This window comes from Mucilaginibacter flavus, assembly GCF_030409315.1.
GTDB lineage: Bacteria > Bacteroidota > Bacteroidia > Sphingobacteriales > Sphingobacteriaceae > Mucilaginibacter > Mucilaginibacter flavus.
The window spans coordinates 1-115343 of sequence record NZ_JAUFPS010000012.1 but is presented as its reverse complement, the minus strand read 5'-3'; the positions used below and the strand labels follow the sequence as shown (position 1 = coordinate 115343).

At 41.4% G+C, this 115343-nt stretch carries 101 protein-coding genes, 2 tRNA genes and 1 other RNA gene (1 of these 104 running past the window's edge); 43 read left to right on the top strand and 61 right to left on the bottom strand.

Annotated features, from left to right (window positions below; translation table 11 throughout):
* Window positions 1-328: the 5' end (the start) of a lysophospholipid acyltransferase family protein gene (locus tag QWZ17_RS03170; RefSeq protein ID WP_290303464.1), read on the bottom strand. It extends 404 nt beyond the left edge of the window; the window shows 328 of its 732 coding nt (coding positions 1-328); its start codon is at window positions 326-328; its stop codon lies off the left edge, out of view.
* A gap of 141 nt (window positions 329-469) precedes the next feature.
* Entirely contained in the window at window positions 470-1222 is a 753-nt protein-coding gene (locus QWZ17_RS03165; RefSeq protein ID WP_290303463.1) for a lysophospholipid acyltransferase family protein, read from the bottom strand.
* Between the two features lie 40 nt (window positions 1223-1262).
* Here QWZ17_RS03165 and trpS point away from each other — a divergent pair, with 40 nt between their 5' ends.
* The 5 genes from trpS (at window position 1263) to QWZ17_RS03140 (ending at window position 5175) form a co-directional block, all read left to right on the top strand.
* On the top strand, window positions 1263-2258 hold the full coding sequence (trpS, locus tag QWZ17_RS03160) for a tryptophan--tRNA ligase (protein WP_290303462.1): 996 nt from the start codon (window positions 1263-1265) through the stop codon (window positions 2256-2258).
* Between the two features lie 129 nt (window positions 2259-2387).
* Window positions 2388-3002: a deoxynucleoside kinase gene (locus QWZ17_RS03155; RefSeq protein WP_290303461.1), complete on the top strand. Its 615-nt coding sequence runs from the start codon at window positions 2388-2390 to the stop codon at window positions 3000-3002.
* Window positions 3003-3017: 15 nt separating this feature from the next.
* A complete protein-coding gene (locus QWZ17_RS03150; RefSeq protein ID WP_290303460.1) occupies window positions 3018-3752 on the top strand; it encodes a hypothetical protein in 735 nt (244 codons plus the stop codon).
* Window positions 3749-4483 carry a 3-deoxy-manno-octulosonate cytidylyltransferase gene (gene kdsB / locus QWZ17_RS03145; protein ID WP_290303459.1) on the top strand — a complete coding sequence of 245 codons (735 nt, stop codon included), beginning with the start codon at window positions 3749-3751 and terminating at the stop codon, window positions 4481-4483. The genes QWZ17_RS03150 and kdsB overlap by 4 nt, the downstream gene beginning before the upstream one ends.
* A gap of 134 nt (window positions 4484-4617) precedes the next feature.
* Window positions 4618-5175: a hypothetical protein gene (locus tag QWZ17_RS03140; RefSeq protein WP_290303458.1), complete on the top strand. Its 558-nt coding sequence runs from the start codon at window positions 4618-4620 to the stop codon at window positions 5173-5175.
* A gap of 100 nt (window positions 5176-5275) precedes the next feature.
* Here the strand turns inward: QWZ17_RS03140 and QWZ17_RS03135 are convergent, their stop codons facing one another.
* Window positions 5276-8311, bottom strand: a complete 3036-nt coding sequence (locus QWZ17_RS03135; protein ID WP_290303457.1) for a glycosyltransferase family 117 protein — start codon at window positions 8309-8311, stop codon at window positions 5276-5278.
* Between the two features lie 436 nt (window positions 8312-8747).
* Here QWZ17_RS03135 and QWZ17_RS03130 point away from each other — a divergent pair, with 436 nt between their 5' ends.
* The 4 genes from QWZ17_RS03130 (at window position 8748) to yidC (ending at window position 15062) form a co-directional block, all read left to right on the top strand.
* Complete coding sequence (locus tag QWZ17_RS03130) at window positions 8748-9884, top strand: FIST signal transduction protein (RefSeq protein WP_290303456.1); 1137 nt, start codon at window positions 8748-8750, stop codon at window positions 9882-9884.
* A gap of 3 nt (window positions 9885-9887) precedes the next feature.
* Window positions 9888-11420, top strand: coding sequence for an ATP-binding protein (locus tag QWZ17_RS03125; RefSeq protein WP_290303455.1), 1533 nt, complete (start codon window positions 9888-9890; stop codon window positions 11418-11420).
* A gap of 186 nt (window positions 11421-11606) precedes the next feature.
* Window positions 11607-13217 (top strand): CTP synthase, encoded by a 1611-nt coding sequence (gene pyrG / locus QWZ17_RS03120; RefSeq protein ID WP_290303454.1) that lies wholly within the window; start codon window positions 11607-11609, stop codon window positions 13215-13217.
* A gap of 21 nt (window positions 13218-13238) precedes the next feature.
* Window positions 13239-15062, top strand: a complete 1824-nt coding sequence (yidC, locus tag QWZ17_RS03115) for a membrane protein insertase YidC (protein WP_290303453.1) — start codon at window positions 13239-13241, stop codon at window positions 15060-15062.
* A 248-nt stretch (window positions 15063-15310) separates the two neighbouring features.
* Here the strand turns inward: yidC and QWZ17_RS03110 are convergent, their stop codons facing one another.
* Entirely contained in the window at window positions 15311-16318 is a 1008-nt protein-coding gene (locus QWZ17_RS03110) for a cyanophycinase (RefSeq protein WP_290303452.1), read from the bottom strand.
* 177 nt (window positions 16319-16495) lie between these two features.
* Between QWZ17_RS03110 and QWZ17_RS03105 the strand changes: the two genes are divergently transcribed.
* Entirely contained in the window at window positions 16496-17698 is a 1203-nt protein-coding gene (locus QWZ17_RS03105; protein ID WP_290303451.1) for a sensor histidine kinase, read from the top strand.
* Between the two features lie 73 nt (window positions 17699-17771).
* Here the strand turns inward: QWZ17_RS03105 and QWZ17_RS03100 are convergent, their stop codons facing one another.
* Window positions 17772-18782 (bottom strand): chitinase, encoded by a 1011-nt coding sequence (locus QWZ17_RS03100; RefSeq protein ID WP_290303450.1) that lies wholly within the window; start codon window positions 18780-18782, stop codon window positions 17772-17774.
* Between the two features lie 184 nt (window positions 18783-18966).
* Between QWZ17_RS03100 and QWZ17_RS03095 the strand changes: the two genes are divergently transcribed.
* The 3 genes from QWZ17_RS03095 to QWZ17_RS03085 all read left to right on the top strand — a co-directional run bounded on the left by QWZ17_RS03095 (window position 18967) and on the right by QWZ17_RS03085 (window position 20084).
* Window positions 18967-19515 (top strand): cob(I)yrinic acid a,c-diamide adenosyltransferase, encoded by a 549-nt coding sequence (locus QWZ17_RS03095; protein WP_290303449.1) that lies wholly within the window; start codon window positions 18967-18969, stop codon window positions 19513-19515.
* Window positions 19516-19607: 92 nt separating this feature from the next.
* Window positions 19608-19829: a DUF2795 domain-containing protein gene (locus tag QWZ17_RS03090; protein ID WP_002996718.1), complete on the top strand. Its 222-nt coding sequence runs from the start codon at window positions 19608-19610 to the stop codon at window positions 19827-19829.
* A 105-nt stretch (window positions 19830-19934) separates the two neighbouring features.
* Complete coding sequence (locus tag QWZ17_RS03085) at window positions 19935-20084, top strand: lmo0937 family membrane protein (protein ID WP_110585189.1); 150 nt, start codon at window positions 19935-19937, stop codon at window positions 20082-20084.
* 37 nt (window positions 20085-20121) lie between these two features.
* On the opposite strand, the gene QWZ17_RS03080 is transcribed toward QWZ17_RS03085, so the two are convergent.
* Both QWZ17_RS03080 and queA read right to left on the bottom strand, forming a co-directional pair.
* The gene (locus tag QWZ17_RS03080) at window positions 20122-20844 is read right to left on the bottom strand and encodes a 2-C-methyl-D-erythritol 4-phosphate cytidylyltransferase (protein WP_290303441.1); all 723 of its coding nucleotides are present in this window, start codon (window positions 20842-20844) and stop codon (window positions 20122-20124) included.
* A 353-nt stretch (window positions 20845-21197) separates the two neighbouring features.
* Window positions 21198-22247 (bottom strand): tRNA preQ1(34) S-adenosylmethionine ribosyltransferase-isomerase QueA, encoded by a 1050-nt coding sequence (gene queA / locus QWZ17_RS03075; protein ID WP_290303440.1) that lies wholly within the window; start codon window positions 22245-22247, stop codon window positions 21198-21200.
* Between the two features lie 241 nt (window positions 22248-22488).
* Here queA and QWZ17_RS03070 point away from each other — a divergent pair, with 241 nt between their 5' ends.
* Together QWZ17_RS03070 and QWZ17_RS03065 are read left to right on the top strand one after the other, a co-directional pair.
* Window positions 22489-23736: an ABC transporter permease gene (locus tag QWZ17_RS03070; RefSeq protein WP_290303439.1), complete on the top strand. Its 1248-nt coding sequence runs from the start codon at window positions 22489-22491 to the stop codon at window positions 23734-23736.
* Between the two features lie 7 nt (window positions 23737-23743).
* Window positions 23744-24274, top strand: coding sequence for a DUF3347 domain-containing protein (locus QWZ17_RS03065; RefSeq protein WP_290303438.1), 531 nt, complete (start codon window positions 23744-23746; stop codon window positions 24272-24274).
* On the opposite strand, the gene QWZ17_RS03060 is transcribed toward QWZ17_RS03065, so the two are convergent.
* Window positions 24271-27486 (bottom strand): PAS domain-containing hybrid sensor histidine kinase/response regulator, encoded by a 3216-nt coding sequence (locus QWZ17_RS03060; protein WP_290303437.1) that lies wholly within the window; start codon window positions 27484-27486, stop codon window positions 24271-24273. The genes QWZ17_RS03065 and QWZ17_RS03060 overlap by 4 nt on opposite strands.
* A gap of 182 nt (window positions 27487-27668) precedes the next feature.
* Between QWZ17_RS03060 and QWZ17_RS03055 the strand changes: the two genes are divergently transcribed.
* Entirely contained in the window at window positions 27669-28955 is a 1287-nt protein-coding gene (locus tag QWZ17_RS03055) for a citrate synthase (RefSeq protein WP_290303436.1), read from the top strand.
* A 142-nt stretch (window positions 28956-29097) separates the two neighbouring features.
* Here the strand turns inward: QWZ17_RS03055 and QWZ17_RS03050 are convergent, their stop codons facing one another.
* The 4 genes from QWZ17_RS03050 to argB form a co-directional block, all read right to left on the bottom strand.
* Window positions 29098-31908: a S9 family peptidase gene (locus QWZ17_RS03050; protein WP_290303434.1), complete on the bottom strand. Its 2811-nt coding sequence runs from the start codon at window positions 31906-31908 to the stop codon at window positions 29098-29100.
* Between the two features lie 170 nt (window positions 31909-32078).
* Complete coding sequence (locus QWZ17_RS03045; RefSeq protein WP_290303432.1) at window positions 32079-33455, bottom strand: aspartate kinase; 1377 nt, start codon at window positions 33453-33455, stop codon at window positions 32079-32081.
* 180 nt (window positions 33456-33635) lie between these two features.
* A complete protein-coding gene (proC, locus tag QWZ17_RS03040; RefSeq protein ID WP_290303430.1) occupies window positions 33636-34454 on the bottom strand; it encodes a pyrroline-5-carboxylate reductase in 819 nt (272 codons plus the stop codon).
* Window positions 34451-35296: an acetylglutamate kinase gene (gene argB / locus QWZ17_RS03035; RefSeq protein ID WP_290303429.1), complete on the bottom strand. Its 846-nt coding sequence runs from the start codon at window positions 35294-35296 to the stop codon at window positions 34451-34453. Before argB ends, proC begins: the two co-directional genes overlap by 4 nt.
* Before the next feature lie 203 nt (window positions 35297-35499).
* On the opposite strand from argB, the gene QWZ17_RS03030 reads away from it, so the two are divergent.
* Both QWZ17_RS03030 and QWZ17_RS03025 read left to right on the top strand, forming a co-directional pair.
* Entirely contained in the window at window positions 35500-36798 is a 1299-nt protein-coding gene (locus QWZ17_RS03030; RefSeq protein ID WP_290303428.1) for an NAD(P)/FAD-dependent oxidoreductase, read from the top strand.
* 60 nt (window positions 36799-36858) lie between these two features.
* Complete coding sequence (locus QWZ17_RS03025) at window positions 36859-38103, top strand: cation:proton antiporter (RefSeq protein ID WP_290303427.1); 1245 nt, start codon at window positions 36859-36861, stop codon at window positions 38101-38103.
* Window position 38104: 1 nt separating this feature from the next.
* Here QWZ17_RS03025 and QWZ17_RS03020 read toward each other — a convergent pair whose 3' ends face one another.
* The 14 genes from QWZ17_RS03020 to QWZ17_RS02955 form a co-directional block, all read right to left on the bottom strand.
* A complete protein-coding gene (locus tag QWZ17_RS03020) occupies window positions 38105-38713 on the bottom strand; it encodes an FMN-binding negative transcriptional regulator (protein ID WP_290303425.1) in 609 nt (202 codons plus the stop codon).
* Between the two features lie 56 nt (window positions 38714-38769).
* Window positions 38770-39717, bottom strand: coding sequence for an N-acetylornithine carbamoyltransferase (locus QWZ17_RS03015; protein WP_290303424.1), 948 nt, complete (start codon window positions 39715-39717; stop codon window positions 38770-38772).
* Window positions 39718-39802: 85 nt separating this feature from the next.
* Window positions 39803-40930 (bottom strand): aspartate aminotransferase family protein, encoded by a 1128-nt coding sequence (locus QWZ17_RS03010; protein WP_290303422.1) that lies wholly within the window; start codon window positions 40928-40930, stop codon window positions 39803-39805.
* A gap of 155 nt (window positions 40931-41085) precedes the next feature.
* Window positions 41086-42123 carry an N-acetyl-gamma-glutamyl-phosphate reductase gene (argC, locus tag QWZ17_RS03005; RefSeq protein ID WP_290303421.1) on the bottom strand — a complete coding sequence of 346 codons (1038 nt, stop codon included), beginning with the start codon at window positions 42121-42123 and terminating at the stop codon, window positions 41086-41088.
* A gap of 30 nt (window positions 42124-42153) precedes the next feature.
* On the bottom strand, window positions 42154-42510 hold the full coding sequence (locus tag QWZ17_RS03000; RefSeq protein WP_290303420.1) for a cupin domain-containing protein: 357 nt from the start codon (window positions 42508-42510) through the stop codon (window positions 42154-42156).
* Window positions 42507-43703 (bottom strand): argininosuccinate synthase, encoded by a 1197-nt coding sequence (gene argG / locus QWZ17_RS02995; protein WP_290303419.1) that lies wholly within the window; start codon window positions 43701-43703, stop codon window positions 42507-42509. Before argG ends, QWZ17_RS03000 begins: the two co-directional genes overlap by 4 nt.
* Window positions 43704-43738: 35 nt before the next feature.
* A complete protein-coding gene (locus tag QWZ17_RS02990) occupies window positions 43739-44104 on the bottom strand; it encodes a four helix bundle protein (RefSeq protein ID WP_290303418.1) in 366 nt (121 codons plus the stop codon).
* A 51-nt stretch (window positions 44105-44155) separates the two neighbouring features.
* Complete coding sequence (locus tag QWZ17_RS02985) at window positions 44156-44797, bottom strand: GNAT family N-acetyltransferase (protein WP_290303417.1); 642 nt, start codon at window positions 44795-44797, stop codon at window positions 44156-44158.
* 488 nt (window positions 44798-45285) lie between these two features.
* The gene (locus tag QWZ17_RS02980; protein ID WP_290303416.1) at window positions 45286-46242 is read right to left on the bottom strand and encodes a YpdA family putative bacillithiol disulfide reductase; all 957 of its coding nucleotides are present in this window, start codon (window positions 46240-46242) and stop codon (window positions 45286-45288) included.
* A 65-nt stretch (window positions 46243-46307) separates the two neighbouring features.
* On the bottom strand, window positions 46308-46685 hold the full coding sequence (locus QWZ17_RS02975; protein WP_290303415.1) for a DUF1304 domain-containing protein: 378 nt from the start codon (window positions 46683-46685) through the stop codon (window positions 46308-46310).
* A 200-nt stretch (window positions 46686-46885) separates the two neighbouring features.
* Window positions 46886-46984: signal recognition particle sRNA small type (gene ffs, locus QWZ17_RS02970), an RNA gene on the bottom strand.
* Window positions 46985-47205: 221 nt separating this feature from the next.
* Window positions 47206-47739: a hypothetical protein gene (locus QWZ17_RS02965; protein WP_290303414.1), complete on the bottom strand. Its 534-nt coding sequence runs from the start codon at window positions 47737-47739 to the stop codon at window positions 47206-47208.
* A 169-nt stretch (window positions 47740-47908) separates the two neighbouring features.
* Window positions 47909-48529, bottom strand: coding sequence for a 2'-5' RNA ligase family protein (locus tag QWZ17_RS02960; RefSeq protein WP_290303413.1), 621 nt, complete (start codon window positions 48527-48529; stop codon window positions 47909-47911).
* Window positions 48530-48549: 20 nt separating this feature from the next.
* Window positions 48550-49170: a 2'-5' RNA ligase family protein gene (locus QWZ17_RS02955; RefSeq protein ID WP_290303411.1), complete on the bottom strand. Its 621-nt coding sequence runs from the start codon at window positions 49168-49170 to the stop codon at window positions 48550-48552.
* 73 nt (window positions 49171-49243) lie between these two features.
* Between QWZ17_RS02955 and dinB the strand changes: the two genes are divergently transcribed.
* The 4 genes from dinB (at window position 49244) to QWZ17_RS02935 (ending at window position 53666) form a co-directional block, all read left to right on the top strand.
* On the top strand, window positions 49244-50428 hold the full coding sequence (gene dinB, locus QWZ17_RS02950; RefSeq protein ID WP_290303410.1) for a DNA polymerase IV: 1185 nt from the start codon (window positions 49244-49246) through the stop codon (window positions 50426-50428).
* Between the two features lie 148 nt (window positions 50429-50576).
* Complete coding sequence (locus QWZ17_RS02945) at window positions 50577-51806, top strand: acyltransferase family protein (RefSeq protein ID WP_290303409.1); 1230 nt, start codon at window positions 50577-50579, stop codon at window positions 51804-51806.
* A 115-nt stretch (window positions 51807-51921) separates the two neighbouring features.
* Window positions 51922-52968, top strand: a complete 1047-nt coding sequence (locus QWZ17_RS02940) for a sensor histidine kinase (protein WP_290303408.1) — start codon at window positions 51922-51924, stop codon at window positions 52966-52968.
* Complete coding sequence (locus QWZ17_RS02935; protein ID WP_290303406.1) at window positions 52965-53666, top strand: LytR/AlgR family response regulator transcription factor; 702 nt, start codon at window positions 52965-52967, stop codon at window positions 53664-53666. Before QWZ17_RS02940 ends, QWZ17_RS02935 begins: the two co-directional genes overlap by 4 nt.
* Here QWZ17_RS02935 and QWZ17_RS02930 read toward each other — a convergent pair whose 3' ends face one another.
* From QWZ17_RS02930 to QWZ17_RS02915, 4 genes are read right to left on the bottom strand one after another with little or no spacing between them, the layout of a single operon-like run.
* Entirely contained in the window at window positions 53667-54194 is a 528-nt protein-coding gene (locus QWZ17_RS02930) for a GNAT family N-acetyltransferase (protein ID WP_290303405.1), read from the bottom strand.
* Window positions 54195-54224: 30 nt separating this feature from the next.
* Entirely contained in the window at window positions 54225-54815 is a 591-nt protein-coding gene (locus QWZ17_RS02925; protein WP_290303404.1) for a 6TM ABC transporter family protein, read from the bottom strand.
* Entirely contained in the window at window positions 54802-55299 is a 498-nt protein-coding gene (locus tag QWZ17_RS02920) for an RNA polymerase sigma factor (protein ID WP_290303403.1), read from the bottom strand. The genes QWZ17_RS02925 and QWZ17_RS02920 overlap by 14 nt, the downstream gene beginning before the upstream one ends.
* Window positions 55300-55342: 43 nt before the next feature.
* Window positions 55343-55870 (bottom strand): hypothetical protein, encoded by a 528-nt coding sequence (locus QWZ17_RS02915; RefSeq protein ID WP_290303402.1) that lies wholly within the window; start codon window positions 55868-55870, stop codon window positions 55343-55345.
* 172 nt (window positions 55871-56042) lie between these two features.
* Here QWZ17_RS02915 and QWZ17_RS02910 point away from each other — a divergent pair, with 172 nt between their 5' ends.
* The 4 genes from QWZ17_RS02910 to rpmA all read left to right on the top strand — a co-directional run bounded on the left by QWZ17_RS02910 (window position 56043) and on the right by rpmA (window position 58924).
* On the top strand, window positions 56043-57440 hold the full coding sequence (locus QWZ17_RS02910; protein WP_290303401.1) for a dicarboxylate/amino acid:cation symporter: 1398 nt from the start codon (window positions 56043-56045) through the stop codon (window positions 57438-57440).
* Window positions 57441-57603: 163 nt separating this feature from the next.
* Window positions 57604-58110, top strand: a complete 507-nt coding sequence (locus QWZ17_RS02905; protein ID WP_290303400.1) for a hypothetical protein — start codon at window positions 57604-57606, stop codon at window positions 58108-58110.
* Window positions 58111-58179: 69 nt separating this feature from the next.
* Entirely contained in the window at window positions 58180-58488 is a 309-nt protein-coding gene (gene rplU, locus QWZ17_RS02900; protein ID WP_290303399.1) for a 50S ribosomal protein L21, read from the top strand.
* A 49-nt stretch (window positions 58489-58537) separates the two neighbouring features.
* Window positions 58538-58924, top strand: coding sequence for a 50S ribosomal protein L27 (rpmA, locus tag QWZ17_RS02895; protein WP_290303398.1), 387 nt, complete (start codon window positions 58538-58540; stop codon window positions 58922-58924).
* Window positions 58925-59480: 556 nt separating this feature from the next.
* Here rpmA and QWZ17_RS02890 read toward each other — a convergent pair.
* The 6 genes from QWZ17_RS02890 to pbpC form a co-directional block, all read right to left on the bottom strand.
* Window positions 59481-61073, bottom strand: coding sequence for a M1 family metallopeptidase (locus tag QWZ17_RS02890; protein ID WP_290303397.1), 1593 nt, complete (start codon window positions 61071-61073; stop codon window positions 59481-59483).
* 231 nt (window positions 61074-61304) lie between these two features.
* Window positions 61305-62279 carry a polyprenyl synthetase family protein gene (locus QWZ17_RS02885; RefSeq protein WP_290303396.1) on the bottom strand — a complete coding sequence of 325 codons (975 nt, stop codon included), beginning with the start codon at window positions 62277-62279 and terminating at the stop codon, window positions 61305-61307.
* A 225-nt stretch (window positions 62280-62504) separates the two neighbouring features.
* Complete coding sequence (rnr, locus tag QWZ17_RS02880; RefSeq protein WP_290303395.1) at window positions 62505-64643, bottom strand: ribonuclease R; 2139 nt, start codon at window positions 64641-64643, stop codon at window positions 62505-62507.
* A 312-nt stretch (window positions 64644-64955) separates the two neighbouring features.
* A complete protein-coding gene (locus QWZ17_RS02875; protein WP_290303394.1) occupies window positions 64956-66668 on the bottom strand; it encodes an ABC transporter ATP-binding protein in 1713 nt (570 codons plus the stop codon).
* 2 nt (window positions 66669-66670) lie between these two features.
* Window positions 66671-67381: a 3'-5' exonuclease gene (locus tag QWZ17_RS02870; RefSeq protein WP_290303393.1), complete on the bottom strand. Its 711-nt coding sequence runs from the start codon at window positions 67379-67381 to the stop codon at window positions 66671-66673.
* A gap of 312 nt (window positions 67382-67693) precedes the next feature.
* Entirely contained in the window at window positions 67694-70084 is a 2391-nt protein-coding gene (gene pbpC / locus QWZ17_RS02865) for a penicillin-binding protein 1C (RefSeq protein ID WP_290303392.1), read from the bottom strand.
* An 82-nt stretch (window positions 70085-70166) separates the two neighbouring features.
* Between pbpC and QWZ17_RS02860 the strand changes: the two genes are divergently transcribed.
* On the top strand, window positions 70167-70892 hold the full coding sequence (locus QWZ17_RS02860) for a glycosyltransferase family 2 protein (protein ID WP_290303391.1): 726 nt from the start codon (window positions 70167-70169) through the stop codon (window positions 70890-70892).
* Window positions 70893-70903: 11 nt separating this feature from the next.
* Here QWZ17_RS02860 and QWZ17_RS02855 read toward each other — a convergent pair whose 3' ends face one another.
* The 17 genes from QWZ17_RS02855 to QWZ17_RS02775 form a co-directional block, all read right to left on the bottom strand.
* Entirely contained in the window at window positions 70904-71632 is a 729-nt protein-coding gene (locus QWZ17_RS02855) for a 4'-phosphopantetheinyl transferase family protein (RefSeq protein WP_290303390.1), read from the bottom strand.
* A gap of 118 nt (window positions 71633-71750) precedes the next feature.
* Window positions 71751-75779 carry a non-ribosomal peptide synthetase gene (locus QWZ17_RS02850; RefSeq protein WP_290303389.1) on the bottom strand — a complete coding sequence of 1343 codons (4029 nt, stop codon included), beginning with the start codon at window positions 75777-75779 and terminating at the stop codon, window positions 71751-71753.
* Between the two features lie 3 nt (window positions 75780-75782).
* A complete protein-coding gene (locus tag QWZ17_RS02845) occupies window positions 75783-82415 on the bottom strand; it encodes a polyketide synthase (protein WP_290303388.1) in 6633 nt (2210 codons plus the stop codon).
* Window positions 82416-82641: 226 nt separating this feature from the next.
* Window positions 82642-83823, bottom strand: coding sequence for a glycosyltransferase family 2 protein (locus QWZ17_RS02840; protein ID WP_290303387.1), 1182 nt, complete (start codon window positions 83821-83823; stop codon window positions 82642-82644).
* On the bottom strand, window positions 83824-84744 hold the full coding sequence (locus QWZ17_RS02835; RefSeq protein ID WP_290303386.1) for a glycosyltransferase family 2 protein: 921 nt from the start codon (window positions 84742-84744) through the stop codon (window positions 83824-83826).
* Window positions 84745-84809: 65 nt separating this feature from the next.
* On the bottom strand, window positions 84810-85946 hold the full coding sequence (locus QWZ17_RS02830) for an acyltransferase family protein (RefSeq protein ID WP_290303385.1): 1137 nt from the start codon (window positions 85944-85946) through the stop codon (window positions 84810-84812).
* Window positions 85947-86008: 62 nt separating this feature from the next.
* The gene (locus tag QWZ17_RS02825) at window positions 86009-88666 is read right to left on the bottom strand and encodes a non-ribosomal peptide synthetase (protein WP_290303384.1); all 2658 of its coding nucleotides are present in this window, start codon (window positions 88664-88666) and stop codon (window positions 86009-86011) included.
* Window positions 88667-88784: 118 nt separating this feature from the next.
* Window positions 88785-89975 (bottom strand): glycosyltransferase family 2 protein, encoded by a 1191-nt coding sequence (locus QWZ17_RS02820; protein ID WP_290303383.1) that lies wholly within the window; start codon window positions 89973-89975, stop codon window positions 88785-88787.
* A gap of 63 nt (window positions 89976-90038) precedes the next feature.
* Complete coding sequence (locus QWZ17_RS02815) at window positions 90039-91250, bottom strand: glycosyltransferase (protein ID WP_290303382.1); 1212 nt, start codon at window positions 91248-91250, stop codon at window positions 90039-90041.
* Between the two features lies 1 nt (window position 91251).
* Complete coding sequence (locus tag QWZ17_RS02810) at window positions 91252-92598, bottom strand: oligosaccharide flippase family protein (RefSeq protein ID WP_290303381.1); 1347 nt, start codon at window positions 92596-92598, stop codon at window positions 91252-91254.
* A gap of 9 nt (window positions 92599-92607) precedes the next feature.
* Entirely contained in the window at window positions 92608-93222 is a 615-nt protein-coding gene (locus tag QWZ17_RS02805) for an acyltransferase (protein ID WP_290303379.1), read from the bottom strand.
* Between the two features lie 12 nt (window positions 93223-93234).
* Window positions 93235-94740: an O-antigen ligase family protein gene (locus QWZ17_RS02800; RefSeq protein ID WP_290303377.1), complete on the bottom strand. Its 1506-nt coding sequence runs from the start codon at window positions 94738-94740 to the stop codon at window positions 93235-93237.
* Window positions 94741-94755: 15 nt separating this feature from the next.
* Entirely contained in the window at window positions 94756-94893 is a 138-nt protein-coding gene (locus tag QWZ17_RS02795) for a hypothetical protein (protein ID WP_290303375.1), read from the bottom strand.
* A 55-nt stretch (window positions 94894-94948) separates the two neighbouring features.
* Window positions 94949-97114, bottom strand: a complete 2166-nt coding sequence (locus QWZ17_RS02790) for an exopolysaccharide transport family protein (RefSeq protein WP_290303373.1) — start codon at window positions 97112-97114, stop codon at window positions 94949-94951.
* Window positions 97115-97699, bottom strand: a complete 585-nt coding sequence (locus QWZ17_RS02785; protein WP_290303372.1) for a TolC family protein — start codon at window positions 97697-97699, stop codon at window positions 97115-97117.
* Between the two features lie 99 nt (window positions 97700-97798).
* Window positions 97799-98884 (bottom strand): sugar transferase, encoded by a 1086-nt coding sequence (locus QWZ17_RS02780; protein ID WP_290303371.1) that lies wholly within the window; start codon window positions 98882-98884, stop codon window positions 97799-97801.
* Window positions 98865-99251, bottom strand: coding sequence for a response regulator (locus QWZ17_RS02775; RefSeq protein WP_290303370.1), 387 nt, complete (start codon window positions 99249-99251; stop codon window positions 98865-98867). The genes QWZ17_RS02780 and QWZ17_RS02775 overlap by 20 nt, the downstream gene beginning before the upstream one ends.
* 522 nt (window positions 99252-99773) lie before the next feature.
* Between QWZ17_RS02775 and QWZ17_RS02770 the strand changes: the two genes are divergently transcribed.
* Window positions 99774-100208, top strand: a complete 435-nt coding sequence (locus tag QWZ17_RS02770) for a response regulator transcription factor (protein ID WP_290303369.1) — start codon at window positions 99774-99776, stop codon at window positions 100206-100208.
* A gap of 116 nt (window positions 100209-100324) precedes the next feature.
* Entirely contained in the window at window positions 100325-100861 is a 537-nt protein-coding gene (locus QWZ17_RS02765; protein WP_290303368.1) for a DUF4199 domain-containing protein, read from the top strand.
* 88 nt (window positions 100862-100949) lie between these two features.
* On the opposite strand, the gene QWZ17_RS02760 is transcribed toward QWZ17_RS02765, so the two are convergent.
* From QWZ17_RS02760 to QWZ17_RS02735, 6 genes are all read right to left on the bottom strand, one after another.
* Window positions 100950-101333, bottom strand: a complete 384-nt coding sequence (locus tag QWZ17_RS02760; RefSeq protein ID WP_290303367.1) for a VOC family protein — start codon at window positions 101331-101333, stop codon at window positions 100950-100952.
* A 48-nt stretch (window positions 101334-101381) separates the two neighbouring features.
* Window positions 101382-101603 carry a hypothetical protein gene (locus QWZ17_RS02755; RefSeq protein ID WP_290303366.1) on the bottom strand — a complete coding sequence of 74 codons (222 nt, stop codon included), beginning with the start codon at window positions 101601-101603 and terminating at the stop codon, window positions 101382-101384.
* A 36-nt stretch (window positions 101604-101639) separates the two neighbouring features.
* A complete protein-coding gene (locus QWZ17_RS02750) occupies window positions 101640-102029 on the bottom strand; it encodes a DoxX family protein (RefSeq protein WP_290303365.1) in 390 nt (129 codons plus the stop codon).
* Window positions 102030-102065: 36 nt separating this feature from the next.
* On the bottom strand, window positions 102066-102449 hold the full coding sequence (locus QWZ17_RS02745; protein WP_290303364.1) for a DoxX family protein: 384 nt from the start codon (window positions 102447-102449) through the stop codon (window positions 102066-102068).
* Between the two features lie 15 nt (window positions 102450-102464).
* Entirely contained in the window at window positions 102465-102890 is a 426-nt protein-coding gene (locus QWZ17_RS02740) for a VOC family protein (RefSeq protein ID WP_290303362.1), read from the bottom strand.
* A 119-nt stretch (window positions 102891-103009) separates the two neighbouring features.
* Window positions 103010-103741, bottom strand: coding sequence for an NUDIX hydrolase (locus tag QWZ17_RS02735; protein WP_290303360.1), 732 nt, complete (start codon window positions 103739-103741; stop codon window positions 103010-103012).
* Between the two features lie 128 nt (window positions 103742-103869).
* Here QWZ17_RS02735 and QWZ17_RS02730 point away from each other — a divergent pair, with 128 nt between their 5' ends.
* Both QWZ17_RS02730 and QWZ17_RS02725 read left to right on the top strand, forming a co-directional pair.
* The gene (locus tag QWZ17_RS02730) at window positions 103870-105507 is read left to right on the top strand and encodes a carboxylesterase/lipase family protein (RefSeq protein WP_290303358.1); all 1638 of its coding nucleotides are present in this window, start codon (window positions 103870-103872) and stop codon (window positions 105505-105507) included.
* 211 nt (window positions 105508-105718) lie between these two features.
* Window positions 105719-106126, top strand: coding sequence for a DUF4199 domain-containing protein (locus QWZ17_RS02725; RefSeq protein ID WP_290303356.1), 408 nt, complete (start codon window positions 105719-105721; stop codon window positions 106124-106126).
* Between the two features lie 8 nt (window positions 106127-106134).
* Here the strand turns inward: QWZ17_RS02725 and QWZ17_RS02720 are convergent, their stop codons facing one another.
* Window positions 106135-107337, bottom strand: a complete 1203-nt coding sequence (locus QWZ17_RS02720; protein ID WP_290303355.1) for an NAD(P)/FAD-dependent oxidoreductase — start codon at window positions 107335-107337, stop codon at window positions 106135-106137.
* A gap of 245 nt (window positions 107338-107582) precedes the next feature.
* Between QWZ17_RS02720 and QWZ17_RS02715 the strand changes: the two genes are divergently transcribed.
* From QWZ17_RS02715 to QWZ17_RS02705, 3 genes are all read left to right on the top strand, one after another.
* A tRNA-Pro gene (locus QWZ17_RS02715) sits at window positions 107583-107656 on the top strand.
* Window positions 107657-107750: 94 nt separating this feature from the next.
* A tRNA-Pro gene (locus QWZ17_RS02710) sits at window positions 107751-107824 on the top strand.
* Window positions 107825-108111: 287 nt separating this feature from the next.
* Window positions 108112-109341: a site-specific integrase gene (locus QWZ17_RS02705; RefSeq protein ID WP_290303352.1), complete on the top strand. Its 1230-nt coding sequence runs from the start codon at window positions 108112-108114 to the stop codon at window positions 109339-109341.
* Between the two features lie 56 nt (window positions 109342-109397).
* Here QWZ17_RS02705 and QWZ17_RS02700 read toward each other — a convergent pair whose 3' ends face one another.
* Window positions 109398-109787, bottom strand: coding sequence for a hypothetical protein (locus QWZ17_RS02700; protein ID WP_290303351.1), 390 nt, complete (start codon window positions 109785-109787; stop codon window positions 109398-109400).
* Window positions 109788-109908: 121 nt separating this feature from the next.
* Here QWZ17_RS02700 and QWZ17_RS02695 point away from each other — a divergent pair, with 121 nt between their 5' ends.
* The 9 genes from QWZ17_RS02695 (at window position 109909) to QWZ17_RS02655 (ending at window position 115068) form a co-directional block, all read left to right on the top strand.
* Complete coding sequence (locus QWZ17_RS02695; RefSeq protein WP_290303350.1) at window positions 109909-110670, top strand: hypothetical protein; 762 nt, start codon at window positions 109909-109911, stop codon at window positions 110668-110670.
* A 164-nt stretch (window positions 110671-110834) separates the two neighbouring features.
* Window positions 110835-111101 (top strand): helix-turn-helix transcriptional regulator, encoded by a 267-nt coding sequence (locus QWZ17_RS02690; RefSeq protein ID WP_290303349.1) that lies wholly within the window; start codon window positions 110835-110837, stop codon window positions 111099-111101.
* Between the two features lie 12 nt (window positions 111102-111113).
* Window positions 111114-111374: a helix-turn-helix domain-containing protein gene (locus QWZ17_RS02685; protein ID WP_290303348.1), complete on the top strand. Its 261-nt coding sequence runs from the start codon at window positions 111114-111116 to the stop codon at window positions 111372-111374.
* Window positions 111375-111620: 246 nt separating this feature from the next.
* Entirely contained in the window at window positions 111621-112004 is a 384-nt protein-coding gene (locus QWZ17_RS02680) for a plasmid mobilization protein (protein WP_290303346.1), read from the top strand.
* Window positions 111994-112950: a relaxase/mobilization nuclease domain-containing protein gene (locus tag QWZ17_RS02675; protein ID WP_290303345.1), complete on the top strand. Its 957-nt coding sequence runs from the start codon at window positions 111994-111996 to the stop codon at window positions 112948-112950. Before QWZ17_RS02680 ends, QWZ17_RS02675 begins: the two co-directional genes overlap by 11 nt.
* Before the next feature lie 13 nt (window positions 112951-112963).
* Entirely contained in the window at window positions 112964-113578 is a 615-nt protein-coding gene (locus QWZ17_RS02670; protein WP_290303343.1) for a hypothetical protein, read from the top strand.
* Between the two features lie 66 nt (window positions 113579-113644).
* The gene (locus QWZ17_RS02665; RefSeq protein WP_290303342.1) at window positions 113645-114391 is read left to right on the top strand and encodes a DUF4184 family protein; all 747 of its coding nucleotides are present in this window, start codon (window positions 113645-113647) and stop codon (window positions 114389-114391) included.
* Window positions 114392-114415: 24 nt separating this feature from the next.
* A complete protein-coding gene (locus QWZ17_RS02660) occupies window positions 114416-114865 on the top strand; it encodes a DUF6934 family protein (protein WP_290303341.1) in 450 nt (149 codons plus the stop codon).
* Window positions 114866-114903: 38 nt separating this feature from the next.
* Window positions 114904-115068, top strand: a complete 165-nt coding sequence (locus QWZ17_RS02655) for a hypothetical protein (protein ID WP_290303340.1) — start codon at window positions 114904-114906, stop codon at window positions 115066-115068.
* The last annotated feature ends 275 nt before the right edge of the window (window positions 115069-115343 follow it).

Sequence of the window (115343 nt, the reverse complement as noted above, 5' to 3'; positions counted from 1 at the left end):
CATAATTGGTGAGCAATTCCTCCTTGCCCATAAAACAAATATTGTTTTTAAGAATGGTGTTCAGGGCCGATACATCAAGGTTGGAGGTGTGGTTGCCGCAAATTACATAAGTTCTTTTCCAATCAATAGTTTCTTCAAAGGTTGCGCTGTAAAATATCCCCGCTATACTCGAACTTAAAAAAATGATGAATTTACGTACGCCATTAATATAACGGTAACGGCTAAGCTTTTGCTTAAGTATATGTAAAACCGGGTAACAAAGGGTGAAAAAGAGAGCTACATTATACCTGTAAAAATTGGTATGGACTCTTTTCAGTATTAATTTCATGTTCACCAAATGTAAAAAAAATACTCGTTTCTGGAGGCTTAAAGCTGAAAGCCGAAGACTCAAAGCTAAAGTTATATTCTTAAGAAGCTGTTAAGAAATGGTAATGGCAAATTATAGTGGCCGGATGAGTTGCCGGCATTTCTAAGCAATCGTATACAATTTTTCGGTTTGTTGCAATTTTTGCGCTATAACTTCAAAAACCTGGTCGCGTAGGGCATCAGCATCTGCTATTGTCAGGTTAGATGTATCTATGGGTTTGTGCACGTAAAAATCGCAAATGCCGGGTCGGCTGCCGTATTTTACGCCGGTATCCCACAAAATTTCCCAGGTATTGGCCGATGTAACGGGGATGATAGGAATTTTATGTTCGATGGCTAACCGGAACGGTCCATTTTTAAATTCGCACAATTGGGGCGGATAGTTATCGGAGATCATCCCCTCTGGAAATATCACGAGCGAAATCCCTCCCTGCAATTTTTCGGAAGCTTTTTTAAAAGCCCGGAATGACGACATTTTACTTTCGCGGTTAACCGGGATATCAACCGAGCGGAAGAACAAACCGGTAACCAGGCCGTCCTCCAATTCCTGCTTGCCCATAAAACTGCAATTGTTGTTCACCAGCACACACATGGCCGAAATATCGAGGTTGGAGGAGTGATTGGGGCAAATGATATAAGTTTTACTCCAATCAACAGGTTCCTCGTAATGAAATTTATAAAAGATGCCAACAAAGGCCGAACTAAGAAATCCCCATATGCGTCTCAGGCCGTTCATGGCCCTGTAACGGCTTGGTTTTATGGAGCAATATTTAAAAAAAGGCCATAATATAAAGTAGGAAAGCGCCACGCTCATCACATATAAATAGATGTGCACTTTTTTCAATATCATTTTCATCGTCACCAAAAATAGAAAAAATCCTTACTTTCGCCACACTATGGAAACTGTTGTTAGTGGCATCCGGTCGACCGGAAATTTGCACTTAGGAAATTATTACGGGGCGTTGCAAAACTTTATAAAAATGCAGGAAGAATTTAACTGCTATTTTTTTATTGCCGATTTGCATTCGTTAACCACCCACCCAACACCTGCCGATTTACATAGTAATGTAAAGCAGGTTTTGATAGAGTACCTTGCCGCCGGTATCGACCCGGAAAAGGCTACTATTTATGTACAATCTGATGTGCCCGAAATAGCCGAATTGTACCTGTATTTAAATATGAACGCCTACCTGGGCGAACTGGAACGCGCTACCTCATTTAAAGATAAAGTACGTGCCAATCCAGATAACGTTAACGCCGGTTTGCTTACCTACCCGGTATTGATGGCCGCCGATATTATTATCCACAAAGCTACCAAAGTGCCTGTAGGTAAAGATCAGGAACAACACCTGGAGATGGCCCGCACCTTTGGTAACCGTTTCAACAGGTTGTATAATCATGATTATTTTCCAGAGCCTTATGCCTTTAACTATAGCCACAACCTGGTTAAAATTCCGGGACTTGATGGTAAGGGTAAAATGGGAAAATCAGAAGGGGAGGGTAATGCCATTTTCCTTAATGATACGCCCGAAGCCATTAAAAAGAAAGTAATGCGCGCGGTAACAGATGGCGGACCGACGGTTGAAAACCAAACCAAACCACAGGAAATTCAAAACCTGTTTGATTTGATGAAGGTTGTTTCATCTGCTGATACCCTGGCTCATTTTGATGACCTGTACAACAAAATGGCTATCCGCTATGGCGACCTCAAAAAACAGCTCACCGAGGATATGATCATCGCCACAGCACCAATCCGGGACAGGATCAACGCCATTGCGGCCGACTCTGATTATCTAAGGAAAGTTGCCTTGATGGGTGAAGAAAAAGCCCGCGCCAGTGCATCAAAAACCATCAGGGAAGTAAGAGAAATTATAGGGTTTAAGAAATTTTAAAATTATCTGAATCAGAATTTGCAGAATTATAAAATTTTCAGAATTGAATAGTAAAAGATTCCTATAATTCTGTCAATTCTGTAAATTAGGAAAATTCTGATTCAGACAAATTTAACTATCAACTAAAAAATGCACATAGCTATTGTAGGAAATATAGGCGCGGGTAAAACCACGTTGACAGAAATGCTGGCCCATAATTATGGTTGGGAACCACTTTTTGAAGCTGTAGATAACAATCCATACCTGGAAGATTTTTACAGCGATATGAAACGCTGGAGTTTTAACCTGCAGATTTACTTTTTAAATAGCCGTTACCGCCAAATCATCGACATTCAAAAAAGTGGTAAAAATATTTTGCAGGACCGTACCATTTATGAGGATGCCTACATTTTTGCAGAAAACCTGCACGATATGGGCCTGATGACTACCCGCGATTACGAAAACTACGAATCGATATTTCAAAACATCACTGAGTTTATTAAACCGCCAGACCTGTTGGTTTATCTGAAAGCTTCGGTACCAACCTTAGTAAGCAACATCCAGCGCCGTGGTCGTGAATATGAGATAGGCATCCGCCTGGATTACCTTTCAAAACTGAACGAGAAATACGACAAGTGGATTAAAAACTACAAGTTAGGTAAACTGCTTATCCTCGATAAAGATAACCTCGATTTTGCCAATAACACCGAAGATATGGCTACCATAGTTCAGTTGATTGAACGGGAGATTAACGGACTGTTTTAGCTTCATTTTGTGGCGATGAAAAAGATCTATCTGGCGGCTTTACTCCTTTTATTGTTCAGCTGTAGTTTCATGATAGATGACTTTAAACAGCTCGATTTAAATGAATTTAAAATAACGGTTCCTAAAAGCTGGGAATATATTAAACAACGAGGCGTAGATTCTTTTATAGGATTAATATCTATCAAATCATCAAAATCAACTTTGCAATTTGATTTGAGCAATAGCGGTTACGCTAATAGTTTAATTTTAACCGAACAAGAGTATCTTGAACAAGAAGAGTGGAAGCAAGGCTCTTATTTTTATAAAGATGGGGTTACTTACACCGCCGATTTCAATGTTAAAAATGAGCGGACTACTCAAATGAAAAAGTTAGGAACAACTGATTCAACTCTTGTACATGTAGAGGCTGACCCAAGTTACCAAACAAAAACGCTGGTCCATTTACCAAGCCCTTCTCAAAAGGTAAAGTATGCAACCGCCGATTACATAGCCGATCTTACCTATAACGATAGCACCATTTTTGTGCCGATAGAGATTCCAACGGTAATAAAAATGCACAATATTAAAATTGATACCATCGAAAAATATGTCATAAAAACTATCTGGCCCAAAATACCAGGAAAAGGAATGACCGGGGTATATTTCAAAAGCCGCAACTCAAGGTTTAACTTTCAAATGTCGGCGGCTGATTTATCTAAATCAGATCAGGATTTGGCATTACAGGCTTTTAAATCTATCGTAATCAAATGAAAACATTAGGTATAATTCCCGCGCGCTATGCGTCTTCCCGTTTTCCTGGCAAGCCACTGGTTGATATTGCCGGTAAAAGCATGATACAGCGGGTTTACGAGCAGGCTAAGAAATGCGCGAGCCTTGCCGAAGTTATTGTTGCTACCGATGATGAGCGTATTTTTGCGCATGTACAGGCTTTTAGAGGCGTTGCTTTGATGACCGGTGCCGATCATCAAAGCGGAACAGATCGTTGTGCCGAGGTAGCTTCTTTACATCCCGAATACGACGTGATTATCAATATCCAGGGCGATGAACCGTATATTGACCCGGAACAGATCACCAAGCTTGCTGCCTGTTTCAATGATGAGAGCACCCAGATTGCGACGCTGATTAAAAAGATTACTACGCAGGAGGAGTTGTTTAACTATAATTCGCCCAAGGTAGTGATCAATAAACTATCCGAGGCTGTATATTTTTCGCGCGCAACCCTTCCTCATATCCGCGGAGAGGAGCCAGATAACTGGCTGGAGTTTTACACCTATTTTAAACACATTGGTATTTACGGTTACCGGGCCGATGTTTTGCAGCAAATTACTAAACTCCCTATTTCCGGCCTCGAAAAAGCAGAAAGCCTGGAACAGTTAAGGTGGATAGAGAACGGCTACCGTATTAAAGTTGCCGAAACCGAATTAGAAACCCATTCGGTTGATGTGCCTGCTGATTTAGAGAAGCTAAAACTTTTTAAATAGATAGTTTAGTAAGAGCAATTACCCTTGATTTTTGTTTCCTGAAGTTTTGATGAACGAAGTTTATTAGTATATACATGCTATACATTTGGCGTGTAATTTTATAAGACGGTTAGCGCCTATTTAAATTGCAGCATATGTTGGTAAAAATACTGGTAGCTTTAGGAAGTTTAGGTTTCTTCGTGTTTGAAATTGCTTTTCTATCGCCAAAGCCACAGCAAGGTTATGTGATTACAAAACAGGGCGATACCATAGCCTGTATTATTAAAAGACCTCAAAACTCATCTGTTTATTACAAACCACAGGGAGATACACTTTTTCACCGTGGAGATGCAGGATTCATTAAAGAATATAAATACACCCGGAAACAGCAACTGTTTAAGGCTATCACAATTCCCGCAACTTTGACCCCCGTTTACATGCAGTTGATAGATTCGGGAAAAATAAACCTGTTTGCTTTTCATGAGCGGGTAGGGAAGCAGGTAAACACTCACTTATTTGCAATAAAAGGAAACCAACCTGTTGTGCAGGTATTTGGATATAATGATAAGGCCGATAACAAAACATCGTTATCTCAATTGGTAAATGACAACCAACAGGCAACTGATCTTTTAAATAATGAGGGTAGTTATACGATAAATAAAGTTACCAATTGTATCAGGTTTTATAATGGTGGAAGCGTTGATGCGAAGTAAAAATAATTTTAAGTCCTACGACTCTAACTTTTTTTAATAAAAGACTTACGAAGTTTTTAAAACTTCGTAAGTCTGAAACGTCCAAATTCACAGCATCTTTCTACTCCCTGTTCAGCAAAACCGCGAACTTATTCCCATAATCATCCAGCTGCGATTGATATTGTTTGCTCAAAGCTGTTTCCTGGTATGCTTTGGTGGTTTGGGCAAGGCCATTTAACACATATAGCTGAAATTGCACCGTGTTTGAATCAATAGCGGCCGGGTTATCCTGTAACAAATGATAATTATAATCCAGCTGATCTGTAAGGTAATTACCAATGCCTTTTACATAGCGGTTGGCCAGCTCCTTATCGTTAAGTTTATAGGCAACCTGGGCCAGCAATAATTTCCGGTGCGCCGTATCAATATCCGGGTTGATATCTGGCATCACGTTATCAAATTTATGGATGGCGTTTAGCGCGAGATCGTTTCGCCCATCCTTAATCAGCCCCATAGCCAAATCGTGAAAAGTGCTTTCAATAAAAGGGTAAAACTCCGTTTTTGAAACATTATCCAAATACTTGGCATGTTTAAAATTGCCGAATTTAAATTTGTTCATCACGTTGCCGTACATCACCAGGCTGTTCACCTTGCTTAGCTGGTCATTTTTAACGCTGGTATCGGCTTTAAAAGGGATAAGGTGGTAAACAAAGCCTTCTTTGTACAAATAGGGCTGCAAGCCATGCATGCCGCTTGGTGGCACGCCAATGGTAAAACAAATCGGGCGTTTCCAATCATTATGCGCCATAATATCCAGCATGGCCAGGTTATCCTTAAACATATAGTTGGCTGGGTATTTCCACTCCATACTATTAGTTAATTTGTCTTTTTGGGCGGCAGTTACTACGCCATTTTTTACCAGCTCATCGGGGTTAACTGTTACCTTAAAGTTTTTGGTGGGCAAATAGTTCATGGTTTCGCCGCTTTGGTACTGCACTTTGGCACGACTATCATCCGATGTTATAAAATCAAAAACCTCTTTGGCTTCAACCGAACCGGGCAGTTTGGCATCATTGTAGGCAATTACATCCCTTGTGCCTTGTTTGTATTTATCAAAAGGCATGGTAATAGGCAGTGGTGCTGATTGATTCATGGTGTGCTGCATTTGATGGATATACCAATCGCCGCTAAACAGGCTACTGCAAACTATCCGTACATCGGGGCGTACGCCTTCAACTTCCTGGTTATACCATAACGAGTAGGTATCGTTATCGCCATTGGTAAACAAAATGGCGTTTTTAGGGCAGGAGATCAGGAAATTGTAAGCCATATCATGCGGCGTCATTTTGGTCGACCGGTCGTGACCGCCCCATTCCTGTTTGGCCAGCAACACGGGCGCAGCCAATAAACAAAGTGCTATTGATGCCAGTGCCGCACCACGGGCGTTTGCTTTTCGGCTTATAAAATCATTAATAGCCAGCACGCCAAGGCCGATCCAAATGGCAAAGGCGTAAAAGGAGCCCACGTAGGAGTAATCACGTTCGCGGGGTTGCAGGTTAACCTGGTTAACGTACAGCACTATGGCCAACCCCGTAAAGAACCAGAGCAGGGCTATCACCGTTGCATCACCTTTTTTACGACTAAAATGGTACACCATCCCAAACAAACCGATAACGAACGGTAAGGCATAAAGTGGGGTATAAGTGTCAGACAGGGTCACAGATTTAGGCAGATGTTTGGTTCCGTCGAAAATCCCCGAAGTCCAGTTGCCATCAATGCTCTGGGTGTTTTGCTGTCCGTCGGCGTCGTTGTACCTGCCAACAAAGTTCCACATAAAATAGCGCCAGTACATCTGATACATTTGCCAGCTCAGCATCCATTTCATGTTATCGGCAAAGGTAGGGCTTTGGCCATCGGGCAGTTGCAGCCACTGCTTGTAAAATTGTACATTTTGAGCATATTCCGGGTCGCCCTCGGTGCTGTGCATTCGGGGCATAATGGTGTTATGATCGTAAGTGTTGTTCAGCTTTTTGCCGGCCACTTCATATTGGTTTTTGCCTTTAACATAAATATTGGCGCCCTCGGTTTGATCGGTAACCTTGGCATCAAAATAAGGCCCGTACAGCAAAGGGTTTTCGCCGTATTGAATACGGTTAAGATAGCTGTTAAGCGTAAAAGCGTTATCGGGGTGCGAGTTATTCAGATCGGTATTAGCCGTTGCCCGGATAGGGATATACGCGAACGAACTGTACCCAAAGTAAATAAACGTAATACACAACAAAGCCAGGTTTAAAACCGGCTTTTTATACCTTATGCTGTACGCAATACCTGCGGCTAATATGGCAATGATAAGCGCGAAGAAAAATATCCCCCCGCTCCAAAAGCCGAGGCCAAGCGTATTCACAAAAAACAGGTCAAAATAAGCCGCTATTTTAATGGTGTATTCCCTGATACCGTATTGAACAAGGCCAAGGATACCAATGCTGATAAAAAAAGCGATGATACCGCCTTTTAATGTTGGGTTTTTGTACCTGCGCAGGTAGTACACCAAAGCCACCGCCGGTATAGTAAGCAGGTTTAACAGGTGGATGCCTATAGATAAACCCATAATGTAGGCTATCAGCACAATCCATTTGTCGGCACCACGTTCATCGGCGTGGTTATCCCATTTTAAAATGGCCCAGAAAACTATAGCGGTACATAGCGAGGATAAGGCAAATACAATGGTTTCTACCGCCGAAAACCAAAACGTATCGGTGTAAGCAAAAGCCAGGGCGCCAACTAAACCAGCGCCCATAATCAATATAGTTTGTGATGATGTCGCTTCATCGCCCTTGGCAGTCAATAGTTTTTTTGCCAGCGCGGTTATCGTCCAAAATAAAAACATAATAGTAGCACCGCTTGCCAGGGCCGAACCCAAATTGGTAAAATAAGGCACTTTGGTATTGTTACCAAATGATAGCAGTGAGAATACCTTACCCAGCATGGCAAACATAGGGTAGCCTGGCTGGTGCGATACCTGCAAACGGTATGCACAGGAAATAAATTCGCCGCAATCCCAAAAACTAACAGATGGCTCTAAAGTTAAAACATACGTGCTAAAGGCAATACCGAGGCAGAGCCAGCCCAGCAGGTTATTGATTTTTTTGTACTGCATAATGAATAAGGTGTAAATGTTTTATCATATGTGAATTGATGACCACAATTTCGGCCTTAATTTTAAAAGGGCGATAAACATTAACATCACTTAACAACTTTTAACACATTTTAACTTATTGATTGTGAGTATGTAATGAATGTGTTTGATTCTGAAGTTGATCATAAATGATTGTGAACAAAATGAACAGAACGCCTTGAAAGGCAGTCTGCTATATTGTAACCAAAATGAAAAGTATTCGTAGAAAAATCCATTACGGGAGTAATGCACTTGGATAAAGAAAGCCAGTTTAAACTATAGGAAAAAGTAATTATCATTAATAGTTAAGAAGTTTTACAGCAGCAATAATTCTGCAAATTATCTGCTGATTGATGTTTTTATTCTTTTTAATTTATTAATTTACAGGTAGATACAGTATTGTAAACCGTTGAGATTTATGCGAATAAAACAACATCATTTTATTGACAATAAATGGACCGAGCGTTTTGCTGATGCAGAATTTGATGCCCAGAAATGCCAGCTTGTTTTGGCTTTTGGTGCACCGGTTTTAATTACCGGGCCTGCAATATTTGAACATTTGAAAAGTATTTACCCGGCGGCAAATATTGTGTTTTCGTCAACATCCGGAGAGATCATAGATAGCGATTTTTATGACGATAGCATTGTAGTTACTGCAATTGAATTTGAAAAATCGACCATAGCTTGTACCGCTACTCATGTAAACAAATACGCCAAAAGTTTTGAAGTGGGGGCGTACCTCATGTCGCAGCTGGACAAAAAAGGCTTGAATTGTGTTTTCATCATTTCTGATGGAACATTCATCAACGGGAGTGATCTGGTAGAAGGCTTTAATAGTGATAATCCTGATAATGTACCGGTTACCGGTGGTTTGGCAGGCGACGCGGCAAGATTTAACAGTACATTCACCAGCTTAAACGAAGTACCGGCGCAGGGCAATGTAATAGCCATCGGCTTTTATGGAGATGACTTAATGATTAATCATGGCTCAAGCGGCGGTTGGGAAGAATTTGGTCCGCAACGTACCATCACTAAATCTGATAAAAATGTGCTTTATGAAATTGACCATAAAAGCGCGCTCGATTTATATAAAGAATACCTTGGCGAATATGTAAAAGAGCTGCCTGGTTCGGCCTTGTTGTTTCCTTTATCGCTAAGTATTCAGGGATCTGATAAAAAACTGGTGCGCACAATTTTGAGCGTAAACGAGGACGAAAAATCTATGACCTTTGCCGGTAACCTGCCCGAAGGGAGTAACGTGCGCTTAATGAAAGCCAATTTTGATAAGCTCATCAAAGCGTCGTCAACAGCGGCTACAGACGCAAGCGGCAGCCTGGCATCAACAGAACTGGCTATTATGGTAAGTTGTGTTGGCCGTAAACTGGTATTAAATGAACGTACCGACGAAGAATTATTGGCCGCTAAAGATATTTTTGGTAACGATACCGTAATAGCGGGTTTCTATTCATACGGCGAATTGTCGCCTTTAAACAAAGGTTCAAATTGTGAGCTGCACAACCAAACCATGACCATAACCACCTTTACCGAAAAATAAGTTATGGAATATCATCGCCTGTTAGATAAACAAATAAAAAAGACTTTACCTGCCCGGTATTTGCAGGACGATGCTATTTTGCAGTTTTTAAACTCCATAAATAATAGCTTTAATAATTTCGATAAATCGATTAAACTGGCCGATCACGCTTTTAACATCAGTGAACGCGAATACCTTTCAGTAACCAATAACCTGCAAGAGCAAAACGAGATTAAGCAGGAATCGATTTCACAGCTGAAACGGGCCATTAAATCGCTTGATCCGGATGTGGAACTCAAAGCTTCCGAGTCCGACGACGATCTTATACATATCATCAGTTTTTTGCAGGAGCGCATAGCCAAAGCCAAGGAGCTCGAAGTTGCTCTCATCCATTCAAAAGAACTGGCCGAGAAAGCGGCAATGGCCAAGGCGCAGTTCCTTTCTATTATGAGTCATGAAATTCGTACGCCGATGAACGCGGTGATTGGCTTTACACATTTACTTATTCACCAGGACCCAAAGCCCGAACAAGAGGAGTTTTTAGGCTTTTTAAAGTTCTCTGCCGAAAATCTGCTGGTACTTATTAATGATATATTGGATTTTAGCAAGATAGAGGCTGGTAAGGTTGAATTTGAAAGTGTTGATTTTAGTGTAACAGATCTGATAAAAAATATCCGCCTTTCCCTGCTCCAAAAAGCCAACGAAAAAAATATACAGATTAAATTAATGATGGATCAGGATTTGCCTAATGCTCTCATTGGCGATCCGGTTCGGTTAGGCCAAATCCTTACAAATCTGATTAGCAACGCGGTAAAGTTTACCCATAAAGGCAAAGTTACCATAACCGCCTCTCTGATTCACAGTAATGAGGATACATCGGCTATTGATTTTGAAATTGCGGATACCGGTATAGGTATTATGCCCGATAAAATTGAGCACATTTTTGAAAGCTTTAGCCAGGCCAGCTCAGATACTACCCGCAAATATGGAGGCACGGGCCTGGGTTTAACCATAACCAAGCGATTACTGCAATTACTTGGCAGTGATATTCATTTAAAAAGCGAATATGGTAAAGGATCGGTATTTAGTTTCAACCTTACTTTTAAAAATAGTAAGAAGCGGCTAAGCAGCACATCAGATAGCGATGAGTTTTACGCTCTTAAAAGCTTAAAAGGCACCAGGTTGCTCATTGCCGAGGATAACCAGATCAACGTAATACTGGCCAAACAATTCATGAAGCAGTGGGAGGTAGAGTGCGATGTTGCAGAAAACGGTGAAATTGCCCTGATGCTGGTAAAAACCCATGATTATGATATGATACTGATGGATTTGCAAATGCCCGAAATGGATGGTTATCAAACCACCAGCGCCATCAGGGAATTGCCTGGCGATAAGTATAAAAACTTACCCATCATCGCTCTTACAGCCTCGGCTATGTTGGATATCCAGGATATGGCATTTACCGTAGGGATGAATGATTATATCAGTAAGCCATTTAATCCTAATGAATTACATCGTAAAATAGCTTTGTATAGCAGGCAAAAGGAGCGTGTGTAAAAAACAGCTCCTGGCTTTTATGGCCCAATAAATCAAAGTGTTAGCAGGTTAAAAGTTGTTTAAGCGCTTTGCCCGTTTCGTTTTTTATAAACAGGTAAGGCAAAACCTGAAAATTTTCTTACTTTTGTATCCCGTACACAAACATTTGGTTCCGGCTTAAAACTGGTGCCATTTTTCAAAAAAATCATGACTAAATATATTTTTGTTACGGGTGGCGTTACCTCGTCTTTAGGGAAAGGTATTATCTCAGCCTCATTAGCCAAACTACTTCAATCGCGCGGATATCGTGTTACCATTCAAAAGTTTGATCCCTATATCAACATCGATCCGGGAACATTAAATCCTTATGAGCACGGTGAATGCTACGTTACCGAAGATGGTGCCGAAACAGACTTAGATTTGGGTCATTACGAGCGTTTTTTAAACACGCCAACTTCAAAAGCCAATAATATTACTACCGGTCGTATTTACCAAAATGTGATCAATAAAGAGCGTGAAGGTGCTTTTTTAGGCAAAACCGTACAGGTGGTGCCACACATTACCGATGAGATTAAACACAATTTCCGCATTTTAGGCGAAAGCGGTGATTATGATATCGTAATCACCGAATTGGGTGGTACCGTAGGTGATATTGAATCATTACCTTATATTGAGGCTGTGCGTCAATTCAGGTGGGAGATAGGTTCTGGTAACTCATTGGTAATTCATCTTACCCTTGTGCCTTTCCTGGCAGCGGCAGGCGAGTTAAAAACCAAACCAACGCAACACTCTGTTAAAATGTTATTAGAGTATGGTATTCAGCCGGATATTTTGGTTTGCCGCACCGAACACCACTTAACGCCTGATATCCGTAAAAAAATAGCTCTTTTCTGTAACGTAAATATCAACGCGGTTATTGAGTCCATTGACGCGTCAACCATTTACGATGTGCCTTTGCTGATGCTGAAAGAGCAGCTGGATAAAACGGTACTTACCAAACTTAAATTACCACATAAAACCGAGCCTGAATTAAATAACTGGAAAGATTTCCTGGGCCGCTTAAAAAACCCTTTAGCCGATGTGCGCATTGCGCTTGTTGGTAAATACGTGGAGCTGCCGGATGCTTATAAATCTATCACCGAAGCATTTATTCACGCGGGAGCCGCCAAAGAATGTAAAGTGAGGGTTGAATATATTCCATCAGAATCATTAACTCCAGAAAACGCTGTTGAAAAACTAAAAGGTATGCATGGCGTTTTAGTGGCTCCTGGTTTTGGCGAGCGTGGGTTTGAAGGTAAAATTCAGGCCATTCGTCACGTACGTGAAAACAATATTCCGTTTTTTGGTATCTGCCTGGGTATGCAATGCGCGGTGGTTGAATTTGGACGCAACGTTTTAGGTTTAGAAAACGCCAACAGTACCGAAATGAACCCCGAAACGCCAAACCCGGTTATCGGCATGATGGAAGAACAAAAAACCATTACAGCCAAAGGCGGTACCATGCGTTTAGGTGCTTATCCCTGCGATATTAAAAAAGGAACAAAAGCAGCCGCCATATACGGAAAAACTCATATTTCGGAACGCCATCGTCACCGTTATGAGTTTAATAATGAATATTTTAAGCAGTACGAAGCTGCCGGTATGACGCCATCAGGTATTAACCCCGATAACGGCTTGGTTGAGATTGTAGAGCTTAAAAACCACCCGTTTTTTGTGGGTTCGCAATTTCACCCCGAATTAAAATCAACAGTTGCTAATCCACACCCACTTTTTATTAACTTTGTCGCCGCTTCACTGGCTTATGCCCGTAAGAAATAAGTAATTGTACGATACAATATAATGGATAAAAATACTTTCACAGGATTATTCCTGATTATGGCTATCATAGCCGGCTCAATTTATTTTTTAAAGCCGAGTGAAGCCGAATTGAAAAAAGAACGCCTGGTACAACACCAGGATTCGGTAAAAAAGGGGTTGTTTAATAAAACCGGCGCTCAGGCAGCCACTAAATTTGATACCACTAAAGCACCTGTTAAAACAGTGGCCGATTCGGCAACTTTAAAAACGCCATTTGGTGCGGCATCTGTAGGTGTTGATAAACTGGTTACCATTGAAAACCAGGAGTTGGTAGTTAAACTAAGTACAAAAGGAGGTAAAGTAGCTTCTGTTGAACTTAAAAATTTTAAAACCTTTGATAAAAAGCCTTTGATACTTTTCAGTGGCGATAAAGATCATTTTGGTTTAAATTTTAACGCGGCCGGTAAAAATATCAATACGGATGAATATTACTTTACACCAAGTGCAGGCGATTTAAAAGTTGCCGAAAAAGATTCGGCTTCAATTACTTTGCGTTTAAGCTATAACGCTACGCAGTATATCGATTATGTATACAGCTTAAAAGGTACCGGCTTTAAATTGGGCTTAACCATTAAACCTGTAGGTTTGGATGGCATTATAGCTAATAACAGCAGCCTTAACCTTAACTGGGCAGCCAGCCTGCACAAACAGGAAAAGGATATGAAGCAGGAGCGCCAATACTCTACTGTTTACTACTACAATACCGAAAATACGGTAGATTGGTTGGCCGAAACTAAAGACGATCAGAAAGAGATTGCTGATAAAAAGATGAATTGGGTTTCATTTAAACAGCATTTCTTTTCAAGCACGCTGGTTGCTCAAAATGGCATCAGCAAATCAAACTTTGCTGTTGTAACAGATGTAGCGGATACTGCCGATGTGAAACAAATGAAGGCTGATCTTACTTTGGCCCGTTCTACAGATGGTAGCGTACCATTGGAGTTTTATTTTAGCCCTAACCGTTATTCAACGTTAAAAGATCAGGGTCATGACCTTCAAAAATTGGTTTACTTAGGCTTTAGCCCATTAAAATACATTAACCAGTTTGCGGTATTACCGTTGTTTAACTTCCTTAACCAATTTAACTGGAACTACGGGTTAATCATCCTGATCCTCACTATTGCGCTTAAATTGGTGTTATCACCGCTTACCTACAAGTCATACCTATCTATGGCTAAAATGCGCGTATTGAAGCCGGAAATGGACGAGATAAAAGCAAAAGTAGGTGAAGATAACCCTACGCTGTTACAGCAGGAGTATTTGAAGCTTTACAAAAAAGCAGGTGTAAATCCGCTGGGCGGATGTTTACCGTTGTTAATCCAGATGCCTATTGTTATCGCGTTCTTTAAGTTTTTCCCAAGTTTATTTGAACTGCGCGGACAAAGCTTTTTATGGATGCATGACCTTTCAACTTACGATTCTGTAATCAAATTCGCACCTATTATGGGTGTTGATCATATCAGCTTAATGTGTTTGCTGATGACGGTATCAACCTTGATTTACACATATTTCAATAACCAGATTTCTGGCGCTACAGGTCAAATGAAATATATCGGTTACATTACACCGCTTATTTTCCTTTTCACCCTTAACAGCTACCCAGCAGGTTTGAACTATTATTACTTCCTGGCCAACATGTTAACCTTTACGCAGCAATACCTGATTAAATTTATGGTTGATGATAAAAAGATCCATGCCCAGATTCAGGAGAACAAAAAGAAACCAGAAGATCCTAAAAAGAAAAAATCAGGCTTCCAGGCTCGCATGGAAGAAATGATGAAAGCCCAGCAACAAGCTAAGAAATAGATTTTTTGAACTATTAGACTTTGGGACTTTAGGACAAAGGACTAAAAGGCAAAAGACTTTTAAATCCCGGGAGGTTAGCTTCCCGGGATTTTTTGCATTTACAGCACGCCCAGACTTCCGAAGTTTTTAAAACTTCGGAAGTCTTTCGTTACGTTGTTGTTTTTTTGTATAAGCTATCAGAATCCCTTTTCAACATCTGCACATTTGAAATCTGAAATCTGCACATTTGAATTCTGCACATCAATAAATCATTCCATTTTCAACACCCCGTCTTCAACCCACCACCAAAGCCATTTACCTCCGGATGCTTTATTGATATCAAAGCCAGCTATATCAAAGTGGCCGTTGCCTTGGGGCGTTCCTTGTATTTCGTAAACTTTAATAGCTTTATGGTTGCGGTTCCAGGTTAGGGATTTGCCTGGTTCGCATATTTCTGGTTTCTTTTTATGATCTGTAATTAAAAAGTAGACTTTGCTTGTTCCTATAACCGTGGCTTGTCCGTTTTGGTCCATGCATACGGCGGTGCGTTCGTCGGCAGCGATACCTTTGGCAAACAGGTGCCAGTCTTTGGTGATTCTGCTTAAAAAAGCTACATGCCGGCCTTGTCTTTTACGTGTCAGGTAATGTTGATCGGTAATTACGGAATGCAGATATGGCGCTTGCAGAAAGTCGTTATTGTAAACCTTCACTAATTTATTGTACGGATCTTTAAGCGCTTCATCGGCAGTAATGCTACCATCTTCGCCGCTATAATAAAACCCACTCAAAATAGCGCAACCCGCGCTGGTACCGCCTATGGGTGCATGCTTTACATTGAGCAGGTAATTGATGGCCTCAAGAGTTTTCGTACCTTTCCAATACTTCATGTAATTAGATTGATCGCCACCGGCAATAAATAGCATTTCGGCATTCCGGATAATATTGGCTACAGTGTCATTATTAGCCAACTCACGTGAGTTGATCATCAGGGTTTCAACTGAATTTACTTTGCCAAGCTGATTGATATACGGATTGTAAGCATCGGTCCCCGATGCGCGGATTATCACCACATCGCCGCCGCCGCTACGGTTAATCATCCATTTAAAAGCGGCATCAACATCTTTACCACCGCCAATCATCGCAATGCCACCATTTACCGTAGTATTTACATTAACTGTATCGCCGATGATGCCTATAGAGGCGGGGCGACCTGGAATATGCTTAATCGTTTTTACAGTATCGGCATGTTGAACAGGCGAGGCGATCCCAAGGAGCATAGACAAAGTTATAGCAAGTAGATTCATGGCAGATAAAGGTAGCTTAAAACAAAAGCAATCAGAACCAAACAAATCCAAAATTGGGTAGTTATCGTAGTTGAAATTAATTAAATTATAAATAAAATTTACGTATTTATAATTGCTAATTTAGAAGCTATTAAGTTTTTATAATATCGAATGTTAAAACCGCCTATTCCGGAAAATGAAAGTGGGCGCCTTGCGGCGTTAAATTCCTACCAGATTCTGGATACGTTGCCCGAGCAAGGCTTTGACGAAATAACACTCATTGCATCAGAAATTTGTCAAACACCAATTTCATTGGTGAGCCTTATTGATAACGACAGGCAATGGTTTAAATCAAACAAAGGTTTAGAAGTAACCGAAACCCCTAAAGAACTTGCTTTTTGCGCGCATGCTATTATTGAGCCCGATAAGGTAATGATAGTTAAGGACGCTTTTAGCGATGAGCGTTTTGCTGATAACCCGTTAGTAACCGGGAATCCTAAAGTGATTTTTTATACCGGTGTACCGCTTATTAACCCCGATGGTTATGCTTTGGGTACGTTGTGCGTTATAGATCATAAAGCGCGCGAACTTAATAATACCCAGATCATAGCGCTTAAAGCCTTAGCCAACCAGGTGGTTGCTCAGTTAGAACTCAAGAAAAAAGTAACCGAGTTAAATGCCACCAAACGCGAATTGGAGCAATCAAATGAATACCTGGAGAAATTCGCGGTAATGGCGGCGCATGATATTCGTAACCCATTAACTAATATTTTGCTCACCAGCCAGGTTTTGCGGGATAGATTTAAAGATAAGCTGGATGAAAAAGGGAACAAGTTCCTGGATATTATCAACGGATCGGCCCATAAGCTCATATCCCTGTTGGAGAAAATGCTCGACTACTCCAAATCGAGCAAAGTGCTGATGCAAAATAAGGAAGAGGCCGAGGTTTTGCAACTGTTGCACGAGGTAATTAAATTGGTTAACGTGCCGCCGGCTTTTACCATTAATATGCCATCCCGGCCGATGAAAATAACAACCTCAATCATCGCCTTTGATCAGATTATGATCAATCTGCTTAACAATGCCATCCGGTATAACAACAAAGCAGAAGGAGTAATCAAAATTGATTTCTCGGCCGATAACTGGTTTTACACTTTCAATGTTACCGATAATGGGATAGGAATTTCCCCCGGAAATTATAAAAAGATTTTTGAACCCATGACCACACTGGGAACAAAAGATCGTTTTGATAAAGATGGCTCTGGCATTGGTTTAAGTACCGTAAAAGGGCTTGTGGAGGCTTTAGGAGGCACTATAACGGTTAATTCGGTTATTGATGAGTTTACTACTTTTACGTTTACTTTGAAACGGTAAGTCGCTTTTTGATAACAAACTTACGAAGTTTTTAAAACTTCGTAAGTTTTCGCTGCTTCTTAAAAGCGTTATCTCAATATTTATAAGGCTCCATTTTTCCGCAAGAGCAAGCACAATTAGCATCGGTAATCCCCAATTTTTTAAGATAAAACTGGTAAAAGCCAATCCGGTCGTTCATTGGCTCTACATTATCACCCTTACCGCATTCTACGTCGCCGTTTACAATGTTGATAGTCATACCAAAACCGGGTGTGGTACGACCGTGTGCTTTGTCAACCGCGTTAGGCTGCCATTTGCCGGTCATTACATCATGGGCCGATGGCTTGTGGGTTTCCGGGGTCATCCAAAAATAGATGGCGGCTTTGAACGCTACAACGGGATCGGTTTCCACTAATTCGGGTTTATTAAGCAGGATTTTTGGATCGCCAAAAATGATATTGGAAGCATAGCCATAATTGCCGTTGTAGCTTAATTGCATCGGGCCACGGCCATAATAGGTTTTACCCTTCACGGCCGGGTATTCGTCGCTATCAGAAATATAGATGTTTGCGGTATTGGTTTCGTGGATGAGCATCAAGCCATCGGTATAGCTGGCATTCATACCATGGCGGGTTTCGTGCGAGATCTGCGCAAAAAAAGCGGCCAGTTCTTTTTTGTTAACATCTGCACTAAATGCTGTGCAAAATTCGCCGTAATTAACGGTGAAGGCGCTATCTGGCTTTTGCTTGGCCCAGCCTTCATTCCAGTCGGCATCTTGCCGTACAACGGTTGCCTTGCCACTTTTATCGGTACGGATAAACTGGTAAACAGATACCGCCCTGCGGGTAATTTTTATTTTTACTTCTCCCAGTTCATCGGCTGCTTTAATAAAGGCGGCATAGGTATAAAATTTATTACGCTGTGGGAAAAGGTCATTAAACTGCTTTTCGCTCAAAATACTGCTTACAGATGATTTGGGTTTGGCAACGGAAGCGCTATCTGCTGTTTTATTTGCTGTGGTGTTTCCGCCGCAACTCAATGCAGATACCAGCATAGTTGAGGCGAACAGGAATAGCAGTTTGGAGGATAATATGATAGATTTCATAATGTTATAGATGGTGCGTGTTATACGTTGTTATAAATGCAAGTTTAAAGGTATCATTTATTAAAAACACTCAATAAGCAAAAATTATACTAAAATGCTAAATCGGCCTTAAATATGAAATGTAAAGCTTTATTTTACGGCCTTAGTTTAAATGTAAAAATGGTATATTCAATTAACAATATTCATGAAGATATATACTAAAACAGGGGATAAGGGGTTAACATCATTAATAGGCGGCACGCGTGTGCCTAAATATCATTTGCGAATTGAAAGTTACGGCACGGTAGATGAGTTAAACTCGTACATCGGCCTTATCCGTGATCAGAATATTACTGTACACGATAAAGAGATATTGAAGCAGATACAGGACAGATTGTTTACAATAGGCTCCTCGCTGGCGGCCGACCCGGAAAAAGCTAAAATGATTTTGCCGGATCTGCAAACGGCCGATGTAGAATTGCTGGAGTTGGAGATGGATAGCATAAGCCAGCAATTGCCGGAGTTGCGTCATTTTATTTTGCCTGGTGGTAGTAATACCATTTCGTTTTGCCATATTGCACGATGCATTTGCAGGCGTGCCGAGCGGATCACCGTGCAGCTTGCCAGCGAAAGTACTGTTGATGAAAAAGTGAATATTTATCTGAACAGGCTGAGTGATTACCTGTTCACTTTGGCCCGCAAAATTGCAAATGAAACTAATGTGCCTGAAAATCAGTGGGTACCAAGGATTTGATTTTGTGAAAAAAAATATTGATATTTCATTTCAAAATGTTATACTTTTGCGAAAAAGTAAATTTACTTATAAATTATAAAATATAGAGAAACATGTATTGGACACTTGAATTAGCATCTCACCTTGAAGATGCGCCATGGCCCGCAACAAAAGATGAATTAATTGACTATGCTATTCGTTCAGGAGCTCCTGTGGAGGTGATTGAAAACCTGCAGGCACTGGAAGACGATGGTGAACCGTATGAGAATATCGAAGAGATATGGCCGGATTACCCAACTAAAGACGATTTCTTTTTTAACGAAGACGAGTATTAATCAATATAAAAAAGCCCTTAACAAAGGGCTTTTTTATTGGCCTTAACTTTTTGGAATGATTTTAGTAATAAGCTTAACACATTTATCACTTAAAAACATATAACAATGAGAGGCTTATTGTACATCATCGCGGTTATCCTGGTAATAGGATGGTTATTCGGAGCATTTATTCACCCATTTGGTGGAGGCTTAATTCACATACTTTTAGTTATAGCTATTATAGCTGTACTATTAGGAGTAATCCGAAGAGCGTAAACTGCAATCAAAAGATAAAAGCCATTAGCCTTGTAGGTTAGTGGCTTTTTTTGTTTAACAGTAACTCTGCAATGGCAATGTCTTGGGGGAAGGTGATTTTGATGTTCTCGTGGTCGCCTTCGGTAAGTTTAATTTCAATGCCCATTTCTTCAACCACGCTGGCGTCGTCTGTAAATTTTGAGTCGAACTCCTGCTCATAAGCTTTCCTTAGCAAGCCTGCTTTAAATGTTTGCGGCGTTTGCACCAGGTAAATCTCGTCCCGCAATAAGCTCACGGATTTGCCATCAACTACCCGCCTTATAGAATCACGACTTTTAACGGCTGTTACCGCGTTGCCGTATTCATTGGCGGCAGTGTATGATTTTTGAATAACAGCGCCACTGGTAAGCGGACGAACGGCGTCATGTACGGCGATTAGTGCATCGTCGGTACATCTTATCTGGCTCAATCCGTTTTTTACCGAATGGAACCTGGTTTCGCCACCGGCAACTAAAAGATGGGGGAGGGTAAAGTGATGGTCATTGCAAAGTTGTTTCCAATAGGTATGGAAATCGGTATGGAGCACCAGTATCAATTCGGGGCTTACACCCGAGTTATAAAAAGCCTGCATGGTATGCATTACCACTGGCAAGCCATTTACCAGCAAAAATTGTTTAGGCACTGCCGATTGCATACGCGTACCAGAGCCGCCGGCAACGATGATGACGTATTTTTGAGTGGTGAGTAGTGAGTGGTGAGTGGTGAGTGGTGGGTTTTCCATAAATTTTAACTCGCGATGCCGTATTTCTTTTTTCAATTATCATTTGAACGCGGGCTACGACTCACCCCGGCAGCGCTTCGCTGGCCGACCCTCTCTCCGGCTAAAGCCGCATAGAGGGTAACCCCATTTTTTGTTTCTTCACCCCTCTATGCGACGCGGTCGGAGAGAGGGGTGAACGAGCATAGCGATGTTCGGGGTGAGTCGTTCCTTGGTTAGTTTACGTCATCTAACATTTTTATAAGCTGCGGATTCTAAAACCCAAGATGACATTTTTTTAATCCAAATCTAAGACAAAAAAAATGAGATATGAACCGAAGTCACATATCTCAAATCTCATATCTGAAAATCTAAAATTAGATGATCAGCATGGCATCGCCATAGCTGTAAAAACGATACTTTTCTTTAACTGCGACTTCGTAAGCGTTCATTACATGCTCGTAACCGCCAAATGCCGATACCATCATCAATAAAGTTGACTCCGGAGTGTGGAAGTTGGTGATCATGGAATTAGCGATGCTGAAATCGTACGGAGGGAAGATGAATTTGCTGGTCCAGTCGTTAGCGGCTTTAAGGGTTTTGTTTGCCGAAACAGCCGATTCGATGGTACGCATTGAAGTGGTACCAACCGCGCAGATGCGTGATTTACGCTCAATACCACGGTTTACAATATCAGCTTGTTTTTGCTCAATGATAAACTGCTCAGAATCCATTTTGTGTTTGGTTAAATCCTCAACCTCAACCGGGCGGAAGGTGCCTAAACCAACGTGCAGGGTAACCTCGGCAAAATCAACACCTTTTAATTCAAGGCGTTTCATTAGCTCACGACTAAAGTGCAAACCAGCGGTAGGGGCTGCAACAGCACCTTCGTGTTTAGCAAAAATGGTTTGGTAACGTTCTTTATCTTCGGCAGTAGCTTTACGTTTAATGTATTTTGGCAGTGGTGTTTCGCCAAGGATCTCTACGTTACGACGGAACTCCTCATCGGTACCATCAAACAAAAAGCGGATGGTACGGCCACGTGAAGTGGTGTTATCAACAACTTCGGCAATTAACAAATCGTCGTCGCCAAAATATAATTTATTACCTACGCGTATTTTACGTGCCGGATCAACCAGCACATCCCATAAGCGCAATTCTTTATTTAATTCGCGCAGTAAGAAAACCTCAATGGTAGCGCCTGTTTTTTCTTTGTTTCCATACAAACGTGCTGGGAATACTTTGGTATTGTTAAGGATCATTACATCCTTATCATCAAAATAATCCAATACGTCTTTAAAAATTTTATGCTCAATTTTGCCAGAATCCTTGTGTAAAACCATTAAGCGGGCTTCATCGCGGGTGGTTGATGGGTTATGTGCAATTAACGACTCTGGTAAATTGAATTTAAATTGAGATAATTTCATGTTTGTGTATATGAATTTTCAGGGCGCAAATGTATGAATTTTTTTTGTTAATATCACCGATTTTTTTAAGGGTTATAATGTTTTATCAACCGTTAAGTTTAATATTAAAATACTGTAACTTAAAGCATGTAATATCGTCTAAAAAATAAAAACATTCAACCCGGTATATTTTAATCTTTTTACTGCCTGGCATACTGCAATTTAGTAATAGGTTTAACCATTGAAATCCAAATAAGTTTATATGCTGTTTTTAAAACTTTTCGGCGAAAGCTTTTTATTTGCTTATGATGCGCTAAGGCAAAACAAAACCCGCACAACGCTTTCGTTGCTTGGGGTTACTATTGGCATATTCACCATTATCGCGGTGTTTTCGGCGGTTGATACCTTGCGCAATAATTTGCAAAGCAGCGTTAATAAATTGGGCAACAACAGTATTTATGTTGAAAAATGGCCATGGGTAGGCGGCAGTGATTTTCCGTGGTGGAAATACCTGCAACGCCCGGTATCAAAATTGAGGGATTTTAACGAGTTATCGCGCCGCAGCCAAACTGCCGAAGCATTATCATACGAGATCAGCATTGATAACCGCACCATTAAATTTAAAAGTAATACCGTTGATGGCGCGCAGATTGACGCGGCATCACAGGATCATAACAAAACCTGGAATTTTGACTTTGCCCAGGGCCGGTATTTTACCGATATGGAATCAAAAACCGGTTCGCCCATAACGGATATAGGGTTTGATATTGCCCAAAACCTTTTTCCGAATGGTGATGCCATTGGTAAGCAAATAAAGGTGATGGGGCGTTATGTAACGGTTGTTGGCGTGTTTTCAAAACAGGGTAAAGATATGCTGGGCATATCAACCGATAAAGAAGTATTGCTGCCGCTAAACTTTGCGCATAACCTGATAGATATTCAAAACGAAAGTTACCACCCATCCATTATTGTGCGTGGTAAAGAAGGCATCCCTACCGATGATGTAGAAAGCGAAATCAGGGGTTTGATGCGCTCGATAAGGAGTTTAAGACCCGGTGTTGAGGATAACTTTGCTCTTAACCGTACCACTATGCTTACCGAACAATTGGATTCGGTTTTTAAAGTGCTCAATACGGGAGGTTTCATTATCGGTTTATTTTCGATGTTGGTTGGTGGCTTTGGTATTGCCAACATCATGTTTGTATCCGTAAAGGAACGTACCAACATCATCGGTATTCAAAAGTCATTGGGTGCCAAAAATTATTTCATATTATTGCAGTTTTTAATTGAATCCGTCGCCCTTTGTATAATGGGCGGACTTGTGGGGCTTTTACTGGTTTATTTTTTAACTTTTGGTATCAAAGCTGCCGCGGATGTGCAGGTGGTATTAGGGTCAAAAAATATAATTATCGGTTTAAGTTATTCGGTAGGAATAGGGGTGGCGTCGGGAATTATCCCGGCTTACTTTGCCTCCATACTTGATCCTGTTGAAGCCATACGAACTAACTAAGCAATAAATGAAAATTGTAAACCAAACTCTTATGTTTGCGGCTCTTTTAGCTGCATCTGCTTGTAATCAATCTACAAAAAAACAACAGGATACTGTTAAAAAAGATACTACGGCTGTTGAAGCTGTAAACGCGCAGGTTGCAGATACTGTTAATACCAATAATGTATTTACAGCATACATTGGCTTAAAAGATCAGCTGCTAAAATCAGATGTTGAGGCTATAAAAACCGCGGCTGCTACGCTTGACGGCAAACTGGCCAGCATTAAAGGTTGCTCAGAAACCGCTACACTTGCCCATCAAATAGCTACCACCAATGATATCAAAGCACAACGGGCCGCTTTTTTAATTTTAAGTACAGATATCATCGCTCTTGTAAAAGGCTCAAGTATTGAAGCTTCAACCATTTATATTGACTATTGCCCCATGGCTGATAGTGGTAAAGGTGGGTACTGGCTATCGCTTAGCAAAAAGATAGAAAACCCTTACTTTCCAGAGCATATGAAAGAGTGCGGGCAAGTTAAGGAACAAATTAACTAATCAATATCATTTTTTACTATAGCGGTCAAGGTGGATAAACCGTATTTGGCTACTTTTTCAAACAAAGTTTCTGGAATAAATGGCTTGGTGAGGTAATCGCACATACCTGCTTCAAATGCTTTGTTATGGGTTTCGGGCATGGCATCGGCTGTTAAGGCTATGATAGGGATGTTTGGGTGCAAAGTTTTAATTATCGCGGTAGCCTCAAAGCCATCCATAACCGGCATTTGCAAATCCATAATGATTAGGTTATAACTATTGCTGTTTACCATATCTACCGCAACTTGTCCATTTAGCGCTTCATCAACGCTGGCGTTCCATTTTTTCAGGAAGCGGGTAGCTATCATCAGGTTCATTTTATTATCGTCAACCACCAGTATATTCATGCCGCCTAGGCTTAGCGCATGGCCGGCAACGGAAGGTGTAACCGGTTGATCGCCGATTGTTTTGGGGGCGATATTAAATGCGATAGCAAAAGTAAAAGATGTTCCTTTGCCCAACTCGCTGGTAACAGATATGGTACTGTTATGTAATTCAACCAGGCGTTTGGTAATAGCCAGGCCAAGCCCGGTACCACCGTAATCATTATTTATTACCTGTTTATCCTGCATAAAAGGATCAAACACAAGGTTAAAACTCTCTGGTGAGATGCCAATACCTGTATCTGTAATAGTAAACTTTACGGTAACGTTATTGCTATTGATTAATTCCTTTGCCAGTTTGATGCTAACGCCACCGGTATGTGTAAATTTAACAGCATTGCTAACAAGGTTGTTTAATACCTGTCTTAAACGCATGCTATCGCCGGTTATCATTTCGGGGATGCCATCATCAATGTGTACATTAAGTTCCAGCTGTTTTTCGGTAACCCTTGCGTGAAAAGATTGCTTTATTTTTTGAATAAGCTGGTGCAGGTTAAATAGCGAGTTGTTAAGCTCCAGTTTTCCGGCTTCTATTTTATTATAATCTAAAATATCGTTAATGATGGCCAAGAGGTTCTCGCCAGAGAATTTGAGCGTATTAAGATATTCTAACTGCTCGGGCCGCGGGTTTTCTGATAGCAATAAATTGGTGGTACCAATAACCGCGTTCATCGGTGTACGAATTTCATGACTCATGATGGATAGAAACTCCGATTTGAATTTGGATGCCTTTTCGGCCACTTCCTTGGCCCAGATGAGTTCCTGCCTGGCTTTTTGTTGGTCGGTTATATCCTCGCCAATACTGGTGGTGCCTTTAAGGTGGCCATTTTCATCGTAACTAACGGTGTTTTGCCAGCTCATGATGCGCCGCTCGCCGTTACGGCAAATGATAGGATTTACAAAATGCGCGTTAACGGTATTGTTTTCAAACCATCCTAATAAAAACTCCTGCAAATCATCGGGCACAAAGTTTTTCATCCAGTTCATGCCAATAATCTCGGTCTGCGTATAACCAACTAAATCGGCCAGGTGTTTATTGCAGAATACTACGTTGGCATCTTTATCAAGCGTAATGGCAGCCAGGTTAATGGTTTCTAAAACCAGCTTATATTTACTTTCAGACTGGCGATAATCCAGTTCGGCCTGTTTACGCTCGGTAATGTCTTGTAAGGTGCCAATAAATTTACGTATGCTGCCATCTTCGCGGTATAATAACTTACCTATAATAATACTTAGGTGTTTGACATTGCCTTTAGGTGTTATGATGCGGTATTCGTGCGATACATCTTTTAGTTGCCCTGGCTTTTTGAGCAAATGCTTTAAAATATACCTGTCATTAGGATGTACATATTTTAGCAATAGTTTTAAAGGATTGGTCCCTTCAACCGCGGCTACCGAAATTTCGTGAATGTTGTATAACTCATCAGACCAGGCCAGGTAATTTTTATCAAGGTTCCATTTCCAGTTACCAATTCTGGCAATGGCCTGCGCCTCCATTAGTTCAACCTGGCTAATTTTTACAGCTTTTTCTGATAGGCGGGCATCGGTTATATCTTGTAATACCCCAAAAATACGCTTGTTATTACCTTCATCGTCTTTTAAAAGATCGCCGCGGATAATTTTGATATATTTTATGTTGCCTTTTGGGGTGATAAACTTGTGTTCAAATTGCGGCTGGGGTAATTTGTGTATGGCCGATAAATAGCTTTCGGCACCATCCCTATCCTCCGGGTGTATTAAGCTAAGGTAATAATGAAACTTGCTGATATTAGCCGGAATGCTGTCAATTTCCAGCAGTGTATATAAGTTATCGCTCCAATAGGTTTCGCTGGTGCCATGATCATACCACCAGTTGCCGGTTTTTGAAATGGCCTGGGCTTCAAGTAACAGGGCTTCGTTGGTTTTTAAAGCGTCGGCAGCAACTTTTTGTTCCGATATATCAACCAGCGTGGCCGAAATTCGCCCGGTGTAGTTTAAGCTGCTGTCAAAAACCGGCACCATGTTACACCTAAACCATTGCCCGGTTCCATAATCAGAAATGTATTCAATAGAAATGGGCAGGTGATTAGCTATCACAAAATCAAGGCAATCAATGTATTTCTTAGCTTTCTCTGGTGGCAATACCTGGTCAAGCGTTTTACCGACAATTGATTTGGGGTCGGTAGATCTTTCAATGAGTTCATTATACCATACATTGATGCAAACTTTATTTTCATCAAATTCAAATACCATATCGGTAAATGAACTGATGAGTGAGTGCATATTGTTGTTGAGAGTCATTACTTTATCCACAGCATTTTTTAGCTGAAATTGGTAGGCCTTAACCACCAGGAAGGATACGTAAGCTATGATGGTGAAAACAATACCAAGCACAACAAGTACAGGTAAAGAAATATTTAACCCGGGAGCATCAATGTATGCAGTTATAATGGCACATAAATTAAGTGCGCAAATAGTAACAAATTCCCAACCCTGTTTGCAAAATAATGTTAACGCAATAAAAACGGTAATGGAGCTAAAAAGATAAGCGTGCTCAAAGCCATTAATACTTAGCAATACACAATTATTAATAACCAAAAACGCCAGCACCGTAATATAAGTGCTTATGGTATACAGTTTTTTATTATCGCTAAAAGATAATGCAAGTGATACAAAGCAAAAAAAACAATTGATTAACCTAAGTAAAATAGGATCATATGAATTGTAATAGCAGAGGTAATGTAACGAGGGGCTTGCTATAATTAAACCAAGAAGTAACAAGCGATAAATAGTGACGTCGTTTTGGATCATTAACATTGTTCTAACTTTCAACGACATTATTTACAGGTTTTTTAGGGGTAAAGAAGGGATAGTCCCTATTATAAGGTGGTTAAATTAATAAATTTGCAGCCAAAAATTTACAAATAGTAAATTATCTTAGCAGGTATTAATACGCAGATTTATTTACATTTGTTGCAGATACAAAAATTTCTATGTCGGAAACAGCACAACTAATAATTGGTGATAAAACATTTGAACTCCCGGTAATTGAGGGTACAGAAGGTGAAAAAGCGATAGATATTTCAAAACTGAGAGATCAAAGCGGTTATGTAACGCTGGATATCGGCTACAAAAACACAGGGGCTACCAAAAGCGCTATCACGTTCCTCGATGGCGAAAAAGGTATCCTTAAATATCGTGGTTATTCTATTGAACAACTGGCAGAAAATGCCAGCTTTATTGAAGTTGCTTACTTGTTGATTTATGGTGAATTACCTACTGAAACTCAATTAGCAGACTTTCAATACCAGGTGAGTCGCCATACATTGGTTCATGAGGATATGAAGAAGTTTTTTGACGGCTTCCCGTCAAAATCTCATCCAATGGGTCAGCTTTCATCATTGATTGGCGCATTGGCTGCCTTTAACCCAGAATCATTAAAACAAGGTTTATCAACCGAAGAGGTTAACCTGGAGATAATGAAACTGTTGGCCAAAATGAGTACGGTAGTATCATGGATCTATAAAAAGTCATTAGGTCACCCGGTTGTATATCCTCAAAACAAATACGACTATGTAACCAACTTTCTGTACATGACCTTTGCCGAACGTACGGAGGATTATAAAGTGGATAGGGTAGTAGTTGATGTAATGAATAAACTATTGATTCTGCACGCAGATCACGAGCAAAATTGTTCAACATCAACTGTGCGTATCGTAGGTTCATCTGATGCTAATTTATATGCGTCTATTTCTGCCGGTATCTCTGCACTTTGGGGTCCGTTACACGGCGGTGCTAACCAGGCGGTAATTGAAATGCTTGAAAAAATTAAGGATGATGGCGGCGATACCGATAAATGGATTGCCAAAGCCAAGGATAAAAATGATCCTTTCCGTTTAATGGGATTTGGTCACCGTGTATACAAAAACTTTGATCCGCGTGCCAAGATCATTAAAAAAGCTTGTGACGATATTTTAGAGAAGTTAGGTATTAACGATGAGGTGTTGGAGATAGCTAAAAAGCTGGAAGAAGTAGCCTTGAAAGACCCTTACTTTGTAGAGCGCAAGCTTTATCCAAACGTTGACTTTTACTCTGGTATTATTTACCGTGCTTTAGGCTTCCCTACAGAAATGTTTACTGTATTGTTTGCCCTGGGCCGTTTACCGGGTTGGATTGCGCAATGGAAAGAAATGAAAGAAAACAAAGAGCCTATCGGTCGCCCGAGACAAATCTATACCGGTACTACTGATAGGGAATATAAGAATATTAAAGACAGGTAGGTTTTTGGGACTATTGGACTTTTGGACAAAAGACTTTTGGAGTAAGGATAAAGGAGTAAAATCAGATAGATAATAATAAAAAAGGGTGATGGAGTTTTTCCGTCACCCTTTTTGTTTGAGTATGTGTTTATTATAATGAACGCTACTTTTCCAGTTCAAATCCCCAGTCTTTACCCTTATCAACGGCTGGTACGCCTTTGGCCATCCAAACCGGCATTGGGGCTCTTTTTAAAAAGTGATCAAAATATTGCTGCTCCCTTATAGTAATGTCTTTACGGTTTTGGCGCTGTACCAGGTTGTGGGCTTCGCCATTGTATTGCAATAGCCAAACCGGTTTACCCAGGCGGCGTAAGCCGGTAAACATTTCTATCCCCTGGTACCATGGCACGGCACCGTCGGCATCGTTGCTCATGATCATAACGGGCGTTTGTACTTTAGGTAGCTGAAAAAGGGGAGAGTTTTCAATGTATAACTCGGGCTTTTCCCAAAGGCTTGCGCCAATACGGCTTTGTGTTTTTTCATATTGAAATTGCCTGTTTACACCCGATTCCCAGCGGATGCCACCGTAAGCCGAGGTCATGTTGGCGACAGGCGCTCCTGCCCATGCGGCAGCATACATATTGGTTTGCGTGATGAGGTATGCCACCTGGTAACCGCCCCAACTTTGGCCCTGTATACCAATATGCGCGCCATCAACCCAGGTGTTTTTCTTCAATGATTCAACCCCCGAATTGATAAATTCAACGGCCGAAGCGCCGGGGTGGCCGGTTTGATAACTGATATCCGGCGCGAAAACCAGATAACCATTGCTTACAAAAAAGGATATAGGCAGCCGTGAAGGTGTTGGGGCAGGAGGCAGGTAATTGTATAATCCCTCTGATAATTTCTCATAAAAATAAACAATCATCGGGTATTTTTTATTGGGGTCAAAATCTTCAGGTTTGTATAATATACCTTTTGATTTGTATCCTTTGGGGGTTGTCCACGAAACCAGCTCGGCCGTGCCCCAGTTGTATTCGGCTTGTTGAGGGTTGATGTCGCTTAGCTTGATCTCGTTTTTAAGATCAGCTGATACGTATAAATCAGGAGGTAATTGATAATTGCTTTTGGTGTAAATGTATAGCGCGGTGTTTTTCGCTTTGGTTAAGTCGCCATAACTCATTTTACCCCATGCTGCTTTTTTAGGGGGATCAATACCTTCAGGATTTTTTGTAAAATACCCCCATTCTTTGGTTTCCTCATCCTGGGCCGAAAGCCACATTGGTTGTTTGGATGGGATAAACTTTTGTTCAGGATCGGTTTGATCATACCTGATAATCAATTTGTTTTTACGGCCTATACCATTGGTAAAGTTGGTAGCTACGCCCGTAGCCGGGTCGATACTCCAGATATCGTAGCGGTCATAAATCAAAACGGCCTTATCATCTTTGGTCCAGCCGGCTACACCGTACTCTCCGGCAAAGTTAGGTACATCATTCAACTCGTCGCCCATTTTTGTGCCGACGGATTTGGTTAGGTTTATTTTGCTGCCTGTGGCAATAGTGTAGCTATACCATTGTTGTTCCGCCAAATCAAACCATAAAACGTATTGCCCATCTGGCGATATGCGGTAGCGGGCATTGGTGCTGCCGTTAATTAACCTTTTGTTGCCGCTTTTGGTATCAATCAAAATGGCTTGTTGTTTGGTATCGCCTTCCCATTGCGATTGTACACGCGCGCCGGTATCGGTAACACCTAAAACATAACGAGCATCTTTATTTTCGGCAACAAATATTTCAGGGATGGCCTTGCTGCCTAATTGTATTTGCTTTGATTCAGCATCTTCGGGTTTGATGACCGCCAGGTAGCTGCGTTTCAATTCTTTTTGAAGATTTTTAAGCTGCTGGGGTTGCAGGTAGTCATCTTTGTAGTTCCATATATCCAGCTTGGCCACCTCAAAATCAACAATGGTGGTATCGACGGGTTTGCGGATAGGAGCGGTGCCGAAATATAGTTTAGCCCCGCTTTTGCTAAAGTATACCTTACCATCACCGCTCACAGCCCATTTTTCGGGCATGTTGGCGAAACCTTCTGCCGATATTATCCGGGCGCTATCCTGCGTTGAATTATAATAATATAGTTTAAATGGTTTTACTAATGCTTTCTCCAGATTTTTTTCGGCTGTAAAAGCAATTTGCCTGCTTGCTTCATCAAATACAATGTTGCTATAGGTTCCTTTGCCTGTACTTATGGTTTTCACCGTGTTTTTGTCAACCTCGAACACATACAACCCGGATATGGCTTCCTTTTGCTTAGCAGGAGCGGTGACCACAAAGGCTACCAGCTTGCCATTCTTACTAACCTGATATTCTGTAACATATTTAAAAGTGCGGTTTAATTTACCATCAAGTTGTTTTACAGTGAGCTCGGCACCTTCGTGAGTAGGCGGTGCAATTGTTTTACTTGCTGCTTTTTTTGAAGTATCCGCTGCTGCCGGTTTCTTTAGGGTATCGCCCGCGGCAAGGTAGGCTATTACATCAGCCCGTTCTGCTATTTTAAAGTTTCTGACAGATGGTATTTTGGTGATTGCCTGTGAAGCAAGACTTATAAATCCCAATGTATCTTTCGGGAATTCCGATTGCTTTTTCTTTTTGATCTTAGCCTGCCGGGTATCCTTATAAAACGGCCTGATCTGAAATACCGCGAATTTACCATCTTTGCTAAACCTTGCCGTATCCGCGCGTGGAACGTGGATTTTATTGGTGTTTTTTGAATCTGTAATTACCAGGTCGGCATCACCTTGTTGCGGTTTTATAACGTATAATATCCATTTACCGTCATTGCTGATCCGTTGATCGCTGATGCTTTGCCAGCCGTCAAAAACGGTATGATCCAAAGGCTTTTTTGAAATTTGTTGAGCGGATGCGTTAAAGCCAATGACTGATAGACAGGTGATGAGTAAAATTCTACGCATATGAAACTTGTGTAAGTTTAAATATGCTTAAAAAGCGCCAATTATTGAAATTAGCTACGGGAAAGTTACAATTTAGAGCTGAAAGCTTAAGGCAGAAAACCCAACACAGAAAGCTAAAAGCGGAAAGCAAATAAGCGCTCTCTGCTTTTAGCCTTAAGCTTTCAGCTTTTTTATATCATCACCTTATTCAAAGCCTTAATAGCCTCGGCAAAATCTTCTCTTGCAACTAAAAACTGGATATTTACTTTTCTCAATGCAAACCCGCAGCTTTTGATATTGATGCCGTGATTAGCCAATGCTGTTGCCGAACGGGCTAATAGGCCGGGCTGATCCATGTTTGAGCCGATGAGGCAAACCATAGCCATTTTTTCAACGGTTACTTTTTCGTAATCATCCTCCAGCTCCTGGATTAGTTTTTTATTGAAATCTTTTTCCCAGATTACTATCGAAATGCTATTGGCGCTGGTAGCCTTAAAGGTGTAGCTAACGCCGTATTTGTAAAATAGCTGCATGATATGAAAATCGGTACCTACGTTGCCCACCATTGATGGATCGTAAATGTCTATCATCAGCACATGTTCGGTGCCGGTGATAACTTCAACCCGTTTTTTATCACATATATATTCGCGGGTTATCAGCGTACCGGGGTGCTCTGGCTGAAAAGTGTTTTTGATACGCAGGTCAATATCGTTTATCTCCAACGGTTTTGATGCCTTAGGGTGTATAGCCTCCATACCAACGTCGGCCAATTGATCGGCCACGTCATAATTGGTATTGCCCACCGGGAAGCAGTTTTCAACGCCTACCAGTTGTGGATCGGCAGTACATAAGTGGTATTCTTTGTGTATAATGGCTTCCTGCGGCTGTACCTCAACAGCTATTTTGCTAAAGGTAACTTCAGAGTAGCCGCGGTCAAATTCGCGCATAATACCTTCTGTACCTTTAGCGTAACCGGTCACAATGGTGATGGTATTGGCAAAATCAATATGTTGCAGATCTTTGCGGATACGTTGATCAATAGTTAACGACCGGTGGTCATGAAAGCCGCTCAAATCAACAAACGTGGCGTTGATGCCCATGTTTTGCAAAATATTAGCAAACACAAAAGCTGAATGGGTTTCGCCTATCGAAGCCAGGATTTCGCGGGCTGCTAATAATACATCCGCTTTATTCACATAGCCCGAGGCCAGGATGTTGGCAATGTTTTCGAGGTAAGTTTGCGCGTCTTTTAAGCGTTGTTCAATAAAAGCATCGGCCTGGTTAAGATTTAAGCCAAGGCTTTCGTAGTTTTTGTTAAGCTGTTTTAGCTTAACAATAAGTTCTTTAAGTGGCTTGTGGAAATCCTTGTAAGTTGCCAGGCGGTGATATACGCCGGGAGCCTTGGTCTTCTTATTTTCAAGCAGGAGGTTGGTTACTCCCGAAAAGGCCGATACTACAAAGATGCGGTTATACAATTGGTCGCCGCTACGTTCAAACAGGATGATGTTTTTGATAACATCAGCCAATGCGGTCATGGATGTACCGCCGATTTTTTCTACTGTTAACATTTTATACTAAAAAGATAGCACGCAAATACGATAATTGTGCCAGGCCCTTAGGCTGCCGCAAAGTTATTATAATAGCTTAATTATTAAAGGGATGTATTTGCATGCAATAAAAATCCCCATATCAAAATGATACAGGGATTATCAATATTGATGGTTTATAATTGGTTGCGTTTTATGCTGTTAATCTTCCTTCTTATAAAGATCGCCGGCTTTCTCTGCAGATAACTTAATACCCTTAATCATGGCCGAACTGAAGCCGTTGTGCTCCATTTCGTTTAAGCCTGCAATGGTACAGCCGCTTGGCGAGGTTACCTTATCAATTTCCTGCTCCGGATGTGACGCTAATTGCAATAAAAGATCGGCTGCGCCTTTAGCAGTTTGCGCTGCCATCTTCAAAGCGTCGCCGGCGTGGAACCCAATTTCGGTACCGCCTTGTGATGCCGCGCGGATAGAGCGTAAAAAGAACGCTATACCACAGGCGCAAAGCGCGGTTGCCGATGTCATCAGTTCTTCATTGATCTGGATGCTTACACCAACGGTATCAAAAAGCGATTTTACCAGGTTGATGTTTTTATTGGTACCATTATCGGTAGCGATACAGGTCATGGAATGGCCGATGGCTATAGCCGTGTTAGGCATGGCGCGTACCACCTGTACATTCAGCTCTAGTTGCAGGCGGATATCGCTGCAGCTTACGCCTGATATTACTGATATTAAAAGCTGTTTCTCTGGCTTTATAGCTGGCCTGATCTCATCAAGTAACTTATTTAATTGTTGCGGCAATACGGCTAATACAACAATATCCGCCTTTTTAACGGCCTTTAAATTATTATCGGTAGTGTGATAGCCCAGCGCTGCAAAATCTGCCAGGGCGGCTACGTTTCTTCTTGTTAGGGTAATTTGCTGGGGTTTGCAAATGCCCGCTTTAACTAACCCTTTGGCTAATGACAGCCCGATGTTTCCCGAGCCTAAAATTGCTATTTGTTGTGATGCGTTCATGTGGTTGTACTTAAACGTGTTCCAAATGGTTTGTTATTTTTAATATTTCCTAAATCGTCGCTCTTGCCAATAATTACAGCGCTTACGCCGCAGGCTATCGCTGTAAAAGCATTATCAAGCTTGGGGAGCATCCCGCTGTGTATAATGCCGTCCTTTTTCAACTCTTCATAATATCCGGGGGTAATTTCCCGTATCAAAGAATCTTCATCGTCAATATCCTTCAAAACTCCTTTTTTCTCGAAACAATAAATTAGGGTTGTTTCGTAAATAGATGCCAGATTTACCGCCAGTGCGGATGCTATGGTATCGGCGTTGGTATTTAACAGTTGCCCTTCGCCGTCATGCGTTATCGCGCAAAAAACAGGGGTAAAACCTGCTTCCATCAACCTGCTTATATTGCCCGGATTAATGGAGTTTTCGTCAATATCGCCTACAAAACCGTAGTCTATAGTTTTTACCGGTCGTTTTTTTGCTTTGATGAAATTGCCGTCGGCACCTGTAAGGCCTATAGCGTTGTTGCCAAAACGTTGTAACTGGGCAACTATATTTTTATTAATAAGGCCGCCATAAACCATGGTAACTACTCTTAAAGTCTCAATATCGGTTATCCGCCTGCCGTCAACCAGCTTAGCTTCAATGCCCATATCCTCAGCTACTTGGGTTGCAACCTTGCCGCCGCCGTGAACCAAAATTTTCAATCCATCAAGCGACTGAAAGTCTTTCAGGAAATGATATAGGTTTTCAGAGTTATCTATAACATTTCCACCGATTTTTATGATGTGCAGGCTTTTTTTAGCTACTATTTCGGTCGAATTTATAGAAACTGTCTCACTTTTATTCATTCTTCACAATAATTTAACACTGCATTTGCCAATTTACTACCTTTTTTGATATAAATCTGTTAAAAATAAGAATTTATACTGTATTTTTTACTAAAAGTAATCCAAAATGATTGTTTGCTTACACATTTGTAAGTTTACAATTTGATTATGAAATAATTAGTATACTTGAAATTAAGGCATTAAACTTGCTTTAAAATTTACCTATGGAACAAAAGAAAAGTACTAAGCCCCGTGTAGTTATTATTGGCGGGGGCTTTGGCGGCCTTGAATTAGCTAAAAACCTTAAAAACGCGCCGGTAGATGTTTTACTGCTTGATAAGCATAACTATCACACTTTTCAACCTTTATTGTATCAGGTAGCAGCCGGTTCCATAGCGGCCGACTCCATAGGTTTCCCCATTCGCCGGATTTTCACTAAACAGGATAATTTCAGGTTCGCGCTGGCTGAAGTGCAGCAAATTCATCCTGAAACCAATACGCTCACTACAGATATTGGTACAATATATTATGACTATCTTATTATAGCCACAGGCTCAAATACAAATTTCTTCGGCAATAAAGAGATTGAACATTTTGCCATGCCGATGAAAAATATTCCCGAGGCGCTCAATCTACGTAGTTTGATACTGCAAAACCTTGAAATGTCATTAGTGACCAAAGACCCTGAAGAAAAAGCGGCACTCATGACCTTTGTGGTGGTAGGTGGTGGTCCAACCGGTGTAGAGTTATCGGGCGCGCTGGCCGAAATGCGGCAGCTGATATTAATGAAAGATTATCATGGCTTGCGCAAGCACAACATGAAGGTTTACCTTGTTGAAGGTAAAGATGTTGTTCTCGGCGCGTTTTCGCCCAAAGCTTCTGAAAAAGCGAAAAAGTTTTTGGAAAACATGGATGTTACCATTTATAATGGTGTTCACGTACAAAGCTACGATGGGATACTGCTAAAAATAGACAATGGTACCACCATACTTACCCGTAATGTACTTTGGGCTGCAGGCGTAAAAGGCGAAGTGCCCGAGGGATTAACGGCACAAAGTATAACCCGCGGTAACCGTATCCAGGTTGATGAAATCAGCAAGGTTATTGGCTACACCAATATTTTCGCCATAGGCGATGTATCTGCCATGATAACACCCGAAACGCCAAACGGGCACCCTGGGGTAGCGCCTACAGCAATTCAGCAAGGTGGTTGGCTGGCTAAAAACTTAGTGCGCATGATCAATGGGCAGTCAACCGTTCCTTTTAAATATCATGATAAGGGCTCGTTAGCCACAATTGGCAGGAATAAGGCGGTAGCCGATTTAGGTAAACTTCATTTCCAGGGATTTTTTGCCTGGCTTTTGTGGGGCTTTGTGCATTTAATGTCCTTAGCGGGTTTTACCAATAAAGGGATCATCTTTTTTAGCTGGGCCATTAATTACTTTAATAAGAACAGCGATAACCGTTTAATAGTGCGTTATTTTGATACAGAAACCCGAATGACCGATCCTGAATCGAAATAAAAAGCAATAGGCTTCCAAACATTAAGCCGTTTATTTTATTTGTAAAGCAGGTAAACGCTTATGGATCTGTTTTTTGTAATTGCTTTATTGGTTATTGTGAGCGCGCTGTTTTCTTATTTAAACGCGCGTTTTATTAAACTGCCCGGTACCATTGGGATAGTGCTGATAGCTACTATAGTTTCAATAGTCATTCTTGTTGTCGATAAACTTGATCCTGTATCGGCCAGGTATTTAACCACTTTAGCCAAAAATATCGATTTCTCAAAGGTGGTGCTTAATATTATGTTGGGCTTCCTGCTGTTCTCCAGCGCCTTTAACCTCGACGGAAAGAAGCTTAAGAAAGAAATGCGACCAGTTCTGGTACTAAGCACATTAGGTGTGATTTTATCCACAGCCGTTTTTGGCCTTTTATTGTATTATATAGCACCATTTTTTCATATCCGTATGCCGTTGATCTACTGCCTGTTGTTCGGTGCTTTGGTTTCACCAACAGATCCCGTAGCAGTATCGGCGATTGTTAAAAATTCCAAATTACCTGCCCACTTGGAAACCATCATATCCGGCGAATCACTTTTTAATGATGGGGTAGGGTTGATCTTGTTTGTAATCTTATTAGAGATAACCCAGGTAGGTGAGCATAATATAGAAGCTTCGAAAGTTTTACTATTGATTGTAAAAGAAGTAATAGGAGGTATTTTTGCCGGCGCGATATTAGGATACCTTGCCCAGCGATTGATGAAATCGGTAACAGATTTTCAAACTATTGTGCTGATCTCCTTAGCCTTGGTAATGGGACTTTCTGTTTTAGCCACCATATTTGAGTTTTCTATCCCTTTGTCTGTTGTTACAGCCGGACTTTTTGCCGGCAGCCACTCTATTAACCAGGATAATAAAGAAAGATCGCACGAAGCATTGGAGAAATTCTGGCAGTTGGTTGATGAAATGCTGAACACCATTTTGTTTGTGATGATAGGTCTGCAATTGATCAACCTGCCGTTTGTAAATAATTACTGGGTAACGGGCAGTATTTCCATTGTAATGATTTTGATAGCCCGTTGGTTAAGTATCACCCTTCCGCTTACGTTTTTACGCCATTCATTAAAAGTAAATTATAGCAATATTAATGTAATGACCTGGGCTGGTTTAAGGGGAGGTATATCTATTGCCCTTGCACTAACCTTACCGGATACGCCATACAGGCATTTGATTCTATCGGGAAGTTATTTTATTGTGATCTTTTCGGTAATAGTACAAGGATTAACGCTCAACGCGATGATTAACAGGGCATCGAGGTATATTGAATAACCTATTTTAATTTCGACATGTAGTTGGCTATCTCGCTTTCGGTGCTGTCTGCGCTTTTGCTTAACGTGTTGATGATATTGTCGCGCTCTTCCTCAGTCCGGTTTTGACTTAGCTTTTGTTTGCCTTGCAGGTCGTCTACCAATATTTCAAAAGCGACGATACCCTTCATCATTTTTTGTTTGTAAGCATCCGGCAGGCTGTTCCATTGTTGCAGGTAACCAGCTTCGTAATTACTGATGGTTTTGGCTAACAGGTTGGCAGTTTGTGCTTCTTCTGATAGCAAAACCGCTTTGCCATAAGCATGAACAGCTATATAATTCCAGGTAGGTACGTTGGTTCCCTTTGAATAGTTGGCCGGCGAAATGTAGGCATGAGGTTCGGCAAAGATCACCAAAACCGTTTTATTCAAAATTTGCGCTGCCTGTGGGTTCGCCTTGGCAAAATGCGAAAGCAAAACTATTTTGTCATCACGTAATTCAATCAAAAAGGGGAGGTGTGTTGCAACAGGAACACCATCATGAGCAGTTACTACAGTGGCAAAGCTGTACCGCTGCATGAAGCTGATAACCTCTTGTTGATTTGGGAATTGGTTGGATGAAGGGATATACATTAGAAAAGAATCAAGAAATTAGATTCAAGAACCAAGCCTAATAAAAGTACGGTTATTTACAAACTTTCCAACATCTGCTTCAACACCGCTTGCGCAGCCCAAACACGATTACCTGCTTCGTGTACTACAATGCTGTTTGGTCCGTCTAAAATCTCGTCAGATAATTCCAGGTTACGGCGTACAGGTAAACAATGCATTACCTTGGCATCGTTAGTTGCCTTTAGCTTTTCGTTGGTAAGCATCCATTCCTCATGCTTGCCCAGTATATTACCGTAAGGTTCATAAGCCGACCAGTTTTTTACATAGATAAAATCGGCACCGGCTAAAGCCTCATCCTGATCATAAGCTATTTTTGCGCCCTGCGTAAAATCGGCACAAAGCTCGTAGCCTTTTGGTTGTACTATGGTAAAGTCAACATCTGCTTTACACATCCACTCGGCAAAAGAATTAGGTACCGCTTGTGGTAACGGTTTAATGTGCGGTGCCCAGGTTAATACAACTTTGGGGCGGGCAGCAGTTTTTAATTCTGTTATGGTAACCAAATCTGCCAAACTTTGTAAAGGATGGCGTGTGGCCGATTCCAGGCTCACCACCGGTACTTTACAAAATTCCACAAACTTGTTAAATATCATTTCGCTATAATCCTCTTCGCGGTTACGCAAACCAGGGAACGAGCGTACGCCAATAATATCTGCGTACTGCCCCATAACGCCTGCTGCTTCACGGATGTGTTCAACTGTTGTACCGTCCATGATCACACCGTCGCGTAGCTCTAAAGCCCAACCTTCTTTATCAATATTAAGCACCATCACATTCATACCCAGGTTAAGGGCTGCTTTTTGTGTGCTCATGCGGGTACGCAGGCTTGGGTTTAAAAACACCAAAGCAAGTGTTTTATTTTTACCTAATTCCTGGTGAGCGTAAGGATTTTGCTTAAGTGCCAATGCCTCTTTTACAAGAGCATCAATATTGGTAACGTCATTTACAGAAGAGAACAGTTTCATGAGCCTATTTAATATCGATTTAACAAACTGATTATATTTTTAAGTCTCCCCTTTTAGGGGGAGATTTAGAGGGGGCTTGGGTTTTCTATTGATTTAAAACACTTACAAATGCTTCCAGGAATCTATCAGCATGTGCTTTTGTTAAATTGAGCGCTGGCAATAACCTTACAACATTTGGTTTGGCCTCGCCGGTAAAAATATGGTGCTTAAATAAAAGTTCTTTACGGGCATGGGCCAGTTCATCTGGCAGTTCAATACCAATCATTAAGCCTCTGCCTCTCACTTCTTTTACCTGCTCTAATTTTTTTAGTTCTTTAATCAGGTAGCCGCCAACCTCGGCCGCGTTTTGCATCAGGTTATCTTGTTCCATTACTTCCAACACTGCTAAACCGGCGGCACAAGCCAGGTGGTTGCCACCAAAAGTGGTACCCAGCATGCCGTAAGCAGGCTGTATTTTAGGCGATATGATAATACCACCAACCGGGAAGCCATTGCCCATGCCTTTAGCCATGCTATAAATATCGGCATCAATACCGGCGAAATCCTGTGAAAAGAATTTACCGGTACGGCCATAACCGCACTGAACAGAATCGGCAATAAACACCGCGTTATATTCATCGCAAAGTGAACGGATTTTTTGTAGGAAGCTTTCAGGTGCCACCTGGATGCCACCAACACCCTGGATGCCCTCGATGATTACAGACGAGATCTCGTTTTCGGCAAAAGCCTGTGCTAATGCGGCTTCATCCGCCCATGGTAAAAATATAACATTGTCAGTTTCGTTTACCGGCGCTACAATTTTAGGATTATCAGTAACCGCCACAGCTAAAGATGTACGCCCGTGAAACGCTTTGGTAAAGGCAATCACTTTCTTTTTGCCATTATAAAATGAGGCCAGTTTTAAAGCATTCTCATTTGCTTCGGCACCAGAATTACAAAGGAATAACTGGTAATCTTCTTTACCAGATACCTTACCCAGTTTGGCGGCAAGCTCTTTTTGGATAGGGATCTCGATAGAGTTAGAGTAAAAACCCAGTTTGTGTAACTGGTCTTCCAGTCTTTTTACATAATGCGGGTGGGTGTGGCCGATAGAGATAACAGCATGACCTCCATACATATCAAGGTATTCGGTGTCCTGCTCATCATAAACTAAACTGCCCTGGCCTCTTACTATATTTATTGGGTTTATTGGATATACGTCAAATAATTTCATTTTGTTGAGCTTAAAGCTAAAAGCTTAAGGCATAAAGCCTTTATTTTCTTAGCGTATTTTATCAGGTTAATAATTAACCTTACTATGTTGATACTTACTTTTTATTAAACAAATGAACGGCAACAGCTTTTTGCTTTAGGCCTTAAGCTTTCAGCCTAAAAAGCGGTCGCCTTAAGTCGTAGTCCTGCGCGCTCGTCCAGTCCAAACATTAAGTTCATGTTTTGTACCGCCTGGCCCGAAGCGCCTTTAAGTAAGTTATCCATTATGCTAATAATGAAAATTTTGTTATCGTGTTTTTTAACTTGTATAAAGCACTTATTGGTGTTTACAATTTGTTTCAAATCGATATTACGATTGGTTACATACGTAAACGGATGGCCATCGTAATAGCTTTGATATAATGCTAAAGCCTCTTCTTCGCTCAAATCACTCTCGGTGTACATAGAGGCGATTATACCCCTGGTAAAATCACCACGGTAAGGGATAAAGTTAATAGCCTTATCAAAACCAGGCTGTAACTGCTTTAACGACTGACCAATTTCATTCAAATGCTGGTGATTAAACGCTTTGTAAACCGATAGGTTATCATTGCGCCAGGTAAAATGAGAAGTAGCAGCTAAACTTTGGCCTGCGCCAGTAGAGCCGGTTGTCGCGGTAATATGAACCTCGTTATTCAGCAAACCTTTTGAAGCTAAAGGCAATAACCCCAATTGTAAACAAGTAGCAAAACAACCCGGATTAGCTATATTTTCGGCCGTTTTAATGGCCTCCCTGTTTAACTCAGGTAAGCCGTATGTGAAGTTTTTAGTATTGAGCTTTGAGTTTTGGGTTAAACGGAAATCCTGACTTAAGTCGATGATCTTTACATTATCAGGAATCTCATTTGCATCCAAAAACTTTTTGGCATCACCATGGCCAACGCAAAGGAAAAGCACATCTACATCGGTAGTAAATTCTGCAGCGAATTTCAAATCGGTATCGCCAAACAAATCGGTGTGCACCTCGTAAATGAAATTGCCCGCGTTACTATTGCTATGAGCAAAGGCAATTTCCACATTAGGGTGGTTAATGAGGATACGCAGCATTTCGCCACCGGTATATCCCGCACCGCCAATGATGCCCGCTTTAATAGCCCCCCGACCCCCTGAAGGGGGAGTTGAACTATTGGTTATATCTTTTATGTTTTCAGTCATAATCTCAATTATTATTCCCCCTTTAGGGGGTTAGGGGGCGACATTAATCCTGTCATTATTGGTTGATGGATATGAGTATAAAATAAATTCCAGGTCGCTCCGGTCGTTGTTACTGATGAAGTGTTTTTGTCCCGGCAATATTTCGATGCCTTGCTCTGGTTTTAAAACAGTTGTTTCCCCATCGATAGTGAATGTTGCCCGTCCTTTCAAAATGAAGAATAACTGGGTTGCTTTTTCGTGGTAATGCAATTGCTCGGCGGTATCTGGTGGCATTAATTCTTGTTTAACAGATAATGCTTCGGTATCAATAAAAGTCCAGCCGTGGCAATCATCGCCCCAATTATAATGCTTAAGGCATTCTCCCTTTGAAAAGGTTACGTTGATCATTTGCCTTCGCCGTTTACTTTATGATAAATCATTACCTGGTTGCCGAAAATCTTAGAGAAACCTTTAACATCCTCGCCGCTCCATGAGTTATTCATTTCGCCATAACTGCCAAACTTGTTCGACATCAGATCATGATCCGACTCGATACCAACAACCTGGAAACGGTACGGATGCAACTGTACAAATACTTTGCCGCTTACATTTGATTGAGTATCGCTCAGGAAGGCTTCCATGTTGCGCATAATGGGGTCATGGAACTGACCTTCATGCAACCAGTTACCGTAAAAAGCAGAAAGCTGGTCTTTCCATGATAACTGCCATTTGGTAAGTACGTGTTTTTCTAAAGTATGGTGAGCTTTAATAATTACCATTGGCGCGGCAGCTTCAAAGCCTACACGACCTTTAATACCAATAATGGTATCCCCAACGTGAATATCCCGGCCTATGCCGTAAGGTTGCGCAATGGCTTGTAAAGCCTGGATGGCTTTAGTAGGGTGATCATATTTTTCATCGTTTATACCTACCAATTCGCCTTTATCAAAGGTAAGAACCAGGTCTTTCACATCAGATTCGGTTACCTGTGTTGGCCATGCTTCTTCTGGTAAGCCTAAGTTTGATGTTAAAGTTTCTTTACCACCAACAGATGTACCCCAGATACCTTTATTGATTGAATATTTAGCCTTCTCAAAGTTCATATCCACACCATGATCTTTTAGGTATTGGATCTCGGCCTCGCGGCTTAATTTTAAATCGCGGATAGGAGTGATGATTTTTACATCCGGAACCAGGATGTTAAAGATCATGTCAAAACGCACCTGATCGTTACCGGCACCGGTGCTACCGTGGGCAACAAATTCGGCACCAATTTCTTTGGCGTAGTTAGCAATAGCAGTAGCCTGGCTAACACGCTCGGCACTTACCGAAAGTGGGTAAGTATTGTTTTTTAAAACATTACCATAAATCAAAAAGCGAACACAGGTATCATAAAAGTTTTTAGTTTCATCAACCACGTGGTGTGATGTAACGCCCATTTTGTAAGCGCGTTCTTCAACTCCTTTTAATTCTTCGTCGCTAAAGCCACCGGTGTTAACAATAACCGAGTGTACTTCATAACCCAAATCCTGTGTTAAATATATACAGCAAAATGAGGTGTCTAATCCGCCGCTGTATGCTAATACTACTTTTTTTTTCATTCTTTCTTTAGAGGTAAAAGGTTAAAGGCGAAAGGTTAAAGGTTTTCGCTTCGTAAAAATTTTATAAATCCTATCAACATGGCTTTTATTTCGTTAATAGCTGTATGTACGTTATCATATATTTCTTTTGATATAAAACCAAGATCATGTATTAAATAACAAGTATATTCTACTTCATGTGCCGATCCTAATGCATTGTCTAAGTAATGAGCAAAGTCTTTATCCGTGTTTTTTCCACACCCCTCAACTATATTTAGTGGAATTGAGTATGTGGATCTGCGCAATTGGTTGGTTAAGGCGAATCTTTCTTCATGAGGCATAATTGGTAAGATATCTGCATATACCTGCTTTGTAAACAAGTGCGATTTTTTCCAGATGTCTAACTTTTTATAATCCCTCATTTTTATTTAATTTCTACCTTTCGCCTTTAACCTTTATCCTTTCACCTCTTATCAATCGTGATGGATACGTTTTTTTATTGCATTTTCTATTCGCTCAAGTAAGGTAGCTTTATGGGTAATGCGTTGCATTTTTTCGGCATCTTGCTTTAGCTTTTCGGCAGGATCAAACAGCATGGCGGTGCACATGCAGTTTTTACGGCCTTTGCTCATCAGTATGTCATAGTTTACACAGCTTTTGCAACCCGCCCAAAAGTTTTCGTCCTGTGTAAGCTCAGAGTATGTAACCGGTTCATAGCCGATTTCTGAATTGATACGCATTACGGCTAAGCCAGTGGTAAGTCCGAATATTTTAGCTTCGGGGTATTTTTTGCGTGAGAGTTGGAAAATGGCATGCTTAATAGCTTTTGCTAAACCCACTTTCCTGAAGTTTGGATTAACAATAAGCCCGGAATTAGCCACAAAATCGCCGTGGCTCCAGGTTTCAATGTAGCAGAAACCGGCCCAGGTACCGTCTTTATGCAGGGCTATAACCGCCTTGCCTTCCAACATTTTATTGGCAACATATTCTGGCGAACGTTGTGCTATACCTGTTCCGCGGGCTTTGGCCGATTCGGCCATTTCATCGCAAATCATGGTGGCATAATCTACATGTTGTGCTGTAGCAACCTGAATATCAAAATCTTGTATGGTCATTTAAATAGATGATTACCGTTAAATTAATTGGCTTTTGATGGCCTTAGTAATTAGATGGCTTTTTAAAAAGAAGTTTAATAACCTCTTTTTGTTTTTGAGGGTTTAGGAGAGGATGTTAATTCAAACCCGGGGCATATAGGTTCTTCGTCGTGAAGAACAGCATAAAAAAACAGTCGAACCCAAAGCAGCGGCAATGGGAGCAAACGTTGCTCTTAATGCGGGCTTATTTAAGCTTGGTTGATTCATTTTTTTGAGGTATTACTGTGTTTTTAATTTGGGTGCAAATTAGGCCATAAATTTTTACTTATACAAGAAAAAAGTTATTTAATTGGAGGGGGAGTTGATTGGGTTAAGTGAGTTGGATTAAGTTGAATAAGTTGATCCAGTTAGTGTGAGTTAGGATAAGCTGATTGAGCATCGTAAATCAGTATAATTTAGATTGTCAACTCCATCTAACATATTCAACTTAATCCAACTCAATAAACCACTTACCGCTTCGCCACAATATCGCTCAAAATCATTTCGGCGTGAATGCGGGAGTTTTCAATAAACCATAGGTGCGTATCAAGGCCGCCGCAAACTACGCCGGCGAGGTAAAGCCCCGGTAGATTAGTTTCCATAGTTTCGGGATTATATTGGGGGATAAACTTATCGTCTGATAAGGTAATGCCCAGCTTTTTCAAAAATTCGAAATTGGGTTTGTAGCCGGTCATCGCCATTACAAAGTCATTGGGAATAGTAACTCGCCCATCAGGAGTTTTAATATCTACCTCATGTTCCCGCACCGCCTCAAGGTTGGAGTTAAAATAAGCCTTAATGCTGCCTTCTTTAATACGGTTGATAATATCAGGACGTACCCAATATTTTACACGGCTGCTAATTTCAGGGCCGCGCACCACGAGGGTTACTTCGGCACCCTTGCGGTAGGTTTCCAGGGCAACATCAATGGCCGAGTTGCTTGAGCCCACCACCACTACTTTTTGCGAAGTATAATAATGCGGGTCCTGGTAATAGTGTTTTACTTTGGGGAGGTCTTCGCCGGGGATATCAAGGTTAACGGCAATGTCATAAAAACCAGTTGATAAGATTACCTTTTTAGCTTGATAGCTGGCCTTGCTCGTGGTAATGGTATATCCTTCTCCTTCAGCTTTTACATTGGTTACTTCCTCAAATAAACGGAGAGGAAGGTTGTTTGATAACGCCACGCGACGGTAGTACTCTAAAGCATCATTACGGGTTGGCTTGTTGTGAACGGTTACAAAAGGTACCCCGCCAATTTCCAATTTCTCTGAAGTAGAGAAAAAAGTCATGGTTGAAGGATAGTTGTACAGCGAGTTTACCAGGCAGCCTTTTTCGACAATAACAAAACTTAAACCTGCTTTTTGCGCGGCCAGGCCACAAGCTAAGCCGATAGGGCCACCACCAATAATAAGTATATCCAGCATGTGGCGAAGATAAACAGTTTTGACTGAGATGTGTAACGCTCAATTGCCAATTTACCTTTGGTAGACTAAACTAAAACAACCAGTATCAATGCAATAATTGCCGGTAAGGCCTGTGTAAAAAATATTCTTTTTGACGCCGAGAATGTGCCATATATCCCCGCAACAATTACGCAGCTTAAAAAGAAATAAGTTATGTTTTTTTGCCATACCGGGTCTGCAATAAAGAAGCTCCATATCAAGCCTGCTGCCAGGAAGCCGTTATATAGCCCCTGGTTAGCCGCCAAACCTTTGGTTGGTTTAAACAAATCTGCGGCCAAGGCGTCTTTAAATATCTTCTTTCCGGTGATTTCCCAGGCAAACATTTCCATCCATAAAATAAAGATGTGTTCAATGGCTACCAATCCTGTAAAAATTTTAGCTAACACTGGTATGATGTTTTCCATAAACGGGCTTTTAGGTTTATAGGCATGGTTTATATTTTACTTATGCCTGGTTAAATTTAGTATTCTGTTGCGGAGTTAACAGCATTTTGTTTCATAACGTAGTTAATTACTGCGGCAGGTAGGGCTGGATTGATTATGATGAAACTAAATTGTGCCTTCTCTCGCATTCAGATTCTGATGAGGAAAAATAAAGGCACAAAAAAGGGTAAGCTACTTTTATCGCGCCGCTCAACTCTCTACCCTTGCTGCGTTCCCACCCTGGGGGAGTTCAAGAGGAGCTGGCCGTAAAAGACTTACCCCGGCGCAAATATAGAAAAAGGATACGTTTTTGGTTAATAAATTGTTAAAAATGCTTTAGGGGTTGATTGTTAGGGTGATATAATTTGATTTGAAGCGGTTAGACTATCTGCTGAGTTTAAAATCATCTTTTATGATATTTATAATTGGTGTTTGGATACGTGTTTTATCAGAGAGGGGGACGATTTTAATAATAAAGGCGATTTTCTAACCGCCTTTATTACTATTGTGTTAGTATCAAATCGAGATCTTTTTTGATCAGATCAGCATTTTTAGGTTTTATTTCATAGTCAAAATTACCTGCACCGTCGGTCGCAATCCGGATAACGGATACGGACTTTGTTCTGAGTGTTTCTATGTCTTCTTTATCCAATTTATAAAATATCAGGTTAATAACGCGGTCGGCCTGGGAGTTATAACTTACGCGGGCTTCGCCTCCAACTTCGGGTTTCAAATCTAATACGCTATTATCGGTAAATTTAATGTTAGTGATATCGGCCGCACCCACAGACCATACACGCGGCCCATTCATATTATCTATCCTGAAGCACAGGATATAGCTTTGGCCTATTTTTTCGGCATAAACATATAATAACCTGCCCGAAGCTAATCCTAATTGAGTGTAAATTCTCTCGTCTGACGTTTTCCAGGTGGTATCGCCTTTAATTTTATCAATCTCGGGCTTTTCTAATTTTTGCGCGTTTGCAGATATGGCAATGCCAGCAGCTAATAAAGCTGTTAAATAAACTTTTTTCATTTGTGATTTTTTTTGATTTAAGTAATGATGTTAATTGAAATGATAAGGTTTAGGTTGTTTATTTTAATAGAGAAATCGAGTTTACGACATCGCTATTCGCCAATTATTTCTGTTATGGTGTCATTTTGCGACAGTAACATGTTTGAGTAAGTTATTTATTTATACCATGTCAAAAAAGGCTTATTTGCTGGCTAAAAGACGACGCGCTTTTTAAATTGCGCAATAAATAATCTTGGTAAACAGCGCTTAATGAATCGGCCGACCCTTTAAACTCAAACTCGCGATAAACGGCTGTGCCTGTGGTAACAAGGTTTTTTAAAATGGTGAATTTAGATACCACAAATTTCTTTTGGAATTGCCGTTTTTGAAAATGAGGCCACAGCATATTAAACTGATCGGGGTTAAGGCCGCGTGCTATGGTGATGTGTGGCGTGCCGCTGCTTTTACCCACAATATCGCCTAATAACTTAAGCCAGTAGTTATGATGATCGCTGATTTTGAGTTTGGCGTAAATGGTTTTGCTATAGTCATTGTTTTCATTAAAGCAATCAAAGCCATCAATTTCAAAAATAATGGGAGGCAATGCGGTTAGCCTGCGCTCAAACATCGAGAAGCCGTTATCATGCACATGAACCGGATGCCGTGGATAGTTATTGGTAGTAATATGAGGTTTGGAGCTTGCGCCCGGATAATCGCCGATGATCCGTTTGGATCCATTTTTTAATTTAACAATATCCGTATTCACATGATCCGGTAATGATAACACGAAGTGAAAAAATGGCGAATTCATATTTCTAATTATTAAATTGTTTAAAATAAATTGAACTGGTCCTGGCCCGCTACGTCTATCCGACCAGCTTCGATGTTATTTGCCCCTATAAAACCTGTTTTGTTTTTAAAGCCGAAGGATTTAAAAAACTCCCATTTGGCATACGCGTCAAAAGTATCGCGCTTTACCACCGTCAAGGCGTTTATCCAAAATGGTTCAACTAATTTTTTATGCCTGAAATGCGGCCACAGCATATTAAACTGTTCCTCGGGCACATCGCGTACTACAGTAATATGAGGGGCAATATTCTTTTTGATCTTTAGCTTTTTCTTCAATTGGTTAAACCATTCGTCACTCGCCGGTGTAGATCGGATATTGCCGTATATCGTCATCTTTTTATGCAGATGCGTAAAATGGGCAAAGCCATCCCAATGCAATAATACCGGCGGCAATTGAGCCAGTGTTTGCTCCATCAACTCTACATTTTTATCGGCCATGAACGGTTTCTGCCGCTCCATATGCATGATAGAAATATGGGCCGGAGAATTGATGCTTTTGTAATTGCCAATAATTTTAGCCGAAGCTTTTTTATAGCGAGATATTTCATGCTTAATAGCCTCAGGTGGCGAAAGGAGCATTAAATAATCTTCGTACATCGGCATAGCTATCGTTATTGATAAATCAAAATTGCTAAAAATATTAGTAAAATCGCAAATTTATTTTCACATTTGTTTTATGGATCAAAAGCGACACATTGTACACATCGATCTCGATTCATTTTTTGTATCGGTTGAGCGGAAGTTTAATCCCGCGCTCATTGGCAAGCCTGTACTTATCGGTGGCTCGGCCGAGCGTGGAGTAGTGGCTTCGTGTAGTTATGAAGCGCGTAAGTTTGGTATCCATTCGGCCATGCCCATGAAACAGGCGATGAAACTGTGTCCCGAAGCTATCATCGTGCGGGGTACGCATGGGCGTTACTCAGAGGCTTCACGCGAGGTTACCGAAATTATTCACGATGCTGTGCCGCTATATCAAAAGACGTCGGTAGATGAGTTCTATATCGATCTGACAGGAATGGATCGTTTTTACGATTGTTTTAAAATTGCTTGCGATTTGCGGCAACGGGTAATCAAAGAAACCGGGCTGCCAATATCTTTTGGTATGGCATCGGGCAAAACAGTTGCAAAAATGGCCACCAACGCGGCCAAACCCAACGGACAACTTTGGATAAAACACGGCGAAGAAATTAAATTTCTGGCTCCTTTACCCATTAGTAGGATTCCTGGCCTGGGCGAAAGTACAAGCCAAAAATTGTATCGATATGGCATTGAAAAAATAGGAGATTTGCAGCGTACCAATATCAAGTTCCTGGAAGCTGTTTTTGGTAAGATGGGTATATATGTTTGGGAAAAGGCGCATGGGATTGATCATAGCGAGATAGTGCCGCATTCTGATAGAAAGTCGATTTCCACCGAACGTACTTTTGATATCAACATTAATGACCAGCGTACGCTTGAAACCATTTTGGTATCCATGACCGAAGAGTTATCCTCAAAACTGCGGCGCGAAAATAAGCTGGCATCCTGCCTGGCTATCAAAATCCGTTACGCCAATTTTGAAACCCATACACAACAGCAAAAAATAGCCCTTACCGCCGCCGAGCATATTTTATTACCCGGCATTAAAAAACTGCTCAAAAAAGCCTGGAATCAACACAGGCCCATCAGGCTAATAGGCGTTAGGTTAAGTGACCTGGCCAGCGGCCGTTACCAGATTAACCTGTTTGAAGACAATGAGGAGCGCATTCGCCTTTACCAGGCTATGGATAACATTAACTTTAAATTTGGCGATAAAACAATATGTAGGGCCGCAGGTATGGAGATTGGTACCCGTAATTTTAACCCGTTTATGAGGGGATAATAGGAGTAAAGATTCAATAAGGTCTTAACTCTTGATTCTAATATCTTGCCTCTTCTAACCGCCGTTGGTCAAAGCTTTGCTACCATTGGTCAAAATATTTTTACCGGGTGGTTGCTGCTTGGTTCTTTTGTTAAAAAAAGAACAAGTTATGGAAACCACACAACGACAAACCTACCTTGATTGGCTCAGGATTATATCCATTATTGGTGTATTGTTTTTTCATTCGGCTATGCCATTTGTGGCCGAAGATGGCTGGCATATCAAAAATGACCAAACCAGTAACCTGATGATGGAATCGAATCATTTTTTGCACCTTTTCAGGATGCCGCTGCTCTTTTTTATTTCTGGTACCGTGAGTTACTACATGATGCAGCGGCGATCTACTTTAAACTTCATCGGCTTACGTTTCCGCAGGCTTTTTATACCGCTGTTAGTGGGCATGTTTATCATTGTGCCGCCGCAAATTTACATGGAACGCATCGCCCATGGTTATCAAGGCAGTTACTGGCATTTTTATGCAAGTGTGTTTAATTTTGTGCCTTATCCTAAAGGAAGTTTTAGTTGGCACCACCTTTGGTTTATTGCCTATTTGTTTATTTACGATTTGATATTCGCGCCCGCGTTTGCCTGGATGGTATCGCCTAAAAGCGAAGGTTTTAAACGAAGTCTGACATTTTTAGCCCGTGGGAAATGGGTTTACGTTTTAGCGCTACCCGGAATTTTGTGGTTTACTTTTACCAGTTGGGATTTGCCCGAAACCAACGATCTGATTCATGATGGCAGCTACTTTATATACTGGTTATTGTTTGTTTTGGCAGGTTTTATTTGTATCCTTCAACCCAAACTGATGGACAGCCTGGAACGCAACCGCCACTTTGCCTTAGCCATTGGTTTTTTAAGTTTGATAACCTGGGAAGTAATGCGCTGGAACGGCATTGAACCAGAACATCCCGGCTGGCCTTTTCAATATATTGGTTTTTCATACGCTTTTACAGCCTTAAGACCAACAATTGCATGGGGCTGGGTATTGGCATTGGTGGGTTATGGTAAATGTTACCTAAACCGCCCCCATAAAACATTAAACTATCTAAACCAGGCGGTATATCCCTTTTATATCCTCCATCAAACGGTTATTGTTTTAATAGCGTATTACATAGTGCAAACGCAAAATGAAAGTATCCTTTCTAAATACATTTATACCGTGGGTATTACATTTTTTGTAACTACGCTTACTTACCATTTATTTATAAAACCCTATGCCTTAACCCGGTTTCTGTTTGGCATGAAGCCTTTGGGGAAGAATCAAGAGGTTAGAGTTAAGAATCAAGACAGCAGTGTTGCATCGAACCCGCGAGTAGGAGAGTCTCTTGCAGTATAGATATTACGGTAATTGCAGATTCTTGGAAAGCAAAACAATTATCATACCTTAAACACAATCAAATTACGATCTTAGTCTTAACTCTTGATTCTTAATTCTTGACTCTTATTCAAAAATGAGGTTTTTCAGAAAGTATATTTTTCCTGCATTATATGGCCTATTGGTATATTTTACTGTTAGGCTGTTGCATGATACCGATATTGGTCAGCATTTTTGGGAAAGGGAATTTTATATCAATGCCATTGAAATGGCATGCTCTATATTAGTAGGCTATTCGGCCATCTATATTTTTGAATGGCTTTTCAGGTATTATGATAGGTGCTGGGCGGTACAGCTTTCTTACAAGGGCGTGGTAAAGGAGCTGGCCATATTGGTAGGGGCAAATATTATACTGGTGAACCTGATATTTATGCCAATGGACATAGGTTTGCACAGCACTCAGGGTTTAGAGCTGATGCCCTGGGCCGATGTTGCCGACATTAACATGATCCCCACGCTTTACGCCATTGTTTATTACGGCATGGCCCGAAGCAGTACCTGGCTAAAGGCTTACGTATTGAATAAGGTTCAATTAGAAAAACTGACTAATGATCAACTGGAAACCGAACTGAAGTTTTTAAAAGCTCAATATCACCCTCATTTGTTGTTCAATGCTTTAAATACCATTTATTTTCAGATGGATGAAGATGTGCCAGGGGCAAAAAAAAGCACAGAGTTGCTATCAAACCTGTTGCGTTATCAGCTATATGACCAACAACTGTTGGTGCCTATACAACAGGAGTTAAAGTACCTTGGCGATTATATTGAACTGCAAACGATAAGGGCAAGTAGTAAAATGCAATTACAGGTAAACTTCGATCCGCATTTGACTGATCAGCAAATTTATCCCCTGTTGATGCTGCCCCTGGTAGAAAACGCTTTTAAGTACGTAGGGGGGAAGTATCAATTAAATATCAGCGCAAGGCTTATCGATAACGAGGTTGTTTTTGCGGTAAGTAACCATGTGCCAGATATGGTTAAGTTATCAAATGAATTTGGCGGAATAGGGCTGGAAAATTTAAGACGCAGGTTACATTTGCTTTATCCGGACAAGCACCAGTTAGCTGCCGGTTTGCAGGATGATTGTTATATGGCCGAATTAAAATTAAAACTTCAAGCATGAAGCCCATCACCTGCATTATTACCGATGATGAACCCTTTGCCCGTAAAGGATTGGAAGGCTACGTTGCCAAAGCCAATTTTTTAGATTTGAAGACGCAATGCGAGGATGCCATGGAATTAGGCACGATGCTGTTGCAGCACCCTGTCGACTTACTTTTTTTGGATATCCAGATGCCCCATTTAAACGGCGTGGATTTTATTAAATCATTGCCCAAACCGCCAAAAGTGATCTTTACCACCGCGTTTAAAGAATATGCTACCGATGGTTTTGATTTGGATGTGTTAGATTACCTGCTTAAACCAATTTCTTTTGAGCGCTTTATGAAGGCCGCGTTTAAGGCCAAAGATTATTTCGATTTGACGAACAATCAATCTGAAGCCACCTACCTGTTTGTAAAGAGCGAGGGTAAGCTGGAAAAAATAATGTTTGAAGATGTGCTTTATATTAAAGGGATGGAAAACTACCTTGAAATTTATACCACAACCCGCAAGGTTATTACCCACAGCACTTTAAAAGCCTTTGCCGATAAACTACCTCAGCGTAATTTTTTGCAAACACATAAATCTTACATTATAGCGAGGGGAAAGGTATCTTCCATAGAAGGTAATACCTTAAATATCGACGGGCACCAGGTACCTATAAGCAGGCAATTACGAGAGCAGGTAATTCATAACCTCATCAATCAAAATAAGCTTTGATTATTTAAGCTCCTTTTTCATCAGCAGATCATTCTGCAAATCGCTGCCCAGCATAAACGGATGGTTGGCAAATAAAGTAAAACCGTTGTGCTGGTAAAAACCTATAGCGTTGTGGTTGTGTTCCCAAACGCCAAGCCAAATGTAATTCATATTTAAATCGATGGCTGTTTGGGTGGCGAAATTTAAAAGATACTGGCCAATTTTTTTGCCATGATGCTCTTTTGATACGTAAATGCGTTCAACTTCCAAGGCATCCTTATCCTGAAATTCAGATTGGGCATCCTCAAAATTCAGTTTAAGATAGCCTGCTACCTCGCCATCAACTAACGCGAAATAAAATTGGGAGTGAGGGTTTTCAATTTCGGAGCGAATGCGTTCTGGGGTAAACGCTTTGGCAGCGTACGCATCCATATTAGCCGGCTCGTTTAACGGACCGAAGAAATAATAAAAAGTATCCCGGCTTATGGTAAGCAGGGCGCCGGCATCTGCCGGGGTTACTTTGTGAAGCTTAATGGTATTGTCCGTCATTCTTTATTAAAAATTACGGCGCAATAATACTTAATTGAACTGTTCTTTCAATCTTACCAATCTATCTATCATCAGGTTTAGTTTTTCCTCCTCGTTTTTAAACATACGGGGCTTTAAGTAAAAGGTGGTAAATAAAAACCAAACGATAATCGAACTGTAAGTGCCTATTTTAAACGCCGTGGATGAATGTTCCAATACCTCAATAAAATATAAGGCAAGCCCCGTGCTGATGAGCAGTATATAGATGTAATAAAACCAGCCAATCACCCTTGAGCGTGTTTTTTGGTATTCTTTTAAGCTTTCTAAATATTCTGATGGATTAAGGGTAGCATCATGCTTGCCCAAAATGTGGTAATGCCTTACGGTTAATGACAGGTACATTAACATGGTAACCAATACTATTAATATACCGGCCGTTGTAACCGTTGATTTAAACGCCAGAAAAAATGTTACGATGGCCGCAAATATGGTGATAGCCACCATAGCCACTATTGTCCAGTACAACTTATTAGTTATGCTGCGAATTCCCTTCTTTACCTGCTTCAGCACCTCATCCACTGAAAGCTGATCTTGCTTTGGCTGTCCCTGCCAAACCGACATCAAATGATCAAAGTCTTTCATACTGGTTATATAATTCTGTTAACTTTTGTTTAATACGATAAATTTTCACCCTCAGATTCCCTTCCGATATACCCGAAACGTCTGCTATTTCGGGGTACGGTACCTCATCAAGTACCAATGTTATAATAATTCTTTCTGATTCTTCCAGTTTAGATATACATTTATATAAAAGCGCCACCTGTTCATTCTTCTCAGAAAACTCCTCTCGTTTTGTTTCGGCTATTTGTTCGGTAAGTTCGTCTTTAGCCTGTCGCTTCTCTGATCGGAGGTAGGTTAAACAGGTATTTACCGCAATACGATAGATCCAGGTAGAGATCATGGCCTGGTTGCGGAATTTATCCAGGTTTTGCCATACTTTTAAAAAGGTTTCCTGTAAAAGGTCGTTCGCGGCATCATCATCGCCGGTATAACCATAGCACAGGTGAAATATCTTTTTAGAATTAGCTTCATATATTTGCTTGAATGCTGCTTCTTTGTTGGCCACTGTTAATAGATTTTTTATTTTAGATTACCGGCAGGTAAATATGTTACAACGGGTAATCACTCTTTTTAAACCAGTTCAATTTTTTCTCGGCGTCGGCTATTAACGTATTGTAGGTATCGGCATAGTCATATTGGAGATCTTCATGCAATTTGCCTATCAGCCCCCGCACCTTTTCAACCTGCCGGGTTAATATTAGTCTGATGGGTTTGTACGATGTGCGCCTGTCGGCGTATTCCAGGTAATTGCTGCAAAAGTTTAGCAATAGTTCTATCTCTGCAGTTTTTGATGCCATAAACTTGGTGTACTTACCCAGCAGCCGTAAAATTTTACGCATGCCTTTAGCCGCGTTGTAACTTAACGAAGGCAACTGACTAAACATAAAACCCGCTTCAGCTTTAACCTTTTCAATAAAGCCGGCCTCGTCATGTGCTTCAAATAAAAGGTAGGCCAACAGCTCTTTATTTTCTTTTTTATAACGGGCCAGTCGCAACAATAACTCGGCAACCTGCTCATTGGGCAGGTGCTGAATTTCCTTTTTGATATGCTGCAATCCGTAGGTAGTAACCGTCATTCTGTTGTTAATTGAGCCAAAATACGGAAAAAATAGAATCAAGAGACAAGAATCAAGAGTTAAGACAGGAAAGTGCCGCTCGTTTGACCTGCGTTACATATTTTTATCTTGGTTCTTGACTCTTAATTCTTGATTCTATTTTTTCCGTACTTTTACGGCTTCAAAAAAATCGATGCAGACAAAAAACAGACTGACGCTGTATATTTTTATCGCCCTTATTTTGGGTGTGATATTAGGCAATATTTACAATACCAATGTAATTAAAAGTATTAATGCCAATATAAGCACTGCCGAAGCCGGCATTAAAAGTATCGATAAAAGTTTAGCCACATCGGCAGATACCACCACTACTGTTTACAAACAATTAAAAACACAAAGGGCTACTTTTGTAAAAGCCCAACAGGATAACACTACACTGCGTGAAGATAAGCTGGAATACTTCAATATTTTAAGTAAGATTTTCCTTAACCTGATAAAAATGGTGGTTGCACCATTGGTATTCACCACGTTGGTTGTCGGCGTAGCCAAAGTAGGGGATATTAAGGCAGTTGGGCGCATTGGCGGTAAAACTATGCTCTGGTTTATCAGTGCTACGTTGGTTTCGTTGTTGTTAGGTATGTTGTTGGTTAACCTGTTTGAGCCTGGCAAAACCATGCACCTGCCTTTACCGGATAGTCACCTGAATACCGGTATAAAAAAATCGGCACTTTCATTAGTAGAGTTTATAGGGCACGTTTTTCCTACAAGCTTTATCAAATCAATGGCCGATAACGAGATATTACAAATTGTGGTATTTGCCATGTTTTTTGGTATCGCCACGGCTGCCATTGGCGAGCAGGGTAAAATAGTGATTAAAGCGATGGATGCCATAGCCCACGTGATCATGAAAATAACAGGTTATGTAATGAAATTGGCTCCATTAGCTGTTTTTGGTGCCATCACCGCGGTAATAGCCAAACAGGGACTTGGTGTGCTTTCAACCTATGGTATTTTTATAGGCGAGTTTTATTTTTCGCTGGTTTTGCTTTGGCTTCTAATTATACTGGCGGGGTTTGTAGTGTTGCGCAAACCGGTTTTCAGGTTAATTAACAGCATCAAAGATGCCATGCTGATTGCCTTTAGTACTTCTACAAGTGAGGCCGCATACCCCAAAGTTTTGGTTGAACTGGAAAAGTTTGGCTGCAGCAATAAAATTGTAAGTTTTGTTTTGCCGCTGGGTTATTCCTTTAACCTGGATGGCTCAATGATGTACATGACCTTCGCGTCGTTGTTCCTGGCACAATCATATGATATTCATTTATCATTTGGTCACCAGTTATCCATGCTGTTGGTACTGATGCTTACCAGCAAAGGTGTTGCAGGCGTACCGCGGGCATCGCTGGTGGTCATTGCCGGTACGTTATCAATGTTCAATATCCCCGAAGCCGGATTGTTTTTGCTGATAGGTATTGATCCGATTTTGGATATGGGCAGATCGGCAACCAATGTGCTTGGTAACGCAATGGCAACGGCTGTGGTAAGTAAGTGGGAGGGCGAATTAAAAAAACAGCCAGAGGATACAGTAATTTAATACCTAATAAATAAAAAATAGTCATTGCGAGGCACGAAGCAATCTCCAACTATATAGAGTAGGCTTGTATGGTTGCTCAGCTAATCGGGGATTGCCTCGTTCCTCGCAATGACGGATGGATAAAATCAATAATTCACTAACTCAATAATTCACTAATTAAAAGATGTCTTCAACTTCAAAAAAAATATTCTTAACCATGGTTGTTGTGGTACCTTTTATAGTGTACTGCGTTTATTATTACAGCATGATGATCAAGAATGCGCCTTACCGTTATTCTGATTTTCAGTCGCTTTCAATTCAGTACGGTATTAAGGATAGCCTGGTAAACAAATACGATTCAAAAACACGCGAATATCAGTATCTCAATAAAAGGGATTCATTGGTAAAGCTAAACGTTAGGTTAACTGATGATGATTTATTATACCTGCACCGCAAGGCAGCCGACCTGGGCTTCTGGGATTTTCCTTCCAATGAAACCGGTGATACTACAGGTAAGGAAAAACCTGTACGTTACATCATCGAGTTTAAATACAAAAAGAAAAGTAAGCGCGTGGTGTTTGATTCAAACTTTGTAGGCGACCCTAAATTAATTGATGCCAACAAGCAATTGATCAAAGAAATAGATCAGAGTTTAACTACAGCCGAAACCAGGCTGAAAAATAATAAGTAACAGGGTTGTATATTAAGGAATCAATTTCTATATTTGCACCTCGAATTTTAAAACAAATAATTAACAAACATGTACGCAATAGTAAGTATAGCCGGACAGCAATTCAAAGTTGCAAAAGACCAGCAGATCTTTGTACACAGGTTACAAGGTGACGAAGGCGCTAGTATTGAATTTGACAGTGTATTGTTAGCAGAAAACGAAGGCGCATTCAAATTAGGTTCTGATTTGAAAGGTGCTAAAGTTTCAGCTAAGATCTTGTCTCATTTAAAAGGTGATAAAGTAATCGTTTTCAAAAAGAAACGTAGAAAAGGTTACAAAAAGAAAAACGGTCACCGTCAACAATTTACCAAGATCGAGATCACCGGTATTACATTATAATTAAAGGTTTAAACCGAGCTGTTTTATCAGCTCATAAAAGATATAAACAATGGCACACAAAAAAGGGGCCGGTAGTTCCAGAAACGGCCGCGAATCGCATAGCAAACGTTTAGGTATCAAAATTTTCGGTGGTCAACCAGCAATTGCAGGTAATATCATCGTTCGTCAACGTGGTACCCAACACAACCCAGGCGTTAACGTAGGTATTGGTAAAGACCATACTTTGTTCGCTTTAGCCGAAGGTATTGTAGTTTTCCGCAAAAAAGCTGATAACCGTTCATACGTTTCTGTTGTTCCTGCAACAGAAAAAGTTGCTGAAGTTGCAGCGCCTGCACCAGTTGCAGCTCCGGTTGTTGAAGAAGCTCCAAAAGCAAAGAAAGCAGCAGCACCAAAAGCTAAAAAAGCAGCAGATGCTGAAGAAGCAGTAGCTGAGTAATTAGCAAAAGCTTTTAGATATTAAAAAACCCTGGTCAATTTTGATCAGGGATTTTTTGTTTAAGGAGATTTTGGATGCCCCTTAAAAGTACTGGGTTAATTGTTGGTTATCAAAAGGAAAAGCCCATTGTGAGCTATAAATTCTGTATACTTCAACCATACGATTGCTGTAAATGGTGAAATCGGCGGCTTCGGGAATTAGAAAGGAGGTAAAATAGCTTCTTCACCCTATCATCCTGAGGAACGAAGGATCTTCTTCGCCATGCTAATTGCAGACCTTTATAGCGAAGAAGATTCTTCACTACGTTCAGAATGACAACAATTTTTTTATAGTCCAATGAATAGGCACGAGGCAATATCGTGCTTTACAGGGCAGGTTTGCAAACTCGCGATTACTTCGTACTTCGCAATTATGGTATCAATAGACACAATCATCTATTTCTCGGAAAGTTCTTAATAGTTGCCGTCAGTGATATAATATGGAGCTTTATAAAGAAGAAATACCGTTTTTATTGGGGCACCAAACATAGCCCCAATAAAAACGGTAGCCATCTCATTTACTCAGTAATCAGCTTTTTTAAATAAAAAGTATCCGGATCAATAACCGGTGCCGTTGCGCTCTTTATCCTAATCCCTTTTTTATCTAACGTATAGCGTTTGGTAACCCCGTCAGCGGTGACATCAACAGGTAAAGGCATATCTATATTTTGTAATTGTACCAGGTACATATCACGTGGCTGTGCTTTTACGTGTATTTCGAGCTTGTTGATGGAGTAGATGTATAGATCGAATAACGGTTTCAGATCAATACCCGCCGCTTTGCTGAAATACTCCTGTACGTCGGCAGTGGTAACCAAATTGCTGTAAGTATACTTCGGACTGGTTACAAAGCCTTTTATGGTAGGGAAGAAAACGCTATCGCCCATAATATACCTTAGCGTGTGCATAAAGAACGCGCCCTTGCCATAGATATCGCCATTGTAGGCCGCTTCTTCGTCAATATCCTTACCAACAACCAAAGGAATCTTGTTGCCAAATGAAAGCGAGGCTTGTGCGAAATGTTTATTATAAGCCTTTTCGCCCTCCAGATCGCGGATTGGCATGGCATCGCCAAATGTACAGATGCCCTCGTGAATCCAGTAATCGGCCCAGTCTTTAGCCGTAACTTTATTGCCCCACCACTCATGGCCAAACTCGTGATGCATCAGCCAGTCAAAATCCTGGCCGGCCAGTTTGGTGTACCTGAATTTATTCCCGTAAGCATTCATGGTTTGGTGTTCCATGCCCAGATGCGGCGTTTCGGCAATGCCTATTTTCTCTTTCGCCCATGGGTATTCGCCAAAGTATTTTTCCTGTATGTGGATGGTGCGCTCAAAAATATCCAAATGATGGTTCGCTTTTGATGCATCTTCTTTTAATATATAAAACTGGATAGGCACGGTGTTGCCGGCAACTGTTTTATACTGCCTGCTCACTACAGTATAATCGCCTGCATTAAACAGAATACTATAGTTGTTGATACTGTAATTAGTTTTCCAATGATAAGTTGCCGTATTGTTTTGTTTAGTAACCTTTTGCAACAAACCCGGACCGCATACCACCAAATCTTTAGGAACGGTAATAATCATATCCACACCCTCGTTTGGTTCATCAGAAGGATGGTCTTTACACGGAAAATACAGCTTGCCACCGGTTCCTTCGGCAGTAATAGCAACCCAGGCATGCCCGGTTGAATCTTTGGCCCATATGAAGCCGTCATCCCAAGGCGGGCGACGTGCAACATGTGGCTTACCGCCATAAATAACCTTTACGCTTGCCTTACCGGCGGGTAGTTCTTTAGTGGTATTGATCGTAATAAGATTGTTTTGATAAGTAAAAGGCTCTTTTTTGCCATTCACCAATACGTTACTTACGTTTAAAGAATCTAACAAATCAAACAGTAAAACCTTAGTTGGCTGCGCCATAATTACATCAATGGTAGTAAAACCATCAATGGTTTTTTGAGCAGGATCAACCGCCAGCGAAATGGTGTAATGTCTTACATCCATAATAGCCTGCTCGGGTTTAAGTTTACCGCCAGAGGTTAGGGTTTGGGCGTTGGTCAACACTACGGCAAGTAGCGCCAATGTTGTGAGTATCGTTTTTTTCATTTAGTTATTTTATTCACCTAAAGTGAAGATGATTGGGACTATGTATCGTGATCTAAGAAGCTGTTTAAAATATATAGAATCCGTCATTGCGAGGTACGAAGCAATCCCCCGGAAGCAAATCCGCTCTGTACAGTAGGGGATTGCTTCGTACCTCGCAATGACGTTTGGGATATTGCAGTTTTGTTTAACGTTTTTGAGTAGCTTCTTGCAAATTATTATCCCTAAATATAATCAATACTCCCTTACCAGCAAATTATCAGCAAACTGACGCAGGTATTGGCGGCGGTCTTCGGGCAGGTTGATTTTATCTAATGCGTTAAAGGCCATTTCGGCGTATGATTGCATCGCTTCTTCAGCATATTGCCTGATATCTAATTGATTGTATATGGCAGTAACCGCTGTAACCTTCTCTGTGGCATCAAATTGCTCAACAGTAAGCCAATTGTTCAGTGTGGCAGCTTGATCGCCTTTGGCAAGCTCAAGCGCTTTAATAAGCAGGTATGTTTTTTTGTTGGAGATGATATCGCCGCCAACCTGTTTGCCAAACTTTTCGGGATCTCCATACACATCTAAAATGTCATCCTGTAGCTGGAAAGCTATGCCGAGGTTAACACCAAAATCATATAGTAGTTGTGCATCGTTTGCGCTGGCACCGCCTATGATAGATCCTATTTTAAGCGTTCCGCCCAACAATACCGCTGTTTTAAGGCGAATCATGTTGATGTATTCTTCTATTTCTACATTAGTAAGTTGCTCAAAGCTCATGTCAATTTGCTGTCCTTCGCATACACCAATGGCCGTTTCGTTAAAAACATTCATTACCGGGCGTAAAATGGCGTCGTCAACCATCATCATAAGCTTGTTGGCCTCAACCATCATGGCATCGCCGGATAGGATAGCTACGTTGGCGTTCCATTTTTCGTGAACAGTTACTTTACCACGGCGTAGGGGGGCTTTATCCATGATGTCATCATGCATCAGTGTAAAGTTGTGGAACACCTCAATAGCCATGGCCGGTTCAATAGCGCTCTCCACATCGCCGCCAAATAAATCACAAGCCATCAACAGCAGGGCAGGGCGCAGGCGTTTGCCGCCCAGTGCCAGTATATAACTTATAGGTTCGTAAAGGTCGGCAGGATAGGACGGAAAAGTAAGTTTATCTACGGCCTCGCTCACCAAGGCGTGTAGTTCTGTAAGTTGTTTCATGTATTTGTTAATAGTTGATTGAGTTGGATTAAGTTGATGGGTTGGAGTGAGTTGATTGAGTTGGATTAAGTTGATTAGGTTGGACTAAGTTGATTGAGTTGGATTATCTAAGGACGAGACAGGGGGAATCTCCATGTCACTTATTCAATCTAATCTAACTCAATCAACCATTCGCTTATTCAACTTAATCCAACCCAATCAACCACTCACTTAATCAACCAGCCCTCAATCCTGTACTAAAGAAAAATCAATCTGTTTTTTGGTTAAATCTACATGTTTAACACGGATGCGCACTTCGTCGCCAAGCTGGTAAACTTTCTTTTTACGTTGACCGATAATGCAATAGTTTTTTTCATCCAAAGTATAAAAGTCATCGGATATATCGCGCAGGCGAATCATGCCCTCGCATTTGTTTTCGATGATCTCTACATACATGCCCCATTCGGTAACGCCCGAGATAATGCCGGTGAACATGTTGCCCACCTGATCTCTAAGGTATTCTGCCTGTTTGTATTTTACAGAAGCTCGTTCAGCATCAGCGGCCTTTTTCTCCATCTGCGAGCTATGGCTGCACAGTTTTTCATAATGCTCGGCATTGGCAGATTGCCCGCCGTTTAAATAATGGAATAACAGCCTATGAACCATCACATCCGGGTACCGGCGTATAGGCGAGGTAAAGTGCGTGTAATGGTCAAAGGCCAAACCGTAGTGGCTGGTTGTTTTGGTGGTATAAATAGCTTTGGCCATCGACCGGATAGCCAGGTGTGTAAGCACATTCTGCTCTTTTTTACCTTCCACATCTTCCATCAAAAAGTTAAGCGATTTGGCCGTTTCCTTGTCCGATTTGGTGTTGATCTTATATCCAAACCTGGCAGCAAACTGCGCAAAATTGGCTAATGAATCGGGTTTGGGCGAATCGTGGGTGCGGTACACAAAAGTATATTTATGTTTGCCTTTACCCATTTTGCTCACATGCTCGGCTACCTTACGGTTGGCAAGCAGCATAAAATCTTCAATAAGCTTGTGGGCATCCTTACGTTCCTTTACATATACGCCGGTAGGTTTGCCAGTTTCATCCAGTTTAAATTTAACCTCAGTAGTTTCAAAGCTGATAGCGCCGTTTTTGAATTTACGATCGCGTAGTTTGTAGGCTAAGGCGTTTAGTTTCAGGATCTCATCTTTAAAGTCGCCTTGCTGGCTTTCAATAACTTCCTGTACTTCCTCATAGGTAAAGCGCCGGTCAGAATAGATAATGGTTTTACCGTACCATTCGTTTTGAATAAAAGCGTTTTCGTCTAATTCAAAAACAGCCGAGAAGCATAGTTTTTCTTCTTTAGGGCGAAGCGAACATAAGCCGTTTGATAAACGCTCGGGCAGCATGGGGATAACCCTGTCAACCAGGTAAACCGATGTTGCTCTGTCCAATGCTTCTTTATCCAAAGCAGAATCGGGAATGATGTAATGTGATACATCGGCGATGTGCACGCCAACTTCGTAGTTGCCGTTCTCCAATACCTTGAACGATAAAGCATCGTCAAAGTCCTTAGCGTCAAATGGGTCGATAGTGAAAGTGGTAATATCTCTGAAATCCCTACGGCGGGCAATTTCTTCTTTGGTGATCACGTCAGAAATTTCTTCCGATTCGTGTTCAACCTCGGCGGGGAATGATAAAGGAAAACCGTATTCGGCCAATATGGCGTTCATTTCGGTATCGTTTTCGCCTTGCGCGCCAAGAATGTGTTTAATCCTGCCGATGGGGTTTTTAGCGTCAACAGGCCAATCTGTGATCTCGGCAACAGCTTTGATGCCGTTTTTAGCCCCGTTAAGCTCTGTCATGGGGATAAAGATATCGTGCATCATTTTGCGGTCATCAGGAATAAAAAACGCGAAACGTTCAGAGAGTTTTACCACACCGGTAAACTCCATTTTAGCACGTTGCAGAATTTCAATGATCTCACCTTCTTTGCGTTTACCCTTGGTTTTGGCGTAAACATAAACCTTTACGCGGTCGCCATTAAGCGCATTGCGCAATTTGCGTGGTGCAATGAAAATATCGCCCTCTAATTCATCATCGGTAATTATAAATGCCGAACCATCATTGGTAAGGTCAACCTTGCCTTCAACAAAGGTTTTAAGTTCAAGTAACTGGAATTTGCCCGGAGAAATCTCTTTTAGTACGGATTTAAAAGCCTCTTCCTTTAAAATATCGAATATGATTTCGCGCGATTCGGGATCGCGTACGTTTAGTTTAGCAGAAACTTGTTTGTAATTAAGCGGCGTATTGCCGTTTTGCTCAAATATATCAAGCACCATTTGGGTGAGTACCTGTACTATAGATGAGTTATTTTTCTTTTTTTTAGACATACAAAAGTATTTGCGCTAAGATACGGAAATATAGTATTTAAGGGGAATTTGCCGTTTTAACACGTTGGATTGTAATGCTGGATTATAATTAAGGTAAGTTGAGTTGAACTCCTATGGAGTTCTAAAATTGTGTTTGTATTTTCTACAAAGCTTTCATCCCTCTGGGATGCTTTTCACGCGGGATATAGTTTCGGCAAATACGAGTTTTAAGATCTGCTACACTTGATAGGCTGTCCCAGAGGGACAAAAGCTTTGTAGAAGTAATTAAAAGGAAGAAAAATGCTCCAGCGGAGCATGACTTTAGCCATCGATTTACCCCTGTGGTATTGAGGCTATCAAATTCTTAGTATACGCTTCCTTAGGGCGATAATAAATATCATCGGGATATCCGGTTTCAATTATCTCGCCTTTATTCATTACCATCATTCTGTCGGAGATGTGTTTGATAACTGCCAGATCATGAGATATAAATATATAGGTGAGCCTAAATTCCTCCTGCAACTCGCGGATAAGGTTCAATACCTGCGCCTGTACAGATACATCTAAGGCCGATACAGATTCATCACAAATGATAAACTTGGGCTGCAACGCCAACGCCCTCGCGATAACTATACGCTGCCTTTGCCCGCCCGAGAACTCATGCGGGTATCGGTTAAAATGATCGGGCGAGAGGTTTACACGTTCCAGTAGGTCAAATACGTGTTTTTTGCGTTTGGTATCGCTGGTGTAAAATTGGTGTATCTGCAACGGTTCCATTAACGACTGGCCAACGGTGAGCCTCGGGTTTAATGACGAATACGGGTCCTGGAAAATAATCTGTATGTTACGGCGAATCTCCCGCAGATCGTTCTTTTTTAAACTCCGCAAATCGGTGTTTTCAAAACTGATATTGCCTGCGGTCGGTTCTATCAATCTTAAAATGGTTCGGCCCAGCGTAGTTTTACCGCAACCCGATTCGCCTACCAGTCCTAAGGTTTCGCCGGGGTAAACATTAAAGCTTACATTATTTACAGCTTTAACCACTTTAGTTGATTGCCCAAACAAACCGTTTTTAACCGGGAACCAGGTTGATAGTTCGTCTATTTTTAGCAGCGGCGATTGTTTATACAACGCCGCTTTTCTATCTTCAATTTCCTGTGAAGGGTAGTGGTATTTTAACCTGATGCTTTCAATGGTGGTCGATGGCGTATCGGCCGGGTTATCCCCGTCAAAAAAATCGGCCACAATGGGCAGTTTTTTTAAATGCTGGCGAGGTGATGGCCTGCAAGCGAGTAGCCCCTTGGTATAGGGATGTTGGGGATTGGCAAACAGATCGCTTACTTTGGCTTCCTCCACAATTTCGCCTTTGTACATCACCATCACACGGTCGGCAATTTCTTTAATTACGCCCAAATCGTGCGATATAAATATCAAACTCATATGCCTTGTCGCTTTTAAACTCAGCAGCAGTTCTATAATGGTTTTTTGTACGGTTACATCGAGCGCGGTGGTGGGTTCATCGGCTATCAATATTTCGGGGTTGCAGCAGAGGGCCATTGCAATCATTACCCTTTGCTTTTGCCCGCCAGAAATCTGGTGCGGATAACTATCAAAAATAGCTTCGGGGCGGGGGAGTTGTACTTCTTTGAAAAGCTCGATTGTTTTGGCTTTTGCCTCGGCCTTTGATACCCCCAAATGCAGCCGGATAGCCTCTGTAAGTTGAAAACCACAGGTAAGCACCGGGTTAAGCGAAGTCATAGGCTCCTGGAAAATCATAGCCATGCGGTTACCGCGGATGTGCCGCATTTCGGCTTCAGGTATTTTACAAAGGCAAACACCGTTCAACAATACTTCGCCTTTAATGATAGCCTGCTCTGTATTCAGTAGGCGCATCAATGCCAGTGAGGTAACCGATTTGCCCGAGCCGGATTCGCCAACTATGCCAATGGTTTCGCCTTTGTTTAAACTAAAAGATATGTTTTTAACAGCCTTAAATAAGCCATCGCCGGTTTTAAAACTAACTTCAAGGTCTTTTATTTTCAGCATTATTACCCAACTATGGTTATCAGTTCGTCCTTAATCAACTCCTCGCCGCGGTAACGCCGGATGAGTTGCGCGGTAGCTACTACATCTTTTTGGCAATAAGTACAAATACGGTCAAGCTGTTGTTCTTTCCAATAAACATGCCCAACCATGCTGCCGTCAATATCGTCTTTTGGGGTAGGGATATCAAAAATGGCCGTAAGCAGGTTTAACGATGTATAGTTTTTATAATCGCCAAATTTCCAAAGTTCCATGGTATCCAGGTGGATAATTTCCCAGGGCTTTTTACCTGCAAGTTGCAACTGCGATGGAAAAGGCAGCCCGTTAATCAACAACCGGCGACAGATATACGGAAAATCAAACTCCTTACCATTATGGGCCACCATCACCAGGTTTGCAGGTTGATTGAATAGTAAGGCAGAAAACCGGGTAAGCACATCTTTTTCATCGTGCCCGGCAAATGATTTTACTCTTAAGCCAACAGTATCTTTATTACCGGTAAAAATACCCACCGAAATGCAAACTATTTTGCCAAACTCGGCCCATATACCGGCGCGTTCATAGTAGTTCTCGGCAGTTTCTTCCTTACGCTGATATTGGGTTTTTAGGTCCCACAGTTTTTGCAAATTAGGCGGCAGTTCATCATGAGTACCATACTGCGGCACCGTTTCAATATCAATTACCAGTAAATTATGCAGATCGTACTGCTCAAGCATGCTATAGTTGTTTATGGAGCCAATATAATGAATGTTTTAGCTTGAGTGGTTTTACGTATTAGGTTTTAGGTTATACGGATGTAATTTTATCAATTAAGTAAAAGTAGGGTTTCATACCACCTAATTATTTCGAAGAAATAAGGNTCACCTTTCACCTTTCACCTTTCACCTTTCACCTTTCACCTTTCACCTTTCACCTTTCACCTTTCACCTTTCACCTTTCACCTTTCACCTTTCACCTTTCACCTTTCACCTTTCACCTTTCACCTTTCACCTTTCACCTTTCACCTTTCACCTTTCACCTTTCACCTTTCACTTGCTCAATACCTCAAAACCAATATTTACCGTGTTGCCATTACCATCAACCAAGGTAAGTATATGCTTGCCTGGCGGAGGGTTTAAGGCCATCTGGTGAAAATCTTTAGTTTCTCCCACGTATTGATCATCCAGGTGCCAGAAAATTTTCATGCCGGGGAGGCGGTGGGCTGCATTGCAAATCATACGGCCGCGGGTGCCGTCGGCTTCAAGCGGGACGTATATCTTAGCGCCGTCTTTGGGGTAAATCACTTCCATGGCGTTCCCGTTCTCGGCTTGTGTGCAACCGTCCCTAAAAGGTGGCAGCACATGATATTGATAATTACGTGCCTTGTAATAATACTCCATGGATGGTGGCAGCACAAACCATTTTTTGTTGATCATCATATCCGGCGATTCGCAGTTACCATTTACCTGGTATTTGCCATCGGCAGATAGATGTATAAGTTGATGATAAGGGCATACGGGGGCTTTCAAGCCACTTTTAGGTACCAGCATATCGTCAACATCTTCACAATATTGCCCGGCGCGGTATCCGCTTTGATGGCACACAGATATCCTCACCATTTCACCGGCAGGCATTTCAAACCAATCGCGCGATACGGGCAGCAGTCTGAAAATCTCGAACAGGGCAGGAGCAGCGGTATTGATGCCCGTTAATCCTGGCCGGCCTTCGCCATCGGTATTACCCACCCAAACGCCTACCACATATTTAGGGGTAATGCCAATAGCCCAGCCATCCCTGAAACCGAAACTGGTACCGGTTTTCCAGGCCACACGCTGCGTTGAGCTAAACTGTTGCCACAGCATTTCTTCGCCGGGACGCATTACCTCTTCCATCGCCTGGAAGGTATAATAAATGGAAGCTGCATCAAGCAGGCCTGCTTTTTCTAACTCTGGTTTTGTATCGGGCTGTTTACTGTAAACGGGGTTATGAAAATCTAAAGGATTATACAGGCCTTCGTACTTGTTGTAATGATTAAGTACCCGGGCCATATCTGCGTAAGCCCCGCTCAATTCCCATAAAGTATTTTCGCCACCACCTAATATTAAGGAAAGGCCGTAATGGTCTGCCGGTTTAGTTAGGGTAGTGATGCCTGCCTTGTGTAAAAAGTCATAAAACCGTTCATACTTAAATTGCTGCAACATTTTAACAGCGGGTACATTAAGCGAACGTGATAAAGCCCGGGATGCCGGTACCGCGCCATCATAACCCAAATCAAAATTCTCCGGGTGATAGCCGGCAATCAGCGTTGGTACGTCGGGTAGCAGGCTATTGGGTAAAATGAGGCCGCTGTGTAGCATCGAAGCGTACAACAAAGGTTTTAAGGTACTTCCCGGGCTCCGTGGCGCATCAATTACATCCACATCACTTTCCATCTGTGGGTCTTCGTGGTGCGTAATGTTACCTGCATACGCAAGGGTTTGGCCGGTTTCTACATCCAGTACTATCGCCGCTATGTTATTGATATCATTGGCTTTTAGTACCTGGTGGTGCTGTTCTAAAATATCGTTAACCTGTTGTTGTAGTGTTGATTTAATGCTGGTTTGTATACGGGTATCACCAACTGGCCTCGCCTTGTAATCGTTTTTGAAACGTTGTAACAGGTGAGGAGCAAGCGATGGCAGGGGCATGGGCCGCTCCGGCACTGGTTCTAACTTAGCTAAATTCGCTGTGGTGCTATCAATAATTCCCTGCTTGTATAGCCGGTTAAGTAATAAATTGCGTTTCCTTTGTAAAATAAGCCTGTTCCTGCCGGGATGCACCAGTGATGGCGAATTTGGCAAAACCGCCATGGCTGCCATTTCGCCCCAGGAAAGTTTATCAGGGCTACGACCAAAATATCGCCACGAGGCAGCATCCAAACCTATCACGTTTGTACCAAAGGGGGCATTGCTGGCATATAGTGCCAGGATACTTTTTTTGCTGTGGGTAAGTTCAAGCCGCAAAGCCATGAATATCTCTATAAACTTATTCCATATGCTGCGCTTATGCCGCGTAGCCAGCCTGATCACCTGCATGGTGAGTGTACTGCCGCCGCTGGTTACTTTTTTTGAGGTGATGTTTTGCTTTAGCGCCCTGCCAAAAGCAAGCGGGTCAAAACCGGGGTGATGTTCAAAGCGTTTATCTTCAAAAGCGATAATACACTGTTTGAATTTTTCGGGTACGCTATCGTTATAAGGAAAACGCCACTGGCCGTCCTGCGCAATGGACGCGCCCAATAATTGCCCTTGGTCATCGTCAATTACGTACGATGTAGGACTTTTGAAGAGGGGATTTGGTAAACAAAACGCAAATAGCAGGGTTAATGCAAACAGTATTACCAGTATAAATATTACTTTTGGTTTTTTTAAGTAAGTTTTAATTCGCGTTGAAACGTTTTGCATTAATTATATTTTCAATAAAGATATATTAAAGCGCTATACAGCCACAATACCCGGCTATCATATAGTTTGATTAAATACAATAATGACCATACAAAAGCTATCAATTATTATCCCTGCCTATAACGAAGGTAATACCATACACTTAATTTTAGATAAAATTAAAGCTGTTGCCCTTACCAATGATATTGAAAAGGAAGTAATTATAGTAAACGATTGCTCAGCTGATAATACGGAGTTCGCGATTAACGCCTATCAACACGCCAATCCCAATCTTAATATTCAATATTTTAAGCACGAGGTAAATAAAGGCAAAGGTGCGGCGCTACACACCGGTATCTCTAAAGCAACCGGCGAATACCTCATCATCCAGGATGCTGATTTGGAGTACGACCCCTTTGAATATAATGATTTGCTTAAACCGGTAATCAATGGCTTTGCCGATGTTGTTTTTGGATCGAGGTTTATGGGGAGTAATCCGCATCGTATTTTGTTCTTTTGGCACACCATTGGCAACCGGTGGCTTACATTTGCTTCTAACATGTTCAGCAATCTCAATTTAACAGATATGGAAACCTGTTATAAGCTGTTTGATACCAAAATGATACAGAGCATACAACTTACCGAAAAACGTTTCGGGTTTGAACCAGAAGTGACCATCAAAATAGCCCGCATACCTAAGATCAGAATTTATGAGGTTGGTATTTCTTACTACGGCCGTACTTATGAAGAGGGTAAAAAAATAGGATGGAAGGATGGTGTTCGCGCTATTTACTGTATTGTTAAATACGGGCTTTTTAAAAGTAAATAAGGGGTTTCGATCTAAAAATCGGCATTAAAAAAGCGCGACTTCTTGATATGCTGTTCAACTACAACGCTTCCAAAATTCAGGCTATCTAATTTAAAACTGTTTACTATCCAGTTTTTATCCGTTAACAATATACTGTTATCTGTAAATTGCGGGCCGCCTAAACTTGGTATTTGCTTTAGGTTTTCATCTAATCCCTGGCTGGTGGCTTTAGTTAAAGCTTCTTTCCTGGTCCATAGTAAAAAGAAGTTTTCTGGTGAGTGGCTGATAAAGACGGTTTCTGCCGGACTAAAATAATCAGGCAGGATAGACGGAAAATCAAAAGATGGGTCAATTTTTTCTGTATCCACACCAACATCACTATTGGCTATCGCAATCAAAACCCAGTCGGTGGTATGAGATACGTTATATTTAAGTGAAGAGCCTTCTATATATGGTTTCTTGTTAGCATTTGCTTTAAAGATAATCTCAGAAGCGTTTTGATGCAGATACCTGGTCAGTATCAACCTTAAACCTGCACGACTTACAATAAACCTCACCCTGTCTTTTTGCTGCATGTAACGATTGGCACGGGCAATTTCTTCGGGTTGAAGTATCGCTAAATATTTATCAATATCAGCCGATTGATTAGCTATGTTAATTCGCCATATATCAACACCTTCATCTATGTTAAAATTACATTGGCTTGCTACCTGCCACTCATTATCTTCTAAAAAATTAATCTCAACTTCAATCTGGGCCATGCTGCGAAGTTAATATAAGAATTATTTTATGCAAGGGGGGAGCGAAGTATGGTATCTGTACCGAAAGCCTTACGAAGTTTGAAAAACTTCGTAAGGCTTGATTAATCGTTAAGCAAATCTATTTTTTCGCGGCCTCGTCCAGGCAATTCTGCAATATGCTGGCGAAAATCTTATCATTTGGCGCTTTAAATATGGTATTATGGCTACCGGGTATTTTGTGAACATTTACACCTTTTAAGGCGTAAGGTTTCCAGCCCATGTATTCAAAATCATCCAGGTAAAAGGTGCGGTCTTCGGCACGGAATACTTCTACAGCAATATCATACGGCTTCAATTGGTAATTCTTTTCCGCAAGGATATTCATTTCGTCTATCTTGTTCGAGTAGCCAAAAAAGCCTTCCTGTTTTTCGTCATTAGCCAGTTTCCACAGCGTTTGGGTTAATCGTCTTTTTACGCCCGTCGCGTTTTGAACAATGGTATGGCTAACTCCTTCTTTGAAAGTAAGGTTGTATGTTAGCTTACGCATAAAAAATTTGCCCCGTTTGTAATACTGAATCGGTAGTGGATCAAAATACGGCGAGCGGTAGGCATACGTATCAAACATCGCCAGCATTTTTACCTGTTTACCCATGGCCTCAAATTGCTTAGCCATTTCAAAAGCGATAATCCCCCCGAAAGAATATCCTGCAAGCGCGTACGGCCCTGTTGGGTTTTGCGCCATGATAGATGCGTTGTAATGGGCCGCGATATCGCGCAGGTTGTCAAGTGGCTCATCTATACCGTTTAAACCTTTAGCCTGCAAGCCGTAAACCGGCTGGTCATCGTCCATGTTCATAGCAAGGGCATTAAACAGTAATACGTTTAATCCCGCACCGTGTACGATGTATATCGGCATTTTAGCACCCTGCGGTTTAATAGGTACCAATGAGTCCCAAACAATTGATTTGCCGTCCATTTCCAGCATTAACGCGAGTTTTTCTACAGTTGAGTTTTCAAACAGTGCAGCGAGCGGCAAACGTTTGCCGGTTAGTTTTTCTATACGGGTCATTACCTGTACAGCAATCAGCGAATGGCCGCCCAGCTCAAAAAAGTTATCGTAAATACCAATATTCTTGATCTCCAAAAACTCCGACCATATATCGGCCACCAGTTTTTCTACATCCGTACGTGGTGCAATAAACAGGTTAATGCTTTCGGCAAGCTTGGTGTTTTGATTGGTTAAAGCCTTTTTATCTATTTTACCGTTTGGCGTTAATGGCATGGCCGGTATAATGATAAAATCATCTGGTACCATATAATCTGGTAGTAATGATCTTAACTCTGCCCGCCAGCCTTTAATTTGCGCGCTATCGGTTTCGCCCTGGTAGCCGTCTTTAATTACGATGAAGGCAACCAGTTTATCAACGCCGTATTTATCAGGGCGGGCAATAACTACAGCTTCTTTTACATTGTATTGGTTTATCAGGTGGTATTCAATTTCACCGGCCTCAATACGGTAACCACGAATTTTAATCTGCGAATCTATCCTTCCTAAACATTCAATCTCACCATCGGCCATAAACCTGCCCATATCACCAGTACGGTACATCTTAGCGCCGTGAACGTTTGAAAATGGATCGGGTACAAACTTTTCAATAGTTAGTACCGGTTGATTGAGATAGCCTTTGGCAACGCCATCACCACCAATGTAAATTTCGCCCTCTACACCAACAGGTAACGGGTTTTGGAAATTATCTAAAATGTAAATTGAAGTATTATCTATCGGCCGACCAACGGTAATCAGTTCGTCGTTGGCTTTGATCTCTTTAATGGTCGACCAGATGGTGGTTTCAGTCGGGCCATACACATTCCAAAGGCTTGCGGCTTGTTGTACCACGCGTTCGGCTAATTCTTTAGGTAAAGCTTCGCCGCCGCATAATACTTTTAAAGGTGTGGAACTATCCCAGCCTGCTTCAAGCATAATTCGCCAGGTGTAAGGGGTAGCCTGCATTATGGTTATACCCTCGGCTTTAACAATATCCAGTAAGGCCCTGCCATCTTTCGCGGTATCGCTATCGGCAATAACTACCTGGGCGCCGCTGATTAAGGGCAAAAACAACTCCAGGCCCGAAATATCAAAACTGATAGTTGTTACCGCTAATAACTTGTCGGCAGCTGTAACACCAGGTACTTTTTGCATGCTATACAAAAAGTTAATGAGGCTGCTGTGGCTTATTTGTACACCTTTAGGGTTACCTGTTGAGCCGGAGGTGTACAGGATGTAAACAAGATCGTCACCGGTTAATGTAACGGCGGGATCAGTAGCAGGGAATTGATCTAAGGATGCCCAGGCATCTTCCAATACAATTTCTTTGGCATTTGACAGATACCTGCTTTTGTATTTTTTGGAAGCGATAAGTACTGCCGCCGCCGAATCACTCAACATATAATTGATGCGTCCTAACGGGAACTGCGGATCGAGCGGTATATACGTTGCCCCGGTTTTCATAATGCCCAGCATCACGGCTACCATTTCGGCCGAACGGTCAATAGCAAAAGCCACCTTGTCGCCTTTTTTTACGCCCTGGTTAATCAGCATAGCTGCAAACTGGTTTGCCTTGCTGTCAAGCTGCTGGTAGGTTAGGGGATTTAAACCAAATTTTACGGCAACATTGTCGCCAAATTGGGCAACATGATGACTAATAACCTGGTGTAAAGGTTGGTTTTTATTATAAGTAGCCCCGGTGTTGTTCCACATATTAAGCTGGCTGATAAGCGCGCTTGTATTTTTTAAAGGAATGTTGCCCAACAAAGTATCAGGGTCGGCAACAAGCTGCCTTAATAAAAATTCAAACTCGGCCATCATGTTACTGATGGTTGAGTGTTGAAAAAGCTGCGTGTTGAACGACCACTCCAATATCAGGGCATCACCGCGCCCAGAAATGTTTACAAAAATCTCGAAGTTTTCATATTCCCTTGGATTGCTGTGCAAATGATGCTTTAAGCCGTAAAAGGCCACATCATCATCCATACCCATGTCAATATTAAACATCACCGGCACCAGCGGAATCCTTGAGGCATCGCGCGGAATACTCAGTTTTTTTAGCAGGCTGCCAAAGGTGTATAACTGATGATCATAAGAATCCAGTATGGCCGAATTTCTGATCTTTAAATAGTTGCGGAAAGTTTGATCGGCTTTAGGCTTGCTGCGTAAAGCTAACAGGTTCACGCAGTGACCAACCAGCCTGAACGTACCGGTTGCAGATTGCCCTGCGGCAGGCAACCCCAATATCACTTCATCCTGACCCGTTAAGCGCTGTAAAAATACCTCAAAAGCGGCTACGAGCGTGGTAACAAAGCTTGTCCCATTGGTTTTGCCTAATTTTTTTAAATCGAGTGTAAGCGCAGGATCTAAATTAAAATCATCGCGATGACTTTTAAACGTGCGAACCGAAGGGCGGGGCAAATCGGGCGGCAGGTTTACGTAATGGCCACTTCCTTTAAATTCATTGATCCAGTATTTTTCGGTCTCTTTAAATTCGGTAGTTTGCTCGTAAGCCAGTTGTTCGGCGGCATAATCGCTAAACAGGGGGGCATCCGGCAATTTGACCGCTTCGTTTTTTACATATGCAGAATAAAATGTGCTCAAGTCCTGCATCATGATGCCTATTGACCAGCCATCGCAAATGATGTGGTGCGCTACTAACGTCAGCAGGTGTTCCTGTTCGCCAAGTTTCATCAGGCTTGCTTTAAAAAGCGGGCCGTTAACTAAATCAAAAGGGGTTAAGGCTACTACTTTATTAAAATTGCTGATAAATAACTGTTGATCTTCTGCCGATTGTTGTGATAAATCCTGGTAATCTACATCAATTTGCAGGTTGGTGTAAATGCAGGTGTACTTACCATCGGCACTAAAGCACGAGCGCAGGGCCTGGTGGCGGTTGCCAAGGTCTTGTAAGGCGCTGGTCATGGCGCTACGATCAAACGTTCCGCTCAGCAGGAGCGAGAATGATTCATTGTAGGCACAGTTAGCACCATCGCCGCCAATAAGGCACGATGTCCAGATCTCCAGCTGCGATTCCGTAGCCGGAGCGACCATTTGCAGTTCGGGCCCGGCGAAAGGGTCAAAATCAACCGGGGTAGTATTGTATGTGTGTAAGGTATCCAAAATTTAGTTACTGCTTGTTTTTACCTGTAAAAATTTGCCGGGGTTATTGTCATCACTAACAAACCACCCGGGGTTGCCGTCTTTATCACGGCCCAATTTAGCACCCGGAACAGGAGGAGACGCAGGCAGAGCTATTGGTGTATTATCGGTTTTCTGAGGTTTTTCAGTTGGCATGAAGCCCGACTCGATTAACTCATCAACACTTTCTTTAAATGCTTTAATGATAAGGTCTATCTCATCATCGGTATGCGCCGCGGTTACAAAGCAAGGGAACAAATCCCATATGTGGATACCTTTGTAACGCATCAATGTAAATAATAACTCGCCATAAGCCAGCTCATATTTAAACTTGATTTTCCATAGTGACCCGAAAGACGGTGAATACAACGGAATACCGGTCTCCTCGCAATACGTGTTTATGGCATCGCTTAAGCGTTTGGTACGTGCATTCAATTCTTCCTGTAATGCGGGGCCACGTTCTTTCATGTAAAGCAGGGTAGCCTTACCTGCAGCCAAAGCTAAAGGATGGCGCACAAAAGTACCTGCAAAATAAGTTACACCTGCCTCTGGTTGCGAGTCATCGCCATATTGCCAGGTGCCGCCGTCAAGCGCGTCCATGTATTTTTTGATGCCGGCAATGGCACCAATAGGCATACCGCCGCCGATAACTTTACCATAAGTACCCAAATCGGCTTTGATGCCAAACATGGCCTGCGCGCCGCCTGGGTGCATTCTGAAACCCGAAATTACTTCGTCAAAAATCAACACTGTTTCAGATTTTTGGGTGATCTCCCTCAGTTTTTTCAGGAACATTACCGGCTGAAACTCCGGTCGCCTGCTTTGTACCGGCTCAACCAATACGGCAGCAAATTCATGCGCGCGCTCGGCAATTATTTTAAGTGTTTCTTCAGTGCCGTAATCCAGTATGAGCATATTTTGCACAACCTCGGGCATAATGCCCGGCGCTGCCGGAACGGTTTTTAATTTTTTGGTACCGCGAACAATAACCTCATCATTAATACCATGGTATGATCCGCTGAAGGCTACAATGGTTGACCTGCCGGTTACCGTACGCGCAATACGCATAGCCCCTAAAACCGCTTCTGAGCCGGTGTTGCAAACTGCCGCGCGGTCAAAATTGGTAAACTCACAAATTAGTTTACAAACATCACCAGCCAATTCATGCTGCGGACCTATTTCATAACCTTTTTCTACCTGTTCAAGTACCGCTTTTTTAAGTATATCAACCTGGTAGCCTAAAAAGTTTGAGCCAAATCCATTTAGCGCATCAACATATTCATTACCGTCGATATCCCAAACGTGACTCCCTTTTGATTTGTTGACAACTAAGGGATAAACAACCTCCTTAGTTAACGGACGGAAACCGCTTACCACCCGCGGATCGGCCATGTAGGGGCGATCTTTTTGGGTTTGGGCTTTACTGCCTTTGGTTTTGGCATTGTATTTTATGGTCAAATCGTCTAAGAAGGTGGTCTGTTTTTCGTCTAACTCTAAAGTTTGTTTTTCAATTCGGGCGGTAGCGCCAAATGGTTTCTTTAGTTCGATCTGCTCTTCAGCCGTTAACTCCAATCCCTGGTGATCTGCCTTTACCGGGGTAATAGCCGGTGACACGGCATTATAATGAACAGGAGGGGCTTGCTGTACTTGTGAGCCACCGCTCTGTATCAGGGATAGTTGATTACTTAGTAATTGAAGTTGTTGCGATATGATATTGATCATTTGATCACTGCCAGTACCGCCAGCATAAGATGAACTTACAGGAGCTGTAAACAACGACGGCTGAAAAGCCGTTGCCACAGGCGCTGGTGAGGCTGCCTCAGGTTTCAATACATCTGCGGGCAGGCTGGCATCTAAATACCCTGCCAAGGAAACAAGGCTGTTATACTCTTCAAATAATTTCCTAAAGGTTATGGGAACATTAAACTGTTTTTTAAGATTGGTGGCTATCTGTGTTAATGATAACGAATCAAAACCTATTTCGATAAAGTTTATCCCTGTGCCTGCCGCGTCAATTTCAATGCCCGATGCATCTTCAAATATTGCCCTTAGTTTATCAATTAACAGATCTTTTCTCGTTTGCATACTTATAATTTCTGGTTGTGTTGCAGCATCGCTGGCAATGGTTTCAACAGTATTGTTAGTTACAGCCGGTTCAAGCCAGTAGCGTTGATGGTCAAAGGCGTATGTAGGCAAATCAATCCTTTTACGTTGTTGCCCCTTATAAACGTTTAGCCATACCGGTTCAACGCCATTTAACCATAGCATACCGAGTGCCTTTAATACGTGGTAATACTCACCATTAGTTTCGTTTTTTTCAAATCCCGATATAACAGTAACATTCCTATCGGCAATATGTTGTCTGGTTAAAGTGGCTAATATATTTCCAGGGCCGGCTTCCAAATAAAGCCTGCCTTGGTCTTCCTGTAAGGTATCCAAAGCGTTGGCAAACCGAACCGTTTTACGCAGGTGTTGCGACCAGTAAGTAGGGTCTGTAGCTTCGGCACCGCTCATCCAGTTACCGGTAACGGTAGATACGATAGGTTTAACAGGAATATTTAATTTTATCGATCTTACTATCTCCTCAAATTCGCCTACAATACCATCCATCATGGCCGAGTGGAAGGCATGGCTGGTTAACAAGGGGCGGCTTGGAATGCCTTCGGCAGATAATTGTTCGGCAAATGAATTAATAACGCTGGTTGGCCCGGCAACTACGCATAATTTACGGGTGTTAATTGCTGCTATGGATAGTTTGGCCGGTAACATGGTTTCCAGTTTCGCCGCGTCGAGGCGTACAGATAACATGCTGCCTGGTTCAACACTGTTTACCAAACGGGCCCTTTCTGAAATTAGTGTTACAGCATCGGTAAGGCTAAATACACCTGCCAAATGCGCGGCAACAAATTCGCCAATACTATGCCCGGTTAATACCTGCGGTTCAATACCGTAGCTCATCCATAGTTTGGCCATAGCATACTCTAAAATGAATATGGCAGGCTGGGCATATAGGGTTTGTTTTATTTTTTCTGTCGATGCAGGATCGGCTACTTTAGGGTAAATGATATTCAAAAGATTTTCATGCACGGTACCCTTTAGCAGGCTGATACATTCATTAACCGCCGCGGCAAAAACAGGCTCTGTTTGGTAAAGTTCCAAACCCATACCCGCGTATTGTGAGCCCTGGCCCGGAAACATAAATACAACCTCCGATGCGTTAGCGGTCAGGTTTTTTGATGCAGATGGATCTGTTTCAGGCGTATTTAACTTAGTTAACAGCGCTTCATTATCGGCTGCTATAACAAACCTGCGTTGGTTAAAATCAGCTCGGGTGGTTTGTAGTGTGTAAGCTACATCGGCTGTGTTTGCAGTTTTATTTTGGTTGATGAAAGCGCCCAGTTTCTGAGCGTAATTATTCAAACTGGTTTCGGTTTTGGCCGACCATGTTATCAGCTTTAACGGCTTACTTTCAGCTTCAACAGCCGGGGCAACTTCAAACTCCTCCAATACCACATGCACATTGGTACCGCCCACACCAAACGAGCTTACGCCGGCACGGCGAATGCCATCGATATTCCAATTAGCCAGTTTATCATTAACATAAAATGGACTATCAGTAATGGCGATGTTAGGGTTAATCTGGTTATAAAATAGCGAGGGCGGAATTTGCCTGTTGCGCATAGCCAAGGCAGTTTTGATCAATCCGGCCACGCCGGATGCGGCGGTTAAATGGCCCATATTGCTCTTAACAGAGCCAATAGCGCAAAACTGTTTTTTATCCTGTAAGCCAAAAGCAAGGCTCAAACCTTCAATTTCTATAGGGTCGCCCAATGGGGTGGCAGTGCCGTGGGCTTCCACGTAGCTGATGCTCGATGCCTCAACTCCGGCGTCGTCAATAGCCATAGCTATAGCACCGGCCTGGCCAATGGCGCTTGGGCCGCTAAAACTACTTTTGGCAGCACCATCGTTGTTTATACCAACGCCTTTAATTACAGCATAAATGGTGTCCCCATCACGTTTGGCATCTTCTAATGATTTTAACAATACCACGCCCGCGCCATCGCTGAATACAGTACCGGTTGCTTGGGCATCAAAGGTGCGGGTATGGCCATCGATACTCATGATGGAGCCTTCCTCGTAAAAATGGCCGCTGTTCACCGGCGAGGTAACAGATGCAGCGCCCGCGATAGCTACACTGCATTGTCCATTGCGGATGCTGCTCACCGCTTGAGCCACTGCTAACAACGAGGTAGAACAAGCCGCGTAAACGGCCACAGCCGGTCCTTCCAAATTTAACTGGAAGGCTGTGCGGGTGGCTATATAATCCTTTTCATTTAAAAGCCTTACCTGGAAATGCCCGGTACGCTCTACAATTTCGGGATTGGTGAGCACATTATTGTTGTAATAAGTATTGTAACCGCAACCTGCAAAAACGCCCACCAGACCGCTGTACTTTTGCGGCAGGTAACCTGTTTTTTCCAGCACTTCCCAGGCTATCTCTAAAAAGACGCGCTGCTGCGGGTCCATCAGTTCGGCATTGCGTGGGTTAAAGCCGAAAAAACCAGCGTCAAACTGATCGGCTCCATCAATAATGCCCCTTGCTTTTACATAGTAAGGATCATTTTTAACATTCGCCGGTATGGATTTATCTATTTCATCGGCTGTAAAAAATGTAGTGGCCTCTTTACCATCACTCAATAACTGCCAAAATTCATCAATGGTGTTTGCGCCCGGGAAACGGCCTGCCATGCCAATAATGGCAATGTCCTGGTTAGCTGTGTTATCTTTGTTTTTTTTGACTGAAAGGAGCGGGGCTGCTTTGTTTGATCCGCTTAAAAAGTTAACCAATCCGCTAATAGTTGGATATTGGTATAACTTGGTTATCGGCACATCTAAATTTAAATCCTGTTTTAAGGTGGCAACTGTTTTTAAAGCCAGCAATGAATTACCGCCAAGTAAGAAAAAGTCATCGTCAATCCCGATTTTTTCTATCTGCAACAACGCCGACCAAATGGCTGTAATGTTTTTCTCTATCCGGGTGGCTGGCGCTTTGTATAAAGTAGCCAATTGGGGTCTTTCCAAACCTGGACTTGGGAGGGCTTTTCTATCAACCTTGCCGCTGGTGGTTTTAGGTAGTTTCTTTAACCAAACGTAGGCGGAAGGCAGCATAAAATCGGGCAGTTGCTGCTCCAGGCTTTTACGTACCGTGGCTGTATTTTGCTCATCAGACGAGGAAACTAAATAAGCCAGTAACCTTTTCTGCCCGGCAGCATCTTCGCGGGCAATTACTATGGCCTGCTGGATGTTTTCTAACTGGTTCAGCAAAACTTCAATTTCGCCCAACTCCACCCGGTTGCCACGAATTTTTACCTGGGTATCCTTACGGCCAAGGTACTCAATATTGCCATCGGGCAGGTAACGGGCCAAATCTCCGGTACGGTATATACGGGTGGTTTTATCTTCGGTTTCCTTGTAGGTGGTAAATTTTTCAGCAGTAAGCCCGGGTTTGTTCAAATAGCCGTTGGCCAGGCTAATACCGGCAACGCAAAGTTCACCGGTTTCACCATAGGGTAGGACTTTAAGATTTTCATCGAGTATGATAATCTCCGTTTGGCTTATTGGGATACCGATGGTTGGTAACGCTGGCCATAATGCGGCATCGCCGCTTAACTTAAGCTCGGTTACTACGTGCGTTTCTGTTGGTCCGTATTGGTTATACAAAACAGCATCTGGTAAGGCCTTAAAAAACGCTATGATTTGCGGGGTAACTTTTAGCTGTTCGCCGGCGGTCATTACCTCCTGTAGGCAAGCCGGGATATGTTTGTTGGCAATGGCAGCCTCGGTTAAATATTGCAACACCACAAAAGGCAAAAAGATGCGGTTGATGGATTGATCTTCAATATAATCCAATAGCTTAACCGGGTCAATACGTAATTCTTCCTCAATCAACACCAAGGTACCACCTGTTGATAGTGTGGCAAAAACCTCCTGGAACGATACATCAAAAGTTAAAGGCGCGAATTGTAGGGTGTTGGTGCCGGCTTGCGCTATGGATTTTTCTTTTTGCCACAGCAGCAGGTTAACCAACGCGGCATGACCCATCACAACACCTTTAGGGGTACCTGTTGAGCCGGATGTATAAAGCACATAAGCTCCATCGGGTTTGTTTGCCGGTGATGGTGTTTCTGATTGGGCATAAGTTTGATCCGACAGCACAAGATTTACGGGCAGCGATTCAAAAAAAACTTTTTGACCTTCGGTAACCAGGCAAATGTCAATGCCCGAATCGGAGATGATCTGTTCAAGCCTGTCTTTAGGATAATCCGCATCAAGCGGCAAATAAGCTTTGCCGGCTTTAAGGATAGCAAGTACACTAACTATGGTTTCAATTTTGCGTAGCGCACTTACACCAACTATGTTTGATTGTGGAGATTGTTTTAAAATATGGGCTGCCAGGCTATCGGCCTGCCGGTTTAACTCGCTGTAAGTGAGCTGCCGGTTGCCGTAAATGACGGCTGCAACATCGGGTGTTATCCGCGCCTGCTGCTCAAATAACTGGTGGACATACGTGGTACTATTGATACCTTCTTCAACTACACTTCCGGTATTAATATTCATTAAGTTTGATGAGGTTAGCTATGGTTCTACTGGCCTGATTATTATTGTAACAGGGGTATTTAAAATAATTTTGCAGGTTATTTTAACCAGTGGAAGATAGCAATTTATTTATATTACTATTCGGTTTAAATGCAATTTCATTGCTTTAATGGCAATATTGTTACATGTTAATTATACGTCAATATTGCCAGCTAAGTTATGTTAAATGTTTAAACTAATATTTTATTTACGCGGTTTGCCTGCGTTGTGCTTTTTCCCAAACAGCGCTTTGTGTTGTGGTAAAATACCTGATGATGCCCGCTAAAACCGCGTAATTCATTACGCAAAAGTAATAGGGGATAAACAGCGCCTTAATGCGTAACTGTCGTTTTTCCATCACATAACCCAAAAAGGCCAACAGGTAAAAAAATACTTGCGCGGCTAACAAAGCCTGCCATCCGGTGGCTCCCGGTTCAAGGGCTATAGCTATGTTTAATACGAAGGAAAGGATTAGCAAGAACGGGGTAACCGTCCACCTTAAAACACGATGGCTGATGTATTGAAACGATAAAATTGGGTAGGGGAAAGGGTTAAACAGGCTTTTTAATCTTAATATAGATTGAATGCCGCCCGCCGCTATTCTTATCTTGCGTTTCAATTCCTCGGTTACGTTTTCTGATGCCGTTTCAGTGGCATAAGCTTCCGGTTCGTAAATAATGCGGTAACCTTTTTCGGCTATCAGCATCGAAATCATAAAATCATCCAGCACTGTGTCGGAATGAACCGGCAGATACAATGAGCGCCTCACGCTAAATAACTCACCCGCGGCACCCACTACCGAATATAGTTCTGAGTCCCATTTTTTTAATGCCGACTCATACTTCCAGTAAAAACCTTCGCCGGCGGCGCTGGCGTCGGCGTTTTCGTCAATATGTACGCGTTTTTCGCCTGCTACGGCACCAACGGTTGGGTCGGCATAGTGGCGGCAAATTTTGATCAGCGCGTCTTTATTCAAAAAAGTATTGGCATCGGTAAATACCACGGCATCGGTAGTTACATAGTCCATAGCGCGATGTACAGCGGCAATTTTACCGGCACGTTCGGGTTTATGCATCAGTTCTATCTGCGGATATTCGGCAATGATATCAGGCGTATTATCCGAGGAACCATCGGTAATAAAAAGCAATTTTAATTTGCCGGTCGGGTAGTTTAACTTAAGGGTATTCTCAATCTTCTCTCGCATAAAGTACGACTCATTGTAAGCCGCGACTACCAACGTACAGGTGGGCAGAGTATCCAAGTCTTCGATAACAGCTTTTTTAGGGCCACGCACAGCTCTTTTTATCTTGATGATAAAATAAAGTAGTATGCCATACCCTGCAAAGGTGTAAAAAACAATAATGAGGCTAAGTAATAAAATGATCTTCATTTATATAGTTTTTATAGGGTAACCTAAATCTGTACTGTTTTTGGCGTGGGTAAAATTCCACCATACGGCTTTAAAAAGCATAGGTATAAAGCTGGAGTTTTTCTCTTTGATGTGCCTCAGGGTATCGCGTGGTACAACCAATAGCAAAAAATAAAAATAGAAAAACAACTTCTTGAAAAACGGCGCGTTGCGGCGGGTAAACAAAATGCGGTTGCGGGTCATAAAGTAAACTTTTAATCCGCTTTTTTTTCCTACCGATACCGATTCTTTATGGTATATCAACGCTTCGGTATTCACCCAGGCTTTGTACCCGGCGCGGAGGATATGTTCGCACCAGTCTACTTCCTCGTAGTATAGAAAAAAGTTTTCGGCCATTAACCCTGCTTTATCAATAGCTTCCTTTTTTATCATCATACAGGCACCGTGGCAATAGGCCGTAGGGCCGGTGATATGATCAAACTGCCCTTCGTCTTTTTGCCTTAAACCAATACAACTGTTTGCGCAGGTATAGTAATTCATGGGGGTATACCCGGCGTATTGGATAAGGTCTTTGTTGCTATAGTACTTGATCATCGGCGAAATCATGCCTACATCCGGGTGGGTATCCAAAATATCAGCAAGCTTTTGTACCAACCCTTCAGTAAATTCAGTATCGTTGTTAACTAAAAAAAGGTAATCGCCGGTGGCCTCTTTAATACCCAGATTATTGCCGCCTGCAAAACCCAGATTAACTTCCGAGCGGATAAATTTAATATCGGGATATTTTGTTTGCCAGGTGGGTACGGGGTTTTCTTTACTGGCATTATCAACCACAATGATTTCCAGCGCGGCATAAGTGTTAGTTAGCGCTATCGATGACAGCAACTCCTCGGTAATAACCGGCTGGTTAAAGTTTACGGTAACAACAGATACCTTTTTCATTTATGCTGATAATGTGATGGTGCTTTTGTACGTATAAACACCATGGAATGTTAAAGTTTAAAACCTTACTGTGTTATTTTCTGAAACCGTTTTTTGATAGTTAAAAACGGTTTTTCGTATCCATAGTATGATAATGAGCCAACTCCTATAGATCCTAAAATGATAGCACTGTAAATTATAATGTTTTCAATAATTAAACTACCGGCCGGCAGGTACAGGTGTACCAGGTATAATACCAAAAACAGCACAAATTTGTGCAGCAGGTAAACACTGTATGATATTTGACCAATAAAATTAAGGTACTTGTGGTTTAACGAATAAATGGTGTTTTCGGCCTCGCAAAGGTTTACGATAAGCAGCGACGCCAAAGCGGATATCACCACATCACCGTGGGGGATATCAAAACAAAGGTAAAATATCAGGAAGATCAAAAATGCGTTGAGTAGAATATACTGCGATGCTTTTTTAAAAATAGCATCAAACAGGCGCTGAAACCTGAATTTAAACTGTGGGTGTTTGGTATTGTGGTAAATAAGACCAATAACGGCACCTATCATCATGTTATCAAAGCGGGAGTAATACAGCAGCATGTGTATAACCTGGTAGCTGGTGTGTTTAGCCATTGTTTGCTCAATCACAAACTGAAAAACGTAAATACATGCTATGAAGATGAGTAAGGCATTTAAAATTTTCCGGTTGCTTTTTATCCTGAAAAAATGCGGATGAAAAATATAAAACTGTTCCTCAGTACCTATCGACCATATGGGGTCAAATATGGCGGGCAGCAATTGCAATACAAAGGCCAGGTTGGGTAAAAACAATACCGATAACCAAAAGGCCTTGCTGCCCCCGCCAAATACCGAAAAACCAAAGAAAACTACCAGGAAGTACAGCGGCCATATGCGTAACAACCTGCGCATATAAAAGCCTTTAAAGTTGATGGTGGTAAAGTTTCTTTTTTCTTCGAGTAGCAGGTAAGTGATCAAAAAACCACTTAAAGAAAAAAAGATGGTTACACCGGCTTTGCCAAAGTTTAATAAATCGGTATCGGGAATGCGCCGTATTTTAAAAATTACCTTATGAAGTTCAATGTGCGATACCACAACCATAAGCGCCGCCAACGCCCTTACACCATTTAAATTGGGGAAGAAAACCTTTGCCTTTTTACTTACAGAAACTTCATTTATTGGTGTATCCAACATTTATCCAATTTTATCAACGCTAAAACAATTATTCCTAAAAGCTATTAACTTGTACGTAAGTATTAGCCTTTAGATACCTTGTCTAAACATTTCTGCAACACAACGGCAAATTCCTTATCATTTGGTGGTGCAAATATGGTGTTATGTTCGCCCGGGATTTCATGAACATGAACGCCTTTTTTGGCAAAAGGTGTCCAGCCTAAAAACTCAAAGTCGGCCATGTAAAAAGTGCGCTTTTTTGCCCTGAACAATTCAATGGCTATGTTTAACGGCGTAATCACATAATTGCGAAGCGCTTTCTCGCTTGCCTCATCAATTTCATTGTCGTAAGCAAAAAAGCCTTCTTTCTTCTGGTCCTTACCGGGAGCCAGTTTCCAGAATAGTTTAATTATTCTGCGTTTCAGAATCAGGCTTTTGTACTCGATGGTACGTTTAGGGTCTTCTGCAAGCAATACAAACGTGTGGCCTATCTGCTTTAGCAACAGTACGCCTTTATTGATGGCACGTTTCATAGCCGGATCATGCGCGGTAGATAGATCGGCATAAGTATCAAACATGGCCAGCATTTTTACTTCCTTACCTGCTGCCATCAATTGTTTAGCCATTTCGTAAGCAATGATACCGCCTAACGAATAACCCGCCAGCGCGTAAGGGCCATCGGGGTTTTTAGCCACAATTTCGGCTATGTAATTGGCTGCAATTTCTTCCATTACATCTAAAGGCTCATCAATACCGTTAAGCCCTTTGGCCTGTAAGCCATAAACCGGCTGATCTGCATCCATATTCATGGCCAGGGCGTTAAACAGCAATACGTTTAAGCCCGCGCCGTGTACAATATATAGTGGCATTTTACTGCCTGTTGGTTTAATAGGTACTAATGATTCCCAGGTAATAGATGCCGGGTCGATATCCAACCTTGCGGCCAGTTTTTCGATGGTGGCATGCTCAAACAACGTAGCCAATGGCAAACGTTTACCGGTTTCTTTTTCAATACGGGCCATAATTTGCACAGCCACTAATGACCGGCCACCCAGTTCAAAAAAGTTATCGCCAATGCTGATGCTTTTAATGCCCATCAACTCCTGCCAAATTTCGGCAACCAGTTTTTCGTTTTCGGTACGTGGGGCAATAAAGTCGCCGGTACGTTTTATATCACCGTAATCTGGTTTAGGGAGTGCTTTACGGTCAATTTTGCCGTTAGGCGTAATCGGAATTACCTCCATCAACACAAAATCATCCGGTACCATATACTCGGGCAGTACATCAAGCAAGCCTTTTTGCCATGCCTCAAATTGCGCTTTCAGGGTGGCTTCTGGTATGGTTTCGTTAACTATCACATAAGCTACCAGCCGTGGGTTACCGGGTACATCTTCACGCGCTATAACAACGGCTTGTTTTACATTTTCCTGCTTTAGCAGGTTTTGTTCAATTTCTTCCAGCTCAATGCGGTAACCGCGCACCTTTACCTGGTGATCTATACGGCCAAGACAAACAATCTCTCCATCCTCACGTATCTTGCCCAAATCGCCGGTGCGGTACATTTTGCTGCCTTCCACACCCGAGAAGATATCGTCTACAAAACGCTCATTGGTTAATTCTAAACGGTTTAAGTAGCCTTTGGCAACCCCATCGCCGCCAATGTAAATTTCGCCAATGGTACCATCGGTAAAATTGTTCAATTTTTCATCCAATATATAAACCTGGGTATTATCTACCGGTTTACCAATAGTGATATCGGTATCGTTGGTGATCAGTTTCACTGTCGACCATACCGTAGTTTCGGTAGGGCCATACATGTTCCACAATTGCGAGCTGCGGGCAATTAATTTATTGATCAAATCTTTTGGCAGGGCTTCGCCGCCACAAAGTATTTTTAAAGGCAGTTTTTGGTCCCAGCCGGCTTCAAGCATTACACGCCAGGTGTAAGGAGTAGCCTGCATTACCGTAATTTGCTGTGCCAAACAAAGGTCAATCAACGCGCGACCGTCCTTCGCGGTTATCGCATCGGTTACAATCAATTTAGCGCCGGTTAACAGTGGTAAAAACAATTCCAAACCGGCAATATCAAATGATATGGTGGTTACGGCTAATAAGTTATCGGCAGGGGTAAGGCCCGGCTCTTTAGCCATGCTCAACAAAAAGTTAACCAGGTTATGGTGTTTAATCTGTACGCCTTTTGGTTTACCGGTTGAGCCTGATGTAAACAATACATAAGCCAGATCGGTGCCGGTTACAATGGTGTCCGGTTCATCGGCGCTGTAGCTGTCAAATTTATCAAGGGCATCTTCAATTAAAACTTCCTGGGCTACAGAGGTGAAATGGCCTTTGAATTTTTGTGACGTAAGCAGGATTTTAGCTGCCGAATCTTCCATCATAAACTCAACCCTATCTTTTGGATATTCGGGATCAAGCGGTACGTAGGCGGCACCGGTTTTTAGGATAGCCAGCAATGAGATGACCATTTCTGGCGAGCGATCAAGGGCAAGACCAATGATATCGCCGGTTTTTATATTATAGGTTAGTAAATGCCTGGCCAGTTTATTGGCGGCCTCATTTACATTTTTAAAAGTAAGTGAACGTTCTTCAAATACCAGCGCAGTTTTATCAGGATTATTAAATGCCTGCTCTGCAATAAGATGATGTAGCGCTTTATCTTTTGGATAATCAACCGCTGTATTGTTTAGCTGGCTTAAACCATTAGTTTTTTCAAAAGTATCCATATCTGGGGTATTTTATAAAGCTATTTATATTAACAATTGAGGCGCTAATTCATTTTAATTATTCCCGATTTCGGCAAATATCCCAAAGGATAAAATCTGCATTTTCACTACATACGCGTTAAGCGGCGTTATGGTCGTGCGGGGTATGAATAAATTTTTTATTGGCACCTTTTAATTTAAACAGTAATAACAACATGGTAAAAAATATCATTGGCACTTTAAGCGCCGCGCTAAGCAGCTTGCCGTTAAAGTACGCTGCCGGTATAGCAACAACAATACCAATGTAGCAGCATAATGTTGCGCCTAACCATAACTGCCATGACGGGCCAACGCCGGCGGGCAGCAAAAAAGCAATTAGCAGCATAAACGGCATTAAACCCAACATCAGTACCCTTGGCAATATCGACATTTGGTATATCTCGTTAAAATAATCAAAATTGCCCTTCATAAATAATTCACCAAAGCCGCTCATGCCGTATTTGCGCAGTAAATTAAACTGTGCGGATAACCATCTTTTACGCTGTTTTTTAAATACTTCGGGGTTACTTACTTTTTCATCAAGCACCAAAGCTTTTTCGGCATAGGCAACATGTATTTTCTGGCGGGTTAAAATTAATCCCATTTCTTTATCAAAACCACCTACAGCGTCAATTTGGCCCATTGTACGTTTAAATAGCTGGTATTCAAGGGCCATACCAGAGCCAATAATAGCAGCCGAAAAGTTGAACACCCGTTGTGCTTTTCTAAAAATGTGGTTGTTAATCTCTTCGCTAATGGCATCTAAAACAGCTACATTGGTATTAATGTTTTTGGCAATGCGGTGTCCTTGCACTACTTTTTCGCCGGCTTGCAGGTAATTATTGATATGATACAGGTAATCATCGGCAGCAACGTTGTCAATATCATAAACAACGGCGGCGTCAAAACCTTCGGCGGTATTTTCAATTGCCTTGTTTAAGGCCTTTGATTTGGTGCTGTTTTCAAAAAAAACTTCAACTACCTGTAGCGGCATCTGCCGTAGTTTTTCAAGCGTTTCGGGCTTTAGGGAGTCGGCAATAATACAAACGTGGAATTTGTCTTTAGGATAATCAAGCGTTAAAGCGGCCGCGGCGGAGTTCAATAAAATTTCATCTTCTTTGTAAGCGCAAATGTAAATTACAAATTTGCTAAGCTGTGTGGCTATCGGCGGGTACTTTATGGGAACTATTTTCCCCAATACCGAAAACACAAACAGGTACACGCAGTAAATGCCAAGATAGATGAATGCCGCGCTCATTATTACCGAAGCAATAAATTTAATGATCTCCATAGTTTAGTATCTGATTAAGTCTTTTTACTGTGTTTACAACCCTAAAGTTGTATTTATAGTTAATTAGTTATTAACCTTTGTATCTAAATTTAATGCCAAAAGGCTTTCAATTTCTTCAATACGATGCTCCCATGTATTTTCGGCAGCTACAGCCAGTCTTTTTTGCTGTAATTGGGGCGTGTCATTTAACGCCTGGTTAATGGCTGTAGAAAATTCGGCAGCGTTTGTACTATACGCAACTGTATCACCGGTAAAGTCTTTCAAGTCGGAGTTAAAGTCTGTAGATACCACTGGCCTGCCCGATCCTAAGTATTCAAATAATTTTAACGGGAATATGGAGCTGCTTACCTCATCCTTTTTAAACGGAATAACAGCAACATCAAATCCTTTTAAAACTGCCGGCATCTGGTCATAAGGTACAGCGCCTTTTACATAAGCATTGGGGTTTTTAAACACCGGCATTTCTACATAATCAATATCAACCGGACCGATAAAAACAAAGCTTTTATCCCTGTTTTGCGCCAGTACTTCGGTAAGTAAATCATAGTCAATGCGACGCTCGATGTTACCAAAATATCCTATTACCGGTTTGGGAATGCCCGAAAGTATTTCGGCCACGGGTAACGCCGGGTTCAGCGCTTTTTGACTATGCGCTATATTGGCCGCGTTTGGTATAAAATGCGAATTGCTGTTTAGCTTCTTTTTGTTGTTGCGCAGTTCTTTGCTGGTACAAATAATGAGGTCGACACTCTTCACCACAATATCTTCAGAGATTAAACCGTGTTTGGTTTGATAAGCCTCTATCAGCGGGTCTACACAATGATATACCGTTAGTAAAGGGCTGATAAGTTTATGAAAGTTGGGGTAAGTGTAATTATAGGAGTTTATATAAATGTAATCTTTGATATCCAGTTGTTCGATTACTTTTTTTAATCGCCAGGCAACTATCAACTCATTAAACCTTACAGCAGCGCGATATATTTTGCCTTCGGGCAGCCCGTTGATGGATGGTACCGGTGGCGATATAATGATCTTCAGGTTTGGGATATCCGTTTGAATGATGCTGTTTTTGGGCGAGAAGAAATGCGGCTTCCTGATCTTAAACTCCGGCGTATCTTTAAACTTGATGTAGTCTTTCCAGGTAAAGGGCCTATCAACATAGTATACGTTGTTATGTTTGGCCAGGTGTTTGGCCATGGTGTAGTTTGTTGATTCCAGCCGGCCATCAAACTGCATCTGCGAAAATATAATGATGTTACGGTTTTTAAGCTCCATATTAACTTTGCTCTGCCTCTTTTTTCCTGATCTTTTTAAACAACATGCCAATTAACTCTATCAATTCAAGATAACCGAGGTAAAATATATCCTTAACAGAAAAATTTAAATGTTTTTTAAGCGCCCAGTAACCAAATATCGCCCCCGAAAAGAAAGTGAATATTGATGCGATAGCAACACCGTATAAGCTGTGGAAAATGAAGATACCGGCAAAATCGCCTGCTACGTTTACCGATAGCATGATGAAAACCTTTATCATATTCAAATGCGGTTTACCAATGATATCCAGGGTGATGCCAAAAAACCTATCTATAGGCAGCAGCATTACAAAACACATAAAAATGCGGAAGATGTTGCCCGCGTCTGAGTGCTTATAATCGCCACCAAATAAAATTCCTATAATAATATCGGCCAGTAAAAATGATACTATAGCCACCGGGATAAGCGCCATGGTTAACATCCCGGCATATTTTTTCATGATGTACGATACGTACTTTTTATCATCGCGGTTAACCGCTGCCGACATTACCGGTAAGGCCGTAGCGATAAAAGCCCTTAACGGAATTTCAAAAATTTCCATTAAGCGCTGTGGTATGTAATAAACAGGCAATAGGGCCGATGGAAACATCATTTTAATGATAAAAGTATCTGAACTGCGCAGCAGGTATGAGCTGATAGAGGTGCCCACGCTAAACTTACCAAAATGAGCCAGTTGCTTAATTGATTCCCAGCTTTTGCTGCCAATGGTTTTTATACGCGACCAGCCCAGTGCCGTGGTGATAATGCTGCTCACTACATTATTAATAAAATAGCAATAAATTACGTTTTGAAAGTTTGCTATATGTAGCACGATGATAATCAGGATGGAGATAAAAAACCCTCCCTGGTTTATCAGCTGCACCATGAAAAGTTTATCAAACCGTTCTTCGGCCTGTAAAATCCAACCGGCAATGGCCGTGGGTAGGGTAGAAAGGAATATGATGCTGAACCATTTTAATATGATGAACATATTGGGGTTGGTGCCAAAATAAAACAGGTAAACACCCGCGTTGGCAATGGCAAACGTAAATATGATCATGAGCCCTACATACCAGGCAGATCCTGCTATATTGGCCGACCGCTCGGTATCAGTACCAGCATAATACTTAATAAGCGACGTTTGCAAAAAACCGGTACGGAAGGTATCGGCAAGTGTAAATATCACCAGGAAAAAAATGTAATCGCCAAAATCTGGCTTGGTCAAATAGCGGGCCATCAGGGCAAGGATAGCCATCCCCAAAACAGGCATAATGGCGTTACTCGCTAAAGAAAGGGTATGCTTGTTAATTAGTTTTTTAAAAAAACTCATGTTAAATTTTTACGCTTTTTCCCAGGCGTTTGTTGTAAAATTATATTTTTTAATTACCCTTGCCGGGTTACCTACGGCTACCGAATAATCCGGAATATCCTTGGTAATCACGCTGCCCGCGCCAATTATAGCATGTTTGCCTATGGTAACACCCGCTGTAACTACGCAGTTTGCACCTATCCAAACATTATCCATTATGTTTATTTGTTTGGTAACCACTTTTTGAACCCTTGGGGGTAGGGTTACATCCTCGTAACCATGGTTTAAGCCCGATACTACAATGTTTTGGGCCAGCATTACATAATTGCCCATAGTAACAGGGCCAATAATTACGTTGCTTATTCCTATACCGCAGTTGTTGCCTATGATAACATCGCCTACACCGTTGTTTATGGTGGCAAAATCCTCAATAATGGTTTTACTGCCTAATGAAAATTTGTTAAACGGAAACACGTCCAACCGGGCATAATGCCTTACAACGGCGCCTTTGCCACGGGGATAATAAAATGGTGTAACAAACCAGCGTACCCATAACCTCGGCCTCGATTCGCCGGTTGGGATCAGCATCCAGTGTACAAGCTTTTTAAGCTTTGGGTTTGATTTTATTTTGGAGGTTAGTGACATGGGCTGGCTTTGTTATGTTAATTGTAGATCTGCCTGGTTAGCCTGTAATAGTTTTTGCTCTGCATCGTCAATTCGTTTACAACCTATAATTATAGCCGTTGCCAGGTGGAACAATATGATAGATGGATACTGTACGAGTGCCTGCTGCGGAAAGTTACCAATGTTAAAGGCAAATAATACCAATATCATGGCCATGCAGTAGTTTTTGAGCTCGGGGTTTCTGATCTGGAAATAATAATTTATTCCCGTTTTTAGTACCACAAAAAACAGTGTACAAAATAAAATAAGTCCCATCCAGCCCATCTCAACGGCAACGCGAACATAACCGCTATCCGGCGGAAATTTAGCCAGCATGGAGTTAGGTGCAAACCTTCGTCCCCAGATACCTACCGAGCCTAAACCGCCCCCAAACGGGTGCGACAAGATAAACGGCTTGATACGTTTTTGATTTTCGGCCCTTACGTTGTATGATGGATCATCAGATGGTTTAAATGCAGTTTGGAAACGTTTAATAAGTGGGTTTGACGTTGGCATCACTATCAAAACTGCCAAAAAGAAACCACCTATCAGCGTAAACGTTAATACGCGCTTATTGAAGTTTATAACAGCCAATATACCCAGCGACGCTGGAATTAATACATAAGCGGCTCTTGTACCAGAGTAAAGCATTACCAACAAAAAGAAGGCAGCCAGCATACCCAGCATTACTTTTTTACTGGTGTTACGTTTGCCCATCATTAGCGCCATGCAAATAAGGCTGCCTATTACCATGTTATATGAAAACGTAACCGGATCAGAAAATGTGCCGAATTTACGCATATGGCCCTCTATAAACAGCAGTTGTACCCGCAAGGGATCAGAGTAAAGCCACTTTTTTTCAAACGGTAAAAAGCCGAAATTTTCCTGTTGAAAGGCGGATATAGCTGCAATTAAATCAAGGGAAAGCCATAATTTAAGTATAAATTTTATAAAACTGGTTGATTTAATGTGATATGAAAACACAAAAAACATCAACATAATAAAACCTACCGTACGCACGGTATACACCCAGGCCAGTATGGATGAGGCGGCGGGGTTTGCAACCTGCAACAGGTTGTATGCCAGCCAAACCAATATAAGCTTGCTTATGGGGTTTTTAAAATAGCTATAATCATTATCATCGCGCTGCTTAATAATATAGCCCAATATGAGCAAATATGTTAAAGCATCTAAAAGCGTACCGATAGGTATGGAATCTGGGATAACTTCAGATACGTAGTTAATATAAAAGGAAAAAATGATAAAAATGGTTATACCAAAATGTGGATAGGCCACCACGGCGTACAACATGGGCAAGCCTATAAGGATAATTAATATAGCGCCCAGTCCTAAAAATTGCGCCTTATAAGTTACAAAACTGATAAAAATACCGGCTGCAATCAAAAATAAGATCATAACCGGGCTCGAAAACTTTTGTTGCAATAAATTGCTCCTAAAGCCTCCTGCATTATGATGATTATCTGTTTTGTTTGATGGCATTGTAATAACAAGTTGTTACAGAAACAAAATTTTGATTACCCAAACAAAAACACCAATAAAGGAAACCACAATGGCCGCCTTACGTGATTTGTTTTGTAGCGGGGTTAAATGTTCAAACGGATCTGGTTCTGGCTCTATGGGGTCTATTCTCATAACGTTAAACCTAATGATTAATTAATGAGTTTAAAATCCGGGATCGGCCCGCTATTTAACCTCTTTTTTTATCAAAACTTGTTTTGTTAAGTACCCAGCCTCCATACTTGGTGCCAAGGTTTTTCAAAAAGGCCAGGTGTACTTTTTGGGAGTTGCTAAGCTCTTTATTAGCCTCAAAAACAGTTACCGTTTTGTTGGCAAATAATAACCATTCTTTTGATTTGTTTAAGGCGCTTAATGGCGCGGTATCTATAATGATGATATCATATTTTGAACGCAAATCATCAAAACGGGTTTTTATGAAGGCTTCGTCGCCAATTTCAAGCAGTGTTACATCACCCGCGTGATTGCCAAAAACCGCTGCCGAGCCACTGTTTACTTCAAGCGTGTAATCATAGTAGGGGTTATTTTTAAAATAATCCTCAAGATACATGGTAGGGTGGGTAGCCTGTGTAAGATCGGGCTTATCAAAATTGCCATCAATCAATAACACTTTTTTATTGATCATGGAGTAGGAGTAGGCCAGGCTTGTTGCAAAAAGCGTTTTACCCTCATTAGGTCCCAAACTGGTAACTGCAATAATTTTTTCGCCACGTAATTCCTGGTCAATTTCAAACCTTATTGAGCGTAGCAACTCCTTAAAGTGCTGCATCTTATCGCGGTTTTCAACATCCCATAATTTGCGCAAATCGGGGCTTGCTCCTGGTATTCTGTTCAAATAGCCCAGCAATGGCAATTGAGTTTTGTTAACCAGGTCTGCAGGCTGTTTGATAGATTTATCAAGATAAAACATCATAAACAACACAAACACGCAAACAAATAAGGTTACTATAAAGCATAAAGCAATCAGTATCATCTTTTTTGATGGCTGTGCTGCTTCAGGGGCTCCGGCTTCAACCTGTACCAGCTTAATGCTGAAGTTTGATTTAAGGTTGGTTTCGTTATATTTGTTAAGCACATCAAGATATTCCTTGCTGGCTATATCAATATCAAAATTGTAGGTTTTTACTTTGGCGTCAAAAGGTACCAGCCTGTTAAACTTGGCATTCAAAATACCTACCTCATCATTGATTGATTTAATGCTGTATTTGGCCAAATCGCGCGAAACCTCAAGCGTTAATTTTTGCTTTACCAAATCGTCAACATGCGTTAGCGGACTGGTCACATATTTATCATCTGTTTGATGAATTTGCGATGTTAATTCATTCTGAAGTGAATCAACTATAGGTTTATAAACAGGGTTGTAATTGCTGCGGATGTATTTGTTTAGCATCACATGCAATTGATCTTGCGTAGCCGTAACGGTTTGGTTGTATTTGCTTACGGTAGCCTCAACATATTTTCTATCGTTGGGATTAAACTTGTTTTCGATGTTTTTGAGCGCTCCTTCATAAGATGCGATATCTTTTTCGGCTTCCTGCTTTTTGGTGTTATACGTCATCATTTGAGCAAAAATCTCTTTTGATTGCTCATCAAGGTTAATGATGCCGTTATCTATTTTGTATTGCTGTAGCTGGGCGGTTTTATCATTTAGGGCAGTGCGTTTTTTATCAAGCAAGGTTGATAAAAAAGCAACCGCGTTTGATTCATTTGCCTTAACTGTTTTGGTGTAATAGCTAATAAATTGGGCGCAAAGCACATTTACCACAGTTGCAGAAAGTTGTGGATTTTCAGAATCGTAACTTATTGAGATAAAATCACTTTCATCATCGCGAAAAATGAGCAGGTCCTTAAGCAGGGCAACATCGTCATATTTCATCGAACGCAGCAGGGCGTCAAGCTTTTTTTCTTCGGGGCTATAAAGTGATAAAGCCTCAAGGTGATCAAATTTATACTGAAAAGTTTTGATGGCATTTTCACGTTCGCCATCATTTATTTCTAAAAACTCCTTGCTTGGTTTGCGGTAGGTTTCATTAGGGTTTTTAAGATCGTGAAGGATAGCGGTATACGAAACCTGGTTTAAAATCTTTTTTAACTTCATGATAGCCATGAGGTTACTAAATTCGCTTAAAACCTGTTGTTCCTGTACGTTAACATTGGCGTCCTTGTCAAGCAAATGGCGCGATGCGTCAATAATACCGGTAGCTATCTGGGCGTGCGAAGCGTAGGCATCGGGGAGTTTTTTTATAAAAAAAAACGCCACCGCTGTAGCTACAATCGGTACCAGTATGAGTATTAAAATGTATTTTTTTAAAAGCTTAAAAAAATTGCCTATCTCCATCTATTTTACGTCCTCTAATTTTATGCCTAATAGCTCTTCTAAATTTGTTTTGGCGGTCCAGGTTGATAATTCGGCCTGTACCATAAACGAATTTTGGTTGTAATAACTATTTAATTGCTCATTATAGATTTGAAACGTGGTTTCGCCTTTTTGAAACGCGTATTTTAGTTGCTTTACCGCCGCGCTGGCATCAGTTACCGCGCCGGTGCGTAATCGCAACTCCGTCATAGCCTCTAAATAAGTAAAATAAAGTTTTCGCACCTGCGCTTCAAGGCTAAGCATGTATTCGGCCTGTTGGTATTGCGCAACCTTGTAGGTTTCACGTGCCGCGCTGGTTATGGATGGATTGGTAATTAACTGGCCAAGGCTGAATGTAACAGCCAATTGATAACCTTTAAATATGGAGGGCGTTGCCTGGTTAACCAGGTTTTGCGGGCTGTAAATATATGAAGCAGTTAACCCATCCAGCCAGGCAAATTTGGTAGCATTATAATTGCTGTGCGCCGCTGCAACCTGGCTTTGCTTTACCTTAACCTCGGGATAATTCTTTTTAGCGATAGCTACAAGTTTATCAAGGTATGCCATATTAACATTATTTATAAATGTTTCCTGGGCATGTAAGTTATTGGCAAGTAGTGATATAGTTATTAAAAAGCAAAAAAATTTCAGGTGCTTATTCATTATTTATACTTTTTCTTTTTGAAATAGAGCAGGTACGGTTCCTATAATAATCCGTAAATCTAACCAAATAGAATACTTTTGAGCATAAAAGTTGTCTAATTTTTTTCTTTCCCTTTCGCTCATATCTTCTTTACCACGTTTGCTTATCTGCCATAACCCGGTTAGCCCGGCAGGGCCTAAAAAGCGCATCGACCACTCGTTTGATGTTAGCATTTCTGCTTCGTAAACGGGTAACGGCCTGTTGCCCACCACACTCATATCGCCAATTAAAATGTTAAATAATTGTGGCAGCTCGTCAAGACTTGAGTTACGTAAAAAGTTGCCCAGTTTGGTAATACGCGGATCGTTTTTGATTTTCACAAAGGCGGCTTTAGGCGCACCATCCTCGGTAGCATACTGGTTGTTTTCTGTTGATAATTTAGCCAAAAGCTGATCGGCATCGGTACGCATCGATCTGAATTTGTAAAAATCAAATACCTTATATCCTGTACCAACACGTTTGCTTTTGTAAAATACCGGACCTTTTGAATCAAGCTTGATCAATATGGCAACCACCAAACAAACGGGCGACAGGAAAAATAACATCGAACCTGAAATTACCAGGTCGATAATACGTTTGCCAAACGGCATTTTATAAGTGGTATCAACTTCTTTTGATAACTCAAGCAATTTTGGTTTAATCAGCTTAAAAGTAACAAGGAAGTTTAAACGCTCGCGCAGGTCATCAATAGAAAACGGCAAACTGTAAAAATCATGCACTCTTAACTGAAGCGCTTTTTTCTTAAGTTCTTTATCGGCATGAGTTGACAGCAATACAATGATTGAACCGTTAAGCAGGAAGCTTTTTTTGATTTCCTGAACCAGTTTGAAACATTTGCCTTCGGTATCAACCTCTATGAGGATAATATCCGGAACACTTAAAATAGATTGATTACCCAGGTATTCTTCTAACTGGGCAATAGAGTCGTTATAAGTAATATTAAAATTACTAAGGCCACTTGTTACAAGGTCTTTAAAATCAACTCCTGCATAAGCAATCTTGATGTGCGAACCAGAATTTTCGTTCCAATCAGACGTTTGATGATTCATAAACTTGTAGTAGTTGGTTAATTGCTGATTTTAGTTCATTTGGTTTAAAAGGTTTGTGCATGTAGCCATCAATTTTAAAAGGCATCTTGCTTACCTGTTCATCAAGATCATGTGCTGCCGATAACAACAACACCGGGATATCGCGGTAAAAACCACTGATTTTAACATTCTTTGCAAATGATTGCCCATCAAAATAAGGCATTTGAAGATCGGAGAGGATCAGATCCGGAAAATTACCTTCTTCAAGCCATCCAAACGCGTCGATGCCGTTGCTTTTTACAACAACATCATAGTCTTTTGAAAGGATGAAATTGAGCAGTTTTAGTATGCTTAAATCGTCATCGACAATTAGTAATCTTTTCTTCATGTTGCGGGTTTGTGGAATTTGAATTAAAAAAGCAGGTGTAACATGTAAACTAAAAATAATTTAAAGGTGATTCGGCTTTAATTCCTTTGCAAATAAATGTTTTTTATATTGATAGGTGTACGTTAAAACAACGCTTAGAGTTTTGTTTTTATGTAAATAATGCCAAAACCTTTACACTTTAACGTAAGCAAACAATTCCTGTACCGAAAATACATATATTAACTACATAATATATGTTCAAAACTTTTTTATTTGCTAACAAACTATTTGCCTCATTTAAAGAGGTAAGTATGTGCGTGCTATGTATTCTTTGCTTAAATCATTATGTTTCATTTGCTTTAAGGTTGAGGAAAATATTCCCGTTTGGGTAGTATGCCCTACAAAACAGGGTAAGTTTTTGCCGGTTTATAACCATTAATTAATTCCGTTGTGCCAGGTTACTTTAAGGGCGAATTTTATATTTTTGGTAGATAGCAATAAAGCAAGGGTTTGAACAGGCTGGCGAAAAATAAACACATTATCATGTATGGGGCATCGCTCGCGGTGATGTTGTTTTTAATGCGTTGGCTGGAGTATAGGTTTATCATTATTGATAACTCGCTCGAAATTTATATTGGCGCTATAGCCATCATTTTTACCTCGCTGGGCGTTTGGCTGGCTCTTAAATTAAGTTCGCCAAAGGTTAAAACTATTCATGTTGAAAAAGAAGTTTACGTGTATAGTAACGAAGGCTTCGTTTTAGATGAAACCATACTCACGCGTTTAAACATCAGCAGGCGCGAGTTAGAAGTTTTGCAGCTGATGGCCGAAGGATTAAGTAACCAGGAAATTGCCGGGCGCTTGTTTGTATCGTTAAATACCATCAAAACACACTCCTCAAATATTTTTGGCAAGCTGGAGGTTGACCGCCGCACCCAGGCCGTTGACAAGGCTAAAAAGCTTAACCTTATTGCCTGAAAATTATAGTACTTTGGTATGAATTGGCTGTATTTCTACAAAATCACCCTAAAGTATGACTGCCCGGAAAAAGCCGATTCGCAAATTTGCAGCATCAAACTTTAAAGCTTAAAACAATGAAAAAAAATGTACTCACTTTTGGCTTAATAGCCGGCTGCATTGTAACCATGATGATGCTTATAACCGCTGTGTACTGCCAGGGCGCCAGCGAAAGCGTTAACATGTACCTTGGGTATGGCACCCAACTTATCGCTTTCTCCATGATATTTGTGGCCGTTAAAAACTACAGGGATAAATACAATAATGGGGTTATAACTTTTGGCAAGGCTTTTACCATTGGCCTTTACATAACACTGATAGCGGCAACCATGTATGTAGTGGCATGGCTGTTTGACTATCATTTTTTTATGCCCGATTTTATGGATAAATACGCCGCCTCAATGATTGCCAAGGCGAAAAGCAGTGGCAAAAGTCAACAGGAAATAAAGGAGCAAATTGTAAGCGCAACCAATTTAAAACAGATGTATAAAAATCCGGTGTTTTTAATATTGATAACCTATGCCGAAATTTTGCCTGTAGGTTTGCTGATAGCGCTTATCAGCGCGCTGATATTGAAAAAGAAAATAAGTGATAATAACCTTGCTGTTAGCTAAATATATTGCATAATACCGTAAATAAGAAGGCCCTCAAGTAAATCAACTTAAGGGCCTTTTGTTATGATAAGATTTGATGAAAAGCTAATTATTGCTGAATGACAGACATGATATTCCCCGCGGGATCTGCAAACCAGGCTATGAGCGGGCCGCCATCCCTGAAAATGCCTTTCGCATCGGTTTTAAAGTGCTCTTCATTGTAAATAATGAATTTTACGCCACGTTGTGTAAGTTCATCCACTGCCGCATCTATATCAGGTACCGGGAAGTTGAGTATGGTAAAGGTGGCCGGTATATGGTTTGGCTTAGGGTAAGCAATTACCTGATTACCACCCGCAAGTTGTATGCTGATAACGCCGCCCATGGCTTCATCTTTTACTTCGAGGCCCAATACGTTGCTGTAAAACTCTTTGGCCGCCGCGGTATCATTTACCGAAAACCCGCCGAATGCTTTGCTTTCTTTTAACATCATCTTTTTGTTTTAATTAACAATTCACAAACCTCATCTTTTGTTTTGGCTTTAATCTGTTAATACTTCGGCATGAAAGCCAAGGTCTTTCAAAAACAGGATAAGTGCCCTGGCTTTAATGGCGCGATCGTTACATTGTACCCGCAAAATTTTATCACAGTCGTCCAAATCGAAATTGGCTTTATAGCCTGCAAAGGCGCGGTGAATGTGCTGTAACAAAATATCAGCGTTTTTACGCTTGTTTACATTGGTTTTAAAAACTTCTACCGTCATAACAGTTTGTATTTTTAACCCGCTTGTATAACAGGTTTATTTTGATGTGAACAAAGGCGCGTATTTTTCACGCTGCGTGTAAGCCAGGAATAAAAAGGCTATCAGTAGCGGTATTACTAAAGCAAGGCCCGATGGCGACAGAAATGCGTTTACAAACACAATGTTTACCATTACCGGGAACAGCGCTACCAACGCCAGCGCAACGTACCTGCCAAATAATAAAAATAATGCGCAAACTAACTCTGTTATTTTTACAAGCATCATCAGGTAGCCCGATGCGGCCATGCCATCGTTAAATGTTTTTAGGCTTCCGGTTTGCTCTGGCATTTTAAATGCGTGGAAAACTACGGCGGCAAAATAGGTACCGGCAGCAAACAGGAACATTAGCGCTACCAGGGTACGTACAATAATTACAGCTATTTTCATGATTATAAGGTTGTTTTTAAATTGTGATTGTTAATATTATTCGGTTGCTTTAAGCTGATCAAACTTCTTCCAGAAATAGTAGGTAATAAACAGGATTATCAATACCACTACAGGTGGTATTAATTGGCTAAGCGGATCGCCCACAAAACCACGTGATGCTATCGCCCCCAAAAAAGTAAAAGCAAAGCCGGCATAAGCCCATTCTTTAATGGTTTTAAATTTAGTTTGCAGTATGGCAATAACGCCCAATAGTTTTGCAAACCCGGTAAATACCATGAAATAAATGGGATAGCCCAGGTGCTTTAAAACATCAACGCCCGCTTGTTGCTTTGTTATACCACCATAAGCATCTCCGGCCATAGCCAGGGCAAACAGTATGGTTAATATCCAATAGGTAATTTTTACGCTTTTGGGTTTCATGGTTTTTACGGTTTACTATCCGCGGATTTCGTCAAAACTAACCATCCATGAAATGCCAAATTTATCTACCAGCATCCCAAAATAGCTGCCCCATGCCGACATAGACATCGGTACTGTAGTGATACCATCGGCCGAAAGCGCGTTATATATGGTATCTCCTTCTTCCTTACTTTCCACATTAAGCGATAAATGGAAGTTGTTGCCTTGCTTGTAGCCCATACCCATTTCGCCAACAGTATCTGTAGCCATCAAGATATTGCCTTTACCTATAGGCAAAGCAATGTGCATGAGTTTGTTTTTGTCTTCTTCGGCCACATTCTCGGCACCCATATCGGCAAAACGGATTACGGCCGCGAATTCGCCACCGAATACAGATTTGTAAAAATTGAAGGCTTCCTCGGTATTGCCCGGGAAATTTACATAAGGATTGATAGTTACCATGGTTATTGATTTTATAGTTTATAGTTTTTTGGTTTAACAGGAGTAAAGCTACGCCGATTAAAGATAAGCAAACAGGGTAGAATACGACAAATAAAGGGTATAATTAAGACAAGAAATTTTTATCGTACCGAAGTAAACCTATACAGATAGGGGGCTTTATGCGCGCCGCCGGTGAATTTTTTTGCAATGCGCTCTAAAATACCCAGACTTAATATTTTACGCTGAAAGGCAGCCCTGATTAGTTTTTTGCCCAAAACGGTTTCGTAAAGACTTTGCAGTTCGCCCATGGTAAATTCTTCGCCAAGTAAGTTAAAGCCAATTAGCTTTTGATCGAGGTTGGTTTGCAGCGTTTGTAAGGCTTTTTGGATAATTTGGTTATGATCCTGCATCAATTGGGGCAGGTTATCTAAACTATACCAGTCGCAACTATCAGAGATCGCATCGGGAGTAGGGATAGCTTTCGTAAAATCTACCAGGGCGTAATACCCTACCGATATAAAACGCTTAAGCAACCAGTGATCAGCAGGTGGGGTATAGCCACGGGCAAGCATAATTGCCCGTAACGGCTCGGGATCGTAACGGCTGTAATCGCCAAAAACATAAAACTGGTCAAGAAAAATATTGGTAAGCCCGGTTCTGTCAAGCAGTACGCGGCGGGCAGCCTGATTTACATCTTCATCGTCATGAATAAAGCCGCCAGGCAGGGCATATAAGCCGGTGTTTTTGTAAGCAAGCAGTAGTACTTTAAGCTGATTATCGTGAAAACCGAAAATAACGGCATCAATAGCCAGTCCGGGCAAATAGCCATCGCCTTGGGTATTACTTTCCTGGTTTCTGAATTCCTTATTCATGTTTTGTAAAAAGTGAGGAGCAAATAACAAAAAAATTTGATGCCGCGATAAAATTAATTATTATTGTAACATAATGATACAATAAGTATCAAAAACCTGTTTAAACCAATTAAATAAGAAATAAACCCATGACGAAACCAATTTTAGCAGCCTTGCTGCTGATGCAGTTTGCATCTGTAAAGTTGTTTGCCCAAACCGGCCCGCAGGTAACCATCCAAAATGGTAAGGTGGAAGGAGTGAAGGAAGCAGGATCGGCTATTACCACCTTTAAAGGCATTCCGTTTGCCCAGCCGCCCGTTGGCGATTTGCGCTGGAAAGAGCCACAGCCCGTTAAAAACTGGGACGGGGTGTTAAAAGCCGACCATTTTGGCAATAACCCTATGCAACGGCCAATTTTTGGCGATATGGGCTTCCGCTCGGCAGGTATGAGCGAAGATTGCCTTTATCTTAACGTTTGGACTCCTGCCAAAATCATGAATGAAAAACTACCCGTACTGGTATATTTTTACGGTGGCGGCTTAGCGGCAGGCGATGGATCTGAACCGCGTTATGATGGCGAAAGCCTGGCTAAAAAAGGCATTGTGGTTTTAACTGTAAACTACAGACTTGGTGTGTTTGGCTTTTTTTCGCATCCTGATTTGACTAAAGAATCGCCTAACCATTCATCCGGTAATTACGGTTACCTTGATCAAAACGCCGCTTTGCTTTGGGTACAAAAGAACGTAGCCAAATTTGGCGGCGATCCTAAACACGTGACTATTGCCGGCGAATCTGCCGGGTCGATCTCGGTATCGGTACAAATGGCGTCGCCGTTATCAAAAGATCTGATCAATGCAGCCATTGGCGAAAGTGGCGCAGGGATCAAGCCTACTTTAAATTCTATCCCGCTGGCCGAGGCCGAAAAGAACGGTGTCGCTTTTGCTGCCAGCATCCAGGCTGGTTCATTGGCCGATTTAAGAGCAAAAACGGCTGTTGAATTGTTGGATATCACCAATAAGCCTGGTCAGATGCGGTCGCCAATGACACCTACTATTGATGGTTATTTGCTACCAAAATCATTACCCGAGATATTTGAAGCCGGCGAGCAGGCAAAAGTGCCTATCCTGGTGGGCTGGAACTCGGCCGAAGTACCATACCAGTTTTTAATGCGTGCTGATGCTCCAACATTAGAGAACTACAAAAAAACTTTAACCACCGTTTATGGTGATAAAGCCGACGAAGCATTGAAATTATACCCGGCTACAAATGATGAGGAAGTGATTAAATCGGCAACGGCGCTGTCAAGCGATAGGTTTATTGTATACAGCACCTGGAAATGGGCCGATCTGCAAATTAAAACCGGTGGAAAACCGGTTTATCGGTATTTGTTTTCGCGCGTGCGCCCTGCCATGACTGCTGCTATGGGCAATGCTACCGCAGGCCTTGCAGGCGGTGTGGTAAAAGGCGACGCTAATAAACCAGCCCCTAAACCAGCCGGACCGGTTGGTGCCGCCCACGCGTCTGAAATTGAGTATGCGTTAGGTAACCTGGCCACCAACAAAACTTACGCTTGGACACCTGATGATTACAAAGTATCTACAACCATGGAAGATTACTTTGGCAATTTTATAAAAAACTATAACCCCAACGGTGCCGGTTTGCCAAAATGGGATGCCAATACAGGCAAAGGCCCGGTTAAGTTTATGAATATTGATGTGAAAAGTCAGCAGCAAACCGAAACGGATCGCGATCGCTATTTATTCCTGGATAAGGATTATATGAAATAAAATATATAACCATAAGGTAAAAGGAGGCTGTTTTCTGCAAAAGAAGGCAGCCTCTTTTTTTGGGGTTACCGGGGCTGCAAAATAAATGAACAAAGTTGCTGAAGCGTGAGAGGGTATTAACTATTATCTTCATTAAAAAAAAGCGAAGTATCATAAACAGTGATTAAAATTCCGCATATTTATATACAGTTATAACCAATAGCCAAAAATTATGAAAAATGCGTTTGTAACCGGATTAATCCTGGGGATTATGAGCGGAACCTGGTTGTTTATAATGCGGTCGTTTGGGTACACCAGTACCGGTAATCATGTACGGCCAATTGAATATTTATCATTACTAATACCTTTTTGCGGGGTTTATTTCGGGGTAAAAACTTACCGTGAAGACGAGAAAAGCGGGGAGATTAGTTTTTTTGAAGCCTTGTTTCAAAGTTTCAGAATTTTGCTGATAGGAGGGTTATTTGCCTGCCTGGCGGGCATAGTTTACATCAATTACTTTGATATGGCCAGCAACCTGTTTGCCTTTTCGGGGCGTTTATTTGGGGGCCTGGCGCTGGGCCTTTTAATTTGCGTTGGGTCGGCAGCTGCTTTAATGAATAAATCGAGCAAATTGGGTTGAGATTACGCTTACCTGTTAAACCGGAAAATAGCAGCATTATCGTTCTTTTTACCCGTGATAAGGTCATGGATGATATTGGCTGCTATCACGCTAAAAGTGATACCATTACCGCCAAAGCCCAAGGCAAAATAAGTGTTAGGCCGCTCTGGTATCGAACCAATATAGGGTAAGCCATCCTTGGTTGATGCAAAGGCGCCTGCCCATTTAAAATCGGGCGCCAACGGAATTTGTGGCATCTTTTTCGAGAAGGCTTTTCTTAACATTTCCGCTTTTTTATCTATTGTTGATGGTGCAATGTGCGGGTGATGAAAAGGATCGTCCCTGCCGCCTATCAATATCCGGTTTTCGCTCACCACCCTAAAATACATATATGGTGTAGCTGTTTCCCATACCAGGCTATTTTGATACCAAAAAGTTGTATCCTCAATCGGTTCTGAAACCATAGCGTACGTTGAGTTGATATCAGCTATTTTTTTTGACACGTATTGCAGGCTCTCGTAGCCGCTGGCAATAACTAATTTCTTCGCGTTTATTTTAAGGTTGCTGGCCGTGTGTAGTGTAACACCATGTTTGGTATGTTCAATTTGCTTTATGGGGGTATTGTTATAAACCTTATGTCCGGCATGTTCAAAGGCGTTGAACAGGGCATGGGTAAGCAGGTAAGCATCCACTTCGCCGCCATCTTTAGATAAAATGGCTCCCGGCGCGTTAAAACCAAATTGTTTTTGAATTTCATCTTCATCCAGCCATTGCACTTTAAAGTTGTGCTTTTTGCGTAACTCATACTCGGCTTTTAAGTCACTTAAATGTGTTTTAAAGCTGGCGTATTGCAGGCTTGGTTTGAGGTGAAAATCAAAAGCGGGTTTTAATGATTTACATAAATCAGCAATATCATAGATGGCTTCGCGGCATAGTTTATAGCTTTTAACGGCATCAGCCTCGCCAACGTATTCTTTTAATTTAGTTAAGGGGATGTCAATTTCATATTGCAAAAAAGCGGTACTTGCCGCGGTGCTGCCAAGGCCCGCGTGGTTTTTATCAAACACAGCCACGGTTAAACCAGCGTTTCGCAAATGCCAGGCCGTTAAAGCCGCACTGATGCCGGCACCCATAATGGCTACATCAACCTTAATGTTTTCTTTTAATGAAGGATAGGTGTTGACAATGCCATTCTTCATTAGCCAGTAGGGGTGTTGCTGATATAGGTTCATAATAGTTTTGAGAAGTGCGCCGGTTATAGTGGACTTTATTACTACACAACATGGCGTTATAGCTTATGTTTTACCTGAATCATTGTTAAAATAATAAGAAGAGCAGGTTAATTGTACGGCACGAAAAAAATATTTAAGTTCAAACAGGTGCAAATGAATGGTTTAACAATGGTGTTTGAATTTCTTTGAAAAAAAATTTTGCAACTTAATTTAAAATCCTACTTTTGCACACCCAATCAGGGAAGCGGGATGTAGCGTAGCCCGGTATCGCGCCACATTTGGGATGTGGAGGCCGCAGGTTCGAATCCTGCCATCCCGACAAAAGCGATACCAAGTATCAAAACCCTTTAAATCGAAAATTTAAAGGGTTTTCTTTTCTGATTGGAAGAACATAATACCCGGCGAAAGCCAAACGGGATGTAGCGTAGCCCGGTATCGCGCCACATTTGGGATGTGGAGGCCGCAGGTTCGAATCCTGCCATCCCGACTAAAGCGATACCAATCGAAGTCAAAAATCCGCAAATCACATTGATTTGCGGGTTTTTTGTTTTTATTCCCACCAAAAAACACCAATCAATATCAAGGAAGATGTGAGCAATTGCGTGAGTAAATTAAGTGTTTTACATTTACTCGTAGAAATAGACTTAACTAATTGTAAATCAATTTATTAAGTCATTTATTTTGATTGCTTTTGATGGGTTTTAGCCCCTGTTTTTGTGAGTAAAATTCATCACCTGCGTCAATGATTATCAAGTAAAATTAAAATGAATTGATATGAGGAGCAGTAACACATTTGGTATTCAGTTTGTAATCAGGCTGTCCAAGCTACAAAAAACCGACCCCGCAACCGTATTTGCGCGTATTTCTGTTAACGGCAGGCGTTGTGAAATTTCTTTGAAAAAGAAGATCAACCCGCAAAATTGGGATGATGCAAAGGGTAAAGCGCGGGGTACGAAAGATGAAATCCGCAAACTTAATGAACATATTGAGCGGGTACGCACATTGATAGCCGATTGCTATCATGCCCTGGTGCAACAGAAAAAAGTTGTAACAGTCGATGCAGTTAAAGCCTTATTTCTCGGAGATGATGAAAATGAAATGACTTTGATAAAACTTAGCGAGTATCATAATTCAGAAATGAAAGATAAGCTTGCCGATGGTACAATGAAGAATTATTATACCACCCAAAAGTATATTGCAAAGTTTCTAAAGGAAAAACTTCACAGGAATGATATTAATCTCGCCGAATTGAACTACAAGTTTATAATTGACTTTGAGACCTATTTAAGCAAGCATCAACCTAAAGACCACCAAAAGCCATTACATAACAACGGCATCATGAAACACCTTGAACGCCTTTGTAAAATGGTAAATATGGCGGTTACGATGGATTGGTTAAACAAAGACCCTTTTGCTAAGTTCAAACAGCATTTTGATAAGGTAGAAAGGTTTTACCTTACCAAAGAGGAATTAGCCGCTATTGAGAAGAAAAAATTTAGCATCGAACGTTTACAGACCGTTAAAGACCTTTTTCTTTTCAGTTGCTACACAGGGTTGGCCTATATAGATACCATGAACCTGACCACTGAAAACATTATTAAAGGCATCGATGGTAACGATTGGCTAATCACGAGCAGACAGAAAACCGATACTGATGTGCGTGTTCCTTTATTGCCACAAGCAGAAGCATTAATAGAGAAGTATAAAAATCACCCTAAAGCTTCCAATCATGGCACTTTGTTTCCAGTGATTTCCAATCAAAAGACAAATTCTTATCTCAAAGAGATTGCCGACTTGTGTAACATAAACAAAGCTATTACTTTTCATATAGCCAGGCATACTTTCGCGACGACCGTAACATTGAGCAATGGGGTTCCTATTGAATCAGTAAGTAAAATGCTTGGTCATACCACTATTCGTTCCACGCAGGTATATGCTAAAGTAGTTGAACAGAAGCTTAGTGAGGACATGCTGAATTTAAGAAAGCGGATGGCCAGCCAATAAATTATAATAAGAAAAGGTGCTTGGAAGGCACCTTTTCTTATTATATAGAGAATAATTTATAAATCTGCACCGTTATAATTTATGAAATATTTGTGATTTTCTTTATACAACTCATCTTCATCCCAGCTAACTATCAATTTACGAATCTCACCTGCGTATAGTACAGAAAGCTCACGGTCCTGATATTTTCTATAAAGTTCAAACAGTCCTTTTTTCCCCTGTTCTAAGTCGTTTTCAAGGTTCGAGATTTCCTTTTTGAGCTTGTTAATTTCTAAATCATGTTCATAATTTTCATCAAGTGAGCTAACATTGATTGGCTCGACACTTCCAATTTTTATTTTCTTATTTTCAATGGCTTTTATTTTTTCTTCGGCCTCCCTAATTTTTGGTTTAGCTTTTAAAACTTGGTCTAATAGCACTGTTGTTTGTTCTGTAATATTTGGCATAGGGTTAATATTTAATTATCGCAAATGTAAACAATACACCAACTTAAAGGTGTTCAAAAATCACTATAGAGCATTGTAAACCAAACTTATTGTTTGATGTTTAATATCAAAAGCCGAAACCATGCCCAACAAATACTTTAAACCACATAAGCCTTACGACCGCAACCCACATCAATATGATATAGGTGTATTTGTTGGATTGAAAAAAGGTTACGAAGATAACCTATTCATAAAGAAACTATTTACACTACCCGAACTCGAATACGCCGCTTATTACCTGTATCACCTGACATACTTTTTAAATAAGGAGCCTAATGGTGAGCACGAGTTTTTTTCTTTTGTGTGGCAGATCGTTTTAAGGCGTATCAAATTTATAGAAATCAAAGACCCTTTCAATTCGAGCCATGCGCTGGATATGGAAATACTCGATAAGCTACTTAGCTTTCAAAAGTACCTGCGCTCTATCGACCAGTGGAATACACAAAAAACACTGCCCGAAATCATTGCAGACCAACAGGACGAGATCAGGAAGCAACAGGCCGAAATAGGCACATTAAAAGAAGACTTGAAAGCAGCAAGGAAGTTAGAGACGCAAGAGTATATTAACATTGCAGATGGTTACCTCTTAAGCTTTTTGGATATCTGCCTGCAAGCGCAGGAAGCCATGTTACCGGATAGCGGTAAAGAGTTGGTATTTTCCCAAACACAGATCGTTTGGTGCAAGATGATTGCTAAGTATTTCAGAGAGGGTAATAACGAGATCAGTTTAGAAACCATACGCCGCTATTTCCCTGCCGATAAGAATAACCCCGGCTCGAAATACGCCAAAATTCCATCGGAACTAAAGTTGTTTCAACTTAAACCCGCACGAAAGCGGAGTTGAAAACCGTTCAAAACTAACCTTACTTATTTTCTCTTTTCACAAGCAACAATAACTTGAATTTCAGCACTGTACAGGCTTGTCACAGCTTGTTATAAACGCTGTCAATTTAACCACGCAAAACCGCGTGGTCACGCCCGCGATACCTTTTTGTTTTCATTTGCTTCATGGAAATCATCAACCAAGAAGCTCTAAGCCGGTGTATCAGGGATGCAGTCAGGGCAGAATTACAGGAACATTTTAAGATGGGCGAAACCTCGCCACAGGACGAACGGCTATTGTCCAAACAAGAACTGTCCGAAGAATTAGGCGTCTCATTGGTCACGCTTACGGACTGGATGAAAAAGGGGCTACCCTATTTACGCCTGCATAAACGGGTGTATTTCAAAAAGAGCGAAGTGCTCAAAATCATGCAACAAAAAACTAAAGATTAACAGGAGGGCAAAATGAACATCGAGTTTATCACGAAAGAGGATTTGAAAAAGTTGGAGAACTTATTATACGAGATCAAAGGACTTTTAAAGCCCGGTCAGGGTCAGAGTAAGCAGTGGTTGAAAAGCTACGAAGTCAGGAAGCTGCTTAACATTTCGCCCGGCACCTTGCAGAATTTAAGAGTCAACGGCACGCTCCGATATACCAAGATCGGCGGCCTGCTTTATTACAAGCGGGAGGACATTGAAACACTTTTGGAAGGTGACGGCAAGTAAGGCTTCGTGTACGAAGCCCAAAGCGAAGCTTTGGTGAAAAGGCGGCGCAGCATACCGCTTGCGGTATAGCTGTATATCTGGATATACCGGCCGGAGGCCGTTAACCAAACCCATTTGCCGATAAGAAGCAAGTTTGTGTTTTCGGTACCCGAAAACTCCGCCCATGCCTTCGGCAGGACGGCAAACTTGCTTTTTGCTCCCGATGGTCGCAAAAAGGGAAAGCGGAATTTAGGATGATATAAGTGTATGGAAACAACTATAAAGACAGGGACGAAAACGTCAAAGCCGAAGCATAAAGGCGGCAGGCCGAAAGCCAGTATCAAGCGTGAATCCCATGCCAAAATCCGGTTGACTGCCACCGAGCGAATACTATATAATGGGCGGGCTAAAGATGCAGGAATGAACCTTAGTGACTTTGTGAGGGCGGCTATAAAGTCCGCACGAGTTATTGCCCGGCTATCAGTTGAAGATATGAAAATTATGCGCATGGTGACAGGACTTGCCAACAACTTAAATCAGTTGACCAAACTTGCCCATCGGGACGGGCTTCTGTCTGTTGCCCGAAAATGCAGTGAGGTTTTAAATGAGATCGACCAGGCATTAAAATATTTGAATAACGATGATCGCTAAAATACCCAAGCCCGGCAGAAGCTTCGGCGGTGTAGTGGAATACAATGTATTGAAAAAGGATGCGGAGTTGCTTTTCGCCGACGGCATTAGGACTGATCATGTAAAGCACATGATAGCAGATTTTAATATGCAGCGGAAACTTAATCCCGGATTGGGTCAGGCAGTCGGTCACATTGCATTAGGCTTTAGTGCAAATGATAAAGGTAAATTAACCAATGACCTGATGACCGCTATAGCCAAAGACTACCTGCAACGAATGAAGATTGATAACACGCAGGTTTTGATTGTCCGGCATCAGGATAAAGCACATCCACATTTGCACATCGTTTATAACCGGGTTAATAATGATGGTAAGACCATTGCCGATAGTTTCCAGCAGTATAAAAGCATTAAGGTTACTAAGGCTCTCACCTTACAACATGGGTTATTTATTGCTGCCGACAAGAAGCAAGTTAACCGGGAGCAGCTAAAAGGTGCCGATAAAGTAAAGTACGAATTATACGACAAGATCAAAGCCGCGAGCAAGCAGGCAGCTACAATGGGAGAATTAAAGCAGGTATTGGCAAAACAGGGCATCACCACCCAGTACAAGTTAAAAAGCGGCACACTGGAGATACAGGGAGTTAGTTTTAGCAAAGGCAAGTACACCTTTAAAGGGTCTGAAATAGACCGAAGTTTAAGCTATGGCAATCTCACCAAGCAGCTACAGGAGCAAGCTAAAGAAAAACACGTAGCCGATCAGCAGCCATCCTTAGCCCAGCAGTTACGAGACGTGTTAAATACTGAACGAGGAGAAGCGCAAGGAAGCGCAAAGCAAGAATTGAGCGCAGCCCTCGATCTATTTGGACACATGCCGGTAATAGCCACAGACCCCGAACCGCCCCGCAAACGCAGAAAGAAAGGCCAGGGCGAAGATGAAGAACAAAGTAGAGGCATGAGAATTTAAAACAATTAGAATTATGGAAAATCACGAAGATAATTTACAACAGGAGATTATAGACAGTTTATCGCGAAAGCTCGGTGAACTGGAAAAGCGGCAAACCAAATTAGAAAGTGCAAACTTTGAGGAAATGCCGGAAAAGATTAAAGGATTGGAAAAATCGTTAGAGGAGATCAAGGAGACGAAAACCACCGAACTAAACGACCAGCTAAAGCAATACGGTAATCAATTAAACACATTTGGTGAGCAAATTAAATCCTTTCCAAAGGAAATACACGTTCGCAAAAAGATTGATTTTGATACGAGATCAAAATTTGTAATTCGTACACTTTTATCGTTAATTGGGATTGCCGCTGTATCGGTTGGAATTATGATTGTGTTAGCTTTCGAGTTAAACAATCGGTCTGATTATAAAGACAAGTATAAAATTGTTCAAGGCTTTTATCCGCGTGTATCAGAACAAGTTGATAGTGCATACTTAGCTAACAAAGACACGTTACTTAATCAAGCAGAAATAAATATCGAACACCGTACCGAATTGATGAATGCTGAATTAGATGCTAAACAGGCAAATGAAAAAAGCGAAGATGCGAAACAGAAACTGATGAAGCTGAAAAAGCACAAGTCGAGATAGCCGGTTTGTGTGCTACCGATAATATAAAATCTTATATTTTTACAGGTGCTTTAATATTTTCAAGAAATGCCGTTTACATTTTCGCATCCTGCTATCATTTTACCGTTAGGAAAGCTTCCTAAACAATGGTTTTCAATGACCTGTTTGGTTATTGGCAGCATGGTGCCGGACTTTGAATATTTTTTAAGATTGCGGGTGGAGAGTATTTACAGCCATACATGGTTGGGATTAATTTGGTTTGACATTCCATTGGGTTTGTTATTGGCGTTTCTCTATCAGGCATTTATTAAAAACAATCTGATAGAGAATTTACCGGCAGTTTTAAATCGCCGATTTTCTACGTTTAGAGGCACATACAAGGACGGCACGTTATTTCAATATTTTACAGTAGCAGTTATTTCCATTTCGATAGGTGCAGTATCGCACTTAGTTTGGGACAGTTTTACTCATCCTCACGGATATTTCGTGACAGTAATTCCGGCGTTATCTTATGTTGTTTCTTTTGGCGGGCACCAATTATATGTCTTCAAAATAATTCAACATAGCAGTACAATAATTGGGGCGATTATCATTATAGCGTTTATTGCCAGTTTGCCACAGGGACAGCTTAAAAGGCAACGAAATATAATGTGGTTTTGGATGCAGGTTGCTTTTGTGTCGGTGGTTGTTGTCAGTATAAGATTGATAGCCGGACTTTCATGGCACCGTTACGGAGATATTTTAGTTACTGCTATTGCGGGTGGGCTATTAGGTTTACTTTTCGCTTCGTTAACTGTTTACTGGAAAACAGGCAACAAACCATTTGATATATAATATTAAGGACAAAAAAATGGTGACATGAATTTAGAACGTTATCCATATATAAATAGCAATGACTTTCAAGATTACGAGTTTTATAGTGACGGGCCAAAAGGACGGATTAAAAAAATTGTAATGTTTACCAAAATCCCAAACTCGGAACCGCCAATTTATAATTTAGGTTTTGGAGATCAAGACCCGGAATCAGGTGAGACGGACGATGTTGTGGTTAGTAATAATGAAGACAGGGATGTGGTTTTGGCTACAGTAGCGAATACCATTGTTGAGTTTTGCAATCATTATGGTAATCACTACATCTATGCAAAAGGCAGCACCGCTGCCCGTACTCGACTTTACCAAATGGGAATAGCGGGTTTATGGAACGAAATTAGCAAGGATTTTGATGTGTATGGATTGAAGGATGACGCTTGGCACGAGTTTGAACCCTATACAGTTAACTATGAGGCGTTTTTGGTAAAACAGAAGTAAATAACTATATTTGAATATTGCGTTAGAAAGGAGTTAGCATGGCTATTGTAGAAAAGAAATTAAAAACTATAAAAGGTTTCGGGCCGGGGGTAGTTAGCGACAACGTTAAAAGTCACGCAAACGAACCATTCTTTATTAAGAAGTTAGAGGAAGCCACTCAAACCTTACAAAGGGTTGGGCTCCCTGTTCAAAAAAAGAAATAAATATTTTTGAAAATGATATTTAAAGGCTGGATATTTAAATCCGGCCTTTTTTATGGCCATTGAAGTTAGGTATGCTACATTTTTTAAATCTTCATTTAACTAAAAGTTACAATACTCAAAGGGGTAATGAGACAGCTTTTGGTGCAGATTTTTTGCCTTTCCAGTGGCCGATAGGTCGAAAATACCCTCTGCGATTATGGCGCAAGGTTCTATGACCCGGTAATTGGGAGGTGGACAACCCCTGATCCGTTAGCGGAAAAGGCAAGACGGTTTAG

Excerpts from the sequence above, each read along its gene's own strand:
- QWZ17_RS03165 (WP_290303463.1), bottom strand. The coding sequence starts at position 1,222 with ATGAAAATGATATTGAAAAAAGTGCACATCTATTTATATGTGATGAGC.
- trpS (WP_290303462.1), top strand. The coding sequence starts at position 1,263 with ATGGAAACTGTTGTTAGTGGCATCCGGTCGACCGGAAATTTGCACTTA.
- QWZ17_RS03155 (WP_290303461.1), top strand. The coding sequence starts at position 2,388 with ATGCACATAGCTATTGTAGGAAATATAGGCGCGGGTAAAACCACGTTG.
- QWZ17_RS03150 (WP_290303460.1), top strand. The coding sequence starts at position 3,018 with ATGAAAAAGATCTATCTGGCGGCTTTACTCCTTTTATTGTTCAGCTGT.
- kdsB (WP_290303459.1), top strand. The coding sequence starts at position 3,749 with ATGAAAACATTAGGTATAATTCCCGCGCGCTATGCGTCTTCCCGTTTT.
- QWZ17_RS03140 (WP_290303458.1), top strand. The coding sequence starts at position 4,618 with ATGTTGGTAAAAATACTGGTAGCTTTAGGAAGTTTAGGTTTCTTCGTG.
- QWZ17_RS03135 (WP_290303457.1), bottom strand. The coding sequence starts at position 8,311 with ATGCAGTACAAAAAAATCAATAACCTGCTGGGCTGGCTCTGCCTCGGT.
- QWZ17_RS03130 (WP_290303456.1), top strand. The coding sequence starts at position 8,748 with ATGCGAATAAAACAACATCATTTTATTGACAATAAATGGACCGAGCGT.
- QWZ17_RS03125 (WP_290303455.1), top strand. The coding sequence starts at position 9,888 with ATGGAATATCATCGCCTGTTAGATAAACAAATAAAAAAGACTTTACCT.
- pyrG (WP_290303454.1), top strand. The coding sequence starts at position 11,607 with ATGACTAAATATATTTTTGTTACGGGTGGCGTTACCTCGTCTTTAGGG.
- yidC (WP_290303453.1), top strand. The coding sequence starts at position 13,239 with ATGGATAAAAATACTTTCACAGGATTATTCCTGATTATGGCTATCATA.
- QWZ17_RS03110 (WP_290303452.1), bottom strand. The coding sequence starts at position 16,318 with ATGCTCCTTGGGATCGCCTCGCCTGTTCAACATGCCGATACTGTAAAA.
- QWZ17_RS03105 (WP_290303451.1), top strand. The coding sequence starts at position 16,496 with ATGTTAAAACCGCCTATTCCGGAAAATGAAAGTGGGCGCCTTGCGGCG.
- QWZ17_RS03100 (WP_290303450.1), bottom strand. The coding sequence starts at position 18,782 with ATGAAATCTATCATATTATCCTCCAAACTGCTATTCCTGTTCGCCTCA.
- QWZ17_RS03095 (WP_290303449.1), top strand. The coding sequence starts at position 18,967 with ATGAAGATATATACTAAAACAGGGGATAAGGGGTTAACATCATTAATA.
- QWZ17_RS03090 (WP_002996718.1), top strand. The coding sequence starts at position 19,608 with ATGTATTGGACACTTGAATTAGCATCTCACCTTGAAGATGCGCCATGG.
- QWZ17_RS03085 (WP_110585189.1), top strand. The coding sequence starts at position 19,935 with ATGAGAGGCTTATTGTACATCATCGCGGTTATCCTGGTAATAGGATGG.
- QWZ17_RS03080 (WP_290303441.1), bottom strand. The coding sequence starts at position 20,844 with ATGGAAAACCCACCACTCACCACTCACCACTCACTACTCACCACTCAA.
- queA (WP_290303440.1), bottom strand. The coding sequence starts at position 22,247 with ATGAAATTATCTCAATTTAAATTCAATTTACCAGAGTCGTTAATTGCA.
- QWZ17_RS03070 (WP_290303439.1), top strand. The coding sequence starts at position 22,489 with ATGCTGTTTTTAAAACTTTTCGGCGAAAGCTTTTTATTTGCTTATGAT.
- QWZ17_RS03065 (WP_290303438.1), top strand. The coding sequence starts at position 23,744 with ATGAAAATTGTAAACCAAACTCTTATGTTTGCGGCTCTTTTAGCTGCA.
- QWZ17_RS03060 (WP_290303437.1), bottom strand. The coding sequence starts at position 27,486 with ATGATCCAAAACGACGTCACTATTTATCGCTTGTTACTTCTTGGTTTA.
- QWZ17_RS03055 (WP_290303436.1), top strand. The coding sequence starts at position 27,669 with ATGTCGGAAACAGCACAACTAATAATTGGTGATAAAACATTTGAACTC.
- QWZ17_RS03050 (WP_290303434.1), bottom strand. The coding sequence starts at position 31,908 with ATGCGTAGAATTTTACTCATCACCTGTCTATCAGTCATTGGCTTTAAC.
- QWZ17_RS03045 (WP_290303432.1), bottom strand. The coding sequence starts at position 33,455 with ATGTTAACAGTAGAAAAAATCGGCGGTACATCCATGACCGCATTGGCT.
- proC (WP_290303430.1), bottom strand. The coding sequence starts at position 34,454 with ATGAACGCATCACAACAAATAGCAATTTTAGGCTCGGGAAACATCGGG.
- argB (WP_290303429.1), bottom strand. The coding sequence starts at position 35,296 with ATGAATAAAAGTGAGACAGTTTCTATAAATTCGACCGAAATAGTAGCT.
- QWZ17_RS03030 (WP_290303428.1), top strand. The coding sequence starts at position 35,500 with ATGGAACAAAAGAAAAGTACTAAGCCCCGTGTAGTTATTATTGGCGGG.
- QWZ17_RS03025 (WP_290303427.1), top strand. The coding sequence starts at position 36,859 with ATGGATCTGTTTTTTGTAATTGCTTTATTGGTTATTGTGAGCGCGCTG.
- QWZ17_RS03020 (WP_290303425.1), bottom strand. The coding sequence starts at position 38,713 with ATGTATATCCCTTCATCCAACCAATTCCCAAATCAACAAGAGGTTATC.
- QWZ17_RS03015 (WP_290303424.1), bottom strand. The coding sequence starts at position 39,717 with ATGAAACTGTTCTCTTCTGTAAATGACGTTACCAATATTGATGCTCTT.
- QWZ17_RS03010 (WP_290303422.1), bottom strand. The coding sequence starts at position 40,930 with ATGAAATTATTTGACGTATATCCAATAAACCCAATAAATATAGTAAGA.
- argC (WP_290303421.1), bottom strand. The coding sequence starts at position 42,123 with ATGACTGAAAACATAAAAGATATAACCAATAGTTCAACTCCCCCTTCA.
- QWZ17_RS03000 (WP_290303420.1), bottom strand. The coding sequence starts at position 42,510 with ATGATCAACGTAACCTTTTCAAAGGGAGAATGCCTTAAGCATTATAAT.
- argG (WP_290303419.1), bottom strand. The coding sequence starts at position 43,703 with ATGAAAAAAAAAGTAGTATTAGCATACAGCGGCGGATTAGACACCTCA.
- QWZ17_RS02990 (WP_290303418.1), bottom strand. The coding sequence starts at position 44,104 with ATGAGGGATTATAAAAAGTTAGACATCTGGAAAAAATCGCACTTGTTT.
- QWZ17_RS02985 (WP_290303417.1), bottom strand. The coding sequence starts at position 44,797 with ATGACCATACAAGATTTTGATATTCAGGTTGCTACAGCACAACATGTA.
- QWZ17_RS02980 (WP_290303416.1), bottom strand. The coding sequence starts at position 46,242 with ATGCTGGATATACTTATTATTGGTGGTGGCCCTATCGGCTTAGCTTGT.
- QWZ17_RS02975 (WP_290303415.1), bottom strand. The coding sequence starts at position 46,685 with ATGGAAAACATCATACCAGTGTTAGCTAAAATTTTTACAGGATTGGTA.
- QWZ17_RS02965 (WP_290303414.1), bottom strand. The coding sequence starts at position 47,739 with ATGAAAAAAGTTTATTTAACAGCTTTATTAGCTGCTGGCATTGCCATA.
- QWZ17_RS02960 (WP_290303413.1), bottom strand. The coding sequence starts at position 48,529 with ATGAATTCGCCATTTTTTCACTTCGTGTTATCATTACCGGATCATGTG.
- QWZ17_RS02955 (WP_290303411.1), bottom strand. The coding sequence starts at position 49,170 with ATGCCGATGTACGAAGATTATTTAATGCTCCTTTCGCCACCTGAGGCT.
- dinB (WP_290303410.1), top strand. The coding sequence starts at position 49,244 with ATGGATCAAAAGCGACACATTGTACACATCGATCTCGATTCATTTTTT.
- QWZ17_RS02945 (WP_290303409.1), top strand. The coding sequence starts at position 50,577 with ATGGAAACCACACAACGACAAACCTACCTTGATTGGCTCAGGATTATA.
- QWZ17_RS02940 (WP_290303408.1), top strand. The coding sequence starts at position 51,922 with ATGAGGTTTTTCAGAAAGTATATTTTTCCTGCATTATATGGCCTATTG.
- QWZ17_RS02935 (WP_290303406.1), top strand. The coding sequence starts at position 52,965 with ATGAAGCCCATCACCTGCATTATTACCGATGATGAACCCTTTGCCCGT.
- QWZ17_RS02930 (WP_290303405.1), bottom strand. The coding sequence starts at position 54,194 with ATGACGGACAATACCATTAAGCTTCACAAAGTAACCCCGGCAGATGCC.
- QWZ17_RS02925 (WP_290303404.1), bottom strand. The coding sequence starts at position 54,815 with ATGAAAGACTTTGATCATTTGATGTCGGTTTGGCAGGGACAGCCAAAG.
- QWZ17_RS02915 (WP_290303402.1), bottom strand. The coding sequence starts at position 55,870 with ATGACGGTTACTACCTACGGATTGCAGCATATCAAAAAGGAAATTCAG.
- QWZ17_RS02910 (WP_290303401.1), top strand. The coding sequence starts at position 56,043 with ATGCAGACAAAAAACAGACTGACGCTGTATATTTTTATCGCCCTTATT.
- QWZ17_RS02905 (WP_290303400.1), top strand. The coding sequence starts at position 57,604 with ATGTCTTCAACTTCAAAAAAAATATTCTTAACCATGGTTGTTGTGGTA.
- rplU (WP_290303399.1), top strand. The coding sequence starts at position 58,180 with ATGTACGCAATAGTAAGTATAGCCGGACAGCAATTCAAAGTTGCAAAA.
- rpmA (WP_290303398.1), top strand. The coding sequence starts at position 58,538 with ATGGCACACAAAAAAGGGGCCGGTAGTTCCAGAAACGGCCGCGAATCG.
- QWZ17_RS02890 (WP_290303397.1), bottom strand. The coding sequence starts at position 61,073 with ATGAAAAAAACGATACTCACAACATTGGCGCTACTTGCCGTAGTGTTG.
- QWZ17_RS02885 (WP_290303396.1), bottom strand. The coding sequence starts at position 62,279 with ATGAAACAACTTACAGAACTACACGCCTTGGTGAGCGAGGCCGTAGAT.
- rnr (WP_290303395.1), bottom strand. The coding sequence starts at position 64,643 with ATGTCTAAAAAAAAGAAAAATAACTCATCTATAGTACAGGTACTCACC.
- QWZ17_RS02875 (WP_290303394.1), bottom strand. The coding sequence starts at position 66,668 with ATGCTGAAAATAAAAGACCTTGAAGTTAGTTTTAAAACCGGCGATGGC.
- QWZ17_RS02870 (WP_290303393.1), bottom strand. The coding sequence starts at position 67,381 with ATGCTTGAGCAGTACGATCTGCATAATTTACTGGTAATTGATATTGAA.
- pbpC (WP_290303392.1), bottom strand. The coding sequence starts at position 70,084 with ATGCAAAACGTTTCAACGCGAATTAAAACTTACTTAAAAAAACCAAAA.
- QWZ17_RS02860 (WP_290303391.1), top strand. The coding sequence starts at position 70,167 with ATGACCATACAAAAGCTATCAATTATTATCCCTGCCTATAACGAAGGT.
- QWZ17_RS02855 (WP_290303390.1), bottom strand. The coding sequence starts at position 71,632 with ATGGCCCAGATTGAAGTTGAGATTAATTTTTTAGAAGATAATGAGTGG.
- QWZ17_RS02845 (WP_290303388.1), bottom strand. The coding sequence starts at position 82,415 with ATGAATATTAATACCGGAAGTGTAGTTGAAGAAGGTATCAATAGTACC.
- QWZ17_RS02840 (WP_290303387.1), bottom strand. The coding sequence starts at position 83,823 with ATGAAGATCATTTTATTACTTAGCCTCATTATTGTTTTTTACACCTTT.
- QWZ17_RS02835 (WP_290303386.1), bottom strand. The coding sequence starts at position 84,744 with ATGAAAAAGGTATCTGTTGTTACCGTAAACTTTAACCAGCCGGTTATT.
- QWZ17_RS02830 (WP_290303385.1), bottom strand. The coding sequence starts at position 85,946 with ATGTTGGATACACCAATAAATGAAGTTTCTGTAAGTAAAAAGGCAAAG.
- QWZ17_RS02825 (WP_290303384.1), bottom strand. The coding sequence starts at position 88,666 with ATGGATACTTTTGAAAAAACTAATGGTTTAAGCCAGCTAAACAATACA.
- QWZ17_RS02820 (WP_290303383.1), bottom strand. The coding sequence starts at position 89,975 with ATGGAGATCATTAAATTTATTGCTTCGGTAATAATGAGCGCGGCATTC.
- QWZ17_RS02815 (WP_290303382.1), bottom strand. The coding sequence starts at position 91,250 with ATGGAGCTTAAAAACCGTAACATCATTATATTTTCGCAGATGCAGTTT.
- QWZ17_RS02810 (WP_290303381.1), bottom strand. The coding sequence starts at position 92,598 with ATGAGTTTTTTTAAAAAACTAATTAACAAGCATACCCTTTCTTTAGCG.
- QWZ17_RS02805 (WP_290303379.1), bottom strand. The coding sequence starts at position 93,222 with ATGTCACTAACCTCCAAAATAAAATCAAACCCAAAGCTTAAAAAGCTT.
- QWZ17_RS02800 (WP_290303377.1), bottom strand. The coding sequence starts at position 94,740 with ATGCCATCAAACAAAACAGATAATCATCATAATGCAGGAGGCTTTAGG.
- QWZ17_RS02795 (WP_290303375.1), bottom strand. The coding sequence starts at position 94,893 with ATGAGAATAGACCCCATAGAGCCAGAACCAGATCCGTTTGAACATTTA.
- QWZ17_RS02790 (WP_290303373.1), bottom strand. The coding sequence starts at position 97,114 with ATGGAGATAGGCAATTTTTTTAAGCTTTTAAAAAAATACATTTTAATA.
- QWZ17_RS02785 (WP_290303372.1), bottom strand. The coding sequence starts at position 97,699 with ATGGCATACCTTGATAAACTTGTAGCTATCGCTAAAAAGAATTATCCC.
- QWZ17_RS02780 (WP_290303371.1), bottom strand. The coding sequence starts at position 98,884 with ATGAATCATCAAACGTCTGATTGGAACGAAAATTCTGGTTCGCACATC.
- QWZ17_RS02775 (WP_290303370.1), bottom strand. The coding sequence starts at position 99,251 with ATGAAGAAAAGATTACTAATTGTCGATGACGATTTAAGCATACTAAAA.
- QWZ17_RS02770 (WP_290303369.1), top strand. The coding sequence starts at position 99,774 with ATGTATGGGGCATCGCTCGCGGTGATGTTGTTTTTAATGCGTTGGCTG.
- QWZ17_RS02765 (WP_290303368.1), top strand. The coding sequence starts at position 100,325 with ATGAAAAAAAATGTACTCACTTTTGGCTTAATAGCCGGCTGCATTGTA.
- QWZ17_RS02760 (WP_290303367.1), bottom strand. The coding sequence starts at position 101,333 with ATGATGTTAAAAGAAAGCAAAGCATTCGGCGGGTTTTCGGTAAATGAT.
- QWZ17_RS02755 (WP_290303366.1), bottom strand. The coding sequence starts at position 101,603 with ATGACGGTAGAAGTTTTTAAAACCAATGTAAACAAGCGTAAAAACGCT.
- QWZ17_RS02750 (WP_290303365.1), bottom strand. The coding sequence starts at position 102,029 with ATGAAAATAGCTGTAATTATTGTACGTACCCTGGTAGCGCTAATGTTC.
- QWZ17_RS02745 (WP_290303364.1), bottom strand. The coding sequence starts at position 102,449 with ATGAAACCCAAAAGCGTAAAAATTACCTATTGGATATTAACCATACTG.
- QWZ17_RS02740 (WP_290303362.1), bottom strand. The coding sequence starts at position 102,890 with ATGGTAACTATCAATCCTTATGTAAATTTCCCGGGCAATACCGAGGAA.
- QWZ17_RS02735 (WP_290303360.1), bottom strand. The coding sequence starts at position 103,741 with ATGAATAAGGAATTCAGAAACCAGGAAAGTAATACCCAAGGCGATGGC.
- QWZ17_RS02730 (WP_290303358.1), top strand. The coding sequence starts at position 103,870 with ATGACGAAACCAATTTTAGCAGCCTTGCTGCTGATGCAGTTTGCATCT.
- QWZ17_RS02725 (WP_290303356.1), top strand. The coding sequence starts at position 105,719 with ATGAAAAATGCGTTTGTAACCGGATTAATCCTGGGGATTATGAGCGGA.
- QWZ17_RS02720 (WP_290303355.1), bottom strand. The coding sequence starts at position 107,337 with ATGAACCTATATCAGCAACACCCCTACTGGCTAATGAAGAATGGCATT.
- QWZ17_RS02705 (WP_290303352.1), top strand. The coding sequence starts at position 108,112 with ATGAGGAGCAGTAACACATTTGGTATTCAGTTTGTAATCAGGCTGTCC.
- QWZ17_RS02700 (WP_290303351.1), bottom strand. The coding sequence starts at position 109,787 with ATGCCAAATATTACAGAACAAACAACAGTGCTATTAGACCAAGTTTTA.
- QWZ17_RS02695 (WP_290303350.1), top strand. The coding sequence starts at position 109,909 with ATGCCCAACAAATACTTTAAACCACATAAGCCTTACGACCGCAACCCA.
- QWZ17_RS02690 (WP_290303349.1), top strand. The coding sequence starts at position 110,835 with ATGGAAATCATCAACCAAGAAGCTCTAAGCCGGTGTATCAGGGATGCA.
- QWZ17_RS02685 (WP_290303348.1), top strand. The coding sequence starts at position 111,114 with ATGAACATCGAGTTTATCACGAAAGAGGATTTGAAAAAGTTGGAGAAC.
- QWZ17_RS02680 (WP_290303346.1), top strand. The coding sequence starts at position 111,621 with ATGGAAACAACTATAAAGACAGGGACGAAAACGTCAAAGCCGAAGCAT.
- QWZ17_RS02675 (WP_290303345.1), top strand. The coding sequence starts at position 111,994 with ATGATCGCTAAAATACCCAAGCCCGGCAGAAGCTTCGGCGGTGTAGTG.
- QWZ17_RS02670 (WP_290303343.1), top strand. The coding sequence starts at position 112,964 with ATGGAAAATCACGAAGATAATTTACAACAGGAGATTATAGACAGTTTA.
- QWZ17_RS02665 (WP_290303342.1), top strand. The coding sequence starts at position 113,645 with ATGCCGTTTACATTTTCGCATCCTGCTATCATTTTACCGTTAGGAAAG.
- QWZ17_RS02660 (WP_290303341.1), top strand. The coding sequence starts at position 114,416 with ATGAATTTAGAACGTTATCCATATATAAATAGCAATGACTTTCAAGAT.
- QWZ17_RS02655 (WP_290303340.1), top strand. The coding sequence starts at position 114,904 with ATGGCTATTGTAGAAAAGAAATTAAAAACTATAAAAGGTTTCGGGCCG.